This is a genomic window from Algibacter sp. 2305UL17-15, from assembly GCF_040720935.1.
Lineage (GTDB): Bacteria > Bacteroidota > Bacteroidia > Flavobacteriales > Flavobacteriaceae > Jejuia.
In genome coordinates, this window is sequence record NZ_JBFDAE010000007.1 from 1 (window position 1) to 115,343 (window position 115,343).

General features: G+C 34.9%; 90 protein-coding genes, 2 tRNA genes and 1 pseudogene (1 of these 93 running past the window's edge). 47 read left to right on the forward strand and 46 right to left on the reverse strand.

Going from position 1 to position 115,343, the window contains the following annotated elements:
- Positions 1 to 545 precede the first annotated feature (545 nt).
- The 8 genes from ABXQ82_RS08940 to ABXQ82_RS08975 all read right to left on the reverse strand — a co-directional run bounded on the left by ABXQ82_RS08940 (position 546) and on the right by ABXQ82_RS08975 (position 11,934).
- Entirely contained in the window at positions 546 to 1,013 is a 468-nt protein-coding gene (locus ABXQ82_RS08940) for a DUF1801 domain-containing protein (RefSeq protein ID WP_367058036.1), read from the reverse strand.
- A gap of 39 nt (positions 1,014 to 1,052) precedes the next feature.
- Complete coding sequence (locus ABXQ82_RS08945; RefSeq protein WP_367058038.1) at positions 1,053 to 2,840, reverse strand: chloride channel protein; 1,788 nt, start codon at positions 2,838 to 2,840, stop codon at positions 1,053 to 1,055.
- Positions 2,841 to 2,884: 44 nt separating this feature from the next.
- Positions 2,885 to 4,639: an aspartate--tRNA ligase gene (gene aspS, locus ABXQ82_RS08950; protein WP_367058041.1), complete on the reverse strand. Its 1,755-nt coding sequence runs from the start codon at positions 4,637 to 4,639 to the stop codon at positions 2,885 to 2,887.
- A gap of 201 nt (positions 4,640 to 4,840) precedes the next feature.
- Positions 4,841 to 8,374, reverse strand: coding sequence for an efflux RND transporter permease subunit (locus tag ABXQ82_RS08955; RefSeq protein WP_367058044.1), 3,534 nt, complete (start codon positions 8,372 to 8,374; stop codon positions 4,841 to 4,843).
- Positions 8,375 to 8,387: 13 nt separating this feature from the next.
- Positions 8,388 to 8,771, reverse strand: coding sequence for a four helix bundle protein (locus ABXQ82_RS08960; RefSeq protein ID WP_367058046.1), 384 nt, complete (start codon positions 8,769 to 8,771; stop codon positions 8,388 to 8,390).
- Between the two features lie 54 nt (positions 8,772 to 8,825).
- Positions 8,826 to 9,995, reverse strand: a complete 1,170-nt coding sequence (locus ABXQ82_RS08965; protein ID WP_367058049.1) for an efflux RND transporter periplasmic adaptor subunit — start codon at positions 9,993 to 9,995, stop codon at positions 8,826 to 8,828.
- Between the two features lie 8 nt (positions 9,996 to 10,003).
- Entirely contained in the window at positions 10,004 to 11,326 is a 1,323-nt protein-coding gene (locus ABXQ82_RS08970; RefSeq protein ID WP_367058052.1) for a TolC family protein, read from the reverse strand.
- A 2-nt stretch (positions 11,327 to 11,328) separates the two neighbouring features.
- A complete protein-coding gene (locus tag ABXQ82_RS08975; RefSeq protein ID WP_367058055.1) occupies positions 11,329 to 11,934 on the reverse strand; it encodes a TetR/AcrR family transcriptional regulator in 606 nt (201 codons plus the stop codon).
- A gap of 126 nt (positions 11,935 to 12,060) precedes the next feature.
- Between ABXQ82_RS08975 and ABXQ82_RS08980 the strand changes: the two genes are divergently transcribed.
- The 6 genes from ABXQ82_RS08980 (at position 12,061) to ABXQ82_RS09005 (ending at position 16,516) form a co-directional block, all read left to right on the forward strand.
- Positions 12,061 to 13,035: a polyprenyl synthetase family protein gene (locus ABXQ82_RS08980; protein ID WP_367058058.1), complete on the forward strand. Its 975-nt coding sequence runs from the start codon at positions 12,061 to 12,063 to the stop codon at positions 13,033 to 13,035.
- On the forward strand, positions 13,035 to 13,382 hold the full coding sequence (locus tag ABXQ82_RS08985) for a hypothetical protein (protein ID WP_367058061.1): 348 nt from the start codon (positions 13,035 to 13,037) through the stop codon (positions 13,380 to 13,382). Before ABXQ82_RS08980 ends, ABXQ82_RS08985 begins: the two co-directional genes overlap by 1 nt.
- Before the next feature lie 100 nt (positions 13,383 to 13,482).
- A complete protein-coding gene (locus ABXQ82_RS08990; protein ID WP_367058064.1) occupies positions 13,483 to 13,917 on the forward strand; it encodes an Rrf2 family transcriptional regulator in 435 nt (144 codons plus the stop codon).
- Positions 13,918 to 14,049: 132 nt separating this feature from the next.
- The gene (gene ric / locus ABXQ82_RS08995; protein WP_367058067.1) at positions 14,050 to 14,781 is read left to right on the forward strand and encodes an iron-sulfur cluster repair di-iron protein; all 732 of its coding nucleotides are present in this window, start codon (positions 14,050 to 14,052) and stop codon (positions 14,779 to 14,781) included.
- A 90-nt stretch (positions 14,782 to 14,871) separates the two neighbouring features.
- Positions 14,872 to 16,065 (forward strand): hypothetical protein, encoded by a 1,194-nt coding sequence (locus tag ABXQ82_RS09000; protein ID WP_367058070.1) that lies wholly within the window; start codon positions 14,872 to 14,874, stop codon positions 16,063 to 16,065.
- A complete protein-coding gene (locus ABXQ82_RS09005; RefSeq protein WP_367058073.1) occupies positions 16,055 to 16,516 on the forward strand; it encodes a hemerythrin domain-containing protein in 462 nt (153 codons plus the stop codon). The genes ABXQ82_RS09000 and ABXQ82_RS09005 overlap by 11 nt, the downstream gene beginning before the upstream one ends.
- A 270-nt stretch (positions 16,517 to 16,786) precedes the next feature.
- On the opposite strand, the gene ABXQ82_RS09010 is transcribed toward ABXQ82_RS09005, so the two are convergent.
- The 10 genes from ABXQ82_RS09010 to ABXQ82_RS09055 form a co-directional block, all read right to left on the reverse strand.
- Positions 16,787 to 17,176: a heavy metal-binding domain-containing protein gene (locus tag ABXQ82_RS09010; RefSeq protein WP_367058076.1), complete on the reverse strand. Its 390-nt coding sequence runs from the start codon at positions 17,174 to 17,176 to the stop codon at positions 16,787 to 16,789.
- Between the two features lie 66 nt (positions 17,177 to 17,242).
- A complete protein-coding gene (locus ABXQ82_RS09015; RefSeq protein ID WP_367058079.1) occupies positions 17,243 to 18,004 on the reverse strand; it encodes a formylglycine-generating enzyme family protein in 762 nt (253 codons plus the stop codon).
- A gap of 190 nt (positions 18,005 to 18,194) precedes the next feature.
- Positions 18,195 to 18,977 (reverse strand): ABC transporter permease, encoded by a 783-nt coding sequence (locus tag ABXQ82_RS09020; RefSeq protein WP_367058082.1) that lies wholly within the window; start codon positions 18,975 to 18,977, stop codon positions 18,195 to 18,197.
- Positions 18,970 to 19,677, reverse strand: a complete 708-nt coding sequence (locus ABXQ82_RS09025; protein WP_367058085.1) for an ABC transporter ATP-binding protein — start codon at positions 19,675 to 19,677, stop codon at positions 18,970 to 18,972. The genes ABXQ82_RS09020 and ABXQ82_RS09025 overlap by 8 nt, the downstream gene beginning before the upstream one ends.
- On the reverse strand, positions 19,671 to 20,906 hold the full coding sequence (locus tag ABXQ82_RS09030) for a nitrous oxide reductase family maturation protein NosD (protein ID WP_367058088.1): 1,236 nt from the start codon (positions 20,904 to 20,906) through the stop codon (positions 19,671 to 19,673). The genes ABXQ82_RS09025 and ABXQ82_RS09030 overlap by 7 nt, the downstream gene beginning before the upstream one ends.
- A gap of 4 nt (positions 20,907 to 20,910) precedes the next feature.
- Entirely contained in the window at positions 20,911 to 21,348 is a 438-nt protein-coding gene (locus ABXQ82_RS09035; protein ID WP_367058091.1) for a nitrous oxide reductase accessory protein NosL, read from the reverse strand.
- A 27-nt stretch (positions 21,349 to 21,375) separates the two neighbouring features.
- On the reverse strand, positions 21,376 to 21,975 hold the full coding sequence (locus ABXQ82_RS09040; protein WP_367058094.1) for a hypothetical protein: 600 nt from the start codon (positions 21,973 to 21,975) through the stop codon (positions 21,376 to 21,378).
- 258 nt (positions 21,976 to 22,233) lie between these two features.
- The gene (nosZ, locus tag ABXQ82_RS09045; RefSeq protein WP_367058097.1) at positions 22,234 to 24,195 is read right to left on the reverse strand and encodes a Sec-dependent nitrous-oxide reductase; all 1,962 of its coding nucleotides are present in this window, start codon (positions 24,193 to 24,195) and stop codon (positions 22,234 to 22,236) included.
- 28 nt (positions 24,196 to 24,223) lie between these two features.
- On the reverse strand, positions 24,224 to 24,796 hold the full coding sequence (locus ABXQ82_RS09050) for a fasciclin domain-containing protein (protein WP_367058100.1): 573 nt from the start codon (positions 24,794 to 24,796) through the stop codon (positions 24,224 to 24,226).
- Between the two features lie 6 nt (positions 24,797 to 24,802).
- Positions 24,803 to 25,300: a cytochrome c gene (locus ABXQ82_RS09055; protein ID WP_367058103.1), complete on the reverse strand. Its 498-nt coding sequence runs from the start codon at positions 25,298 to 25,300 to the stop codon at positions 24,803 to 24,805.
- A gap of 164 nt (positions 25,301 to 25,464) precedes the next feature.
- Between ABXQ82_RS09055 and ABXQ82_RS09060 the strand changes: the two genes are divergently transcribed.
- Positions 25,465 to 25,896, forward strand: coding sequence for an Rrf2 family transcriptional regulator (locus ABXQ82_RS09060; RefSeq protein ID WP_367058106.1), 432 nt, complete (start codon positions 25,465 to 25,467; stop codon positions 25,894 to 25,896).
- 4 nt (positions 25,897 to 25,900) lie between these two features.
- Here the strand turns inward: ABXQ82_RS09060 and ABXQ82_RS09065 are convergent, their stop codons facing one another.
- The 3 genes from ABXQ82_RS09065 to ABXQ82_RS09075 all read right to left on the reverse strand — a co-directional run bounded on the left by ABXQ82_RS09065 (position 25,901) and on the right by ABXQ82_RS09075 (position 29,913).
- On the reverse strand, positions 25,901 to 26,413 hold the full coding sequence (locus tag ABXQ82_RS09065; RefSeq protein WP_367058109.1) for an alpha-ketoglutarate decarboxylase: 513 nt from the start codon (positions 26,411 to 26,413) through the stop codon (positions 25,901 to 25,903).
- Between the two features lie 254 nt (positions 26,414 to 26,667).
- Positions 26,668 to 28,269: an OmpA family protein gene (locus ABXQ82_RS09070; protein WP_367058112.1), complete on the reverse strand. Its 1,602-nt coding sequence runs from the start codon at positions 28,267 to 28,269 to the stop codon at positions 26,668 to 26,670.
- A gap of 129 nt (positions 28,270 to 28,398) precedes the next feature.
- Positions 28,399 to 29,913 carry a GH3 auxin-responsive promoter family protein gene (locus tag ABXQ82_RS09075; protein ID WP_367058115.1) on the reverse strand — a complete coding sequence of 505 codons (1,515 nt, stop codon included), beginning with the start codon at positions 29,911 to 29,913 and terminating at the stop codon, positions 28,399 to 28,401.
- 44 nt (positions 29,914 to 29,957) lie between these two features.
- Here ABXQ82_RS09075 and ABXQ82_RS09080 point away from each other — a divergent pair, with 44 nt between their 5' ends.
- The 4 genes from ABXQ82_RS09080 (at position 29,958) to ABXQ82_RS09095 (ending at position 35,097) form a co-directional block, all read left to right on the forward strand.
- Positions 29,958 to 30,752, forward strand: a complete 795-nt coding sequence (locus tag ABXQ82_RS09080; protein WP_367058118.1) for a DUF2797 domain-containing protein — start codon at positions 29,958 to 29,960, stop codon at positions 30,750 to 30,752.
- Positions 30,753 to 31,009: 257 nt separating this feature from the next.
- The gene (locus ABXQ82_RS09085; protein WP_367058121.1) at positions 31,010 to 31,240 is read left to right on the forward strand and encodes a hypothetical protein; all 231 of its coding nucleotides are present in this window, start codon (positions 31,010 to 31,012) and stop codon (positions 31,238 to 31,240) included.
- 427 nt (positions 31,241 to 31,667) lie between these two features.
- On the forward strand, positions 31,668 to 32,018 hold the full coding sequence (locus ABXQ82_RS09090) for a hypothetical protein (protein ID WP_367058124.1): 351 nt from the start codon (positions 31,668 to 31,670) through the stop codon (positions 32,016 to 32,018).
- A 142-nt stretch (positions 32,019 to 32,160) separates the two neighbouring features.
- Entirely contained in the window at positions 32,161 to 35,097 is a 2,937-nt protein-coding gene (locus tag ABXQ82_RS09095; protein WP_367058126.1) for a carbohydrate-binding protein, read from the forward strand.
- A 196-nt stretch (positions 35,098 to 35,293) separates the two neighbouring features.
- On the opposite strand, the gene rpsU is transcribed toward ABXQ82_RS09095, so the two are convergent.
- Complete coding sequence (gene rpsU / locus ABXQ82_RS09100) at positions 35,294 to 35,488, reverse strand: 30S ribosomal protein S21 (protein ID WP_147765495.1); 195 nt, start codon at positions 35,486 to 35,488, stop codon at positions 35,294 to 35,296.
- Positions 35,489 to 35,525: 37 nt separating this feature from the next.
- Positions 35,526 to 36,389: an RNA polymerase sigma factor RpoD/SigA gene (locus ABXQ82_RS09105; protein ID WP_367058130.1), complete on the reverse strand. Its 864-nt coding sequence runs from the start codon at positions 36,387 to 36,389 to the stop codon at positions 35,526 to 35,528.
- 650 nt (positions 36,390 to 37,039) lie between these two features.
- On the opposite strand from ABXQ82_RS09105, the gene ABXQ82_RS09110 reads away from it, so the two are divergent.
- Positions 37,040 to 37,171, forward strand: coding sequence for a type II toxin-antitoxin system RelE/ParE family toxin (locus ABXQ82_RS09110; RefSeq protein ID WP_367058542.1), 132 nt, complete (start codon positions 37,040 to 37,042; stop codon positions 37,169 to 37,171).
- A gap of 11 nt (positions 37,172 to 37,182) precedes the next feature.
- Entirely contained in the window at positions 37,183 to 37,518 is a 336-nt protein-coding gene (locus ABXQ82_RS09115) for a helix-turn-helix transcriptional regulator (protein WP_367058133.1), read from the forward strand.
- 13 nt (positions 37,519 to 37,531) lie between these two features.
- Here the strand turns inward: ABXQ82_RS09115 and ABXQ82_RS09120 are convergent, their stop codons facing one another.
- Together ABXQ82_RS09120 and ABXQ82_RS09125 are read right to left on the reverse strand one after the other, a co-directional pair.
- The gene (locus tag ABXQ82_RS09120; RefSeq protein ID WP_367058135.1) at positions 37,532 to 40,210 is read right to left on the reverse strand and encodes an AsmA-like C-terminal region-containing protein; all 2,679 of its coding nucleotides are present in this window, start codon (positions 40,208 to 40,210) and stop codon (positions 37,532 to 37,534) included.
- A 107-nt stretch (positions 40,211 to 40,317) separates the two neighbouring features.
- Positions 40,318 to 41,022, reverse strand: a complete 705-nt coding sequence (locus ABXQ82_RS09125) for a queuosine precursor transporter (RefSeq protein ID WP_367058138.1) — start codon at positions 41,020 to 41,022, stop codon at positions 40,318 to 40,320.
- A 71-nt stretch (positions 41,023 to 41,093) separates the two neighbouring features.
- Here ABXQ82_RS09125 and folK point away from each other — a divergent pair, with 71 nt between their 5' ends.
- A complete protein-coding gene (gene folK, locus ABXQ82_RS09130; RefSeq protein ID WP_367058140.1) occupies positions 41,094 to 42,236 on the forward strand; it encodes a 2-amino-4-hydroxy-6-hydroxymethyldihydropteridine diphosphokinase in 1,143 nt (380 codons plus the stop codon).
- 46 nt (positions 42,237 to 42,282) lie between these two features.
- Here the strand turns inward: folK and ABXQ82_RS09135 are convergent, their stop codons facing one another.
- The 3 genes from ABXQ82_RS09135 to ABXQ82_RS09145 are packed head-to-tail and all read right to left on the reverse strand — an operon-like array spanning position 42,283 to position 45,572.
- Positions 42,283 to 43,329: a restriction endonuclease gene (locus ABXQ82_RS09135; protein WP_367058143.1), complete on the reverse strand. Its 1,047-nt coding sequence runs from the start codon at positions 43,327 to 43,329 to the stop codon at positions 42,283 to 42,285.
- Between the two features lie 5 nt (positions 43,330 to 43,334).
- Positions 43,335 to 45,269: a P-loop NTPase fold protein gene (locus ABXQ82_RS09140; RefSeq protein ID WP_367058146.1), complete on the reverse strand. Its 1,935-nt coding sequence runs from the start codon at positions 45,267 to 45,269 to the stop codon at positions 43,335 to 43,337.
- A 3-nt stretch (positions 45,270 to 45,272) separates the two neighbouring features.
- Positions 45,273 to 45,572, reverse strand: coding sequence for a hypothetical protein (locus ABXQ82_RS09145; protein ID WP_367058148.1), 300 nt, complete (start codon positions 45,570 to 45,572; stop codon positions 45,273 to 45,275).
- 333 nt (positions 45,573 to 45,905) lie between these two features.
- On the opposite strand from ABXQ82_RS09145, the gene ABXQ82_RS09150 reads away from it, so the two are divergent.
- A complete protein-coding gene (locus ABXQ82_RS09150) occupies positions 45,906 to 47,546 on the forward strand; it encodes a sulfatase (RefSeq protein ID WP_367058151.1) in 1,641 nt (546 codons plus the stop codon).
- A gap of 106 nt (positions 47,547 to 47,652) precedes the next feature.
- Here ABXQ82_RS09150 and ABXQ82_RS09155 read toward each other — a convergent pair whose 3' ends face one another.
- The 3 genes from ABXQ82_RS09155 to ABXQ82_RS09165 all read right to left on the reverse strand — a co-directional run bounded on the left by ABXQ82_RS09155 (position 47,653) and on the right by ABXQ82_RS09165 (position 50,535).
- A complete protein-coding gene (locus tag ABXQ82_RS09155) occupies positions 47,653 to 48,312 on the reverse strand; it encodes a class I SAM-dependent methyltransferase (protein WP_367058153.1) in 660 nt (219 codons plus the stop codon).
- A gap of 93 nt (positions 48,313 to 48,405) precedes the next feature.
- The gene (locus ABXQ82_RS09160) at positions 48,406 to 49,956 is read right to left on the reverse strand and encodes an alpha-L-fucosidase (protein ID WP_367058156.1); all 1,551 of its coding nucleotides are present in this window, start codon (positions 49,954 to 49,956) and stop codon (positions 48,406 to 48,408) included.
- Positions 49,957 to 50,004: 48 nt separating this feature from the next.
- Positions 50,005 to 50,535 carry an RNA methyltransferase gene (locus ABXQ82_RS09165; RefSeq protein WP_367058158.1) on the reverse strand — a complete coding sequence of 177 codons (531 nt, stop codon included), beginning with the start codon at positions 50,533 to 50,535 and terminating at the stop codon, positions 50,005 to 50,007.
- Between the two features lie 355 nt (positions 50,536 to 50,890).
- Here ABXQ82_RS09165 and mutS point away from each other — a divergent pair, with 355 nt between their 5' ends.
- The 4 genes and pseudogenes from mutS to ABXQ82_RS09185 form a co-directional block, all read left to right on the forward strand.
- Entirely contained in the window at positions 50,891 to 53,500 is a 2,610-nt protein-coding gene (mutS, locus tag ABXQ82_RS09170; RefSeq protein ID WP_367058161.1) for a DNA mismatch repair protein MutS, read from the forward strand.
- A 117-nt stretch (positions 53,501 to 53,617) separates the two neighbouring features.
- A tRNA-Gly gene (locus tag ABXQ82_RS09175) sits at positions 53,618 to 53,689 on the forward strand.
- A 32-nt stretch (positions 53,690 to 53,721) separates the two neighbouring features.
- A tRNA-Leu gene (locus ABXQ82_RS09180) sits at positions 53,722 to 53,805 on the forward strand.
- 227 nt (positions 53,806 to 54,032) lie between these two features.
- Positions 54,033 to 54,476 (forward strand): annotated as a pseudogene (locus ABXQ82_RS09185) (integrase core domain-containing protein); the annotation flags it as partial.
- A gap of 452 nt (positions 54,477 to 54,928) precedes the next feature.
- Here the strand turns inward: ABXQ82_RS09185 and ABXQ82_RS09190 are convergent.
- From ABXQ82_RS09190 to ABXQ82_RS09210, 5 genes are all read right to left on the reverse strand, one after another.
- Entirely contained in the window at positions 54,929 to 55,483 is a 555-nt protein-coding gene (locus ABXQ82_RS09190; RefSeq protein ID WP_367058163.1) for a hypothetical protein, read from the reverse strand.
- Complete coding sequence (locus ABXQ82_RS09195; protein ID WP_367058166.1) at positions 55,480 to 55,656, reverse strand: hypothetical protein; 177 nt, start codon at positions 55,654 to 55,656, stop codon at positions 55,480 to 55,482. The genes ABXQ82_RS09190 and ABXQ82_RS09195 overlap by 4 nt, the downstream gene beginning before the upstream one ends.
- A 187-nt stretch (positions 55,657 to 55,843) precedes the next feature.
- Positions 55,844 to 56,134: a type II toxin-antitoxin system RelE/ParE family toxin gene (locus ABXQ82_RS09200; protein ID WP_367058169.1), complete on the reverse strand. Its 291-nt coding sequence runs from the start codon at positions 56,132 to 56,134 to the stop codon at positions 55,844 to 55,846.
- The gene (locus ABXQ82_RS09205) at positions 56,112 to 56,372 is read right to left on the reverse strand and encodes a hypothetical protein (RefSeq protein WP_367058172.1); all 261 of its coding nucleotides are present in this window, start codon (positions 56,370 to 56,372) and stop codon (positions 56,112 to 56,114) included. Before ABXQ82_RS09205 ends, ABXQ82_RS09200 begins: the two co-directional genes overlap by 23 nt.
- 27 nt (positions 56,373 to 56,399) lie before the next feature.
- Positions 56,400 to 57,719, reverse strand: a complete 1,320-nt coding sequence (locus ABXQ82_RS09210) for a tyrosine-type recombinase/integrase (RefSeq protein WP_367058174.1) — start codon at positions 57,717 to 57,719, stop codon at positions 56,400 to 56,402.
- Between the two features lie 659 nt (positions 57,720 to 58,378).
- Between ABXQ82_RS09210 and ABXQ82_RS09215 the strand changes: the two genes are divergently transcribed.
- Genes ABXQ82_RS09215 through ABXQ82_RS09225 form a run of 3 tightly spaced genes read left to right on the forward strand, consistent with a single transcriptional unit; the run spans position 58,379 to position 73,121 of the window.
- Positions 58,379 to 70,099 carry a gliding motility-associated C-terminal domain-containing protein gene (locus ABXQ82_RS09215; RefSeq protein WP_367058176.1) on the forward strand — a complete coding sequence of 3,907 codons (11,721 nt, stop codon included), beginning with the start codon at positions 58,379 to 58,381 and terminating at the stop codon, positions 70,097 to 70,099.
- Positions 70,100 to 70,145: 46 nt separating this feature from the next.
- The gene (locus tag ABXQ82_RS09220; protein ID WP_367058178.1) at positions 70,146 to 71,063 is read left to right on the forward strand and encodes a type IX secretion system membrane protein PorP/SprF; all 918 of its coding nucleotides are present in this window, start codon (positions 70,146 to 70,148) and stop codon (positions 71,061 to 71,063) included.
- A 12-nt stretch (positions 71,064 to 71,075) separates the two neighbouring features.
- Positions 71,076 to 73,121: an OmpA family protein gene (locus tag ABXQ82_RS09225; RefSeq protein WP_367058180.1), complete on the forward strand. Its 2,046-nt coding sequence runs from the start codon at positions 71,076 to 71,078 to the stop codon at positions 73,119 to 73,121.
- Between the two features lie 198 nt (positions 73,122 to 73,319).
- Here the strand turns inward: ABXQ82_RS09225 and ABXQ82_RS09230 are convergent, their stop codons facing one another.
- The 5 genes from ABXQ82_RS09230 to ABXQ82_RS09250 form a co-directional block, all read right to left on the reverse strand.
- Complete coding sequence (locus ABXQ82_RS09230; protein WP_367058184.1) at positions 73,320 to 74,840, reverse strand: ATP-binding protein; 1,521 nt, start codon at positions 74,838 to 74,840, stop codon at positions 73,320 to 73,322.
- Between the two features lie 5 nt (positions 74,841 to 74,845).
- The gene (locus ABXQ82_RS09235; protein WP_367058186.1) at positions 74,846 to 75,337 is read right to left on the reverse strand and encodes a Rab family GTPase; all 492 of its coding nucleotides are present in this window, start codon (positions 75,335 to 75,337) and stop codon (positions 74,846 to 74,848) included.
- Positions 75,324 to 76,145 carry a cell envelope biogenesis protein OmpA gene (locus ABXQ82_RS09240; RefSeq protein ID WP_367058189.1) on the reverse strand — a complete coding sequence of 274 codons (822 nt, stop codon included), beginning with the start codon at positions 76,143 to 76,145 and terminating at the stop codon, positions 75,324 to 75,326. The genes ABXQ82_RS09235 and ABXQ82_RS09240 overlap by 14 nt, the downstream gene beginning before the upstream one ends.
- 15 nt (positions 76,146 to 76,160) lie before the next feature.
- Positions 76,161 to 76,526, reverse strand: a complete 366-nt coding sequence (locus ABXQ82_RS09245) for a fructose 1,6-bisphosphatase (protein WP_367058191.1) — start codon at positions 76,524 to 76,526, stop codon at positions 76,161 to 76,163.
- Between the two features lie 191 nt (positions 76,527 to 76,717).
- Positions 76,718 to 77,443 (reverse strand): hypothetical protein, encoded by a 726-nt coding sequence (locus ABXQ82_RS09250; RefSeq protein WP_367058194.1) that lies wholly within the window; start codon positions 77,441 to 77,443, stop codon positions 76,718 to 76,720.
- Between the two features lie 382 nt (positions 77,444 to 77,825).
- Here ABXQ82_RS09250 and ABXQ82_RS09255 point away from each other — a divergent pair, with 382 nt between their 5' ends.
- From ABXQ82_RS09255 to ABXQ82_RS09315, 13 genes are all read left to right on the forward strand, one after another.
- Positions 77,826 to 77,990, forward strand: a complete 165-nt coding sequence (locus ABXQ82_RS09255; protein WP_367058197.1) for a hypothetical protein — start codon at positions 77,826 to 77,828, stop codon at positions 77,988 to 77,990.
- A gap of 31 nt (positions 77,991 to 78,021) precedes the next feature.
- The gene (locus ABXQ82_RS09260) at positions 78,022 to 79,689 is read left to right on the forward strand and encodes a tetratricopeptide repeat protein (protein ID WP_367058200.1); all 1,668 of its coding nucleotides are present in this window, start codon (positions 78,022 to 78,024) and stop codon (positions 79,687 to 79,689) included.
- A 3-nt stretch (positions 79,690 to 79,692) separates the two neighbouring features.
- The gene (locus tag ABXQ82_RS09265) at positions 79,693 to 80,358 is read left to right on the forward strand and encodes a response regulator (RefSeq protein WP_367058202.1); all 666 of its coding nucleotides are present in this window, start codon (positions 79,693 to 79,695) and stop codon (positions 80,356 to 80,358) included.
- A 312-nt stretch (positions 80,359 to 80,670) separates the two neighbouring features.
- Positions 80,671 to 81,213, forward strand: a complete 543-nt coding sequence (locus ABXQ82_RS09270) for an SH3 domain-containing protein (RefSeq protein ID WP_367058205.1) — start codon at positions 80,671 to 80,673, stop codon at positions 81,211 to 81,213.
- Positions 81,214 to 81,347: 134 nt separating this feature from the next.
- On the forward strand, positions 81,348 to 81,581 hold the full coding sequence (locus ABXQ82_RS09275; protein ID WP_367058208.1) for a hypothetical protein: 234 nt from the start codon (positions 81,348 to 81,350) through the stop codon (positions 81,579 to 81,581).
- 20 nt (positions 81,582 to 81,601) lie between these two features.
- The gene (locus ABXQ82_RS09280; protein ID WP_367058211.1) at positions 81,602 to 81,904 is read left to right on the forward strand and encodes a DUF6804 family protein; all 303 of its coding nucleotides are present in this window, start codon (positions 81,602 to 81,604) and stop codon (positions 81,902 to 81,904) included.
- A gap of 5 nt (positions 81,905 to 81,909) precedes the next feature.
- A complete protein-coding gene (locus tag ABXQ82_RS09285) occupies positions 81,910 to 82,503 on the forward strand; it encodes a hypothetical protein (protein ID WP_367058214.1) in 594 nt (197 codons plus the stop codon).
- A complete protein-coding gene (locus ABXQ82_RS09290) occupies positions 82,496 to 83,719 on the forward strand; it encodes a DUF4407 domain-containing protein (RefSeq protein ID WP_367058217.1) in 1,224 nt (407 codons plus the stop codon). The genes ABXQ82_RS09285 and ABXQ82_RS09290 overlap by 8 nt, the downstream gene beginning before the upstream one ends.
- Positions 83,720 to 84,703, forward strand: a complete 984-nt coding sequence (locus ABXQ82_RS09295; protein ID WP_367058220.1) for a DUF4407 domain-containing protein — start codon at positions 83,720 to 83,722, stop codon at positions 84,701 to 84,703.
- Positions 84,684 to 86,282, forward strand: a complete 1,599-nt coding sequence (locus ABXQ82_RS09300) for a hypothetical protein (protein ID WP_367058223.1) — start codon at positions 84,684 to 84,686, stop codon at positions 86,280 to 86,282. Before ABXQ82_RS09295 ends, ABXQ82_RS09300 begins: the two co-directional genes overlap by 20 nt.
- A 2-nt stretch (positions 86,283 to 86,284) precedes the next feature.
- A complete protein-coding gene (locus tag ABXQ82_RS09305; protein ID WP_367058226.1) occupies positions 86,285 to 86,806 on the forward strand; it encodes a hypothetical protein in 522 nt (173 codons plus the stop codon).
- A 65-nt stretch (positions 86,807 to 86,871) separates the two neighbouring features.
- A complete protein-coding gene (locus ABXQ82_RS09310) occupies positions 86,872 to 87,294 on the forward strand; it encodes a thermonuclease family protein (RefSeq protein ID WP_367058229.1) in 423 nt (140 codons plus the stop codon).
- On the forward strand, positions 87,291 to 87,656 hold the full coding sequence (locus ABXQ82_RS09315; protein ID WP_367058232.1) for a hypothetical protein: 366 nt from the start codon (positions 87,291 to 87,293) through the stop codon (positions 87,654 to 87,656). Before ABXQ82_RS09310 ends, ABXQ82_RS09315 begins: the two co-directional genes overlap by 4 nt.
- 19 nt (positions 87,657 to 87,675) lie before the next feature.
- On the opposite strand, the gene ABXQ82_RS09320 is transcribed toward ABXQ82_RS09315, so the two are convergent.
- Positions 87,676 to 91,776, reverse strand: coding sequence for a two-component regulator propeller domain-containing protein (locus tag ABXQ82_RS09320; RefSeq protein ID WP_367058235.1), 4,101 nt, complete (start codon positions 91,774 to 91,776; stop codon positions 87,676 to 87,678).
- A 385-nt stretch (positions 91,777 to 92,161) separates the two neighbouring features.
- Between ABXQ82_RS09320 and ABXQ82_RS09325 the strand changes: the two genes are divergently transcribed.
- The 10 genes from ABXQ82_RS09325 to ABXQ82_RS09370 all read left to right on the forward strand — a co-directional run bounded on the left by ABXQ82_RS09325 (position 92,162) and on the right by ABXQ82_RS09370 (position 110,594).
- On the forward strand, positions 92,162 to 95,113 hold the full coding sequence (locus ABXQ82_RS09325) for a TonB-dependent receptor (protein ID WP_367058238.1): 2,952 nt from the start codon (positions 92,162 to 92,164) through the stop codon (positions 95,111 to 95,113).
- Positions 95,114 to 95,136: 23 nt separating this feature from the next.
- Positions 95,137 to 96,792, forward strand: a complete 1,656-nt coding sequence (locus ABXQ82_RS09330; RefSeq protein ID WP_367058241.1) for a RagB/SusD family nutrient uptake outer membrane protein — start codon at positions 95,137 to 95,139, stop codon at positions 96,790 to 96,792.
- Positions 96,793 to 96,811: 19 nt separating this feature from the next.
- Positions 96,812 to 97,732: a hypothetical protein gene (locus ABXQ82_RS09335; RefSeq protein ID WP_367058244.1), complete on the forward strand. Its 921-nt coding sequence runs from the start codon at positions 96,812 to 96,814 to the stop codon at positions 97,730 to 97,732.
- A 317-nt stretch (positions 97,733 to 98,049) separates the two neighbouring features.
- Entirely contained in the window at positions 98,050 to 99,873 is a 1,824-nt protein-coding gene (locus ABXQ82_RS09340) for a fibronectin type III domain-containing protein (RefSeq protein WP_367058247.1), read from the forward strand.
- 6 nt (positions 99,874 to 99,879) lie between these two features.
- Complete coding sequence (locus ABXQ82_RS09345) at positions 99,880 to 100,974, forward strand: hypothetical protein (protein ID WP_367058250.1); 1,095 nt, start codon at positions 99,880 to 99,882, stop codon at positions 100,972 to 100,974.
- A 238-nt stretch (positions 100,975 to 101,212) separates the two neighbouring features.
- Positions 101,213 to 102,637, forward strand: a complete 1,425-nt coding sequence (locus tag ABXQ82_RS09350; RefSeq protein ID WP_367058253.1) for a sulfatase-like hydrolase/transferase — start codon at positions 101,213 to 101,215, stop codon at positions 102,635 to 102,637.
- Positions 102,638 to 102,823: 186 nt separating this feature from the next.
- Complete coding sequence (locus ABXQ82_RS09355; RefSeq protein WP_367058256.1) at positions 102,824 to 103,807, forward strand: hypothetical protein; 984 nt, start codon at positions 102,824 to 102,826, stop codon at positions 103,805 to 103,807.
- A 26-nt stretch (positions 103,808 to 103,833) separates the two neighbouring features.
- Positions 103,834 to 106,512 carry a glycoside hydrolase family 2 TIM barrel-domain containing protein gene (locus tag ABXQ82_RS09360; RefSeq protein ID WP_367058259.1) on the forward strand — a complete coding sequence of 893 codons (2,679 nt, stop codon included), beginning with the start codon at positions 103,834 to 103,836 and terminating at the stop codon, positions 106,510 to 106,512.
- Positions 106,513 to 106,803: 291 nt separating this feature from the next.
- Positions 106,804 to 109,422 carry a DNRLRE domain-containing protein gene (locus ABXQ82_RS09365; protein WP_367058262.1) on the forward strand — a complete coding sequence of 873 codons (2,619 nt, stop codon included), beginning with the start codon at positions 106,804 to 106,806 and terminating at the stop codon, positions 109,420 to 109,422.
- A gap of 98 nt (positions 109,423 to 109,520) precedes the next feature.
- Complete coding sequence (locus ABXQ82_RS09370) at positions 109,521 to 110,594, forward strand: hypothetical protein (RefSeq protein WP_367058265.1); 1,074 nt, start codon at positions 109,521 to 109,523, stop codon at positions 110,592 to 110,594.
- A gap of 85 nt (positions 110,595 to 110,679) precedes the next feature.
- On the opposite strand, the gene ABXQ82_RS09375 is transcribed toward ABXQ82_RS09370, so the two are convergent.
- Complete coding sequence (locus ABXQ82_RS09375; RefSeq protein ID WP_367058268.1) at positions 110,680 to 111,024, reverse strand: hypothetical protein; 345 nt, start codon at positions 111,022 to 111,024, stop codon at positions 110,680 to 110,682.
- 93 nt (positions 111,025 to 111,117) lie between these two features.
- The gene (locus ABXQ82_RS09380) at positions 111,118 to 112,362 is read right to left on the reverse strand and encodes a glycosyltransferase N-terminal domain-containing protein (protein ID WP_367058271.1); all 1,245 of its coding nucleotides are present in this window, start codon (positions 112,360 to 112,362) and stop codon (positions 111,118 to 111,120) included.
- Positions 112,363 to 112,507: 145 nt separating this feature from the next.
- Here ABXQ82_RS09380 and ABXQ82_RS09385 point away from each other — a divergent pair, with 145 nt between their 5' ends.
- Together ABXQ82_RS09385 and galE are read left to right on the forward strand one after the other, a co-directional pair.
- Positions 112,508 to 113,662: a DegT/DnrJ/EryC1/StrS family aminotransferase gene (locus tag ABXQ82_RS09385; protein ID WP_367058274.1), complete on the forward strand. Its 1,155-nt coding sequence runs from the start codon at positions 112,508 to 112,510 to the stop codon at positions 113,660 to 113,662.
- On the forward strand, positions 113,655 to 114,674 hold the full coding sequence (galE, locus tag ABXQ82_RS09390; RefSeq protein ID WP_367058277.1) for a UDP-glucose 4-epimerase GalE: 1,020 nt from the start codon (positions 113,655 to 113,657) through the stop codon (positions 114,672 to 114,674). Before ABXQ82_RS09385 ends, galE begins: the two co-directional genes overlap by 8 nt.
- A gap of 138 nt (positions 114,675 to 114,812) precedes the next feature.
- Here the strand turns inward: galE and lspA are convergent, their stop codons facing one another.
- Both lspA and fabD read right to left on the reverse strand, forming a co-directional pair.
- Positions 114,813 to 115,304, reverse strand: coding sequence for a signal peptidase II (gene lspA / locus ABXQ82_RS09395; protein WP_367058280.1), 492 nt, complete (start codon positions 115,302 to 115,304; stop codon positions 114,813 to 114,815).
- A protein-coding gene (gene fabD / locus ABXQ82_RS09400; protein WP_367058283.1) for an ACP S-malonyltransferase crosses the window boundary here: on the reverse strand, positions 115,304 to 115,343 show its 3' end. It continues 854 nt past the right edge of the window; only the last 40 of its 894 coding nucleotides appear in the window; its start codon lies off the right edge, out of view — the gene reads right to left on this strand; its stop codon occupies positions 115,304 to 115,306. The genes lspA and fabD overlap by 1 nt, the downstream gene beginning before the upstream one ends.

Genomic DNA, 115,343 nt, shown 5'->3' on the forward strand with positions numbered 1-115,343 from the left:
CTAAATTCTAAATTCTAAATTCTAAATTCTAAATTCTAAATTCTAAATTCTAAATTCTAAATTCTAAATTCTAAATTCTAAATTCTAAATTCTAAATTCTAAATTCTAAATTCTAAATTCTAATTACAGATAGTAACCAAATTGCCAGCTGAATACTGCCAACTGCGGACAAAACCGCGTTAGGGATTGTAGTGGAAAGCCCACAGCGAGGTACGAGCGAGGACTTGGAGCGGAAAGCCCGACCCTTGTGGTAACGCCCAAATATTAATACTTTTTACGACGTTGATTCTCCCTCATTTTATCCAAGTTCTCTTTTGTGAGCATATAATCTTTAAGGTCTTTGTCCTTCCAGCGGTAATATGAAAACAACGGGAAGACCACTAAAAATAATAGGGCAACTCCTGAGCCAATCAGCTTTTGTGAGTTGTCGGATGTTATTATAAATCCAGTCACAATTAAACTTGCCGAGGCGAGGAATAAGATGAATATAAGATATTTCATGGTGTTATTTTCTTGTACAAAGATACTAATAAAACCTCTGGATGTTAAATTCCCAAACTGGGTAGATGTTTTACTTTATGGTAGGTTAGTGCTGCTTTGATGCAGTTTTTTAATGCTTCTTCTGGTATTTCATCTTCTAAATTGAAAACTATAGCTCGTGAACCTTCAAAATTAAAAGTGTTTGTGTACTGAACTTTGAACGTGGACACAAGTTTACTGGTGCATTTAAAATACATAGCGTACTGATTTGGCGTTTTAGCTTTCCAGTCTATTCTAATGGTGCTCCCAATTTTTGTGATATAACTTGGTTCTCCCCATTTTAATGTTTCTTCTAGTTGGGTTATGGTTTCAGTCTCGTTTGCGGTTTCTAAAACGAGTGCTCTTAGGTGTAGCAATTTTTCTTTTATATTTTTTGGATAGTTGTTGAAAACTGTCGCTACTTTTGGGTCTGTATTAAGTTCTATCATTTTAATAAAACGCTTTGGATTGATACTATCATTTATTGAATACAAACATAAGAGGTTTTTAAAACCTGTCAAGTCTGAACAAGTTTATTGCGTTACATTAATTAACTGACGCCTGTAAGCGGTCAACAACTTAGATTTTGAGATGTAACCATAATATTTTCCGTTTTTGATGACTGGTAAATTCCATGCACCACTAGTTTTGAATTTTTTCATGATGTCGTTCATGGAATCTTCGTCGTAATTTATAATGCCATGGTCGGCGTGCATTAAACTTTGAACATCTACTTTATCGTAAAGCTCCGTGTTGAACATCATATGTCTAATATCGTCTAAACGAATGACACCTAAAAATTGATGCGTTTTACTAACCACGGGGAAGTGGTTTCTTGATGATTTGGCTACGGCGTTTTCCAGTACTTCTCGTAGTGTCATTTCGGGTGTTAAAATGATAAAGTTTGTTTCAATCACTTTATCAATTTCCATCATCATCAATACATTTTTGTCTTTATCGTGCGTGATTAATTCCCCACGCTCTGCCAATTTTAATGTGTAAATAGAGTGCGAAATAAAATATTTGGTAATTGAAAAGGATATCGCGGCAACTAGCATTAAGGGCACAAACAACTCGTAACCTCCTGTAATTTCGGCAATTAAGAAAATAGCGGTAAGTGGGGCGTGTAAGACACCTGCCATTAAACCCGTCATCCCAATTAAAGTGAAATTGGATTCCGAAACATGAAAATCTAATCCCATATTATTTATCACCTTAGCAAAGGCATTTCCTAAAGCGCTACCCATAACCAGCGTTGGAATAAACACACCACCAACACCTCCTGCGCCAAAGGTGGTGGTCATGGCAATGGCCTTAAAAATTGTAATACCTAAAAGTAGGCCAATGACAATCCAAATATTCTCTAAATCGAAATTAAAAGGCGTGTTGCCAATGGCGGCTAAATGATCTCCTTTTAATAGGTTGTTCATAATACCATAACCCTCACCGTAAAGTGGCGGAATGATATATAGCATGGTGCCAATAGCTAAACCACCGATTATTAGCCTCTTTGCACGGCTTTCAAATCGTTTGAAAAAATTGGTAATTCCGAAAAATACTTTTGAAAAATAGACGGACATTAAGCCGGTTACGACCCCTAAAACGGTGTAAAAACCAATGTCGTTTATTTGAAATTTATCTATGAGTTCAAAGCGTAATAGCACATCTGTACCCAAGAAAAAATAGGAGGTGACTACTGCTGAAACCGATGCCAGTAAAAGCGGTACAAGTGATGCGAATGCAATATCTAAACTAAAAATCTCAATAGCGAAAATGATAGCTGCAATAGGTGCTTTAAACATAGATGCCATAGCACCTGCTGCCGCACAACCAATGAGCAACATTCTTGTTTTTGTGTTCATGTGGAACAATCGTGCTGCGTTGGAACCTAATGCTGCACCAACGCTTACCGCTGGCCCTTGCAACCCTACAGAACCACCAAAGCCAACCGTTAAGGGTGCGGTAATTAGAGCTGCATAAATATTATATCTGGGAATAATGCCGTTAAGTTTTGAAATGGCGTGAAGCGTTGTAGAAATACCATGGCCAATATGTTTTTTTAACCATGTTTGTTTGATAATGTAAACGAGCAATAAGCCAATTATTGGTAACACAAAATAGAGCGATGTTTGGTAGTCTTTAAACACGTAGTCGCCAAAAAGTGAACGTATAGTGTGCGTGAGGTTTTTTAGCATAACCGTACCCATTCCCGCAAGAAAGCCAACAAGAATACTTAGCATGTATATAAATTGACGTTCGGAAATATGTTTGTATTTCCAAATTAAAAATTTACGTAAGATGCTTTTAAAACTCTTAGCCATTTTTTAAAACTACTAAAAAATCCTGCAAAAGCAGGATTTTAAAATTATGATTTCAAATTAAGTTGTAAACCTAATTCTGTTAACTGTTCATCATCAATTGCAGCGGGAGCGTCTATCATCACATCGCGCCCAGAATTGTTTTTTGGGAATGCAATAAAATCACGGATGGTTTCTTGTCCGCCCAAAATAGCCACCAATCTATCCAGTCCAAAGGCTAAACCGCCATGAGGTGGCGCGCCATATTGAAAGGCATCCATTAAAAATCCGAACTGTGCTTTGGCTTCTTCAGGTGTAAACCCTAAATAATCGAACATCAAGGACTGTGTTTGCTTATCGTGAATACGAATGGAGCCTCCTCCAATTTCATTACCGTTTAATACCAAATCATAAGCATTGGCTTTAACTTCGCCTGGATTTGTTTTTAATAACTCTAACTGTCCTGGTTTTGGCGAGGTAAATGGATGATGCATGGCGTGGTAGCGTTCTGTGTTTTCATCCCATTCCAATAACGGGAAATCCATAACCCAAAGCGGCGCAAACTCTTTAGGATTGCGTAATCCTAAACGTTCTGCTAATTCCATACGTAAGGCACTTAATTGCGCTCTTACTTTATTAGTATTTCCAGAAAGCACACAAATTAAATCGCCCGGTTTTGCACCTGTAACTTCTGCCCATTTTCTTAAATCGTCTTGGTCGTAGAATTTATCTACTGAAGATTTAAAAGTCCCATCATCATTACATCTAGAATAGATCATGCCTAAAGCACCAACTTGTGGACGTTTTACCCAGTCAATTAATTTATCGATTTCTTTTCTTGTGTAACTGTTTCCTCCGGGAACTGCAATCCCGACTACTAATTCAGCATTATTAAAAACACCAAAATCTTTGTGTTGAGCTACTTCGTTTAATTCTCCAAACTGCATTCCAAAACGAATGTCTGGTTTATCATTTCCATACAAACGCATCGCATCATCATATAATAATCTTGGGAATTTTTCAACGTCAACACCATTAACTTCTTTTAATAAATGGCGGGTCAACCCTTCAAAAGCATTTAAAATATCTTCTTGTTCAATAAACGCCATTTCACAATCTATTTGTGTGAATTCAGGTTGTCTGTCGGCACGTAAATCTTCATCCCTAAAACATTTTACAATCTGAAAATATTTATCCATACCGCCAACCATCAGCAGTTGCTTGAAGGTTTGTGGCGATTGTGGTAAGGCATAAAACTGACCTTCATTCATTCTAGAAGGGACCACAAAATCGCGGGCGCCCTCAGGCGTTGACTTTATTAAATAGGGTGTTTCAACTTCAATAAACCCTTCTTTAGAAAGATAATTGCGGACTTCTTGTGTAACCTTATGTCTAAAAATCAAGCTGTTTTTTACTGGGTTTCGACGAATATCCAAATAGCGATATTTCATTCTGATATCTTCACCACCATCGGTTTTGTCTTCAATGGTGAAAGGTGGCAAAATTGATTCGTTTAAAACTTTTAATTCTGAAACTAAAATTTCAATATCTCCTGTTGGAATATTTGCATTTTTTGAAGCGCGTTCAATCACTTTTCCCTTCACCTGAATGACAAATTCCCGGCCCAAATTTTGAGCTTGATCTATAAGGTCTTTTGAAGTGCGCTCTTCATCAAAAACCAATTGCGTTATGCCGTAACGGTCTCTTAAATCTACCCAAACAATAAAACCTTTATCTCTAGATTTTTGAACCCAACCTGCTAAGGTTACTTCTGTATTAATATGTGCAGCGCTTAATTCGCCGCAATTATGACTTCTGTACATTATCGTGAAAATTGAGGTGCAAATTTACATAAGATATATGATTATCATGGTATTTACTTATTGAATTTGATGTTCTGTTAATGAGATTCTGAAACAAGTTCAGAATGACTAAGTCAAAATGAAAAGAGCCACAATAAATTAGTGGCTCTTTCCAGTATAATAATTGAATTAGTCAAACTATTAAAAAATTTCTATTTGATTTTATACTTCTTCAAGTTGTTTATCCATATAAAAAGTTTGTTCTTGAACAACTAGATTTCTATCTGCAGTTCTGTTTTTAAATAGATTCATTTTTAATTTTGTTATTAAAAAGAATAGAATAGGAACCACAATAAGCGTTAAAAATGTTGCTATAAATAGACCATAAATAACGGTCCATGCCAATGGTCCCCAGAAAATTACGTTATCACCACCTACGTAAATATTGGCATCAAACTCACTAAATAAGGTAAAGAAATTGATATTTAGACCTGTTGCTAAAGGAATCAATCCTAAAATAGTTGTAATCGCAGTTAACAATACAGGACGTAAACGTGCTTTTCCGCCTTTTACGATGGCTTCAACTAAATCTTCCTTGAGCAAATATTGATCGTCTTCTAAATCGAGCTTTACTTTTCTTCTGTCTATTAAAAGTTGGGTGTAATCGAGTAATACCACACCGTTGTTCACTACAATTCCAGCGAGGGAAATAATTCCCATCATGGTCATCATAATTACAAAGGCACTTCCTGTTATTACAATGCCTCCAAATACACCAATTAAACTCAAGAAAATAGCCAACATAATGATAGCCGGTTTTGAAACCGAATTAAATTGGAATATCAATATGAAGAAAATTAAGCCTAAACCAGTAAAGAACGCACCCATTAAGAATGCCATTTGTTTGTTTTGTTCTTCAATTTGACCTGTATAATTAATTTTTACGCTATCAGGTTGTTCAGTAAACCCTTGCATTTCATTTTGAATTTTTGAAACAATTGCTGCAGCATCTGTAAAACCAGGCGCTAAAGCAGAGTATAAAGTTACCACACGCTTTACTTCTCTGTGTTTTATGGCACTAAAACCAGAATTATTGGTTTGTTTGGCAACGGTAGAGACAGGGATTTCTTTTATTTGTCCAGAAGCCATGTCCCTAAATGTGATTCTCTGGTTGAAAAGCGCACTAGTGTTATAGCGGTTTTCTTCATTAAAACGGACATAGATATCATAATCTTCACCTTCTTTTTTATAAATCCCAGCTTTTGCCCCAAAAATAGAGTTTCGTAATTGTTGTCCAACCTGTCCTGAAGTGACGCCTAATTCACCAGCTTTTTTTCTGTCAACTACTACTTGCATTGAAGGTTTAGACTTGTTCACGTCAATTTTTAACTCATCAATCCCTTGTATGTTTTTAGTATTGATATAATCACGCATTTTTTCAGCAGTAGCAATCAACTCAGAATAGTCTTCTCCTTTTAATTCTAAGTTTATAGGATAACCTGCTGGAGGTCCAACCGCATCTTTTTCAACTGAAATGGCAACCCCAGGATAAATGCCCTTTAAATCTTCTTGTACTTTTTTAAGCAACACATTACTATCGGCACCATCCCTGAATTTATACTCTCTCATGGTGGCTGTTATTTTTCCACGATGCGGCATTTCAGCAGCAGAACCACCATCAGTTTGTGGATTTCCTGCGCCTTCGCCCACTTGAGAAACTGCACTTTCGGTTAAGAAATTGAAATCTCCGTGCATATAAGCTTCGTCATTGATGATTTTATAAACGCGTTCTTCAATGTCTTTAGTAATGGCATTTGTTTTTTTAATATCTGTACCTTCAGGATATTCAATGTAAACTATAATTTGATTTGGCGTGTTATCTGGGAAGAATTCCACTTTTGTCCGTTGACTTCCAACGGAAGCACCAAAGCCCATAAAAGCTACAATTAGCAAAACAAAAGTGCCAATGGTGATTAGTGCAGGTTTTTTTCCACTTAACGCAAAGCGAAGTGATTTTTCGTAAGCACGTTCCCAACGTGGTAAGATTTTATTTTGAAAACCATTGGCCCAATTTCTCAAGAACAAACGATACGCCCAAAGTAAGATGATTGAAAAAATCATGACACTTCCTAAACCACGGGCACTTCCTCCGAAAATTAAAATTAATAATCCGATACCGCCAATAATTGCAGAAAGTTTGATGATATTTTTATACGGCATTTCTTTGTCTTCAATAGTCATGTATCGGGATACCAAAACGGAATTGAAAAATATGGCCACAAATAATGAAGACCCTAAAACAACCGAAAGTGTGATTGGGAAGTAAATCATAAACTGTCCCATAACCCCGGGCCAAAGCCCAAGTGGAATAAATGCAGCGACAGTTGTGGCGGTAGAAATAATAATAGGAAATGCAATTTCACCAATGCCTTTTTTAGCAGCTTCAATGCGGCTCATGCCTTCATCAGACATTAAACGATAGGCGTTTTCTACGACAACAATTCCATTATCTACAAGCATACCAAGTCCCATAATTAAACCAAAAAGAATCATAGTGTTCATGGTATAGCCCAAATAATTCAATATCATAAGCGACATAAACATGGACATAGGAATGGCAAAACCGACAAATAAGGCGTTTTTAAATCCTAAAAAGAACATTAAAACGGTAACTACGAGAATAATCCCGAAGATGATATTGTTTACCAAATCATCCACCTGACCAATGGTTTTTGCTGATTGATCGTTAGCTATAGTAACGGTTAAATCTGGTGGAAATACATTTTCTACTGCGTCATCCTTGATTTTTTGAATTTTTTCCGCAGCAGCAACCATATTTTTACCAGCACGTTTTTTTACATCTAGCATCACAACTGGATGTCCAAACTCTCTAGCATATGTGGTTTTGTCTTCATCTTTAAATGTCACTTTTGCAACATCCCTTAAATAAATAGGGTTTCCTTTTTCGGATTTTACAACAAAATTCTCTAGTTCTTTTGGGTCTTCAATTTCACCTATAATACGAATGGTACGACGCTGTCCGCTACTTATTAAATTACCGGCAGACATGGTCATGTTTTCCCTGCTAATGGTGTTGATGATGTCATCAAAACTTACCTGGGCAGCCATCATTTTATAAATATCAACGGCTACTTCAACTTCCTTTTCTTGTGCGCCACGAATATCTACCTGCTTGATTTCTTCAAGCCCTTCAATTTCATCTTCTAAATATTCGCCAAATTCTTTAAGTTTATCAACTGGGTAATCGCCCGAAATATTGATGTTTAGTATCGGGATTTCTTCAGACATACTCAAGTCGAATATATTAGGTTCAACCTTTGCGCCATTAAATGTTGGCCAATCCTCACCTGAAGTTTCAGAATCTATCTCATCTTTTACCTTTTGTTTTGCCGCTTCAACAGTAATGTTTTCGTCAAATTCAACAACAACTATAGAGTAATCTTCCTGTGATGTTGAGGTTATTTCAATTACGTTACTTACCGTTTTGAGTTTGTCCTCAATAGGGTCGGTAATTAGCTTTTCAATATCTTCGGCAGTATTTCCTGGATATACAGAACTAATGTAGATTTTAGTTTCTTTAATCTCTGGGAAGTTCTCACGCGGCATGCTAAAGTAAGCTCCAGCACCTAACACCAAAATAAGCGCGATTAAAACATACATGGTGGTTTTGTTGTTGATGGCCCATGAGGAGAGTGCGAATTCTTTATCTACTTTCTTTTTATTTTTATCAGTCATTAGTTTTTAGTCATTAGTTGTTAGAATTACCCTTATTGGTTTTCAGGTATTTTTGAAGTCCAGAGGTCATTTTTGATAATTCTTCAAGTCGGAGTCTGTTGTCGTAATCTGCATCTTCACTTAGATAATTTAGTCTTTTAGCTATTGTTGAACAGACAACACATTCTTTTATAGAGCCATTGGAAATATTTAAAAACCTATTGAATTGAGCATTAGTGTCTCCCGAGCCTTCTGCAATATTTAGTGCAATGGAAACTGATGCTCTTTTGAATTGAGAACTTAGTGCGTAATCTTCACTTTTCGGAAACTTGTTAGTCTGTTTGTATGCGCTATCTATGAAATCAAGAGATTTTTGATAAACCTTTAAATCTTCAAAGTTGAATTTAATTTCTTTCATGTTTTTTAATTTTAATTTTCTAAAAACTAGAGTCTAAAAACTAGAGTCTAAAAACTACTGACTGATTAGAATCTTCACTTCCTGTCCATCCTTAACACTTCTTGCACCTTCATCAATAATTTCGTCTCCATTTTTGATTCCAGAAAGCACTTCAATATTATCGCCTTGCGTTTTTCCAGTCTCTATAATTGCACGTTTTGCTTTGGCTTTTTTGTCTGCTTTATCCGAAATTGTGTAAACGAATTGTTCGCCTTCAGCATTTTCAGAAATGATACTTTGAGGGATTAAAATTGCAGTATTGTTGGTGTAATCGTTTATCTTAAGTTTTGCGGTAAGATTTGGTTTTACCGTGATGCCTTTATTTGGAAGGGCAATTTCAACTTTAAAGGTTCTATTTGCAGGATTGATAAAGTTTCCTGCTTGACGCACTTTTGCATCTACTTCTTTTCCCAAAACTGGAAAGTTCACTTTTACAGATTTACCTGGAACTATTTCTGAAACATATGCTTCTGGTACATCTGTTTCAACATACATGTCATCTAAATTCACTATTCTGAATAATTGAGATTGCCCAGGAGCAACTACACTTCCTTGTTCTGTTATCACATCATCAATGGTTCCGGAAAAAGGTGCTCTAGCCAAGGTTTTTCCAACTTGTTGTTGTAATTGATTTACTGCCTGTTGTTGCGCTTCGTAAGTGGATTTGGCTTGTAAATATTGAATTTCACTCCCAATTTTTTGTTCCCAAAGACGCGCTTGTCGTTCAAAAGTGGTTTTTGCCAATTCGGTTTGAATTTTTACTTGTGCCAATTGCTGACTTAAACCGCCATCGTCAATCTTGGCAAGCGTTTGTCCCTTGCGAACTTTTTGTCCCTCTTTAACATAAACGTTACTTAAAACGCCGCCATACTCTGCAGTTATTACCACATTTTGTTTTGTGCTTACATTGCCTTGTAATTCTACAAAGTGATTAAAAACACCTTCTTTAGCTGTAATTGTCGTTATTAATGGAATTTTTTCCTGTGGGTCTAAAGTTTTAATTTCTTTTTCTAATTGTTTCAGCTGCGCTGAAATTTCTTGAACTTTTACATCCAACTCCGTTTTCTTTTGTCTCATTAGCTCTAAATCATTTGAAGCAATAATATCTTCAACGGATTTGTTTTTGTCCCCGCCACATGAAGTCAATATAATGGCGCTAATAAATAGTATATATAAATGTTTCATGGTCGTAGTTATTTAATATTTAATAAGTTTTTAAGAGTTGCTTTTTTATTGATAACGTCTATAATGGACTGTAAATATTCTTGTTGGCTGCCGTATAATTGCATTTGTGCCTGTCTTAAATCGAAGCTGCTGGCAATACCTTCCTTATATTTTACGGTGTTTTTCTTTTCGATTTTCTCGGCTAATGCTAAGTTTTTTTGCTTGTTGGCATAGGTTTCAATGGCTAGATTGTATTCGTTTTTAGCATTTCTGAATTCAAGAGTTAATTGGTTTTCTTCAATTATGAGATTGTTTTTTGCAACATCCCATTCTACTTTTGCTTTTTGTCTTTTTGATTTTCCGCCGAAAGAACTAAAAATGGGGAACGTAATGCTAACACCACCTATCGTTGTGAATAACCAATCCTGTTCTTTTCTAAAATAATTTGAAAAAGAATCGCTATACCCCAAGTAATTTGAAGTTACAAACGCATTGATTTTTGGTAGCTGATTAGATCTTTCAAGCTTGTATTCTAAACCTTTGCTTACGGCTTCATTTGCTGCAATCTTGTAGTCGATATTATTGGTTACGGAATGTTCGTTGCTGATCAATTCCAACGAAATATTTTCAGCAATTAAATCGTCAAGTGTATCTGTTAAGGTAATAGGCCCGTTTGGATCTATGCCCAAAAGAATTTTTACATAACCTTTAGAAATATCGTAAAGTGTTTCTAGGTTTTTAAGGTTTATTTCAAGGCTGTTCAATGTTAATTGCAATTGCTCTACATCTTCCTCTTCTGTTAAACCATTTTCGAAGATTTTGGTAGTTTCCTCTAAATTAGATTGTAAAACGTCAATGTTGTTTTTTGTAATTTCTATACTTTCCTTGGTTAATAATGCATTGTTATACGCATTAACCATTTGATTCTCCACTTCATTTGTGGTTTTGTTTTTTGCGTTCTCAGTTATTTCTAAAAACACTTTATTAGATTGTAATCCAACAATATACCCACCGTCAAAAAGTAATTGTGATAAGGTGATACTGGGCGTTAAATTATGCTTCGGAAAGAAAAACCTAAATGAGCTGTCTTCTGGTAATGAGTTAATATCAAAAGGTGTCTTTAGATAGATAGAATAATCTACCGCACCATTAATTTGTGGTAATCCACGAGCTGTAGTTTCCCAAACTTGATGTTTTGCTGCCAGTATATTTAAATCGGCATTTTTTATATGTCTGTTATTCTCTAAGGCATAATTTATCGCTTCTTGTAGCGAAAAACTTTGGGGCGTTTCTTGAGCAAACACCCCAATAGAGATTAATAAACTAAAACATAGTATTAGTTTGTGTTTCATTTTTATGATTGATTAGAATTGATGTAATTAGTTACTATTTCTAAGCCTTTTGGCGTACAGATACCTCGTAAATGATATTCTAGGTAGTTGTTCATCAGCATAGGCATTGAAAATTTATCCTCAGGAAACAAGTCTTTGTCTTTAATAACTATCATAGCGTTAAAATAGATTCTTGAAATAAAATCCATATGTATGGTGTCTCTATATAGACCAAGTTGAATACCTCTGTTAAGGTTATTGGTAACACAATCTTGCATGGTGCAAAATTGTTTTTCCTTTAAGGTTTTAAAAATTCTTGGGTAATACTTTTGAAGCTGATATTGCGGAGATGATTTCTCGTTCTTAAGATGCTCCATTATAAATTGTTTAATGCTATAAATTTCTTCGATAGGATTTTTTTCTAAAGCACAAATGTGATTGATGCCTTCGGAAATAAACTCAAATAATTGTAGTGTTGAAGCCTGAACCAACTTTGTTTTATTATCAAAGTGTTGATATATGGTTTTTTTAGATATACCCAGTTTATTGGCTATATCATCCATTGTGACACTTTTAAACCCGTAGTTTAAAAACAAATCAGTAGCTCCAATTAGAATTTTTTCTCTCATAATCGAGTGCAAATATAGGTATGGAAACTTTAGAAACAAAAAAAGTTTCCAAAGTTTTAATGATTATTTAACATATCCTTTAAGTTGAAGTTATTTAAGTATGTTAAAATCCATTATTTTTGCGCAATGCTTTCAATAGAAAAATACCAAGACCAATTTATTGCTTATTTACAAGACTATTCAGTAATCAAGGAGCCTAAAAATCTTTATGAGCCTATTGATTATATATTAGGTTTAGGAGGCAAGAGGTTAAGACCCGTATTAACTTTAATGACCGCTGATATTTTTAACGGCGATTATAAAAAAGCATTACATGCAGCGTTGAGTGTTGAGGTGTTTCACAACTTTTCTTTAGTGCATGATGATATTATGGACGATGCACCATTGAGAAGAGGACAGCAAACGGTTCATGAAAAATGGGATGTTAATACTGGAATTCTTTCAGGTGATGCGATGTTGATTATGGCATATCAATTATTTGAAAATTATGATGCGACTACATTTCAGGCTTTAGCAAAATTATTTAGTAAAACAGCTTTAGAAGTTTGTGAAGGCCAGCAATATGATGTGGATTTTGAAACCAGAAACAATGTTACCATTCCAGAGTATTTAAAAATGATTGAATATAAAACAGCAGTTTTAGTTGGTGCAGCAATGAAAATGGGAGCTATTGTGGCTGATGCTTCAGAAGATGACCAATATAATATTTATGAATTTGGTAAAAATCTAGGGATTGCATTTCAATTGCAAGATGATTATTTAGATGCCTTTGGCGACCCTAAAACATTTGGAAAACAAGTAGGAGGTGATATTATCGAAAACAAGAAAACCTATTTGTATTTAAAGGCCTTAGAGTTTTCAAATGATGCTGATAAAGTTGAATTAAGTGAATTGTTTGCTTCCGATCCTGAAGATATTTCCACCAAAATAGAAGTGGCTAAACAGTTTTTTGTGACCTCTGGTTCAGCCGAAGCGACAAAAACTGCTATTAAAAATTATACGAATAAAGCCTTTACTGTCTTACAATCTTTACATATTTCAGAAGATAAAAAACAATTACTTAAAACATTTGGTAACAATTTAATGAATAGAACGGTTTAATGCAGTTACCTACTACTTTTAATGGATTGATTGAAGAAGCCAATCAATTGGATCTATACAAAAAATTAATTCTTCAACTTAATAAAGATTTTCTTTTAGCTAATATAGATTTAGACTTTCATGAAGACGTCTTGCCGTCAAGTTTAAAGCTTATACTTCATGAAACGGTGTATAAACTCATTCAAGAAAAGTTTACGGACTATTTGAATCTACTTTATATTATTGATGTTTCAGAAAAGCAAGTCAAGGCTTTAGATGGTGATGATATCTTAAAACTTTCAGAAGACGTTGCCTTTTTAATATTAAAACGCGAATGGCAAAAAGTATGGTATAAAAATCAATTCTAATACCAAATAGATTTTAAAATTCTTCTGTTATCATTTAATTAAGATAAATTTGTCCTAATTAAAATATCTTTATATCTTTGTATCAAATTAATTCAACTCAATGTTTTCAAAAGCTTGTGAATATGGTATTAAAGCAGCAATTTTTATTGCAACCAAATCCTATGAGGGCGTGCGTGTAAGCCCAAAAGAGATTGCAAAGGAAATAGATTCGCCTCAAGCTTTTACAGCAAAAATTTTGCAAGCATTGGTTAGAAACGAGGTTGTAAGTTCTGTAAAAGGGGCGCATGGTGGGTTTGAAATTGATGTGAACAAAATTAAAAGTATTAAATTATCTCAAATTGTAAATGCCATTGATGGTGATAACATTTATAATGGATGCGGATTGGGATTGCACACCTGTGATGAAAACCACCCTTGTCCAGTACACGATAAATTTAAAGTGGTTAGAGATGAATTGAAGTTTATGCTAGAGAATACAAGTTTAGAAGAATTGGCACTGAATATAAAATCGGGTGCTTCGTTTTTAAAAATATAATTTTAAAATAGTTGAAAAGATCCCAATATAAAATTGGGATGAGTTCAACTTACAATTTTCAGTTTGAAAATTGAGTTTCACTCAAAAAAAATTTGAATATAAATAGGATAAAATTATCCGAAATAAATAATTATGGTAACATTACAAAAAGATTCAGAAAAACAAATAGGGCAGTTTGTAGCCGAGGATTATAGAACGGCAGCGGTTTTTTCAAAATATAAAATAGATTTTTGTTGCAACGGCAATAGGTCTGTTGAGGAAGCTTGCGAAAAAAAAGGAATAGATAGCAACGTTTTATTAGATGAACTCCAGAACGTTTTAAACCAAAAAGGTGGAGAATCTATAGATTATAAAGCGTGGCCGTTGGATTTGTTAATCGATTATATTGAAAAAAAACACCACCGTTACGTGGAAGAAAAAATTCCTGTATTGCGTCAGTTTTTGGATAAACTGTGTCGTGTTCATGGCGAGCGTCATCCAGAATTATTGAAAATTAATGAACTGTTTACTGCCTCGGCAGGCGAGTTGGCAGCACATATGAAAAAAGAGGAGCTCATATTATTTCCTTTTGTTAAAAAAATGGTGAATGCTGTTTTAGGGGAAGGCGCCGTACAATCGCCACAGTTTGGAACGGTTGAAAACCCCATTGCAATGATGATGCAAGAGCACGACAACGAAGGCGAACGCTTTAGACAAATTGCAGAACTTACTGATAATTACAATCCGCCAGCAGATGCTTGTAATACTTACAAAGTAACATTTGCTATGCTTGAAGAATTTGAAAAAGATTTGCATTTACACATTCATTTAGAAAACAATATTTTATTCCCTAAGGCCATAAAATTGGAGCAACAATTTGGTTAGTATGTTGTCTTTGGTTTTATTTATCCTAAATTCCAGAAGCGCTAGGTCTTTCTGGAATTTTTAATTTTAACGGATGTAATCATCATCATTATGTTAAAAAAACATGTAGTTACATGCTTGGTTAATTTTTTAATAGCCGCTTTATTGGGGGGCATGTTGCGGTATATGTTTGTTGGCGAGCTTAACATCAACAATAGGTTTTTAGTACATGCCCACTCCCATGTTGCTATGTTAGGCTGGGTGTATTTAATGTTGTATGTACTTATTGTGCATTATTTTGTACCAGAGAAAAAGCCCATATACAATAGGTTATTTTGGTTAACTCAATTTTCTGTAATTGGTATGCTGCTTAGTTTTCCGTTTCAAGGGTATGCGGCTATTTCCATAACGTTTTCAACATTGCACATTTTTTGCAGTTACTATTTTGTGTATCTTATTTGGAAACACCATAAAACAAAAACCATAGTTACTCGAAAATTACTGAAAGCTTCATTAGTGTTTATGCTATTATCTACTGTTGGAGTGTGGTGTTTGGGGCCAGCGGTGTCTATGCTTGGTCAGGCTTCGGCTTTTTACCAAATAGCCATTCAATTCTTTTTGCATTTTCAGTTTAATGGCTGGTTTTTAATAGTGGTTACCGCTCTGTTTTTTCATGTTCTACAACTTAAAGACTCCAAACAATTTAGGTTGTTTTTTGTGCTTTTAATAGTTTCAACGGTATTAACAATGGCGTTGCCTATAAACTGGTTTGCGCCTCATTGCGCTTTATTATGGGCTAATGGAATAGGGGTTTTGCTCCAATTAGTTACCGTTGTTTTATTTTTAAATCTAATAAAACCGCATCAGCTATTCCTTTTAAAAAACAACTCAAAACTTACTATTTACATATATGTCTTTGCTATATTTTGTTTGATTTTAAAAATAGGAACGCAATTACTATCGCTTATTCCTGAAATTTCAGACGTTGCCTATCAACATAGAAATCTTGTTATTGGGTTTATTCATTTACTGATGTTGGGCGTTATCACAGGATTTTTATTTGGTTTCATTTTACAAAATAAGTGGGTTGCTTTTAATGTCTGGCTAAATTTTGGAATCTATACGTTTATTTTAGGTTTCATTTTAACTGAATTATTTTTAATTCTTCAAGGCGGGATGTTTTATTTTCAAGTAGGAGTTATTCCAAACTATTATCTTTTTCTATTTGTTTCCAGTCTATTTTTACCCTTGGGCATTGGGAGCATTATTATTAATATTTTAAAAACAAAATCATATGAACCATAAACCACAGAAACGACATAAAGCGCTACAACCACTAAGTAGAGAGCATCATCATGGATTATTATTATCCTGGAAAATAAGAGCTGGATTCAGTAAGAATATTGAACCAAAACGGATAAAGGTTTATGCCGATTGGTTTTTTGAAAATCATTTAATCCCTCATTTTGAAAAGGAAGAAGCGCATATTTTCACTATTTTAAATGAAGAGCATGACCTTGTGAAAAGAGCCATGGCAGACCATAGGCGATTAAGGCGTTTATTTACAGAATCTGAAGATGAAGCTCAAACTTTAAGTAAGATTGAAGAGGAATTAGACAAACATATTCGTTTTGAAGAGCGTGTGTTGTTTCCTGAAATTCAAAAGGTGGCTACGGAAGCACAATTGGCTTTAATTGAAGAAATACATCAAGAAGGGAATTTTGAGGATAAAATTGATGATGAGTTCTGGCGATAAAGTTTTTATTTCTGAATTTAAATAGATGGACTAAGTTGAATTTCAATGATTAATAAGGTTTTCTGCGAGGTCTTGTTTTGACCTTGTAGGTATTATTACTAATTAACAATAGAAACCTACAAGTCCCGATAGCTATCGGGATTTGAAACCTCGCAGGTTCACTATATAGTATTTATACGGCCAACAATCCAACACCAAAAAGAAAAACAAACCCAATAATTAGTGTTTTCCAAAACACATGCGCTTTTTTTTAGTATGGAATATCAGTTGTTAGCTGTGTTTTGGGATACACTTTACAAAAATGGTCTTTGTAGCTGCTTTACAGGTTGTGTAAATCATAGCCATGACTAAGGTTTTTCCTTTTAAATTTTCAAGCTGAATGGTTTCGTTTTCTTCTGTGTTCCATTTTGAAGTTAAATTGAAAATAGATGCATCTGAAATTTCATTGTTTGCGATGGTAGATTTTTGTTCGATTTGTTTTAAATCCATTTTACAAACGGAACAACTCCCAAATTGATTGAAGGTTTTCTCGCCCTCACATGTCATCGGACATTGGTATAATGCTAACTCATTATTTCCCGAATTGGATTTATCATTTTTGCATGCTATGAATGATGTCAATAACGTAAAAAGGATAATTATGTATTTGTAATGCATCATTTAATTTATGAGATTCCTGCCTTTACTTCGACTGCGCTAAGTATAAACTCCGGAATGACAAAAAATCTATTTAACACAACTAAACCCCAAATTTTTCATGGCATATTTTGCTTTTAAACTACCTCGGGTTGCATATCGCATAAATGGGGCATAATTCATTAAATCGGTGGCGCCAATGGCTGCGCTTCCACAGAACAGATTACTATCATTATCTACATCTTTTCTGGATTCGCCCGAAATCATAACGGAATTAAAATCTAAGGTCCATTCCCAAACCAATCCATGTAAATAATAAACACCCCAATAATTTTTAAAGGTTGAGCCAATAGGATTATTAAAGGTTTTAGGCTTTTCATACCAGCCCAAAATGTATTTATTATAATCTTCTAATTTTCGGGCGTCTGCCATGGTTTTGTTAGCCATTGCCACATATTCCCATTCGTCAATTGTTGGTAATCGTTTACCTTGACATTCGCAATAATTACTAGCTGCGAACCAAGAAACATTTGTAATGGGAGCATTTAAAGATTGATGTTTTCCTATTTCAGTATCAGAAATCCAATCCCTTAAATAATTACCGTCTGCAAATAGATTCTTTACTTGAGAACGTTGCCATTTAGGATATTTTTTAACGAATTCTAAATATTCCTGGTTAGTTACGGGATACACATCCATTTCAAAATCTGAAATAGAAACTTGTAAAGAATCTCTACCGTATAGCGGTGTATATGTGCCGCCTTTAATAGGAACTATTTCAGACTGACAATAAGTTGTTGATAGGCATGAGATGAACAAAATCCTCGTTGCCAGTCTTAAAATAGTTCGCATTTTCTTAAATATAGAATAGGGTTAGTGGTCGTTTTTAACAACGTCAACTCGAGCTTTGGTTACGTTTGTTTTGTTATTATCCCATGAGTTGTACACATATGTCATAACATCTGCAATTTCATCATTGCTTATTGCCTGTCTGGTATTAAATTTGTGGCGATTTAGTAAGGTTTTAAAAAGATGGACTAGATTAAAAGTCTTTCTTCTTCGATTTAAAGACAATTCGTAATACGGGCAGAATTACCCAAACTATTAAGGTTGTAAATGATACTATAAGTCCGAAATTAGTACCAAAGAATTGCTTAAAAACAGCTCCTGTATATCCTAATAAAGCTGAAATATCCAATTTTAAAAGAATGAGTGTTCTCGATAAATCTATGGGGTTAAGCATCGTGCCAACTAACGATAATTTATCTAACGGATAGTCTTCAAACATTATTAATGTCATTAAAAACAGGCCGTCGTAAATAATGGCTAAAAACAACCAAAGTAAAATAGCGTACCCAAAACCTTTGATTTTATTTTCGTTTGACAAAGCGATATTAAAAGCTAACGCCGTGAATATTAGTGTTAAAAATGTTCCTGTGATAAGCAGTAGTGAAAAATCCCAAATGGCACTACTTTCAAACAAACCGTAAAACACAAATGGGATGCCTAGACCTAAAATTAAACTCATGGAAAGTGATAAAGCTACCCCTAAATACTGACCTAAAAATATAGACGAGCGTTTTAAGGGTTGTGCTAATAACAATTCTGTGAATTCTTTGGAATTATAATAGTACATCACGCCAAAAATAGTTCCAATTAATGGTACAAGCACAATGATGACATTCATTAAAGTGATGACTGCTTTTGAAAGGTCGTTGTTTAAAAACAAAAGCACAACACCAAGCAATAAATAGAACGCAAAATACACATAGCTCCAACGGCTACGCATTAAATCGTAAAAACTATATTTTAATATTTTAAGCATGGTTTTCTGTAAGTATAGATGCTATGGCATGTTCGAAATCCGGTTGATTGGTTTGGTTTTTTAATTCTGAAATAGTGCCTTTAAAGTATATTTTGCCTTCTAATAAAAACACAATTTCGTCTGATACCTCTTCAACAAAACTCATAATATGCGAGGTTATTAGAATGGTTTTTCCTTTGGCTTTTTCTTTTTGAATTAAATCTTTTAATCTAATGAGGGAAATAGGGTCTAATCCAGTTGTGGGCTCATCGAGAATAATTAAAGGACTATCAAACATAAAGGTTAAAACAATGTTCACTTTTTGTTTTGTGCCTCCAGAAAGGGTTCCTAGTTTTTTGTCCAAAAAAGGTTCTAGTTTAAAGAGTTTGATTAACCGCTCATCCTCATCAGTATTTTGGCGCAAATCCTTAATCATTCTAATTAATTCTTTCACTTTTAAATTACTAGGGAAGTTGGCTATTTGTGGTAAATAATCAATTTTATGTCGGTAATCTGAACTTTTTTTAATGTTTTCTCCAAGCACAGAAATATCCCCTTTATTTGGGATAACCATGCCCAGAATAGATTTTATCAACGTGGTTTTTCCCGAGCCATTTGGCCCAAGGACTGCGAAAATACCACCTTCGCTAATACTCAAATCTAAGCCACTTAACACTTGGTTTTTGCCGAATTTTTTATGTAAGTTTTGAATGCTTACCATGTTATTTGTTTTGTTAATGGATTATTGTCCAGTAAATTATCGGGCGTAAAAACTGGTGATACTTTTTCTGAAAAATCGATAATATCTATAAACATACTCCGCAATAAAATAATGGTTTCTGGAGTGCGATTTACAATGTATGAAAATAACTTAACAGGTCTGTATGGTACATCGCCAACACCATTTTTATCAAGATCGTAACCTGTGTAATTACTCCAAAAGTTTCTGTCAAAAACATTGTCGTTAACTTTACTGTTGTAAGCAATATCAAAGGAATTGTACAGAAAGTTGTTTTCTAAAAAATGATTGGTATAGCACGCCCCCCGCACTTTAATTGCCCAACCATTATTTTTAAAATTATTGTGTTTATATATAATTCTGTTTGAGCCTTCAATGTTAATGCCAATGGTGTTTTCTTCAAAAGTATTACCAATAATTTCGGCATCATTAATCTCTTTTAAAAGCATACCGTAAGATGCTGTTCCCCAATTTTCTTTAAATATGTTATTAAGCATTTTTATTTTTTTAGAGAACATAACGGCAACTCCGGCACCGTTGTTTTCAAAGGTGTTATCTTGATAAATGTCATTGTTAGAAAACATGAAATGTAAGCCATAGCGTAAGTTTTCTGCACTTACATTATTTTTAATTAAACAATCATCTGAAAACTCTAGATAAATACCATCGCGAACATGCTCAACATAATTATGTTCTATTTCAATATGATTACTATACCATAGTTGGATGCCATTTCCAGAGCTATATTCTTCCACAGCATCACCAATTATTTTATTGTGAAACACTTTTCCGTAACTCGATTTTTCAATATAAATACCAAAAAACAGCTTTTCTAAAACTAAATTTTTAATGACGAAATTTTTGCTTTTTGCAACTCTAATGGCAGCAAAATCTTCAGTATAGCTAGTGCCAACGTTTAGAATGAATAAGCCATCAACGGTTACATTATCTGAAATTATAGTAATGATTTCCCCTTTTAATTCGCCATCAATAACGGGGTAGTTTTTGCCGATAATAGTTAATGGTTTGTCAACTAAAATTTTATGCTCTTTGTAAATGCCCTTTTTAACAATGATGGTATCAAAATCTTTCGCTTGGTAAATAGCTGCTTTCAATGTAGAAATTGTACAGGTATTGCAAACTTCAATAGTTTGAGCAATAGTTGTGTTAGCCATTAAAATGACTGATAAAAAAATGATTAAGTTTTTCATGCTACTAGTCTTTAAATTTTGCTAGTAATTCTGTCCATGTATATAAGTCGCCTCCTTTTTCTACTTGTGTTTTTTCAGCATCAGCTCTATTTTTGAAAGCTGATAAAAAAGCACCCATTGGGCTGGGGATGTTTTCGCTTATTAAAAAAGTGGCTTTTGTAGCGTCAATTAGAGCTTCAGGTTCTGTGTAGTTGTTGGATAGGTATAAGGCTATCTCTGACGTGTCAAAATCATCCATAAAATTAATCATACATTCTGTGGCATCAAATTTATAGACTTTTCCTTTTTTGGTTACTATTTCTGCTGCGTGAACTTTATCTACAATCGTCATTTTGCAAAAATAACAACCATCGCTCCCATATTCTATGGGTTTGGGCGAGACATTACAGCTGATGAGCATCAGTATTAATGCTATTGTTGAATAGTGTTTTAGTGTTTTCATTATTTTAGTGTTTTGTCTTTCTCTTTTCTACATAACCAAAGATTTTTTATGTTTTTTCTTTCCTACTAAAAAAGCAATAAATGAACCAGCTATCCCAAGACCTAAAAAGAGCGCGCCAAGTCTAGGGTATGAATGTGCTTTAAAATTCAGGATGTCTTTACTCCCAAATAAAGGCGGCTGAAAACCCATAACTGTGCCGTCTGGATTGGTAAATTTCATAATGGCTTTGGGGTCTAGGTCATGCCCGTAATCATGCTCCCATAAATAGAAATCATACAAGCCCGCAGCACTTAAAACCACCATTAAAATGAACCAGTACAAAAACCATTTATAAGTGCCCCTGAATGCAATGATTATTCCAATAATAGTAGTAATAATAATTCCTATAGGAAAAATCTTAAACTCTGGTATCGCCTCAGGAATATACTTCATGCCCACATAATGATTCATTAAGTTGATGTTTTTAATGTCGTGAGGATGCACATCTGAAAAATCATTAATATGGATATTCATAGCAAGTGGCGTAGGGTATTGTGGTGCTTCTAATGTGATTCTCCAAAGCGGAAATAGAAACAATCCCAACGGCAATAAAGCTGCAATAAGCATGATGAAGTTTGACTTTTTCATCTGTATATTTCCCGTGAAAACGGGAATCTAGTTTTTAGTTATACTATTCTTTTTTAAGGCATTCCCCTTGTTTTTCATTCAAGAGTATTAAACATTCAAAATATTATTAAAGAAATGTTTTTTTGGATTCCTGCCTTCGCAGGAATTTTAATGTTTTAAAAAGAAAGGCGAGAGCGAAATAATTTACTCTCGCCTTAATAGGGAAATAAACACTAAAACAAAATCTCCCTAATTTTATGCAATTTAATTTTGTAATGGTTATTCTATATCTTCACCTAGAGACCATTTTAACGGTGTATTAGCATTTGTAGCAGATACACGAACGTAACCTTGCATTTCTTGGTGTAATGCGGAACAGAAATCTGTGCAATAGAATGGCCATACACCTTCTTGTTTTGGTTCCCATAGAAAAGTTTCCGTTTGCCCTGGCATAATCAGTAATTCAGAAGTATTTGCTCCAATCATACTTACACCATGAGGCACATCGTAATCTTGTTCTAAGTTGGTAATATGGAAAAATACCTTATCTCCAACTTTGATGCCTTCAATATTATCTGGTGCAAAGTGGCTTCGAATCGTAGTCATATATATATGAACCGTTTTACCGTCTCTAACAACTTTGGTGTCCATTTCATTTTTAGTAGCAAAAGGATGTTTGTTATCAGCTAAATTGAAAATCTTTTTAGAACGCGGTTTTATTAAATCTGCAGGACAACCAGCAGCGTAATGAGGCTCGCCAATTGTTGGGAAATCTAATAACAGTTCCATTTTATCACCAGAAATATCATAGAGTTGCGCAGATTGTGTTACCTCAGGACCTGTTGGCAAATAACGGTCTTTAGTAATTTTGTTCATTGCTACAACGTATTTGCCAAATGGTTTTTGGGAGTTTCCTCCGGGAATCATTAAATGGCCAACAGAGTAGTAACAAGGTTGTCTATCAACCACTTCCCAAGTGCCTAGTTTCCATTTTACAACTTCAGAAGAAATAAAGAATGTTGTATAGGCATTCCCTTTTCCATCAAATTCGGTATGTAAAGGCCCTAAACCTGGTTGCTCAACAGAACCTGCTAAAACATCTTCAAAGTTTAAGATTGGAATACCATAAGCATCACCAGCAAATTTTTTGTTCTCAATAGCATCAAGCATTTTTGTAAATGAATGTACTGTAAGGTTAGCTGAAAGTTTTCCGTTACCAACAATGTATTCCCCGGAAGGGTCAACATCACACCCGTGAGGCGATTTTGGTGTTGGCAAGAAATATACAGCTCCAGGAACATCTAAAGGATTTACAGTAAGTACTTCCTTTTTCATTGTAGATGTTGCCATATGTGTACTTTCATCATACACGTTGTGCGCATAGTTTGCTGGCATTTTTGTACCACCACCATTGTTTACATAGTCTTCAATTTTTTTCCAGTTAACTGCTGCAATAAAATCTTTATCGTTTTGAGAGGCATTAACCTCTAGAAGGGTGCTTGCTTCTTCAGAATTATAAGTTGTAAAGAAGAACCAACCATGAGATTTTCCACGTCCAGGGTGTGATAAATCATAATCGAACCCGGGCATGATTAATTGGAATTTAATGTCCATATGACCATGTTCTGGGTCAACAGATATAAAAGATAAAGAGCCTTTAAAGTTTCCTTTATAGTCTTTTATAGGCATGTCTTTTTGAGGAATTGGAACAGAAAAACGAGTTCCTGCCACCACATATTCGGTGTTTTCCGTTACAAAAGAAGAACTGTGGTTACCAGCACTATTTGGTATCTCAATAATTTCAGTCGTTTCAAAAGTTGTTAAATCAATTTTTGCAATACGAGGTGTATTGTTTCCATTTATAAATACCCAACGGCCGTCAATTTCTCCAGCAGTTTGTGAAATATCTGGGTGGTGAGAATCATCCCAAGGTATAAAACCATGAGAGGTATTTAGCATAGGTTTGGTTTCTTCATTGTAACCATAAGCTTTTTCAGCATCTTGCGAAAACACAGGAATTACTTTAAATAAACGTCCTGATGGTAGTCCGTAAACAGATAGTTGTCCACTAAATCCACCAGAAATAAATGCATAAAACTCGTCATGCTCTCCAGGAGCAACGTAAACTTTTTCGGCTACATTACCAGCAAGGGCACCAGATTTTTTTCCTGAATTATTACAACTTGTGAATGCTACAAGCAGACTTAGCATTGCAATAACAGATTTTAATATAGTCTTCATGTTATTAGATTTTAGTTAGTATTATTTATTATTCAGAAGGAGGGAGCAAAACTTTATCGATAACGTGTACAATACCATTTCCAGCTTTAACCGAGGCAACAATATTAGCCCCACCAATTACGGGTTTGCCATCCACGACTTCTATTTTGACATATTGATTGTTGGCTTGTCCCAGTCTTGGAAGTTTAGTTAAAATGGTTGTGCTTAAATTACCAGGGGTAACATGATATTTCAAAATGTTTGCTAGTGTTTTTTTGTTTTCAGGTTTTACCAAATCCTCAACAGTACCTTCTGGTAAGGCGGCAAAAGCCTCATCGGTTGGTGCAAAAACAGTAAGTGGCCCAACATTAACCAAGGCGTTCTCTACTTGGGCAGCTTGAACAGCGGCAACAAGTGTTTTGTGGTCGGGAGAGCCAATGGCAATTTGCAAACAATTGGGTGTTCCCTCATCATCTTCTATAAAAGCTTGTCCAGTTTGCTCGGTTGAAGTTTCAGAATTACTATCTGTAGAGGTCGTTGAGGTTTGCTTGTTTTCATTTTTACAAGAGTAAACAAGTGCTACAAATACAAAAACAAAAAATAGTTGCTTTAAGGGTTTCATGACTAGTTATTTTAAGGTTCTAAAGTATTCAAGTACAGCTCTAGCTTCTTCTTCAGTTAAATTTTGATTTGCCATTGGCGAACCATTGAATTCTATTAATAAGGCTTTGGCTAAAGGGTCTTTTTGGGTCATTTCTTCTGGGTTTAAAATCATATTCATAACCCATTCAGGAGATCTGCGTTCTAAAATTCCTGTTGGAGCTGGACCAATAAATTTTTTATCTACTCTATGGCAGGCAGTACACATTTTTTTATATACATCTTCACCTTTTGTTACGAGCGCTTGATCTATCTCATTTGGTAATGTTAAAGAGGTAATGGGCCCAATACCCTTATTGTTAAGGTCAATTGTTTTTGATGCAGGTATTTTTTCGGCTTTTTTCTCTACTTTCTTTTCTGTTGTGGTCTGAAGCTTAATTTTTTCTTTCTTTTTTTCTTCTTTTCCACCGCAACTTAGGATTAAAGTCAAGAACAAAACGGTTATTAGTTTTAGTACTGTTTTCATCTGCTTATTATTATAGATTAGATATAAATTGTTATTGCTCATTTATATGAGTTGATTTTAGTAAAGCAAAAATAGGTAGTGATGTCAAAAAAAAATATGATTTAAATCATATTCAGGATAAAAACATCTTTTTTGTAATTGCGATGAATTGTTTATATTGGAAAATGCTTTCAAAATCTTCCAAATATGCCATTAAAGCCGTGTTGTTTTTAGCTCTACATTCCAGTAAGGAAAACAAAGTAATGGTTAAGGATATTGCCGAACCTATCAATGTTCCGCAAGCTTATATTGCTAAACTTTTGCAGGCCTTGGTGAGGGACAATATTATTTCATCTGTTAGAGGGTCTAAAGGAGGATTTTATTTAACGAGTGAAAACTTAGAAAACTCCATAATGCGCATCGTAAAAAATATAGATGGTGAAGATAAATTGACCGCTTGTATGTTGAGTATGGAAAAGTGTCATGAGGAAAGACCATGTCCTCTTCACGATATTTTAAGCGCCTCGAGAAATACTATTTTAACGAGTTTGAAAAATAAGACAATAAGGGATTTGACTTTAAGTGTTAAATCCGGAAGCACCTTTTTGCCGCTTTAAGATTTTAAAAATAAAACCGAACAAAAGGAATCCAAGGATCTATATAGATACTTTTATCATCATCATGCAAAACGTTGTATCTAACACCAAAAGTTACATTTCCACTTCGGTAACCAACACCAAAAAATAAAGCAGGCGACCAATACTTGTCATCTGGAGCATTTATCCTAATATCGTACCTACGGCTAACGTTAAGTTGTTCAAATTCCGTAGATAGTTGTATTGCCGGAATAACATTATAAAGTCCGATTAAGCTACCGCCTAAAACGGTGGTTTTATAAACATTTTTTTGATTGTTGAATGTTGCATTTAGTCCAAGACCTATAGCAAACTGGTCATTAAATTCATAAATAGCACTGGGGGCAATGGTTGCGCCAAAAAAGCCGTCGCCAAAATTTAAACCTAAGCCGCCGCCATATCTTATGCTTTTCCAAAATTCATTTTGTTGCGCGTTGGCAGAAAAAAATAAAAGAGTGACCAGTAATGTAATAAATGTCTGCTTTTTAAAGGATGCCATTTTTGAGTTTTTCAGTAAAGATAGTAGATTTTAGACATAAAAAAACCACGCTAATTGGCGTGGTATCTTTTTCAAGGGATATTAATTAATATTTAAATCTTTGTGATTGTTTCTTGATTTCGAGGATAAAAATATATCTATGAAACTGTTCCTACAAACCATTTTTAAGGTTTTAGACTATGAGGTAAATTACTCGTTAAAAGCCCAAATTAATTTACGGTTAATCTGTTTACCGATTTTTTCGAACTTTTTAATTAGTCTATAATAATAAACTCAACACGTCTATTAATTAATAATTCGTCAGCTTTACATTTAGCTTTACAATCGATTTTGGGGTGCATTTCACCATATCCCTTAAACTGTAATCTGTTTTTATTAATTCCGGTTTTAATCAAATAATCCATAACCGAAGTGGCACGCTTGTTAGATAATTTTAGGTTGTAGTTGGCGTTTCCCTTATTATCTGTATGCGCATTGATAGATAATTTCATATCAGGATTTGCATTCAAAACTTCAGCGATTTTATTTAAAGCAATATGGGATTCTTCTTTAAGACTCCATTTTGCGGAATCGAAATAAATATTTTCAACAACAATGGCTAAATTATCATCCACTTTTTCAATTATGGGTTTGGTAGTTTCAAGCTTTAGATTTTTATTATAAACAGTTTCAAAACTTCTGTTTGCAGTAAAATGGAAGGTTTTATCGATAAATCCATCTTTTTCTGTGCTAATGGTATATGCTTCAAAAGGAATCACACTAAAATCGAAAGCCCCATTATTGTCTGTTAGTTCTTTGGACACCACTTTTCCATCTTCATCCTTTAAAACAAGTATGGTGTTTGGTAAAAGAATCTTGGTTTCCGCATCAACCACGCTACCTTTTAAATTTTGAGAGATATCTTTGTTGGTTGCCGTATAAATGTCATAACTTCCTTTTCCAGAGGGTCTGTTAGAGGATAGATAGCCTTTGTTTTTTGCAGCTAAAAAATAAGCAACTTCATCATATGAAGTATTGATGGTACTGCCCATGTTTCGAGCAGCCTTATAACCTTTATTTAGAATTCTACTCGCAAAAATGTCATAACCGCCAATAGTTTCATGTCCTTTTGAAGAGAAGTATAAATACATTCCATTTAACGAAGTGGAAGGATATTTTTCATCTGAAGGTGTATTAATATTGGGGCCTAGGTTTTTTGGTTTTCCTAAAGTGCCATCAGGGTTAATGTCTGAAACATATAAATCATAGCCCCCAAACGAGTCAGTCCTATTAGATGAAAAATATAGTTTATCGCCCTTTGGACTTACAAAAGGAGTTTCAATAGAAACATTGTTTTTATTAAGGCTCAATAATCTTTGATTGATCCAATTACCATGAGAGCCTTCTTCTAAAGTTGCAGCGTATAATTTATACTCCATGGAATTGTCTTTATTGCTTCTAGTAAAGTAAACCGTTTTATGGTTTTTAGTAAATGTTAATTGATCTTCACTATCATTTGTATTCAGTATTCGGGAAAATAATAAAGGTGAACTTAAATGTCCATTGTCTTCGATATCTAAACAAAATAGGTCCTTATAAGCTTCATTGGTATAGGGGTCTATTTTTGCAAAACCTCCAATTTTTTTAGAAGATACCATGATGAGTTTGTTCATAAAAAAACCAGAACCAAATTCTGAGTATTTTGTATTGACTCCTGCATCCAAAATTTCAAATTGAAATCCGTTTGTACCAATTTCATCATATTCAGCAGTATCTACAATATAGCTTAAATCATTTTCGGCGGTAAAGTTTGAAGGGTCTTGGGCAAAAATTACATGACACACAAGCAGTGCTAATATTAGCGATTTAGTTCTCATAATTAGGGGTTTACAGATTAATTCTGTGAATATATGAGAGTACAATGGTTTTCTATAAATTATTAGCCATAACCATGGTTAAAATCGTTAACTACTTGTATCAGAGTGCATTCTGACAAAAAAATACAGTTATACGTTTAATTTCAGCAAGTCATCCAAATAATCACGAGTATTAGACAGTCGAGGTACTTTATGCTGACCACCCAGTTTGTTGTTCTGTTTTAACCAATCATGAAACAGTTGAGGTCTGGCAATATGTATTGTGGGTTTATTTAGTGTGATGTTGTTGTAGCGCTTCGCCTCATAATCTGAATTTGATGCTTTTAAAGCATTGTCGAACAATTCATTAAAATAGTTGATGTCTTTTGGCGGCGTTTTAAATTCTATCAACCACTCATGAGCGCCTTTTTCTTTACCTTCCATAAAGATTGGGGCTGCGGTAAAATCTACAATTTCGGCATTGGTGCGCTGACATACTTTTTTTAATGCACTTTCTGCATTTTCAATAATCAATTCTTCGCCAAAAACGTTGAGGTGGTGCTTTGTTCTCCCGGTTATTTTTATACGATAAGGATTCAACGAGGTAAATCTGATGGTATCCCCAATTTTATAACGCCATAAACCGGCGTTGGTTGTAATTACAACGGCGTAGTTTTTGTTGAGTTCAACATCACTTAAAGGAATGGCTTTTTCTTCTGAAGTGTTATAAACATCCATCGGGATAAACTCGTAAAAAATCCCGTAATCCAGCATTAATAAAAGTTCACTAGAATTGTTCTGATCTTGAATTGCAAAAAATCCTTCCGAAGCATTATAGATTTCATAATATTTGAAATCCTTTTTAGGAAGTATTTTTTTGTACTGATCTTTATAAGGCACAAAACTCACGCCACCATGAAAATACACTTCTAAGTTGGGCCAAATATCATGTAGATTTTGTTTTCCAGTTGTCTCCAAAACATTATTCAACAGCACTAACATCCATGAAGGTACGCCAGCTAAACTTGTGACGTTCTCGTTAATAGTCTCATTAACAATAGCTTGCATTTTATGTTCCCAATCGCTCATTAAGGATACCTTGTTACTTGGTGTGCTACTAAACTCCGCCCAAAACGGCATATTGTCAATGAGAATGGCCGATAAATCCCCATGCACAGTTCCGTTTTCTCTATACAGTTCTTTACTGCCGCCTAAGCGCAAACTCTTGCCTGTGAATAGTTGAGAATCCTCATTATTGTTTAAGTACATACACAATAAATCCTTGCTTGCTGCGTAATGACAATCTTCCAAAGATTCTTCACTTACTGGTATAAATTTACTTTTAGCCCGTGTTGTGCCACTAGATTTCGCAAACCATCTTATGGGTGTAGGCCAAAAAATATTGTTTTCGCCTCTTCTCGACCGTTCAATAGTATCTTGCCAGCCATCATAATTTTTTATGGGAATACGCTCCGCAAATGTTCTGTAATTTTTAATGGTTGAAAAATCGTATCGCTTGCCAATTTCGGTATGTTTGGCAAAATCTATCATACTCATTAAGAGTTCGTTCTGGACTTCATTGGGGTATTTTAGAAACAAATCAATTTGATGAAATCGCTTCTTCAGAAACCAGGATGCAATAGAATTCACTAAGGGAATTGGCATATTTATGCTATCTTTAAGTTTTTAAAAATAACACTTTTTTTTATATGATTTACCAAGGTGTCTTAACAAAAATGCAAACGGAATTTGCAAGCCCAATTCAATATTATTTGGTGTTTGAAAATGATTTTATCACTATGAATCAGCTTTTGAATAAAGAAATTACGATGCAATTTGTTAAATATCAATGTTTAAACTGTGGCATGGATAAGCCCATTTATCGTCAAGGTTTTGATAAGCAATGTTTTTATGATACGGCCCAAGCTGGCGATTGGATTATGCGTCCGGAATTAAGTACTGCGCATTTAGATAAAGAAGATCGAGATTTAGAATACGAGAAAAAAGTACAGTTGCAACCGCATATTGTGTATTTGGCAAATTCCAGTAACGTGAAAGTAGGCGTAACCAGAAAAAGTCAAGTGCCCACACGTTGGATAGATCAGGGCGCCCATGAAGCCATCGAGATTGTTGAGGTGCCGAACAGGTATTTAGCGGGAATTACCGAAGTGGCTTTAAAAGATCATGTAGCCGATAAAACAAATTGGCGCAGTATGCTTAAAAATGATATAAAAGATGAAAATCTTGTGGAATGGCGAGAGAAATTGAAATCTTATATTCCTGAGGAAGCTAAAGCTTATTTTATTGAAAGCAATTCTGAAACTAATTTAGAATTCCCAGTATATAAATACCCGGAAAAACCCAAAAGCCTAAACATTATTAAACAACAGTCTTACACAGGGAAATTAGTAGGAGTAAAAGGGCAGTATCTCATATTTGAAGATGAAACTGTTTTTAATGTAAGAGCTAATGAGGGTTTGGTAGTACAAATATCAGTACTGTAATTTTAACCCGTTGTGCATTTTGGCCCTTTTTAATAAACAAATGTCAGTTCGAGTGAAATTCTGAAAGAATTTTGTGTCGAGAACAGCTTTTCTAAAACGAAAATTTTTATTCTCGATACAAATTTTGCTCATTTCAAACGCAAAACTCACTAGAACTGACAAAATTTTCTCAAAATGCACAACGGGCTAATTTTATATTATTTTTAACAGGATAAATTATCTTAATAATCTGATATTAAGTATCTTGTAAATAAAAAATGAAAATTCCCGTGATGTTTTATGTTGCCATTACAACATTTCTGTTAATACTATTAACCATAATGGTTGCTATGGATGTGGCTTTTAGATGGGTGTTTTACACCAAGTGCTTAGGGCAGGCATTATTAATTGTTATGGTCTATAAAGTTCTAAAAGATAATTATACTACAGATAAAACCTTCGACAACTTTTATGAAGATAGACCTATAAACTATAGTGATTTACAGTAAAATAGAGGGTTTAAAAACCTTAAAACATCCATTTTGAACAATTGCAGAAATCAATAAGTTTTTATTAGCTTTATTTAGTAATATTGTAAATATTATTTTACAAACATATTTATGGCTTATAGTTGCAGAATATTGATTTTTTGTTTTTTCACTTTTATTTCCAGTCAAATTTCTAATTCCCAAGCAAGTACGCAAAAGATAACCTATGAAAGGAATGATGATAAATCTGTAACTTTCAGTTATGAGAGCGCAATTCCTGGTAGTGTCTATGTTATTCTGAAATTCAGGGATTTAAGAAATGCGTCTTCCGGTGTTGTTAAGAGAACTGTTAAAGGCTATGGTGGAAACTTAGTAACTTTGCGACCTATTAATACAAAAGAGCACATAAGATTTTCTTATTCATACAGAACGCTTAAAGGCAATCCTGATGCAAAACCAGACGCAACATTTAAGTATATTTTACCCTTCAACGCCACTCGCAATTGCTGGGACTTATGATAAAAAGGAAAACAGCCAGTTGCGCTTTTCCATTTATTATTTAGATGACATTGTTAAAGATTTGGACTTCGATGAGAAAGGCAAGGAAACATTAGGAAACAGAACCCATATTTATGCTTACATAAACCCGTTGTTTCTTGTAAACGAAAACGAAGTTTTAAAATTAGAGAACAATAAAACATATACAGCCGCTTGTACCAATGAAATAATCAAGGTCGAAATGCGAAAAAGAGAAAAAAAGCGTTGGTTGAAAACAGGAAAGCTTATTAAACGGCGCTAAGAATAGCTGATACCACCAACTTTAAAAAACCCATTTTCATGAAGATGAAAATGGGTTTTTTATATTAAACTTTTAAACTGTAATTGTGCTAAAATTTCCTATATTATCATCCTTTAAAATTAACCAACTAAACGAATTTAAAATGAACAAAAAGTATGTATTACAAATTGGACTATTTCTAACAAGTATTGTTATGGTAGCTCAAGACTGGTCTGGAATAGCTGTACCAGCAAACGCAGGGTCGGGAAAAACTTGGGAACTCCAAGCAAACGTTTCCGATGATTTTAATTATAATTTTAATGCCACTAATAGCCAAGTGGACTTTGGTAACAATAAATGGTATAATTTCTATCATAACAGCTGGGACGGACCGGGATATACTTACTGGAAACATAATAATGTTGCCGTAAACGGTAGTGATTTAGTAATTAATGTAGGACACACTTCAGAAAATAGCAAGGGCGGAAGCTATGGTGTAGCGTCTGGTTGTATAACATCGAATAATAAAGTGATTTACCCAGTTTTTGTTGAATCTGCAGTTAGTGTTGCTAATATATCTTTAGCCTCTTGCTTTTGGTTACTTAGTCCAGATGATACAGAAGAAATCGATATTCTTGAAAATTATGGTGATGTTAGCGGATTTAAACATTTAACACACATCAGTCATCATTCATTTGTACGCAACCCTTTTACTGATTACCAACCTAGAGACGTAAACTCATGGTATCCTGATAGCAGGGTGTCTCCTAGCTATGGTTGGGGAGACTGGTGTTATAATAATGGAAACAGACGTTATATGCGTATGGGTGTTAATTGGATCGGACCAAAACACTTTGAGTACTATATTGATGGGGAATTGGTAAGAGTTATGTATTACAATGCCATTGCTACAAAATATAATGGTACTTGGCAGTATACTTATTTCAACTCTATGAATTGGAACGTAAATGGATATAATTTGCCAACAAATAATGGGGCTGGATATACAGATGTTACAGTTCATGCTACTTCTGGGGCTTCTTATGATTTTAGTACGCTTCAAGCAGCTTCTAATGCTTCCAATGGCTATAACGTTATTGATCCAGCTTGGTTTCAAGGTGGTGACGATCAAGATATTGATGGAAATGGTGTAACAACTGAAGCTAGAGGGTTTACTAAAGCAATGGATATTATAATTAACATGGAGTCGCAAACTTGGCTCATAGGATCTACACCATCTTATAGTGATTTAACAGATCCGGCAAAAAATCAAATGAAAGTAGATTGGGTACGTGTGTATAAGCCAGTAACAGCACCATCAACTGTTGCTGTAACGGGCATTTCAGTCTCACCAACATCGCTATCATTAAATGTTGGTGCGCAAGGAAACATTACTGGAGCGGTTATCCCATCTAACGCTACGGTAAACACCATGACTTTTACTTCTAGCAATTCAACAGTTGCTTCGGTTGATCAAAGCGGTGTTGTTACAGCAAATGCTAACGGAACTACAACAATTACTGCAACATCAACTGATGGTAATTATACTGCAACCAGCTTGGTAACAGTTAGTACGACATCAGGTTCTGGAAATACAATTACAATTGAAGCAGAATCTTTCTCTTCCACAGGAGGCACTTTTAACGATGGGTATGTACCTTATGGGATGAACAATACAGCATCATCGGTAAATTATGTAAACAAAGACGATGATGCCCAATACAGTATTAACGTAACAGAAGCTGGCGAATACAGCATTGCTTATCACATCTCTACCCCAATGGATAATGCGAAAGTTTCCATTTACGTTGATAATGTATTAATTAGTACAGACAATGTTACCAACAATGGTTCTTGGGGTAATTACCAAACTTTGAATGCTGCAAACGCTGTTGCTTTAACTACAGGAGCCCATGCTGTAAGGATTGTTGCTTCAGGTACTAATAATTGGCAATGGAATATGGACAAAATTGTACTTAATAAATCAGGGGAAATAACACCTCCTCCAAGTGCCGAAATCGTAATAGAGGCTGAAAGCTTTACTTCCACTACTGGAACATTTAACGATGGGTATGTACCTTATGGGATGAACAATACAGCATCATCGGTAAATTATGTAAACAAAGACGATGATGCCCAATACAGTATTAACGTAACAGAAGCTGGCGAATACAGCATTGCTTATCACATCTCTACCCCAATGGATAATGCGAAAGTTTCCATTTACGTTGATAATGTATTAATTAGTACAGACAATGTTACCAACAATGGTTCTTGGGGTAATTACCAAACTTTAAATGCCGCAAACACTATTGCTTTAACTACAGGAACCCACGCTGTAAGGATTGTTGCTTCAGGTACTAGTGATTGGCAATGGAATATGGACAAAATTGTACTTAATAAAACAGGGGAAATAACACCTCCTTCAAGTGCAGAAATCGTAATAGAGGCCGAAAGCTTTACTTCCACTACTGGAACGTTTAACGATGGGTACGTGCCTTACGGGATGAACAACACAGCATCATCGGTAAATTATGTGAACAAAAATGATGCTGCTAATTATACTATTAACGTAACACAAGCTGCAACATATTATGTGGCTTATAAAATTTCTACACCAAAGAATAATACGAAAGTTTCAATTTACATTGATAATGTATTAATTAGTACAGACAATGTAAACAATAATGGTTCTTGGGGTAATTACCAAACTTTAAATGCCGCAAACACTATTGCTTTAACTACAGGGACCCATGCTGTAAGGATTGTTGCTTCCGGTTCTAGTAAGTGGCAATGGAATATGGATAAAATTATTTTAACTACAAACTCTAGCTTTGCAAAAGAAGCAGGAAAAAAATCTGCATTCGATAGTCGTGGTGATGAAATCTCTGTATTTCCTAACCCAGCTAAAAATACATTGCACATTCAAGGAAAAGGTGTTAAATCCATAAAAATATATAATACTGTTGGAATGCTTATTCTAAATAAAACAACAGATAACACTACAATTGATGTAAGCCAACTCAGTAACGGTATTTATATTTTACAGATAGATAATACTACAAGCAAGATAACAAAGCGCATTATTGTTAAACATTAAGAATAATTATTGCTGAAAAAAATCCGAAGAGTTTATCATGCTCTTCGGTTTTTTTTTGCGCATAAACAAACTAAATTCTTTGCTCTCAACTATCAGAATTAATCGTCTTATTTTTTAATAATGAAAAACATGTTTAAAACAAAAATCCCAATTACAACAGTAATTGGGATTTTTATATAACTTTTAAACTTAGAGATTATATATCCTCTTGATCTCTTAAGTTTTGGATGTAAGCTGCTTTTTGAACTTCACGGCGTCTTTTAACAGATGGCTTCGTGAAAAATTGCCCTTCTCTTAAATTTTGCATTACTTTAATATTACGGTGTTTACGTTTGTAACGTTTTAAGGCGCGTTCTATATTTTCGCCATCTTTTACAATAATCTTTAACATAGATTTAATTTGAGTTAATAATTTTTTTATTTTAATATTATCCTAAATAGGTTTTTAATACTTTGTTTTTTGAGGCATGTCGCAATCTGCGAATCCCTTTTTCTTTAATTTGTCTCACCCGTTCTCGTGTTAATCCAAAAGCATCTCCAATTTCTTGAAGACTTTGGGGGTGCTTAACACTTATGCCATAATAATAGCGAATAACCTGTGCTTCTTTCTCTGATAACGTATCCAATACTCGGTTTACTTCAACATTCAAAGATTTTTTCATCAATTCAGCATCTGGTCTAGGTGCTTCATCTGATTTTACTACATCATATAAGTTTGATGTTTCGCCTTCCTTAAAAGGGGCATCCATAGATACATGTCTGCCAGATATTTTCAGGGATTGCTTTACATCACTTAATGTCAAATCTAGATTTGTTGCAATTTCTTGGGCACTTGGTGCTCTTTCATGTGCTTGTTCTAAATGCGAATAGGCCTTATTAATTTTGTTAATAGAACCAATTTTGTTCAAAGGTAATCTAACTATTCGAGATTGTTGCGCTAAAGCTTGTAAAATTGCTTGTCTGATCCACCAAACAGCATAGGATATAAATTTAAAACCTCTGGTTTCATCAAATCGTTTTGCTGCTTTTACTAGTCCAGCATTGCCTTCGTTGATTAAATCGGGTAATTTTAAACCTTGATTTTGATATTGTTTAGCGACTGAAACTACAAAACGTAAATTAGCGGTTGTGAGTTTATCTAAAGCCTTTTGATCGCCTTGTTTGATACGCTGTGCTAATTCTACCTCTTCTTCGGCAGTAATTAGTCCTATTTTGCTAATATCTTGTAGGTATTTGTCTAGGGATTTAGATTCTCTGTTGGTAACTTGTTTTGAAATTTTTAGTTGACGCATATAGTATATAGAAGATTTTAAAAATTAAACTTCCTTACAACATAACCTAAAAAACAGAAAATCCTAATAATTTAGCAATTTTTTATGAAAATAAGTCGATTTTGAGAAAAAAAGATTGTTTTTTGACGATTTTGTGCTGTTTTTGAAGAAAATAGAATATCTGTAAAAATAAAAATGCTGTGTTCTAAAATTACGGTATCGAGCGTAACCGTTAGAATAACTGTTGGTATTCTTAACCTTTGTGTAACTGTAGAAGCAATTAATTAAGTACAGAACTCGGTTTTTACAGTCAAGCCTTGTCCTCGATTTCCACTATATTATTCTTATATAAACGGTTACTGTTTGTACTCTGAAATTCGTATTCGCAATAAAAACTGTTTTTAAATTTGCAAAATGTTACCTTTTTAGGTAACTTTGAAGAGAATTAACGACTAACAAATTGAGCGAGTTTAAAAGAGAGATAGGGTTTTACGAAAACCACTTTAAGGATTTTTATTTAAAACAGTCGCTCGTTGTTCGTAAGAAAATAGATTGGACGCTTTTGGTTTTAAGGAATACTCGAATTGTTCCAGAAAAATTTTTAAAAAAGCCTTACTAATACTGATGGACTTTGGGAGGTTAGGATTTCTGCAGGGAATGGAATATTCCGAATTCTCTGTTTTTTCGACAAAGGAAATTTGATAATTCTGTTGAGCGGATTTCAAAAGAAAACGCAAAAAACACCCCAAAAAGAAATTAAAAAAGCGGAACGATTAAAAAAGAAATATTTAGAAGGCAAATAATAATTTTGAAAGTGGCGACAACACTACAATACGGTATTAGAATTATGAAAATAGATAAAAGAATCACATCGTTTGATGACCATTTAGATGAACAGTATGGAAAAATAGGAACTGAATCTCGTCAGGAATTCCAAGAAGAATTTGAGACCTTTAAAATTGGTGTGTTAATTCAAGAAGCAAGAAAAAAACAGCATTTAACCCAGCAACAACTTGCCGAAAAAGTTGGGACAACTAAAAATTATATTTCTAGAATTGAAAATAATGCAAGTGATATACGACTTTCAACGCTAATGCGAATAATACGAGAAGGCTTAGGTGGAAGTTTGAAATTATCACTTGATGTTTAAATTAAAGAAAATACTATTTAACACTATCCTTCCCTTTTTTATTTCCCCCCAATAAGCCACCCAAAACATTTTTGATGGCTTTTTCGGTTGTATAAGTACTATCAATTTTAGTGGAATCGGTTTTTGGCTTGGATTTTATAATCTCATTTAAAACATCTTTAACCGTATTGTTTTGCTCCTTTTTTATAGAATCGGTTTTGGTTTTATTACCACCGATTACGTCACCAATTAAATCTTTTACTTTGTCCTTACCTTGATTGAGCAGTTTTTGTTTTTGAATTTCGATGAGCTGATTTGTTAGATTTTTAACGCCACTAGTCAAATCGGTTTTTACAGTAGGACTCGTAAATGCACCAGTAATATTTGCGGTAACAGGAATAGTAATATTGTTAACCTCAGTATCATTTATTTTGCCAATTAATCTGTTTACCTCACTTCCTAAATATTTAGCAGGCACATTAAAAACCGCATTATAATTGATGGTTTTGTCAAACCCATGCGCTCCATAAACTTCAATGGTAATGTCTTTATAGTTTAAATTGAATGGTTTTGCGGCTACTTTTCCATCGGCAAATTCCAGCTTTGCTTTAAGGTCTTTTAAATCTAGTTTGTTAAAATCTATAAACCCTAACGCGCCTTCTAGCTTGTTCATTAATTCGCCTTGATTGTCGCCAATTCTAGTGGCAAGCAATTCTGCTAGTGCATCTCCAGAAACAGAATTCAAGATAGGGGAGAATTCCTGATCTAATTTACCAGAAATATTCAAATTAGTGTTCAGCTTTCCTTGCAATAATTTGGCTATTGGCGCTAGGTTTTGAAACAATTCTAAACTTTTGAAAGATTGTGCAATATCAAACCCGTCGGCATCCAAATTCAAATTAAAAGTTGGTGTTTCATCTTTAGTAGAAACGTCTCCAGAAATAGATAAAGCACCATCAAATATGTTAGATGTCATGTTTTGAAGTTTAGCTTGCTGGTCTTTTATATAAAGCGTTCCTGTAACATTTTTCAAGTTTAAATTATCATAGACCACCGTTTTTGCATTTGCATTTATGGTACAATCTAAAAATGCTGGAATTTTTAGAGATTCTGAATCACTTGTAGTTTTATTTTCTGCTGAAGGGTCATCTTCAGACATAAAATCACTCACTTTAAATAGGTTGGAATTCACATTGAAATTCCCTTTTAAAGTATTATCGCTTAATAAGAACCCTAATAAATTATTGATAGTGCCTTTAGCGTTTAAATCGCTATCGCCAGTTTTTGCTTTAAAATTATTAAGAGAAACGGCGCCGGGATTAAAAGTCATTTGTGCTTCAGAAATATGAATAGGATTTACAATATCTTCCGAAGAAAACACAAAATCGGTGATGCTTGCTGAACCGTTGTTCTTAATACGTTCATAGGTATTGGTTTCAATGGCATTCATATCAAAAGCAGTATTCACTTTTCCTTTTAAAATTCCGCTTAACGTATTTTTTAATTCAATAGGATATACTTTCGTTATGTTTGCCAAATTTAAAACGCCATCAACATTGGCGTGAACCAACATGTTTTTTGTGATGTTTTTTAAAGTGGCGGACGATTTAAAAATATCATCATCAATTTTAAAGTTTAATGTTTTAATATCAATATAAGTATCGTCTATATTTCCAGTAGTATTTTTAATTGCCGTATTGATGCTGATATTATTGACGCGCTTTGGTAAATCTGGATATTTAAAAGATGCATTGTTTGACGTGATACTGATGTCCAAATTAGGAATCGTAGTATCAGAACTCAAACCTTTAATCGTCCCTTTTACTTTAAAATCGCCTGTAGTTTCAACATTATCTATGTTTTTAGAATATGACTTTGGGATTACCGCTAAGAAATTTTTAAAATCAGACTCTGGGTTTTCAAACGAAATATCAATCTCCTGTCCGTTTTCCAATTGTTTAACATAGCCCTGAAACTCTAAGGGTAAGTCATTTATAAAGCCTTTGTTTTCTTTAAAAGTGTAGGTGCTATTGTTTAAATCCAAACCAATTAAAGCATCCAACTTTATAGGATTACTGCTCAAATAATTCGTACTATCTAGCGTCATGCTTACATTGGCTTCACTTTTTGTGTCCAGTTCTGAAGCTTCCGCAGAAAACGTGCCATGACCTTCGTGATTTAATTCGGTGACATAAATTGAAATATCCGCACCTTCATCTATATATGCTAAAGCACTATTTTTAATGTTATAATCTTCAATGTCAAAAGCAAAACTACTACTGTTTTCGGTGGCAGCTTGGTTTTCTTTTTCCTTGGTGATATCGTAGTTGTTATTCCCTAATTTATCAGTTTTTAGAGTTAAAAGCGCTTCGTCTATGTTTATTGAATTTACAACAATGGGGTCTTGGTCAGCAGTTTTGAACAATTCCTTGATTGACATGGTAAAGGAAATGTCCTTGGCAGTTGCAAAAGTTTCGTCTTTAAAAGGTTCAAAATTGGTAATTACCAAATCATTTACATTAACATGAGCCTGGGGAAAGCTTCTTATGAAACTCAAACTGACATCACTAAATTCTACTTTGGCATTTAAATTTTGATTGATAAAACGTTTTACCATATCTTTTATTTGTCCTTGGAATGCGAATGGTATGGCAATTAATAATGCGATGATGATAAGTATTGAAATTCCAATAATTTTTAAAGCTTTCTTCATAAAAATGTGTTTATATAAATATACGAGAGCAATTTTGTTTCAGTCGAAATAAACAAAAAGTTTAATATAAATTTAACCTAAGCAATACGATTGTTAACGCAAATCAATTATAGTAGGTCAATTTCTTCATTTACCTTTAAATTGAAACGTTTTCTGAATAAGTAAACCCCTAAATATAAAAAAGGCGTATCGCATGCGGCAACTATAACTTTAAAAAGAAAGCCGCTAACCAGCAGGCCCTTAAAATTTGCCCAATCGATGATACCGAAAGAGCACAATAAAAATACAATGGTAAATGTATCTATAAATTGTGAAAACCAAGTGGAGAAATTGTTGCGCAACCATAAGTGTTTCCCATTGGTCAACCGTTTCCAAAAATGATAAATTTGAATGTCCACAAACTGAGCAAATAAATAGGTGAGCATACTGGCAAATACTGCTATAGTTGAATTTCCAAAAACGTGACTAAATGTATCATCTTGCACGTGAGACCACGAGGTTGCAGGAACATGAATTGCTGCATAGATGATTAAAAGTGAAAATAAAGACGCGAAAATACCAACCACAACCACGTCATTGGCTCTTTTTTTACCATAGATTTCACTAATTAAATCGGTAATTAAAAAAGTGATGGGGTATGGTAAAATACCAACAGAAATTTCAAATAACTTGCTCCCGAAAATCTCGACATCAAACGGATACCAATAGAAAAATTTTTGAAAAATGAGGTTTGAAACGACAAGTGATGTGATAAATAAACCGCCTAAAAGCATGTAAATACGTTGGGCGAGAAGTTTATCTTTTAGTGTCATCTATAATTGTGGATAAATAGGTTCTGTAAATATAAAGGAAACCATTTACTTTTCATTATTTTGCTTTCCTTATGGTAAAACCAACAACATATCATATTGCTTTAGGTAGTAATAAAGGCGATAAGTTTAAAAACTTGCAGCATGCAGTTGACGCTATTCATGAACGTATTGGGAACATCAAATTGATTTCTAAGGTTTATAAATCGCCTGCATTGGGGTTTGACACCGAAGTCTCGGCAGAGGATTTTTTGAATTGTTGTTTGGTGTTGGAAAGTTATTTAGAACCTCAAGAAGTGCTGGAGGCTTTACTTGATATTGAAACAGCTTTAGGGCGCATCAGAACAAATAAGAACACATACGAAGCAAGAACCATAGATTTAGATATTGTTTTTGCTGAAGCCAAAATTATCAATACAAAAACGCTCAAAGTGCCGCATCCCGAAATGAGCAAGCGTAAGTTTGTGTTGTTGCCGCTTAATGATATCGCATCAAAAGTGAAGCACCCTAAGTTTGATAAAAAAGTGTCTGTTTTGTTAGAGGAGTGTGACGATGATTCTGTTTTAGAACCCATTAAAATTTGGTTGAAAAACCCTAGTAAGCAATGCGATGTTTCAAAGTATAATTACATTGCCATTGAAGGAAATATTGGTGCAGGAAAAACCAGTTTAGCCACTAAGATAGCACATGATTTTAATGCGAAACTTATTTTAGAACGATTTGCCGATAATCCGTTTTTGCCAAAATTTTATGAAGATGCCAATCGCTATGCCTTTACTTTAGAAATGAGTTTTTTGGCAGATCGTTACCAACAAATTTCGGAAGATTTATCGCAACTCGATTTGTTCAAGGATTTTATAGTGAGTGATTATGACATTTTTAAATCACTCATTTTTTCGAAGATTACGTTGAATGAAGATGAATTTAATTTATACCGAAAGCTCTTTTATTTGATGTATAAAGATTTGAGAAAACCCGATTTGTATGTCTATCTATACCAAAGCACAACCCAGCTTCAAGAAAATATTAAAAAACGCGGACGAGACTACGAGCAAAATATTGATGATGATTATCTAGAAAAAATTAATGCTGGGTATTTGGAGTTTTTAAAAACCCAAAAAGACTTTAATGTGAAAATTATTGATGTTTCTGATAGGGATTTTGTGGAGAATAGAGCGGATTATTTGTGGGTTTTGGGAGAAGTTTTTGGGGAGTGATTTTGGGTTTATTTGTTATATACTCATGTTGCCCACAGTTATATTTTCACAATGCTTTATTCAAGTCTAAAATTCCAGCTTCAATTAGCATTTCGGCAAACCTAATTCCGTCAATTAATTGCACCTTTTCTTCTTGTGCAATTTTTACGCAATTATCTGTAAATCCATTTGCTGATGTAATAACCCAAGCAACTTTGGTATAATCATCATCAAGTAATTCCTTGTTATTTCTATAATCTTTTATTTGCTCAACTGCCCATCTGTTTGTTTCAGACTTTATGTTGTGAAACTTTACCTGTGCATAAATAATCGTCTTTATTGGTTCAAAAATCGCTATTACATCTGCATCGCCTTCTTTTCCACTTTCGTTTTTTGCGGGAATATAAACTTCGGTTGCTCCACTTCGTTCAAAATAGAACTTCACAAGGCTCTCAAATTTGTCTGGATTTAAGTTGACTTTTAAAGATTTGAGTACTTGTGGGCCAATTTTTTCAAGCACTTCTGCGTGAAGATTAATTGGTCGATTATGTTCAAATGAAACCATTGCTTTCTCAACACTTTCTCTGAGGTTGAAAATATTGCAGTTGGTTGTTCTAATTTTCATTCGTGAGGTAAGTGGCGCATCGGCAAAGTCTTTTCGAGACATATTTTTAGCCAATGGCTTTACTTCCCAAAAAAAACCTAAATCTATGTGAGTATCATCTCTATACAAATGCTCCCCTTTAAACTGCAACTTATTCTTATTCCAATCTTTTAAATCTGGAATATCTAATTCTGAAATCGGTTTGGGCTTGTCCGAAACAATCTCGTATACTGAAAACATGCCCCAACTTGGAACGACAATTCTATCGCCTTTTTTGAAACCTTCAATAAATCGCCATAAGTTATATCTTGTTCTTGGGCGACTTCCCCGCATTTCTTCAACTTTTGTTTCAAGTACTTGCCATCTTTTTTCCCAAGTTTCATTTTCTAAAACATCATCAATAAATTGTTGCGTTGCAAAATCAGAAAAACCGATGGAAAGTTTATTTTTCCATAAAAGTGGATATGATACTTCTGCGTGATGTGAAATTCTATGTAGCCAGTAATTCATAAATCTTATAACATTTTATAGTGTTCCCAAACTTTGCTTTTTAAGTCATCCAATCGAACTAAAAAGTGATACATATCTGCAATAACCAAACTTATTTTCCTTATGTTTTCATCTTGGTAAAAAGCATCAACGTTTTGCAATGTTAAATAAGAGTAGATTTCTAAAACGTAGCAACCTTCTCTTATAACAACTTGGTCGTGAAAATTTGTTGCTTCAAATTCTGGATGTTTGGAAATAAAATTGTTGTAATCATTTTCAATTTCTTTTAAATCATTTTCAAAACCAGCTCCTTTAACCGAAGCTTCTAAAGAATTATGGTTTTTCACAGGTGCTAACCATTTATCCGAAACCATTATTAATCTAACTGCACCTTCATAGGGATGCGAGTGAAGTTTAATCCAATTCCCCCAATCCTTTTCTGTAAATTTTATGAAAGCATTGGATTGAACTCTTTTGCCTTGTGTTTTTATTAGGTTGGCAATCTTGGGCAAGTACTTCTTTAATTGAGGAATTAATAAATTGCGCAAATTTTTCAAGAAATTTCCCCTATGATAGTCTATTACTGGTTTGTCAAAAGCTTCAAGGTTGGTAACTGAAGAAAGAGAAATTATTGAGCCTATTATATTTTCAACGTCTTCGCCTTGTTCTATTATTGCGGATTTCAATGTGTTTAAAAGGCGCGAAATGTTTAATGCGCGTTTTTTAAGATAATGGTCATTTTCACAAAGTCTGAATAAAACCTTTTCCCATTCTTCATCAAATTCTTCCGACTTGTTGAGTTTTGCTATACTTTGTTCATCAAGTTGCTTCAAGTTCATTTGTAAAGCCACATTCTCGTTCCATATATCAAATGCTGAATGAAGTGATAAAAGCCTGTAAACTGGTGGATATGCTATTTGAATACTTACCAAAGCGAAGTTGACTAATAATTCAAGGTCTTCATTTAGTTGTTCATTTTCATGCTTGTTCCCTTTGGCCGAATTGATACAACTAATGAGTGAAAGTGAATTCATCAACCTTTTTAATGCTCTTGGATTTGTTCCAACAGATAAGTTTGAAATCTCTGAAAAATTTGAAATCAATTTTTCGTTCTTGGCATTTTGGTCAGAAATGTAATTGATAGCCAACAAACTTTCTTTCAAGAAGGTGTCAATCTCATAACTTGAAACTGGCATCGAAAAAGGTACTTGAATTATTTTGTCAAAAAACGACCTAAATTCTCTCTCGTTCTGTTCTGAAAGTTTACCGAATTTTGGTTCAAGACCTTTAATCACTACATCATAGTCAATCGCCAAAACGAAAACACAGTTTTTTAAAGTGAAGATATTTTTTAAAAGTTCTAAAAGTTGAACAGCAACTGGTGGGTCAATCCTATCTAAATCATCAATAAAAAAGATGAAGCCTTTTTTGCCGTCTTTTTTAAGACAATTTTCAATGATTATTTCGAGTTCATCACGAATTTGACTTATGGTAAATTCTTGTTCTTGATTAAAGGACTTTTCAATTTCGTCAATTGCCGAACTTGTTATGCTATTGACTGAACTTGCAACTTTCAAAACCGAAAACCCGATTTTCTTTACGTTCTTCAAAAGTTGATTTTTCTTCTCTTTATCAACGTTGGCAATCTTCGTGACTTCATCAATGAGTTTAGCGATAATGTCGATTAGGGTAGTGGAAGCATCTTTCATTAATGAATATTCCCAAGTGTTTAGCCAAACAGAATGATATTTTGAATTATCGCCATCGCTCAAATTCTTCTTTAGGCTGTTCATCAATGAGGTCTTTCCACTTCCCCATTCGCCTTGAAGTGCAATTGTGATTGGTGTGTTCGTGTGGTCAATAAATTTGGTAAGTCCGTTTTCAAACGGTTCTATTCCAAAATTGTCTTTTTCGCCAAGAGATACATTTCTTGGAATATCGGTTATGCTTGAAATAGTCATAATTTATTTAGAGTATTGACGGCTAATTCTTTTTCCTTTTGCATCTAAAGTCTCAGCGTAATTTCCATCTTGAATTGAAAAACTATAGCCTGATGCACCTAAAAATCTATCAAATTTGTGGTAGGTTCTTGAAATCCTTTTTAAATCTTCGTCAAATACTTCTATGTAATTACCGTCGTGTACGACAACTATTTCGGAAGAGTTTCCTAAAAAGTCGCCATTGTTGTAGGCTCGTTTTATTCGTTTTCCCTTTTCGTCAATCGTTTCGAGATAATTCCCGTCAACTTTTACTCTTGAAATCATATTTTTTGGTTTAGTTTAATGGTTGGCAGAATTTTCTTTAATAATTATGGGGCAAATCGTTATATAGTAACCTTTATTACTCATATCCCATAAATAAGCCAGGATATAGTAAGTTTTTTGTTACCGTTATCCTGCAAATGTAATTAATATTTCCTACGTAAAATCAAAAAATCCAATGGATTATTTCTGGGTTTTTGAGGATATAAATAATGTGTAATCTATTCAATACATTTGTCGAAATAGCAAATATTAAGTTAAGGTATTTACATAGTGTTTCACTAATTAAAGAAAATTCTTTATTATATTTAGCATCTAAACAACTATACTAAAAACATGAAAATCCAACTTACCCCTTTTTATATTATTGCTTTGGTAATACTGTTTTCTTGCAAACAAAAGGAAACCAATACAACCGCAACCCAACAGCCCAATATTATTTATATCATGTCCGATGACCACACCACACAAGGTATTGGCGCATATGGTAGCAGATTGGCAAGTCTAAACCCAACGCCAACCATAGACCGTATTGCAAAAGAAGGTGTGTTGTTGGAAAATGCATTTTGTACCAATTCCATTTGTACACCTTCACGAGCGAGTATTATGACGGGACAGTACGGACAGGTAAATGGCGTAGTAGATTTAAGTGGCAGTTTAAAACCAGAAAACCAATATTTAGCGATTGAAATGGGGAAACTGGGCTATCAAACTGCCATGATTGGAAAGTGGCATTTAAAACATGCGCCAGAAGCCTTTGATTATTACAATGTATTACCAGGGCAAGGCGATTATTTTAACCCAACGTTGTATGCAAAAGAAGGTGGCGAAAAGATGGAAATTAAATTTGAAGAAGATTTAGTTAGAGAAGTGAATGCTACTAAATATGAAGGGCATTCATCCGATGTTATTACAGATATATCACTCGATTGGTTGAAAAACAAACGCGATAAAAACAAACCGTTTTTTTTGATGCATCATTTTAAAGCGCCTCACGATTTTTTTGAATATGCGCCCAGATATGAAGGTTATCTGGCCGATGTTAAAATTCCAGAACCTGAGAGTTTGTGGGATAATAAAAACAATGGCTCTATTGCTACCAAAGGTATTAACAATACGTTGACGGATACCATAGGCTCTTCAGTAGGACATAGAAACGTAATACGGAATATGGGCATGCACATGGAAATTGATCCAAATATACCAGATCCAGAATACAAACATTTGGCATATCAAGAATATTTAAAAAGATATTTAAGATGTGTAAAAGGTGTGGATGATAATGTAAAACGCTTGTTTGACTATTTAGAGGAAGCAGGTCTTATGGATAACACCATTATCGTTTACACAGGCGACCAAGGTTTTATGCTTGGGGAACACGATTATATCGATAAACGTTGGATGTATGAAGAGTCTATGCGCATGCCATTTTTAGTAAGATATCCAGAAAAAATCAAAGCTGGAAGTAGAGTAAATGCGATGGTTAATAATACCGATTTTGCGCCAACGCTTATAAACATGGGAGGTGGTAAAACACCAGATTATATGCAAGGCAGTAGTTTTGATAAAATTTTGGAAACAGGTAAAGAACCTGAGGGTTGGCAACAAGAAACTTATTACCGTTATTGGATGCATATGGCGCACAATCATAATAATCCGGCGCATTTCGGTATCCGTACAAAAGACTATAAATTGATATTTTTCTACGGGCGCGATTACAATACCGAAAGAAATGTAGAGGCACAAGAATGGGCGCATAACCCAGAATCCATGTCCTATTTTGATACACCGCCAGCATGGGAGTTTTACGATTTAAAAAACGATCCAAACGAAATGGATAATAAATATGGCGATGAAAAATATGCAGATGTGATTAGTGATTTAAAAATAAGATTGAAAAAATTGAGAGCTGAGGTAAAAGAAGATGATACTCCGTTTCCGCAGATAGAAAAGGTTGTACAAGATTATTGGGATTAGAAAATATGATTTGAATGATTTAGATTTGTAATAACAGGTTCTTTTATTTTGGAGTTTGGACTTTTAATTGGATTCTTGCCTTTGTAAGAATGGCAAAAACCACGTCTTAAAAAGTTTTAAATAAAGTTGTAACAATGCGCCCTTTTTTATTCTCTAAAACATACTCCCCAAGTTGTTTTTGATCTTTAACTTTCAAATTAAAAGGTGCTTTCAATACATCAACACCACTATCTTGTTTTAGCCTAATGCCTTGCCCTGAAATAATATCCTTGTTTGGCGCAAAGTTGCCCAACGGTATATGTTCCGTTAGAATGATGTATTTATACGCTGCTAATTTTTTTGTTATTTTTTCTATGTCTTTGTTGGATAAATGCTGTAAAACTTGCCTTAATATAATACAGTCAGCGGGTGGAAGTTCATCTTCTATAATATCCAAACAATGAAACTCTAAATTATCTGCTTTGAATAATGTTTTGTTTCTTTCAATAAGGTTTTCAACAATATCTAAAGCCATATATTTTTTGACGTATTTAGTGAGGTGTCTTCCAATATTAAAATCGCCACAGCCTAAATCGCAGACAACCAATTTCTTATTGTGAGATTCTAAAAAGGCAATTACGGCATTCAAATAAGGGTTCGTAATTTTCGGGTCATGTGAACCATAACCAGAGTAAAAATCGAATTCATTTCCTCCCCAAAGATGCTTGTCGTAAATCTGGCGCATCACATCCTTTATAGGCCATGGTTTCTTTACTTTTTTTGCCACTTAATTTAATTTATTGTAACCATCCTAGACTGTAATTATTTAAAGCCTATTTTGGTCTAAATTATAGGGTTTTAATAAAAATAGTGCTCACAATTAGTCTTCAAGCTCAACCTTAAAAACCGTAGCTATTTCATCCATTAGTTCATTGTTAGGTGTTTGAAATATAAGGGTTTCAAAATCGGTACTCCATTCTAATTCAGTACCACTTCCAACTACCGAAACTTTTTTTATAGATTTTGAATTGTTAGTATCTATAACGTGTTTAATGTGTAATTTAGTATTGGCTTTAGGGCGTCCTAAAGCATAGATATACAATGTGTTTTTATCTTTAGATGTGGTAAATCTATAGTCTTGGTTGTTGTATTTTATGGTTGCCGATTGTCCACCAAAGTGCCCTTTTTCAAATGCAGCAACACCATAACCGTAAATGGAGTGTGTTCTGGTTTCATAAACTGCTTCTTTGTGTTTTTCAATCCAGGATCCAATTTCAGATAACGCATGCCTTTGTTCGTCTATAATAACACCATCAGCACGTGGCGAAATATTTAAAAGCACAATACCTTTTTTACTCCAGACATCAATCATATTTCTTATTACCAAAGCTGGATATTTGTAGGTTTGCCCTTCTATATAGCACCAACTATTATGACTTATGGTGATATCGGTAAGCCAGTAATCATCAGATATTTCCGTTTTACCGCCTTGCTCAATATCCAAAATACCAATATTTGTTGGTAAATCTTTTTGCTTGTAAGCCACAATGGGTTCTTGATTATTTTTAACAGCTTTATTAAAATGGTTAGCTACCATTTTTTGTAAATAATGTTCTGGAATTTGGTCTAGCCAAGAGTCAAACCAAATTATATCGGGCGAATAATTATCTACCACTTCATTTACTTGGTCTAGCCAGTATTTATTAAATTCTTCTGCTTCTAGATTACCATAAAATAGTTTTAACTTAGGGTCTGTGGTGGACGTTATGTACTCCGGATGGTATGGAAAATGACTATTTCTGCCAGCTTCTGGCCCATTTCCTGCCCAATTTGTAGAATCTTTTGCATAACGTTGTCCAACTTTTGCATGATGGAATGTAGCAATGGTTTTTATGTCAAGTGCCTTTAATTCTTTAAACAAATCGCCTAAGATATTTTTTTTAGGTCCCATATCGTTTGCATTCCATGGGTTTACCTTGCTGTCCCACATGGCAAACCCATCGTGATGTTGTGCTACTGGACCTGCAAATTTTGCGCCTGCTTTATTAAATAAATCCGCCCATGCTGCAGCATCAAATTGCTCCGCTTTAAACATCGGGATAAAATCATGGTAGTTGAATTTAGAAACATCGCCATAGGTGTTTTTATGGTGCTCATAAGTTTGCCCTCCCCATTTATCACCTCTATCTGGAAAATACATCCATCTTGGATACCATTCATTTCCAAAAGCAGGAACACTATAAACTCCCCAATGAAAATAAATACCAAACTTAGAATCTTTAAACCATTCAGGTTCCTTATTATTTGTAGCCAAGGATTCCCATGTTTCTGCATATTTTGGAACTTCAACTTCGGGAGTTCGCTCTTGTTTGTTTTTGCAATTTGTTAAGGATAAACAGAATACGGCTAATAAAAGAAACTTGAATTTCATTGCTTAACAACTTGTGTTGATTAATTAGATTTAATCACTAAGATAATTTTATTTTCTCAACTTACTAAACATATCCCAAATCACAACCCCACAGCTCACCGAAATATTTAAAGAGTGTTTCGTGCCAAATTGAGGGATTTCAATAACCATATCGCTTACATTTACCACATTTTGGGCAACACCTTTTACTTCGTTGCCAAAAACAAGGGCGTAAGTTGTTTGTTGTTTAGGTGTAAAGTTGTTAAGCATCGTAGCATTTTCAGCTTGTTCTATCGAACAGATTTTTACGTTTTCGCTTTTCAGTTTTTCGACCAAATCCATGGTGTTTTCAACATATTCCCAATCTACAGTATCCGTACTTCCCAAAGCTGTTTTGTGGATATCCTTATGTGGTGGTTTTGCTGTAATGCCACAGAGATAAATTTTTTCAACTAAAAACGCATCACTTGTTCTAAATACCGAGCCTATATTGTTTAAGCTTCTGATATTATCAAGAATAATTATGATAGGTGTTTTTTCGGCTTCTTTAAACCCATCAACACTTAATCTGTCTAATTCGTTATTTTTAAGTTTGCGCATTATATAGTTTTTTTGTCATTCCCGCGAAGGCGGGAATCTTATACTTTTTTTCTGCCACGAATTCACGAATATTTTACTTGATTTTTTTTAATCCAGACCTGTAAGGTTTCCTGTGCTGAACTTGATTCAGTATCTAACCTGACAGGTCTATAGTTTATTCATTGAAAGTTATACGTGTATTCAGGGCAGCTTTAAACCCAATAAATTGTTAATAATTGTAGATAACTTCTAATATCTCAATTCCAAAAAACATGAAATTAGTGGTACATTGCATGCTACAATTTTGTCAAAAATAAGACTTAAAATTCACTTTCACATAGAGATTCCCATCTTCATGGGAATGAAAAAGGACTAAATGAAAAAAGCAAAAAAAGTAACCCCGTTAATGAAACAGTATAACGCCATCAAGGTAAAATACCCTGATGCCTTATTATTATTTCGTGTGGGTGATTTTTACGAAACCTTTGGTAGTGACGCCATTAAAGCTGCGGGTATTTTAGGCATTATTTTAACCAAACGTGGCGCAGGAAGTGAAAGTGAAACGGAATTGGCTGGATTTCCGCATCATTCTTTAAACACCTATTTGCCAAAACTAGTAAAAGCAGGTGAGCGCGTTGCTATTTGCGATCAATTGGAAGATCCCAAACAAACCAAAACCATTGTAAAGCGAGGCGTAACCGAATTGGTAACCCCAGGCGTTGCTTTAAATGATGAGGTTTTAGTTTCAAAAGCGAATAACTTTTTATGTTCAGTCTATTTTGATAAAAAATATATAGGAATCTCTTTTTTAGATATTTCCACAGGGGAGTTTTTGACTTCTCAAGGCAATGCGGAGTATATTGATAAGTTGCTCCAGAATTTTAGTCCGAGTGAAGTGTTGGTGTCTAAACAAAAACGTTCGCTATTTAACGAGACTTTTGGCGACGATTTTCATACCTTTTATTTAGAAGATTGGGTATATCAAACCGATTATGCTTATGAAACCTTAATCAAACATTTCGACACAAAAACATTAAAGGGTTTTGGTATTGAGGATTTATATGAAGGGATTATTGCTTCGGGTTCTATTCTGCATTATTTAGGCGAAACCCAACATCATAAGTTACAGCATATTACCTCAATTTCTAGAATTGCAGAAGATGATTATGTGTGGATGGACAAGTTTACCATCAGAAATTTAGAACTTTATAATTCTACCAATAATAATGCGGTGACGCTTTTGAATGTGATAGATAAAACCATCTCACCAATGGGTGGAAGGTTGTTAAAACGTTGGTTGGCATTGCCGTTGAAAAATGTTGAAAAAATAAAACAACGTCATGAAGTTGTGAGTTTCTTAACTAAAGAAAACTCTGTGCTTCAAAAAATTCAAAACCACATTAAACATATTGGCGATTTAGAACGTTTAATTTCTAAAACGGCTACAGGCAAGGTGAATCCGCGCGAGGTCATTCAGCTTAAAAATTCATTGGAAGCTATTGTGCCTATAAAGTCTTTGTCTTCAAATTGTGATAATGAATCGCTCAAAATTATAGGCGATAAATTGCAGAGTTGCGATGTGCTTCGAGACAAAATAAAGGAGACTTTAAACGAAGAAGCGCCGGTAAATGTGTTGAAAGGCAATAGTATTGCTGCTGGTTTTTCTTCGGAATTGGATGACCTGAGAGGTTTGTCAAAATCCGGAAAAGATTATCTGGATAACATGCTGGAGCGCGAAAGTGAACGCACAGGTATTACCTCGCTTAAAATAGCCTCCAATAACGTATTTGGATATTATATTGAAGTGCGAAATACGCATAAAGATAAAGTTCCCGAAGAATGGATTAGAAAACAAACTTTAGTAAATGCAGAACGTTATATTACTGAAGAACTTAAAGAATACGAAGCCAAAATTTTAGGTGCTGAAGATCGTATTCAAGCCATAGAACAACAGTTGTTTGCTGAGTTGGTGGGTTGGTTAAATCAATATATAAAACCTGTTCAGCAAAACGCCTATTTAATTGGGCAATTAGATTGTTTGTGTGGGTTTTCACAATTAGCAAAAGATAATAAATACATTTATCCAACCCTTGATGATTCCTTTGATTTGGAGATTAAGGATGGGCGTCATCCTGTGATTGAAAAGCAATTGCCTATTGGTGAAGCGTATATTGCTAACGATGTTTTTCTGGATAGAACTGGTCAACAAATCATCATGATTACAGGGCCTAATATGTCTGGTAAATCGGCGATATTACGACAAACAGCCTTAATTGTCTTGTTGGCCCAAATTGGAAGCTTTGTTCCAGCTGAATCTGCGAGAATAGGTTTGGTAGATAAAATTTTTACAAGAGTAGGGGCAAGTGATAATATCTCTATGGGGGAATCGACTTTTATGGTGGAGATGAACGAGACCGCTTCTATTTTAAATAATATTTCCAATAGAAGTTTGGTGTTGTTGGATGAAATTGGTCGTGGTACAAGTACATATGATGGAATTTCCATCGCTTGGGCAATTAGTGAATATTTGCACGAACATCCTGCGAAACCAAAAACATTATTCGCAACACATTATCATGAACTCAATGAAATGAGTGAAACTTTCGGACGTATTAAAAACTTTAATGTGTCTGTAAAAGAGTTAAAAGATAATGTGCTATTTCTAAGAAAATTGGTTGAAGGTGGAAGCGCACATAGTTTTGGTATTCATGTGGCAAAAATGGCGGGTATGCCACAACAAGTTTTACACCGTGCGAATAAAATTCTGAAGAAATTAGAGCAATCTCATTCTAGTGAAGAGCTTACTGATAAGGTGAAAACCTTGAATGACGATATGCAATTGAGTTTTTTTAATCTTGATGACCCTTTGTTAGAAAATATTAAAGAAGAAATATTACACATTGATATTGATACACTTACGCCTGTTGAAGCACTAATGAAACTCAATGAAATTAAACGGATGTTAGTCAAGAAAAAACAAGCTTAAAATTATTTTTATTTATTTCAAAAAAAGGCTTTGCAATTCCTAGAAATATTTTAAATTTGCATCCGCAATCGAGAGGTTGTAACGCCTGCTTGCCGTAGGTAAGTTCATTAAAAGACTGCGAAAGTAGCTCAGGGGTAGAGCATCACCTTGCCAAGGTGGGGGTCGCGGGTTCAAATCCCGTCTTTCGCTCTGAAACTTTTTTAAAATATACCAATTAAGTTGCTGAAGTGGTGGAATTGGTAGACACGTTGGACTTAAAATCCAATGTCCATTAGGACGTACGGGTTCAAGTCCCGTCTTCAGTACTTAGAAAAACCGTAACTTACTATTTATTAGTTTGTTGCGGTTTTCTTTTTTGTGTTCTAGTCAGCATTTAGTCAACCATTTGAAAATTTGTGTGTTTTTGGTGTTTTTTAAATTCTTGGAAGTTTTCATAGTAAACACATTCTAAAACTTTATTTATTCATACTCATAACGGTTTGAAATCATTTCGTCTTCAAATTCGTCATGCATATCATCTTTTGTAATCATTTCAGTTTTGGATCTAGCAGATAGAAAAATAGTCTCCTGGGCATTAACTGAGGATATGGGCACTGAAAATACCGTTTACAAGGTCTGGTTACAGGCCAGAGAAAACAGAAATATAACTGATAACCATATTTTTCATTCCGATAGAGGCGTACAGTATGCATCTAATAAAATGACAGGCGTTTTAAACTCCAGTAAAAAAATAACGCAAAGTATGAGTAGAAAAGGGAACTGCTGGGATAACGCTGTCGCGGAGAGCTTATTTAAAACAATAAAATATGAATGCACAAATAGGTATACTTTTAATTGCTACTTAGAAGCTTACCAGGTTATCGACCAGTATATTAAGTGGTATAATTATAAGAGACTCCATTCTGCTTTAGGTTGCAAGTCACCAGTAGAAATGGAAATAGAAATAGTAATGAAAAACAATAAAAATGTAGCTTAAAAAATAGTACCAAATTTATTAGGTAGTCCAAAGATTGATTAATTTTATAGTGAAATAATCATTTAATGGAATCTTATTAATCAGTTCCTCATGTTTTAGCCAAAACCTAAAAGGCGCAGCATACCAAAATATTGAACCATTACAATCTATAAATTATGGACTTTTCTGCACCGATTTACAGAAAGCCATTTTAACCCATGTAAAACACAAAAAAACCATAGCCACAAACGATGCCGACTGGATGCAAAAAGCATCCCTCTATGATTATAATAACATCTACTATGTAGTAATTTACATGAAATCAAAACGAGGGTTCAAGCCTTATTTATATTGCGATATACCGCTGAATAAATGTAACGACTTTAATCGTAATGAAAAAAATGACTACGGTAAATCATTTCACAGTTACATAAAGCCGTATAAGTGCGATTGTGACTAGTTTTTTTAGTTAATTAGTTGTTTGGCTTTTTAATTTGCGACATCATTCTCACATTATCAGTATAATTGCTTTTCTTCTCCGAATTCTTTAAGGCTATTGCTTTTATTTTTTTTGCGTATTCGGGATCTGTTTTCATGCGCTTTATTACCTCGCCTTGTAACGTAGGTTCTTTAAATAAATCAAGTTTCTTATTTCTTATTTCTTGTTTTTGCTTTTTGGTAAGTAGTAATTTGGCTCTAGTTTTAGTTTGTTTTTTTTCCGCCTTTAACCTTTGATTAATAAGGCTGTTCTTTCCAAATTCATAATCAGAAATGAGTTTAGACCATTTTAACCCATTATTTGGCACTTCGATAATCCAGTAATTAAGTAGAAGTACATCGTATTGTTCTACTGGCTTTTTGATTGCCTTTTGAAAGTTGATGTATTTAGGGAAAAATTTAAGGGCAAATTTGGTTGTAAACCCTTTTCTTTTTGAGAATTCATTTTGATAATCAATAAGATTTTTCTTTAATACATAATTCATTAAACCAAAATATGATACTTCACAGACTCTTTTAATTGTACTCATAAACTATTGAGTTTTGTATTTGTAAATTTAGCCTTGTTATGAAGTCTTATTAACAAATAATCACATTCCTCGCTAGATAGACCATCAACATAGTTTTTTAAATTCTGTACTGATTTTTCACTAGATGTTCTTAGTTCTTCGATTTGCTCCTGTTGTTCGATAGTGTAATTCATATTATTGCGCTTTTTTTATAATTGTTAGTTGAGTTTCTTTTCCATGTACTTAACAACATGGTAAATTTTTACTGTTTTTTTTCCACGTACTCAATAACATGGTAAATTTCACTACTTTTTTAACACGTACTAATCAATATGTTAACGTTTTTCAATTTTGTTAACATGTTAAATGGTTAGTGAATTTCTATTCAAACACCCTACTAGGTTTTTGGTTGGTATTGAATACTCTTAAAATATAAATAGCATCAACCTCAACCCTGTACACTATTTTAAAACTCCATTTGGTAACAAAACGAATGTTTTCGGAATTGTAAACGGGTTCTTTAGGGTATTTGTATGGCATGAGTGCCAAAGTATCTGCAAGTTCTGTAAGCGTTTTTAAAACGTGCATGGCGTTCTGTGGGCTTTTGGTGGCAATGTATTGTATATTCTTGTTGAGGTCATCAACTGCCTTAGAGTGCCAGTTTATTGTCATCTGCTATGTGTTTAAAAACGTCTTTGGTAGTGTGTAGTTTTGCAGTTCCGTTGTCAATCTCTTTATTGACTAGATCCAAATTTTTAATATAGTCGCTCTCGGTTATGGGGTTGCCCTCCATATCATAAGCAAATACATTTTCTTTGTCTAAAAGGTTTTTAATTTTCTCTAATAGTCTATTATCGGATATACTCAATATCCTTTGTGCCACGTTGATTTTTAAAGTTTCTGTTTTCATAATTATCTGAAGTGTTTTGAAATAAAATTAATTTTGATTTGATGCGTTTTTGATAACGGTTAGGGTTGCTTTCTTGTTTTGTTTTTGAGCCTGTAAGGTGTAGAAGTCCGCTATTTGTTGTGCATAGTCTAGCGAGTTTTTGCCTATGTAGTTTAAAAACATTTTTTCGGTACTGTGGGCAGTTATCTGCATTATTAAATTGGTTGGAAGTGTTCCGTATAAATTAGTAGCAAATGAACGCCTGCAAACGTGTGAGGTTATTAACTGCCATTTAGGAAAAATACCGTTAGTTTTTCTCTTTTGTTTGTTGCCTTTGCCTTTTTTGGTTACTTCAATAATGCCCCCTTTTATCTTTTGGTTAATTTCTGCCAATTCGCAAACCTCTTTAAGATAGTCGTTAAGTTTTTGAATAGATATTTTATAAGGTAATCCAGTTTCTAAAATATCCTTAGTGGTTTGCAGTACTGGAATAGTGGTGTTTTTACCTGTTTTTTGTTGTTGAAGCTCTATAACTTCATAACCGTTTCTAGTAACAAAGTTCTTTTCGGTAATGCTTAATAAGTCGCCCCCACGTTGCCCAATGTTGCACCCTAATAAAAGCCACTTTCGGGCGTTTTGTAATGCTTCATTGGTTATGTCTGCATCCTCTATTTTTTCAAGTTCAGAGGGCGTTAAATAAATAACATTCTCATTCTTAACTTTTGCGCTCTCAATCCTTTTAAATTGTGGATTGACTTCTATACCGTTGGTTTCCGCATCATAACAAACTGTTTTTAAATCTGCTATTTTCTTGACTGCATAATTTTTAGAATACTTTTTATCGTGAAGCAAGTACTTTAAAAATTCATTTGAAAAATTGATATTAACATCTTTAACCTTATAACTTATACCGTTTTGGTAGTTTGTCATCATGGTTTTTAAAGACTTGTAAGAGTTGACACGGCTTTTTGATAGTCCTATGTTGCCCTTTGCATTTCTTCTTGTTTCTGCGGTGTCTATGATGTTTTGAATGGCATCTGTTAACAATTCACTTTGTTTGTTTTCGCTTATCCTTTTAAAATGTAAATCTATTTGATATAATAGCCAGTCGCCTGTAACCTCAACACCATTAATATTGGCATCGTTTAACCTTTGATGTATTTTGGTTTCTAATCCTTTGAGTTTGGTTAAAAGGTTTTTATTATCTGCATTGTTCTGTTTTGGTAGTCCTGTGTCTTTGCTCCAGTTCTTTGGATTGATACTTAAACCTGTTTTTCTTTTGAGAGTCTTAAACTTGCTTATTGATAGACGTAAGTAAATAGAGGTGTTTAAAGACTTGCCTTGAAGTATAAATTTAATAGTTGCCATTTTTGAACATTTGAACATTCAAATATAACGAAAAAAACAATCTAGTCAACATTTAGTCAGCATTTAGTCAGCCGTTTTAAATTTTATTCAATTTCGTTCAATTTTTGTTAAAGTCTATTTTTATTGGTGTTGTATTGATTTTGTTGAGGTTGCTCTTGTTTTATAAGGGTTGTATTGTCATACAAAATAGTGGGTTTCAAGTCCCGTCTTCAGTACATGTAAAAAGCCGAAACGAAAGTTTCGGCTTTTTTTTGGTTTAAAGCTAATAAGTAAATACTTCCAAGTATTTTTCTGTATCAAAATTGATTTGCTTTATTTCATATTAAGTCTTCCTAATAAATTTTCATTCATTAAAGCTATTTATATACATAAAAAATGGTTTTGGATTTCATTTGAAGAAATTAAAATTCTCTCTACATAAGAAACCACTAAATAAACGTTTTTTCTTACTTATTTACAACATTTTTGCTTTTAATCTTTTTTTTATGCGTTTAATCGATAATATAATTTTGAATCGGTTTTTTAAATGAAAACATTTTTGATTTTTTACTTTCGGATATCATAGAATATAGTAACAGAATTTAAAAATAATAAATACTCATCTCAAATCTGAATTTTTAAATTTTTCAAAAAAATTTACAGTATATAAAAATTATTACATGAAGAATATCTACATTTCCCAAAAATTATTATGCACAAGTGTTTTAAAGTTTTTCTTTATTACAATACTTTTCATATTCCAAAGTTTTTCTGCTATTGCTCAAAACTGTTCGCCTAACGCTGGCCCGGACCAAGTTATATGTGCAAATGATGGTTTAACATTATCTGGTTCGGTATCAAGCCCTGGCGGGAGTCCTTTTACGGGGTCTCAATGGGTGCAAATTAGTGGCCCATCAGTTATTATTGATAATCCAAATAGTCTTACAACAAATGTAACAGGGGCTGTTGGAGGTCAAACTTATGGTTTTAGGCTAATAGGTAATTGTGCCATAGGGGGTGATAACCAAGATGATATGCAGGTTACAGTACAAGCATTAACTGAGGCTGTGATAAGTAATGGAAATATAGTGTCATGTCCTGCTAATGGAACAATAGTTTTAAATGGTAGTGCGCCGCAATTTGGGGAAACTGTAAGTTGGACAGCATCTGGGGGCGCAGGTGTTATTTTTAGTGTAGATGATCAAAACACAACATCAATTACATTACCGGATACAAGTTGCGGTGTTTCAACAATAAGATATACCATAACCAATGAAGATGCTTTAGGGCCAAATTTAGATTGTGTTTCCTTTGCAGAAATTACAGTTACAAATAGGGGTGGTGTTCAAAATGTAGATGCCGGCCCAGATCAAAATTTAAATCAATGTTACACGGCTACTCAGTCTGCTAATCTGTCAGGAAGCTTTGCCGGTTGTGGTATTGATGGACAAGGTGGGATGTGGTCTTTTGTCAGCGGGCCTACATCTCCAAGTTTTGGTGCAGCGACCAATGCGAACACTTCAGTTTCGCCATTACAAGCTGGCACGTATCAATTTAGATGGAGTGTGAGCGGTCCGTGTGTAAATGGTAGTGATACCGTAACCATAGTAGTGCCAGACCCAACCCAAGATGTCACAACTTCTAATATAGCAAATGATAATATTGTGTTTTGCGACCAAACAATTAGTCAAACTACTCTAGTTGGCCCAGAGCCCACTTTTTCAGGAGAAGAAGTTTTATGGGAGTACACGGGCTCTGATCCAAATATTGTAATTGATGATCCTACAAACCCAACAACATTAGTTTCTGGATTAGATAATGCAAATGATCCTTACAATTTTACTTATACAATTACAAATCCAAATACAGTATCTGGAGGTATGCCAGCATGTAATTCTGTTGGAACTGTAAGAGTTAGGTACAGAAATGCTTCTCCTTCAATAATAGCCAACATGGGTAATGATATTATTGGAGATTGTAATGTGTTTCAAATTCCAATACCTATTCAAACCAGTGCGGGAACAAATTCGGTTTACAGTATAATTAGCGGTCCAGCAGATAATTTAAACATGCCTGCAGCGGTTACATATCCTACATCGTATCAAGGCTATGGTTCTGGTAATTTTTCTGGTGGTGTTTTTACGCTAGATTTTCTAGATCAATTTGGATTATCAAGCATAGCAGAACTACCAACAGGAACTTATACAATAGCTTTTAGAAGAGAAACTAGAGGAGATTTATTAACCGAGTGTACTGATGCAACAAGCACTATTAACGTAACCATAACCAGAAGTGCAACACCACCATCCGCAGGAGGCGATGTTGTTTTAGATTGTAATTATAATGATGCGCTTGGAGCAAATTTATCAGGTAACCCTATTACCGTTGGAACTTCTATTTGGTCACAAATTGGAGGCCCAGCAATGGTTACTATAAGTGATCCTTATGCACAAAGTATCAATATTACTGGTATAACAATACCTGGTCTTTATACATTTAGATATAACGTAACAGGTGGACCTTCTCCAGGTTGCCAAACCCCTCCAGATGATGTAACTATAACACTCAATTCAACAACTATTGATACGCCCGCAATAAGCACACCAGATCCTTCTAATGTATGCTTTGGTTCAAATTTTCAGGTAGATGCTAATACGCCGTCTGCAGGTCAAATAGGGACATGGTCAATTAGTCCTGCGGGGCCAACATTTCAAGATGTAAATAGCCCAAGTACTCAGATAGAAAACTTAGCTATCAATGAAACATATACAGTAACTTGGACGATTGCTTTAGAAAATGCTGTAGGCGCCACTTGTCCTACACCCGAGAGTACAAGTATGACTATAAACACAAATGGCACTCAAGGCCCACAAAATGTGTCTGCTGGCCCTGATGATTGTCAAAATGCCAGTGGTGGTTTGTCTTATATATTAGCAGGAAGTGTTCCTGGGGTAGATGAGGCTGGAATATGGTCTAGTCCAGATGCTGGTGTGAGTTTCGCTACAGCTACAGATAATAATGCTACAGTAACATTTCCTTCAGTAGGATCTTATGTTTTAACTTGGACAGTTACAAATACAGTTAATGGTTGTCAATCAACTTCAGATTCAGTTGAAATAACCATTGCTGATGCTCCTTTGTCAAACGCTGGAGTAGATCAAACAGGATGTCAAACGACTTTTACAATGGATGCAGACGATCCATTACCAACAGGTAATACTGGGCAATGGGTTTTAAACGAAGGCCCTGGTGGTTTTACTTTTGTAGATGATACAGATCCAAATAGTGATGTAACATTTACCTATTCAGGAACTTATGTTTTTGATTGGGTAGTAACTAGAGGAAGTGGTAATTGCCCAAGCGGAACTGCAACTAGTAGTGTAACACTTAACGTAGGAATTCCAACAAGTATCCCCAATATTCCAGTAGATGACATAAATGTTTGTAACGCAACATCAACAATGCTTAACGCCGATCCTGTAGGTAATCCGGCTGAAGAAATAGGATATTGGACAGTAGAGTCTGGCGCACCAAGTGTACCAACTTTTTCTGATGCAAACAGTCCAACTGTTACGGTTTCAAACCTTGTTACTGGTACTTATAATTTTAAATGGAATATTGTTGGTAGCGCACTTTGTACACCACAATTATCTGCCGATGTTGAGGTAGAAGTCTCTGCTCCAGCATCAGCAGGAAATAATCAACAATTATGTGCTGCAACTAGTGTTTTATTAGAAGGCACAACAGGTTCAACAGGAACATGGACACAAACTTCTACAACTGGTACAAATTCAACCATAACTACAACAGGTCCAAATACGGCAAATGCTACAATCACGCCAGGAACGGAATACGTTTTTCAATATGAACCTGATGATGTTACTTTTAACACAAATACGGGAACTGGACCAGCTACTTGTGATCCAGGTACAGCCTCTATCACTGTTGGTACTATTGCAACACCACCAGAGCCAGATGCGGGCCCAGATCAGCAGAAATGTTTAGATGATCCAGTAATTGACCAAGTAACACTTGCAGGATCAGACCCATCTTTAATTCCTGGAGCACCAGCGGTAACAGGGCAATGGGAAATTGTTTTTCCAGTAGGAGGTGTAGGAGCCACTTTTGCAGACGATACACAGTTTGATACAACAATGTCTATAACAGATCCAGGGTTATATATATTAGAATGGACATATACTAAAGGGGCATGTGTTAAGTTAACGGATGTTGTAAGAATTGAAGCTTTTGAAGCTCCTAGTGATGCTATTGCCGGTACAGATCAGCCTAATGCTTGTCAATTTGACGCGCAATTAAATGCAACGCCTCCAGCAATTGGAATCGGAGAATGGACCTTTGAAAACCCAGGGGATGATCCATCAGGAGGTTTAATTGTTATAGATAGCCCAAATTCTCCAACAAGTACATTGTCAAACATTCCGGATAATATAAATACACCATATACATTAACATGGACAGTTTCAAATGGGGGACCTTTCCCATTAAGCCCGGGTTCACTTTGTGATCCTAAAGTTGATACTATGGAAATTACATTTCCAGATGCAAGACCTTCTCCTGCAGTTGCAGGATTTGATCAGGATATTTGTGCTAATAAAACAACAATGAATGCTTCGCCATTAACAGAAGGAACAGGAGCGTGGAGTCAAGTTTCAGGACCTAGTGCAGCAACTATATTATCACCTAATTTCGAAAATACTACCATAACAAATCTAGTTATGGGGGCTTATATATTCGAATGGTCGGTTACAAATGGAGGTTGTACATTAACAGATGCAGTTCGAGTTGTAGTAAATGAACAATTAACTGCAGTTGATGCAGGACCAGATCAGCAAGTAGCTATTTCTAGTCCAGTAAGTTTAAACGCAGTTCCAGCTGGTTCTGGAATTACAGGAACGTGGAGCCAAGTTTCAGGGCCTAGTACAACTAATTTTGTAGACGAAAACTCTGCGACATCTCAAGTAACAGGTTTAGTGCTTGGAACTTACGAGTTTGAATGGACACTTTCTAATGGTGTATGTTCAGATATTGCTGATTCCATGATTCTAGAAATTGTAGGTATATCAGATTTAGAATTGACAAAAACAGTAACACCAGCATCAGTAAATGTTGGAGATACTGTAACCTTTCAAATAGATATCCTTAACAATGATGCAGATGCATTGAATATGGATGCTACAGGGGTTTCAATGGAAGATGTTTTACCATTAGGCTATAGTCTTGTTCCTGGTACGGTTTCTAATTCAGGAAGTTTTGATGCAGGAACACAAACTATTTCATGGACTAATTTAGATATCGCAAATGGAGATACTTTAAGTTTGACTTTTGATGCTATTGTAAATGCTTCAGGTTCTTATATAAATTCATCACAAATTACAACTGGTGATAATATAGACCCAGATAGTGACCCAGCAACTGACGACACGATAGATGAAGATAATGCTGACGGAGATAATGATCCAACTACAGGAGGCGATGACGATGATGAAGATACTGCAACGATAACCATACAATCATCAGATTTATCAATTCAAAAAACAGTTTTGCCTACCAATGTAAGTATTGGAGATACTGTTGTATTCACAATAACAGTATCAAATGCAGGAGCAGATACAGCTACAAATGTTGAGGTTCTAGATCAATTACCTAGCGGCTATGCATACCAAAGTGATGATGCTGCTGGGAATTATAATCCAGCGACAGGAGTTTGGACTACAGGTACAGTAACCACAGCTTTAAATCAAGTTTTAAATATTACAGCTATAGTGAATGCACCAACAGAAGCAACTAATGAATATTTAAATACAGCAGAAGTAACAACTAGCGATCAAGCAGATCCAAATAGTACACCTAATAATGATGATGGCGACCAAAGTGAAGATGATGAAGATAATGCATCAATTACTTTAGAACTTGCTGATTTACAAATAACAAAAACAGTTTTACCAGTTTCAGGTTCAGTTGGTGATACTGTTGCGTTCTCAATCCTTTTAGAAAATTTTGGGCCAGGGGATGCAACAGGTGTAGATATAGAAGATTTATTACCTTCAGGATTCGATTTAGTGGCAGGATCTATTAGTAATTCGGGTAATTTTATAGTTGGAAACAAATCCATTGTTTGGACTGATTTAGCCTTAGGAAATGGTTTGTCAAGAACATTGACTTATGATGCTATTGTAAATGATACTGGGAATTATACAAATAGTGTTCAAATCACAGCTAGTGATTTAGATGATCCAGATAGTGATCCAACAACAGATGATACAATAGATGAAAATAATGCTGATGGCGATAACGATCCAAATACTGGAGGCGATGATGATGATGAGGATACAGTAACTTTCATAATAGAAGAAGCTGATTTGAGTTTGGTAAAAACTTTAACACCTTCTAGCGCAACCGTTGGAGACACGGTAACCTTTACAATAACTGTTGATAATGATGGTGGGAATGCTGCAACCAATGTTGAAGTTGTAGATCAATTACCAATCGGTTTTGCTTATGTCAGTGATAATGCTTCAGGTAATTATGACAATGGTACAGGAATATGGAATATTGCTACTATTGCAAATGGTGGTGCAGCAACATTAAACATAACTGCAACGGTAAATGCACCAACAGGAGAAGCAGGCGAGTATAACAATGTAGCTGAAGTTACAGCTAGTGATCAGTCTGATCCTGATAGTAATCCAAATAATGACGATGGTGATCAGAGTGAAGATGATGAGGATAATGTAATACTAACACTCGATACATCAGACCTAAGCATTGCCAAGGCAGTAAGTAACGCGACACCAAATGTAGGCGATGTAGTTACGTTTACTATTACGTTAAGTAACGCAGGCACAGTAGCCGCCACAGGCGTATCGGTACAGGATATCGTACCAGCAGGCTACAGTAATATATCAGCGATCAGTGGTACAGGCACAGAAACGGCAACAAACCAAGTAGATTGGGCGGGACTGACCGTACCGGTAGGCACAGATACGGTAACCTTGACCTTTGAAGCCACGGTAGATGCCCCGACAGGCGCAGCCAATGAGTATATCAACGGCGTAGAGATCACGGCATCAGACCAGTTCGATCCCGATAGTGATCCAACAAGTGGTGCCGATACAGACGATAACGGCGATGGTATTGATGATGACGATGAAGCGACAGTGGGCGTAGTCATCCAACAAGCCGATTTAAGCATCGCCAAGGCGATCAGTAATACCAGTCCAAACGTAGGCGATACGGTAACGTTCACATTAACGCTGACCAATGCAGGCCCAGATGTAGCGACAGGTGTAGCGATAGAAGATATCCTACCAAGCGGTTACACATTGGGCACGGTAAACAACGGCGGAGTTGCAACAGGCAACACGGCAACGTGGACAGGCTTAACAGTGGCTTCAAACAACGGAACTACTATAGTTACTTATGAAGCTACGGTAAACGCACCGGGCACAGGTATCAGTTATACCAACAGTGCACAGATCACGGCCAGCGACCAGTACGACCCGGACAGTGATCCAACAACAGGCAACACGGTAGATGAAGACGGCGATGGCAACGGCGATGATGATGACGAGGATGAACTGACCATAGCCCCAGCCCAGGCAGATTTAAGTATCGCCAAAGGCTTAGCCTCAGGAAGCGCCACACCAAACGTAGGCGATACATTGGTGTTCGAATTGGTAATAACTAACGACGGACCAGATGCGGCCACTGGCGTATCGGTAGAAGATGTACTTCCAATCGGTTACACTTTGGGAACAGTAAACAATGCAGGTACGGGAGCGGGCAACACCGCAACATGGACAGGATTGAGCGTGCCGTCAAGCGGAAGCATAACGGTCACTTATGAAGCGACAGTCAATGCCCCAACAGGAGCGGCGGACGAGTACCTGAACGTGACCCAGATCACGGCATCAGATCAATTCGACCCAGACAGTGACCCGACCACGGACAATGCGGTAGATGAGGACAATGCCGATGGCGATAACGACCCAACCACAGGTGGCGATGACGATGATGAGGACACCTTCAACATTGTCCCACAGACCGCAGACTTATCGATAGACAAAACGGTAGTGGACGACAATGGAGCACCAGTAAATGTAAATGACGTGTTAACGTTCAGTATTGCAATAAGCAATGCGGGCACAACAGCGGCAACGGGAGTAAGTATCGATGATATCTTACCGATCGGTTACAGTCTTGTAGCGGGCAGTATAGATAATGGCGGTGTGTTCAACGCAGGCAATACCACCATCACATGGGATGGCCTAAACGTACCATTGACAGGTACCACGGTAAGCTACCAAGTAACGGTAAATGCCCCAACGGGCACAACTGATGAATATAAGAACGTCGCAGAGGTCACTGCGAGCGACCAGTTCGATCCAAACAGTGAGCCGGACAATGATGATGGCGACCAAAGTGAGGATGATGAAGATGCCGAAGTTGTAGTACCGGCACAAGCCGACTTAATCTTGGCAAAAGGGATCAGCGCCACAAGCAGCGCCACACCAAACGTAGGCGACACTGTTACTTTTGAAGTAACGATTACCAACAACGGCCCGGACACGGCGACCAATGTAAGCGCGAGTGATTTAGTGCCCTCAGGTTACAGTAATATCACAAACATCGACAACGGCGGGGTAGCAACGGGCAACCAGATCGATTGGACAACAGCAAGCATCGCACCGGGCGCAGCCAATGCGGTAACATTAAGTTACGATGTCACGGTCAATGCCCCAACTGGCGCAGTTGGCGAGTACAGCAACGTAGCAGAGATAACTGGGAGCGACCAATTCGATCCAACGAGTACACCGGACAATGACGATGGCGACCAGAGTGAGGATGATGAGGATAACTTCACGATCACACCACAAACGGCTGATTTAAGTATCGCCAAAGCAGTAAGCAACCCAACACCAAACGTGGGCGATGTTGTAACCTTCACGATCACGTTAAGTAACGCAGGCACAGTAGATGCCACAGGCGTATCGGTACAGGATATCGTACCGGTAGGTTACAGCAATGTAGCGGCGATAAGTGGCACGGGAACAGAAACGGCAACGAACCAAGTAGATTGGGCGGGACTGACCGTACCGGTAGGCACAGATACGGTAACCTTGACCTTTGAAGCCACGGTAGATGCCCCGACAGGCGCAGCCAATGAGTATATCAACGGCGTAGAGATCACGGCATCAGACCAGTTCGATCCCGATAGTGATCCAACAAGTGGTGCCGATACAGACGATAACGGCGATGGCATAGATGATGACGATGAAGCGACAGTGGGCGTAGTCATCCAACAAGCCGATTTAAGCATCGCCAAGGCGATCAGTAATACCAGTCCAAACGTAGGCGATACGGTAACGTTCACATTAACGCTGACCAATGCAGGCCCAGATGTAGCGACAGGTGTAGCGATAGAAGATATCCTACCAAGCGGTTACACATTGGGCACGGTAAACAACGGCGGAGTTGCAACAGGCAACACGGCAACGTGGACAGGCTTAACAGTGGCTTCAAACAACGGAACTACTATAGTTACTTATGAAGCTACGGTAAACGCACCGGGCACAGGTATCAGTTATACCAACAGTGCACAGATCACGGCCAGCGACCAGTACGACCCGGACAGTGATCCAACAACAGATGCAACTGTAGATGAAGACGGCGATGGCAACGGCGATGATGATGATGAGGATGAGTTGACAATTGCGCCAGCGCAAGCTGATTTATCATTAACTAAGATAGTTGTTGATGGAGATTTAACACCATTGGTAGGTTCAGAAATCACTTTTGAAATTAGAGTGTTTAATGATGGCCCTCAAAATGCAACAGGTGTTGAAGTGATGGATTTATTACCATCAGGATATGACTTCGTATTGTATAGTTCAACATCAGGAGTTTATGATGAAACTACTGGATTGTGGACGTTAGGAACAGTGCTTTCAGGAGAGTCAGAAACCTTGTTAATTGATGTTCTTGTGAATGCAACGGGAGATTATTTAAATATTGCAGAAGTAATTACTTCAGATGTATTTGATGCGGATTCAGTTCCAAATAATGATGACGGCGATCAAAGTGAAGATGATGAGGATAGCGCAATAGTAACACCAGTAGTATCTGTTTCAGATCTTTCATTAGTAAAAAGTGTTGTAGATAATGATGTTACACCATTGGTAGGTTCAGAAATTACTTTCCAAATTACAGTAACAAATGATGGCCCTGAAAACGCAACAGGTGTTACAGTTACCGATTTATTACCATCAGGATATGATTTTGTATTGTTCAGTTCAACATCTGGAGTATATGATGAGGCCACGGGAATATGGAACATTGGAGGTATTGCAAATGGAGAATCAGAAACTCTACTAATCGATGTATTGGTTAATACTTCAGGCGATTATCTAAATATTGCAGAGGTGACTTCATCTGATACAACAGATTCAGATTCAACACCAAATAATGATGATGGCGATCAAAGTGAAGATGATGAAGATAATGCAATTGTAACTCCGTTTATCTCAGTAGCTGATTTATCATTAACAAAAGGAGTTGTAGATGGAGATACGTCGCCATTAGTTGGTTCAGAAATCACATTTATAATAACTGTAACTAATGATGGGCCTCAAAATGCAACTGGCGTAGTGGTTACCGATATATTACCATCAGGTTTCGACTTTGTATTATTCAGTTCTACATCTGGAACTTATGATGAAGCAACAGGAATTTGGAACGTTGGCAATATTGACAACGGCGTAACGGAAACCTTATTGATTGATGTTCTTGTTAATGGTTCAGGAGATTATTTAAACATTGCCGAAATATCAGCATCTGATGTTGTAGATAATGATTCTGCACCAAATAATGATGATGGCGACCAAAGTGAGGATGACGAAGACAATGTGCAAATTACACCAGTAGATGCCATGGCAGATTTATCTTTAGCTAAAACGGTTGTAGATAATGAGATCATGCCAAATGTTGGAGATGAAATCACATTCCAAATCACAGTTAATAATATTGGTCCAGATGCTGCCACAGGTGTAGAAGTTATCGACTTGTTACCTCAAGGTTTTGATTTTGTACGTTTTAGTGCAACATCAGGAATATATAATGAAGTAACAGGTTTATGGACGGTTGGAACTGTTCCAAATGCAAGTTCTCAAAGCTTATTTATTGATGTAATAATCAACGAGCCAACTGGAGCAGCAGGAGAATACTTCAATATTTCTGAGATTACGGCAAGTGATGTTATGGATCCTAACAGTATGCCAAATAACGATGATGGCGACCAAAGTGAGGATGATGAAGATAGTATTTTAGTTATGACAGAAACTGCAGATTTAAGTTTAACAAAATCTGTAAGTAACATAGATGCCAATGTAGGCGATGTGGTAACATTTACACTTCAAATAGACAATGCTGGAGTAGATGCTGCAACAGGTGTTGCTTTAGAAGATATCTTACCAATTGGTTACAGTAACATTACTAACATCAGTAACGGAGGGGAACTAATAGGTAACATCATTACTTGGGCAGGTTTAAATGTGCCTTTATCAGGATTGACAATCACTTACGAAGCTACGGTTAATATGCCAACACTTCAAGCTGGCGAGTATTTAAATATTGCTCAGATTACTGGAACCGACCAATTTGATCCAAACAGTGAGCCAGATAATGACGATGGCGATCAAAGTGAAGACGATGAGGATTCAGCTTTTATAAACACACCAATAGCTGATATTGCAGTAACTAAAACAGTTGATAACGCAACTCCTTCAATAGCAGATGGAATTGTATTTACAATTGGTGCAAATAACTTGGGCGGTATTGATGCTACATCTGTAGAGATTGTTGATGTATTGCCAAGCGGTTATGCGTTTATATCTTATGTAGCCTCATCTGGAATTTATGATGAAGCATCTGGATTATGGACTATCCCAACAGTTTTAGCAGGAGTAACCGAAACGTTAACAATCACAGTTAAAGTATTGGATATTAATGATTATGTAAACACAGCATCACTTGAGTTCTTAGATCAAATAGATACAAATGAAAACAATGATACGGATAATGCAACCATTGAACCACAATGTTTAACAATTTATAACGAATTCTCTCCTAACGGAAATGGTAAAAACGAATTCTTTTACATCGATTGTATAAATAATTACCCTAACAATGAACTTCAAATATATAACAGATGGGGTAATGTGGTTTATATAAAAGAGGGTTATGACAATACGTTTAACGGCATATCTAACGGAAGAGCAGTTGTAAACAAAAACGAAAAATTACCAGTAGGCACCTACTACTATATATTAGACCTAGGTGATGGATCAGAGCCGAAATCTGGTTGGTTATATATAGTGAGATAAAATGGATTTGAAAAAAGGATTATACCCAAAACATAAAAATTTAGAGATGAATTTAAAATTAAAAATAGTATTTGGTCTCGTATTGGTGCTTGCGTTACAAAATGGCAACGCACAACAAGACCCACAGTACACAGACTATATGTTTAATACGCTTACTGTAAATTCTGCATATGCTGGCTCAAGAGGGCATTTAACGGTTACAGGTTTGCATAGAACACAATGGGTAGGTTTAGATGGCGCGCCAGAAACCCAATCGTTTAGCGTAGAATCGCCAGTTGGTAAAAATGTAGGCCTAGGTGTTGTTTTGGTTAATGACAGATTAGGCCCCTCAGATGAGTTTTATCTCGATGCAAATTTTTCATATACCATAAATTTAAACTATGAGAGCAAGCTGTCTTTCGGAATAAAAGGTGGTGGAAGAATGTTAAATATTGATTGGACAAGAGGTACCTTTCAAGAACAGGAAAATGTATTTCAGCAAAACATCGAAAATAAGTTTTTGCCAACCATTGGCGCGGGTGTATATTGGCATAACGAGAATAGTTACATAGGTTTATCTGTTCCAAATTTTTTAACAAATGAGCATTATGATGGTGTTCAAAACGCCATTGCAGCAGAACGGTTACACTATTTTTTAATAGTAGGTAAGGTGTTTGATTTGAGTCCTAGAATTAAATTTAAACCCGCTTTTTTAGGAAAATTTGTTGTAGGAGCGCCAATAATTGCTGATGTATCTGCAAACTTTATGTTTGATGAAACGCTAAGGTTAGGTCTCGCTTATCGCTGGGACGATTCCGTAAGTGGTTTAATTGGCCTGCAACTTGGGCCAAAATTGATGATAGGTTATGCTTATGATGCAACTACTACCAGATTACGAAATTTCAATTCTGGAACACATGAAATTATGTTGCGTTTCGAATTAAGATCTAGGGAAAAACAATTAAAATCGCCACGTTTCTTTTAAAAATTGAACTACATGAAAAATACAATTACACTTATATTATTATTTACAATTAGTATCTCTTTTTCTCAAAGTTCAACAAAAAAGGCCGATAAGCTTTTTGAGAGAATGTGGTATAAAGAAGCTTCGGTTTTATACGAATTAGAACTTGGTAAATTTGAAAGAAGAAATAAAACATCTACTAAACGTAGCGATTCAACTTATGTAACTCTTTTAAAAAGAGCAGGAGATTCTTATTTCTTCAACACAGATATGAAAAATGCCCATGTGTGGTATGATAAATTAATATCTGATTATTATGCTGATGTTGATGCTGATGTTGATGCTGATGTTGATGCTGAATATATTTTTAGATACGCTCATGCTTTAGAAGGTATTGGCAAATATAGAGATGCAAAACGATGGATGAAAGAGTTTGCAAAGCGCACAAAAAATAAAGATGATAGATCTGAACTGTTAGATCAAAACGGATTATCTGTCGAGGATGTTTTAGATATTGAACCTGCATTTATTCTTAAAAATGTATCTGTAAATACGAAGTACTCAGATTTTGGGCCGATGTATTACAAAGATCAATTAGTATATTCTTCAGCAGTAGATAGTTCAACGTTTCATACGAGAATTTACCATTGGAACGAGCAACCGTTTTTAAATATGTATCTGGGTGAATTGAACGCAATAGAATCTGATGTGAAATTAATCGATGATTTTTCAGAGAAATTAAACACACGCTATCACGAAGCTACTTTGGCATTTTCTCCAGATGAAACCAAAGTTTATTTTACGAGAAATAATTTCGAAGGCAAATTAAAAAGAGATAAAAAAGGTACAAATCATTTAAAACTTTATAGTGCAGAATTACGCAAAAATGAAGACAGTATTTTTAGATGGCAAAACGTTAAGGAATTACCGTTTAATAGCGAAGATTATTCAGTTGGTCACCCAACGGTAAGTAAAGATGGTAAATTGTTATATTTTGTGTCAGACATGCCTGGATCTATTGGTGCAACAGATATTTTTGTGGTCGATATTTTAGAAGAAAACACGAATACAGCACAAGATAGTACTTTCACAGGCTATTCCAAACCAAGAAATTTAGGAGAAAAAGTAAATACTGCAGGTCGCGAAATGTTTCCTTACATTACTGATAATGCGTTGTATTTAGCTTCAGATGGTCATCTAGGTTTGGGAGGATTGGATGTTTATGAAAGTAGAATAATCGATGCTAATTTTCAAAAACCGGTAAACCTTGGCGCACCTTTAAATAGTGAGTTAGATGATTTTGGTTTTATTGTAAATAAAGAAAAAAATAAAGGCTTTGTATGCTCAAATAGATTGACAGGAAAAGGAGACGATGATATTTATTCTTTTATTCGTTTACCTAAACCTGATAAGCCATTATGCGAGCAGTTGGTAAGAGGTTATGTTTCAAATTCCATCACGGGAGAGCGAATTGCAAATGTGAAAATGACATTGTTTTCTGGGGATGGCAAAGAATTAGAAACCACAACCACGACCATATCAGGTGCCTATAAATTTAATACCGTTTTAAGCTGTGCTACAAAATTTAAAGTTACTGCTGCTAAAACAGGATATGAAAGCAAAGAGAAGCCCGTACTAACCTTAAGCGAAAATGGAGAGACGGTTGTAGCTTTAGGCTTGGAAACGCTCAACGAATTAATAGTTGAAGAAAAAGGTGTTTTAAAAATTAAAATAGGCATTATTTATTTCGACTTAGATAAATCATTCATTAGAAACGATGCTTCAATAGAGTTGAATAAGATAGTATTATTAATGACGCAATATCCTAAAATGGTCATTAAGATTGAGTCCCATACAGATGCGCGGGACAGTGATGCCTATAACTTAAAACTATCAGACCGAAGAGCAAAATCAACAAGAGATTACATCATCAGTCAAGGTATTGAAGCTAATAGAATTGAAAGCGCAGAAGGATTTGGGGAATCACAGTTGATAAACAATTGTAAAAATGGTGTGAAGTGTTCAGAATCTGAACATCAACTAAATAGAAGGTCTGAATTCATCATTGTAAAAATGTAATCTTTAAGGCATAAAGACATCTAATCTCATGGAAACTAAGGTTGATTAATAGCAATTTTACCGCCAAACCATTTGATAGATAGAAGCGGGCAGAAATGCTCGCTTCTTATTTTAGGTGTTTGTAGATTTTTTGGCACTAACCCATAAAGTGTGTAAGTTTCAAAACTCAGGATTGAATTCAATCCTGAGTTTTGAAACTTACACAGATTTTAGGATAGTGTCGATTTTTTCAAGCAGATTGTTTTTATCAAAAGGCTTTGTGACAACATCATTTGCGCCAGCTTGTTTAAAACGCTTTATGTTATCTTTAAATGCTTCTGTAGATAGAACAATAATCGGGGTTTTTTTATATTCTTTTGAAAGGTTTCTAACGGAAGTAGCTAAATTCATTGCTGTAAAATTTTCAATGGTATTGGATAATAATATTAAATCAACATCTTGGTCAATTATATTTGGGATTACATCTTTACCTTTTGAAATTATATTCAAATAAAAATTACCTTCTTTAGCTAATAATTTTAGAATAGATAATTGAATCAATTCAGCATTTTCGACCAATAAAATATTATATTTTGAGCTGTGATTTTTCTTTAAATTATCTATCAATTCCTTTTTTAAGCTTTTGTTATATCTCGTGAGCTTAAAACTGATGTTACACGTAAATTTACTGCCAGCATTAAGCTCACTTTCAACAGCAATATTTCCGTTTAATTTTAGCACCAAATGTTTTACAATAGATAGGCCTAAACCAATACCGCCTTTGTTCTTTATTTGAGAGGAAAGTGTTTTAAACCTCTCGAATATTTGCTCATGATTTTCAGCATCAATGCCAATACCGGTATCGCTTACCACAATTTGTATATTGGCTTTATTTGCTCTTTCGTAATTTAGGGAGATTTTAAGGGCTATAGATCCTGTTGGTGTAAATTTAATAGCGTTGTTCAATAAATTTCCAATAATTTGTTTAAGCCTGTAAGCGTCTCCGTGTAAAAACTCTGGGAGTTTTGGGTCGATAACAACATGAAACTCAAGATTTTTTTTGGTAATTAGGTGTTTATAACCTTCAGTTATGTCGTTTAGAAGCGCTTTTAAATCAAAAACCTTTTCATCTAAAGTTAGCTTACCGGATTCTATTTTTGAAATGTCTAAAATGTCTTCAATTCTATTTTTTAAATCTTTATTTGCAGATTGAACAATATCTAAGTAGTTTTTCTGCTCAGAGCTTAAATTCTCTTTTATCAATAAATCACTAAATATGATTGAAGCGGTAATTGGGTTTCTAAGTTGATGGCTAAAATTGGCGATAAAGTTATTCTTAAATTTTTCCTTTTCTAGAAGATATTTGTTTTTTAATTCAAGAACTTGAGAGTTTATAATAGACTCATTTCGGCTTTGTGCCGTGAGTTGATAATTTTTATAGTGTGTCGTTAAATCTTCAATAATTATAAGGTTTTTGTTTTTACTTTCAGAATGGATGGTAACATCTACAATAATAGCTTGAGATTCTAAATCTAGATTAATGCAAGAAAACTCAAAACATTCATTATCTATGTGTAGTAAATTATTTAGTATTTCAAAAAAAGGATGAACGGTTTGTAGTTGTTTATGCTTTTCTACTGGTAGAACAAGAGTGTCGGTTTCCAGCACACATCCAGAATCATCTACTAGAATATATTGTAAATTGTTCTTGTAATATCTTTTTTTGTAAGCTTTTAACATGTTTTTTAAATTAACGCTTTGGCTAATTTAGAAAAAAGACTTTCAACTCTACTACCAGTTTTGGCACTCACAAAAAAATCGACCAATGGTTCAAAAATACTGCTGTTTTGTGTTAAATATGGTTTATTTACTAAATCCATTTTATTGCCAACCACCATAATGGGGATGTTTGGGTAATTTTCAGTCAGAAATTTTAATTCAGACTCTAGATTTTCGAATGTTGCAGGTCTAGATAGATCAAACACGTAAATAAATCCGTGGGTGCCTAATAAATATGAAGAACGGGTTTTTTTAACATCATCTTGTCCTTCTAAATCCCAAATAATTAGGGAAACAGATGTTTTGCCATCAGCAATGTCAATCGTTTTTTTTGATATATGAACCCCAATGGTAACCTTATAATCTTCAGAAAAGGTGTTTTCAACAAAGCGTCTAATTATTGAGGTTTTACCAACCCCAAAATGACCAATTAATACAATTTTTTTAGATACTGTCATTTTTATTAAAATACGCCTCTAGTTTTTGGGTAAGTACTGTTTTGTTTTTTAAGATCTCGGTAACATTATGTTTTTTTACAAACTTAAGGATTTTGTTTTCTAGTTTATCTTTAAAAATTACATTATATGCACCAGAAACGACTACAGCAATGTAGAATGATGAAAAATTTTGAAGATGAATATGGTAAAGGTCATATTCTATATATTGTAAATTTTGGCTTTCTTTTTTAAAAGCATCCTCCACAAAGCTCTTAATAGCTGTAAGCATTCCCGCAACCATATCTTCATCTGTCATTTTGGTTTTAGAGCATTCTGCTAAAACAATGCCAGAGCCTTTTTCAATAATAATAAGCTGTTCTATTTTTGTATTGGTTTGCTCTTGAAGTATCAAGTCAGATTCCTCAACGCCAGAAGCTTTAGATTTTGCTTTTCTAAAAAAGCGTTTAAAGGAAAACGTATGGTTTACTTGATTGTTGATTTTCTCAGAAAGCAATTTCATTTCGTGCTGTACGTAACGCTTGACCATTTTGCCCAAAATAGGAAAAAGTGCTTCAACTACAGCGTCTTGAGAGTTTTTAATTTCCTCTTTTAAAGCTTCTGTAATGGTTGGCCCAAGTGTGTCGGGAATTTCTTTTATAAACTGCTGTAATTTTTCTTCAATTATAGGATCTACCTTAGTGGATAAATTCTTTTTTTCATTAACGGTAGTCTCAAGAATTTTTATTTTTTTTTCAATAGAAGAAGCAAATTCCCGCTCATCAGTAAGCAGAATATCTTTAATGATACTTAGTTTTTCATCTTGATCCATCTATGGCAAAATCGTTTAGTCACTAATTTTTTCTCCTAATTTGATAAACAGCTCACTTAATAATTTACGGTTTACTTTTTTGTCGTCAAGATGGTCTAACTTGTCGTTCATGGAATTTTCAAGATCGGTAATTCTAATGTTAATATCTGTACTTAGAGTATCGATGTTTTGTAAAAGCTCAGACTCTACGGTGCTAATCAAGTTTTGAAGTTCTTCTTTTTTTGCTAATATATCTGCTTTTACAGCTTCAAATTCAGAATTGTAAGCCTGAATGTTTTCGCCAAAAATAAGTTCTTTAATGGCATCAATCTTTGAAGTTGTGTCTTTAGACTTGCCATTTAGGTTTTCCTGAATATCATCTTTTACTTGTTCTTCTTTCATTTTCGGGTAGTTTGCTATTAAATTTTAACAAAAGTAGTTTAAAAAATGTTTACTATGTTAAACTAAAGCCTATACATTTAATTCAGCGCAATTTTCCGAATTATAAAATTAGTGAATTTGTTTGTTTCTTAAATTCAAGAATTTTATTAATCAGTTGATTATGGCTTTTAGTTCGCTTCAATACAACCAATTCAATAATCTTCACATATATACTTTTGTATCATATATTCAGTAATAGGATGTAATGTCTTACCTGTTTCAGGGTGCAGCCCTAAATCTGTAAAATATTCCAATGCTTTATTGTTATTCTTCCCATACCAAATTTTAACGTTTCCGCTTGAATCAAAAAAATCAGTATCACAATCAGCATTTATTTTTTTAAAATATTTTATCCGATTTTCATTATATAATTTCAATTGACCGATATTATATTTTTCGGTATCAAATGTTACTTCCATATAATTAGTTTCGTTCCAAACCATCCAGCGTGGTGTATTTGCTGAATAATAAATTAGAAACCCGATCACTAATAAACTACTAACAATTACAGTTGTTTTATGATTTTTCAAGAACCGATGTAAATGATTTTTTCCTTTTAAAACTTCATCTTGATTGTCAATAGTGGCTTTATTTTCTTCAATGCTTTTCGAATTGTTTTTTGAAACAAAATCCTCATAATTTTTATAACCTAAATATTCCGAGATCTTGTTTAGTAAATCTGAACTTGGATTACCCCTATTGTTTTTGTCATCTCCAATATACTTTTCATAATAGCGAACAAAAGTAATTCTGTTAATCGGAAACCTTAAATCATCTGTAAAAACCTTTTCAAGATGATGTGATAACCCGTGCTTGGTATTATTACCACATTGATTTTCAGCTTTTTTAAATGCGTCTTGAAATAATTTCTTCTTCATGGTTTATAATTGCTTGGTTTTTAAATGTATAAAAATCATAATCACAGTCAAAACATAAAACAAACATTGATGTACAGACATTTTTGATGGTAAATTGTTTGTGTTTTGTTTCCATCTCATCTTTCAAATCTATAGTTCTTTGCTTCAGAATTAATAAACGCTTTACTCGTAATAGGGCTTACGAATTTTAATTCTAAACTGGATGAGCAAAGTAGGGTTATGTAATCTCTGGGAAGTAATTATACTGCCTTACTTCTGCTCTCCATACTTCCCGATAAGAGAGACGTCTCTTCATGTTTTAGCGTGTTGCTGATAACACAAAAGTATCTGATGAAAAACATCGGACAGCAACACTATTGTTCAATTTTAAAAATTTCATAAAATGAAGAAAATATATTTAATGATGCTTACGGTTTTCCTCAATATGGCACTATTTTCGTGTTCGCCACAAACTGTAGCCGAGGATAATAATGCCCCACAGGCCTGTTGTGGGGAAGAGGATCATATTCCACCACCTCCACCAGAAGATGGAGAAGATGGGGGTTGATTTATTAAAAACTAATCAATACATTAGGGGAATGAAAAAACTTACGGTTTCATTCCCCTTTTTTTATGCCTGCCTTTTTGGGTGCTTATGCCTTATTGCAAGTTCGGTTAATGCACAACAATCTAATGATAGTATTAATTATTATTACAAAATGGTTTTAAACCCCAAGTCAACCGACGCCTTAATTTCTGGATATGTGTTCTTCAAAACTCAAAAAGAGAAAAACTTAAAGAACAATAATACTTCCAAAGCGCTTTATAATTTAAGAATGATAATTATTGCCCAAATAGATTTGGGTTTGATTCATGAAGCAGAATCGTCTATTATAGAAGCCTTGGAATTAATAGAAAACACAGCAAATTCAGATACTTCATTTACTCAAGATAAAATAGCTTTATACAACAGTCTCGGTATGGTTTACAGACGAATGAACGAGTATGAAAAGGCCATTGAAATTTATAATAAAGCCTTTAAAATTGTTGAAAAGGATAAGGACAGGGTTTCATTATTCAACAACAAGGGCAATATTTATAAATACCAAGGTAATTTTATACTGGCAGAACAGCAATTTAGCTTAGTTTATAATGAACGGCTTAAAAACGATGATAAATTACTGATAGCAAAAGCATTGGATAATTTAGGCTCAGTACAAGGAAAATTAGGAAAAAAAGAGGAGGGGCTAGAAAAAATGCTTGAAGCGCTCAGGATAAGAAAGGAAGAAAAGGATGTTCAACATTATTATACCAGCTATAAGCATTTAGCAGCGTATTATAAGGATATAGAAGATACTAAAGAAGCGAAAAAGTATGCAGATTTAGGGTATGAAGCGGCTAAGTTATATCGCGAATCCTATTTGGAAGATGCCTTACCACGATTACTAGAACTAAATGGTGATGATCTGGTTTTAGAATACATCAAAATAAATGATAGTTTACAAAAAGAACAGCTTTTAGTTGACAAAAAATACTCAAGTGCAAAATATAACCTAGCCAAAGCACAACAACAGGCTTTTGAAATTGAACTTCAAAAGGAAAAGCAAAAAAAGTATAAACTCATTTATTTGTTTTCGGGTTTAGGCATCTTACTGCTTTCGGTCTTTGGGTTTCTTAGTACAAAAGCGAAATACAAAAAAGAAAAAATACTTCAGGTCTATCAAACAGAAACGCGTATTTCTGAAAAAGTACATGATGAAGTCGCCAATGGTTTGTACCACGTGATGACAAAACTACAATATAAAAACACCGCTAATGATGATGTTTTGGACGATTTGGAACAGATCTATAATAAAACCAGAGACATCTCAAAGGAAAATAGCCCGGTTGATATTAAGGCGAATTATAGTGAACTTTTAAACGACTTATTGCTAAGTTATAAAACCAATGATATTAATGTTGTTACCCGAAATATTTCGAAAGTAAACTGGCATGCCGTATCAGATATAAGAAAGACGATTCTTTACAGGGTGCTTCAAGAATTGATGACCAACATGCGCAAGCACAGTAAGGCATCTTTAGTAGCATTAACCTTTAACCAAACTAAAAATAACATTGAAATAGATTATAAGGATAATGGCATAGGTTGTAAACTCAAAAAAAATACTGGGTTGCTCAATGCGGAAAACCGTATTGCCACGATAAATGGAACTATTACTTTTGAATCTCAACAAGACGATGGATTTAAAGTAAAAATTAAAGTATAAGTTATGTTTACAAAGGTTTTAGTTTCAGAAGATATGGACGATATTAGCAAAGGAGTACATGCATCGCTTAGCGAATTGCGTATTACAAACATTCATCAAGTACAGTATTGTGACGATGCTTATTTGAAAATTAAAAAGGCTATTTTGGATGAAAACCCATACCAATTATTAATCACAGATTTGTCTTTTTCGACAGACCACCGTGAACAGCGATTCCCTACAGGCGAACATTTAGTAAAAACACTTAAAAAACAAAACTCAAATTTAAAAATCATTGTGTATTCTGTTGAAGACCGTCTTCAAAAAGTGAGATTATTGATGAAAACCCATGGCATTGACGCTTACGTTTGTAAAAGCAGAAGAGGTTTAACAGAATTAACCGAAGCTATCCGTACAGTTTTTAAAAACGAAAATTATCTATCGCCACAAGTTGCCCAAGCTTTGGGCCAAAAAGCAGATTTAGAAATAACTGACTTTGATATTGAATTGCTCAAACAACTCTCAAACGGTTTGTCGCAAGATGAAATTAGCGCTTATCTTAAAAAGCGTAACATGACCCCGAGCAGTTTAAGCTCCATAGAAAAACGGTTAAACAAGTTGCGGATCCAATTTAAAGCCAGCAATGCCATACACTTAGTGGCTATTGTTAAGGATTTAGGACTGATATAATTAAAAAGCCATTCTTCTAAAAAACCAAATAATTTGTTCGGGTTACGGAATCCCGTAACGCACTTCCCCCTTTAATTTATACTATTGTACTGCTATTAATAATTATCGTAGGATAATTGAGGATTGCACGTCTTTGTTAGGGCGTGCTTTTTTTTTGTTGAAACAATTTTGTGCCTTACGGAATTCCGTAAGGTTTTGTTTTTTAATGGGGTTATGTTTGGAGATAGACTTTTAAATACTGTTGAGATTTATAAGAAATGGAAAAACAACAATGTTAATTGTACGTCATAACAGAAAAAGAAACTTTAGAAAATGAAAAAAAATCTACTTTTTGCTATTCTGCTTTTAGTAACTGCAATCGGGTTTAGCCAATCCTATCTAGGAAAGATTACTAAACAAGTAAATTTTAGAGAAGGGCCAAGTGCAGACTATGCAATAATAAAATCTTTACAATTTGGAGCTGATATATTTATTATATCTACAAATACCGAAAACAACTACCTTAATATCATCGATATAGCAACGAATACAGAGGGTTATGTACATAAGTCTTATGTAAAACTAGGAGATGTAGTAGAAAAAAATGAAGGTGGCATTTTTACACCAAGCGGTAAATCTGAAACATATAAACCAGAGATTGAAATCTATAACAAAACAAATATCGTCCTTACTCTAAAATTGAATTCTCAGGTATATACGTTTAGCCCTTACCAAACGAAAACCATATCACTATCTCCGGGAACTTATAATTATAGAGCATCTGCACCAGGAGTGATTCCTAATATTGGAACGGAGAATATGGAAAGTAATATGAGTTATAGTTGGCAGTTTTACATCGTAACAGAAAGAAGATAAAGACCTTAAATATGCTAATTACTAATTCAAAATTAAAAAGATAAACTATGCCTTGGTATCTCTGGATAATACTTATTGTGTTCGCTTTTTTCTTTTTTGCTTACATAAATGATAAACAGAAAAGAGAACGCCTAATGAAAAAATATAATGACGCAGATCTTGTTGAAAAGTTAATGACTGGTTCTTTTTGGCAAGGACAAACCAAAGGTCAACTTATAGATTCCCTTGGACATCCTAAAGACGTTAGCGAGCTAGTATTAAAAACCAAGAAAAAAGAAATTTGGAAATACCAAAAAACGGGAAATAATAGATATGCCTTAAAAATTACCATTGAAAACGGAGAAGTAATTGGTTGGGACCAAAAATAGCTTCAAAAGAAGTTTAAAAAATGAAAAAACAACTATTCATTACAAAAATCATATTGATTATCCTTTTTCTAGGCTGTCTTCTAGATTGGAATTATGGATATTACCAATTGGTTCGATTTTTGGGTATGGTTGGGTTCGGTTTTCTGGCTTATGAGCAATACAATAAGAACAAAACATGGTTTTATATTTGGTTCTTTTCTGCCATTTTGATAAACCCAATATTTAAAATTGCTTTAGGTCGAGAAATCTGGAACATTGTAGATGTTGTTTGGGCAATTTTATTAGTCATTTCAATTCTAATCAACAACAAAACAAAAGCTTAACTTTTTTGAAAAAAAACCTATCCATATCATTACAGATTATAAAGTTTGCACCACTTATAGTATTCAGGTATTTCAAATATCTATTTTTTAAAAAATCACTTCATATCACAGACTTTCGACCAAGCAATATTTTCTGTATTGATGGAACTCTAAATCAATTGATTTGGAATGTTGAAAATTGTCTTTTTGTAATTTTAAAAAACACATCAAAAGTATATTTGGGTTCTAACGATTTGATTTTTAAAGTCGCAGAACAGCATACTCAGTTCTCACTTAAAAGTTATGGTTATAACAAAACCATACAAGCAAATACAAATATTAAGGTCATATCATTAAAACAAAAAAACCTCGATAATGAAATCTTGAAGAACAATGTTTTAACCATAAAAAAACATAACCCCAGACTTGTTCATTCAAAAAACATTAATAGAGGATTACGAAAAACAAGTAGGCTTTCTTTCTTAAAATCAAAGTCAATCAAAATTTCGAAAAACATTAAAAAGGTGCAACTCACAAGTTCTATTACACCTTTTAAAGAGTTAAGAGAAGTCAATAATTACAAAACCATACACCAACTAAATAACCATCATCATGAATAGAGATTATTACGAAAGCCCAAAACCAGGTAAAATAATGCAGATGCTCTGGAAAGCAGCCGGATCTGACGCCTACATCTTAAAACGAAGCACTTACAACGACCAAGTAAAATATGCTTGTTTGGGAGGCATTGTTGCAGCAACAGGTTTTATGGCTGCATTAGCTGGAGGTTATGCCGTTTATACCATTTTTGAACCAAAGGGTTCTGCTTTAGATAATGCAGTCCATTTTCCGACAGCATTGATGTCTTTGGTTTTTGGAATTATTTGGGGATTGATTATTTTTAATATAGACCGATTTATTGTTGCAGCAACAGGTAAAGGCGATGGAACAGAAGCCATTACTTGGCAAGAATTTACGGGTTCGATTCCAAGAATAATTATGGGATTGGTAATTGCTATAACGATATCTAAACCAATGGAAATTAGAATGTTTAAATCTGAAATTGATGCAGAACTACACCAAGCCCAGTTAGAAAAACGAAAACAATATGAAGAAGCTACTAAAGTAAATTATGATGATAGGTTTGCAATTATTGAAAAAGATTTGAACAAAATTGAAGAAAAAAGAGTTGATTTAATTGAAAGAATAAAAAAAGCCGAAAAAGATTATTCAGACCAATTAAATGGTAAACTACCTGGGACTGTACCTGGTAAGGGAAGATTATCTGAGGCTCTAGAGAAACAGGTTGATAAATTGGAGTTAGAGCTGGATGATTTTGACGCAGTTAATAAAGCAGAAATGAATCGACTCCTTTCTGAAAAGCTAAAATTACAAAATGAATTGGCAATTGAATTGGATAAAAACGAACAAGTCGCAGGTGGATTAGACGGTTTGCTTGAGCGGATTCATTTAGCACATGAAGTCGCAGGTTTTTGGATTACATTTTTCATCACACTCTTGTTTGTTGTTATTGAATTAACACCCATATTCTTTAAAATGATGCTTATTAAAAGCCCATACGATTATATGTCAGATAACGTTAGCGAACTTTTAAAAGCAGATGAAGGCATTCAAATAAAATACGATTATTACAAAGACAAACAAGGTCAAGAACGCAACCTCATTATAAACCATAAAGCCAACAAAAAAGTAGAGGAAAAAATGATGCTTATAAAAGCACAAACCGAATTGAGTGATTACATCATTGAAAAATGGAAAGAAAAGGAAAAAGAAAAGATAAACAATAATCTTGACGATTACATTTCTGAGGCTTAAATGCGAATAGGTCAAGTTCTATATCATTTTTTTTGGAAGGTTTCAGGCGAAGACCCTCAAATTCTCAAAAACACAAAAAAGAAACTTAAAGTTCGGTTTTTATGTAGTGGTATTTTGGTATTTGTGCTGTTCTGGCTGAGTGTTATCTCATATCATCATACGTTTAATAAACTTTTCAAAATTCCAGTTATGTCCTGGGTAATTGGATTGGTGTTTACTATGATGATTATTAATATCTATCGGCTAAACATCATAACGCTTTCAGCAAAAAAACTAACTTATAGCTTTGGTTATTATATCTCTTTGGGCATTCGTGTTTTGTTTATCATCCTCATTAGTCTAACAGTAATCAAACCATTAGAAACGATACTATTAGACAAAGCAGTATCGAGCGAAGTGGAAACATTCAAAGCCATAGAAATAAAAAAATCACTTAATAAAACCACATTATATTTCGATAATGAAATAACAATAGTGAAAAAGGAACTTGATGAGTTACAGAAAAAAATTAGTGAAAATCTTATTGTAGATGCAGAAACTAAAGAAAACTTTCTTATTAATAAACTCACATTTTTAAAAAATGAAAAAGCACTACAATTAAAAGAAACCAAACTTTTGTTGAATGATTCGCCATATTTTATTAGAAGCCTGATTCTTATCAATGAAAAACATCCTCAAATATGGTTATTGACCATTCTTTTAGTCATCTTATTTTTAACACCATTTATACTGAAATTTACAACATCTCCATCTGGTTTTTATAACAGAAAACGACTGATAGTGCAAGAGAAAATCATCGAAGACGAGTATCGGTTTTTCAAGCAATTTTATCCAAAAGCTTTCAGCAATTCTATTGGCGAAGCACTAAACGTTGTTGAGAATTATGAAGACCCGCCATTTAATACCATTAAGATTAAAGATGAACGCGTTATAGGATTAGAAACAGACTTTATCAAACATTTGTATGGGAACAAAGAAGATTAAGGTCATCAAAAAAATAGAGCGTAAAACGTTTTTAAAAGGCAATTTTGTTGGTAAATACCATGGCGATTTTGTCGATGGAAAATCATTTTTAAATACTGCGAAATATTATGATATTCATATTTATGAAGGAGAAATCCATTATGTTCAAATCATTTCTGAGGAAGCATATGAATCTATAGCATCTGAAATTCATTTTTTACAAGATCAATTCGAAAATGTTATTTCTGTTACAGAAGAAAAAGTAACCGATTTTGATGCGTTTAAGTTTAAAATCAATCAGCCTAAAGTAAAGTCCATTACTATAAAAGATGTAAACAAGGAAGATAACCAGACTTTTGGAACTTTTACATGTGTGGTCTATGGATATTTAATTGACACTACAGATAAAGAGGAAATTATAGAGGTTGAGGTTTGCGATTATTGTAATCATACCTTAGAAAAATGCAATTGTCCGCAGTTAATTTCAGAAGATTATATAGACTATGTTGAAGAACAAGAAGATAGTTCAACCAAAAAACGAGAAATATTTTCAACATATAACACCACAGGCTATTCTGAAATTTTTGGATGGATAATAATGATTGGTTTTGGGGCTCTGTTTTTAGCTGCAATAGGACTTCCTGGAATTATCCTAATTGCATTTTTGGCTGCGCTTTATTTTATACTCACATATTTTTCAACTTTCACATCAGTTATCATCAATATCCTCGGTTGGGTATTTAGATTGTTGGTTAACTTTGTTGTGTTCATGTTTTTCATTTCATTAATAACAGGCATCTATTCTTCTGTTACGAATAGTTCTTCCGAAAGAACAATAAAGCCAAAGCAAAAAGTGAGTTCCGCTGAAGAAAAAGCACAAAAAATTCAACTACAAGACAGTACATTTTTAATTAGCCATAAACGTATATGGAGAGATTATGACAATCATTTGTATAAAGGAAATTTAAGTGTTTTAGAATCTGATTATAAATTATCAAGAGCGCATAGAAATCAAATTGATTTCAAATTATACAATGATTATCAATGGTCATTATTGTACAATTCATTAATAGAAAATGACAGAAATAAATTGGAAAATATCTATGTTACTTTTGATAGTATTGGTAAAGCAAATGGGCTAAATAGAAAACAATTTGCTGAAATGGTTGTGTCCTGTATTCAGGACATCCCATATGCCTTAGTCATGCAACACGATTGCAATAAAGATTCTTATGAAGAGGATTTTATAAAACATCAATTAGACAAGTGCCCACAATGTTGCATTAGAGATATTAAATACGGGATTCAAGCCCCTGTAGAATTTACAGCAAATTTAAAAGGTGATTGCGATACACGTACTGTAATGCTTTTCACTATACTTTCAAAATTTGGATTTGATGTAGCCGTTTTAGGAAGCCTATCCTATCAACACTCCATAATTGCCATCAATTTACCGTATAGTGGAACTTATAAAGTGATAAAAGGGAGAAAATATTATGTTTGGGAAACTACAGCATCAGGTTTTGAACCTGGTATTCTAGACCCAAAATCATCAAATATGAACTTATGGAACGTACATTTACTAACTAACAACAATTAATTATGGAACAACATGTATTTAAAATGGGATTAATACAGTTTTGTGTTTTTCTACTTATATCAGTACTTACCCTATTGGTAACTCTTTGGTTTATAAAACGATTTATCTCCAAGAAATATCACATTGAAGACTATAACACAGCTTATGGAATCTTTACAGGTGGTCTTGTAATTTCAGTTTTCTACATCATATCTGGACTCATTACACCAATAATTTCTACCTTGAAGCTTTTAGATAATATTTCAGGTTCATGGATGTATATCTTAGAATCTGCAAAACATATTTCGGTTCTCTTGCTTGTAGCAATGGTTTCTGCATTTATAATCTGTTTTCTAGCCATAAAGCTTTCAAAACGTTTTTTCATCGGACTAATAGTGTTTAACGAAATAAAGAACAACCGAATTGGTATAGCTGTTTTTGTTGCAGTTATACTAATAGCTTTCAGTTTAGTATTAAGAGACAGTTTACAATTATTATTTGATAGCTTTGTCCCATATCCAGAAATGCCCAACTTCTTAAATTAAAATAAGTGTATCGATTCATTTTACTTTTTATTATTGCTTTAAATTGCTATTCACAAGAGCAAATATTGACAGGCAAAGTCACCGCCATAACAGACGGCGACACCTTCAAACTCCTAACAAAAGATTCCACACTCATAAAAGTAAGGGTAGCCAATATAGATTGTCCCGAAAGGAAACAACCCTTTTCAACAAAGGCAAAACAGTTTACTTCGGAAGCTATTTTTGGTAAAAACGTAACACTGGACTATTTAAAAAAAGACCGCTACGGACGCTTTATTTGTAATGTGATTTATAATGATTCTTTAAACCTTAGCCATGAACTTGTAAAACACGGTTTTGCATGGCATTATGTGAAATATTCTAAAGACACCTATTTACAGGTTTTAGAAGACGAAGCAAAAGTTATTAAAATTGGCTTATGGCAAGATAAAAATGCAATGCCGCCCTGGGAATGGAGAAGCCATAAAAAGAAAAAAGTAAAACCATGAAACTTGTAAAAATCTTTCTTTTTGTTACATGCTTTGTTTTTACAAGTCATTTAACCGCCCAAACTGTTTATACCACAAAAACTGGCGAAAAGTACCATAAAGCACATTGCAAATATCTTAAATATTCAAAAAAGGAAATTATCTTAAAAAAAGCTAAGGAATTTGGTTATACTGCATGTTCGGTTTGCAAACCAAATACAAAAAACACGAAAATATCAAGTTCTAGCGCTTTAACAAATAATAGCAACTACCAAACGACAACCAAAAAAACTACAGCTACCCAATGCACAGGAAAAACCAAATCTGGTTCTCGTTGTAAGCGCAGGACTAAAAACGCAAACGGGAGGTGTTATCAGCATTAATTATTGCATGCTCTTTCAATCAACGATCCTGCAACCTAAAATGCTCCTTTATAAATTCACTAGGCGATTTACCATACTCTTTCTTAAATGCTTTGGTAAAATAGTTATGCGAGTTAAACCCAACGGCATACCCAATTTCATTAATCTTATAACTGCCAGATTTCATAAGCTTTATGGCATGTTTTAGTCGTATGTTCCTAATAAATTCGGTAGCAGATTGATTGGTTAGTGATTTTAGTTTTCTATGTAAATGTGTACGGCTAAGGTTTAGGTGTTTTGCAAAATCTTCTACCGTAAAATCAGTATTGGTCATGTTGTTTTCAATAGTCTGTATGGCCTTATTAAGTAGTTTTTTATCTAAACTTAATGTCTCCGAATTGGCTTCCCATGCATCTGGTTGGGATGCAAACAATCCACGAAGCATTTTTCTGGAATTCAGTAAATTATTAATCTGAACAATTAAAAAGTCATCGTTAAAAGGTTTGGGCACATAGGCATCTGCTCCAGAATGCAGTCCCGTAATTTTATCCTGAACTGTATCTAAAGCTGTGAGTAAAATAACTGGAATATGACTCGTTCTAATATCATTTTTTATCTTTTCGCATAATTGAATCCCATCCATTTCTGGCATCATAATATCCGAAATTATTAAATCTGGATACAGGGACATGGCTAAATCATGCGCTTCTTTTCCGTTTTTTGCTTTGGCTATCCTAAAGTGGTTATGCAGGGATTCTTCTAAAAAATCCAACAGTTCTGGGTTGTCCTCTGCAATTAAAACTAAGGCTTCTTGGTTATCGACTAATACATCCGTTTTTGTTTTGGTGTCCGTATTTGTTAATGGTTCGGAGGTAAAATCAAAAGTAGTTGGCTTTAATCTTTTTTCAGAAGCGTCCGTAAACGTATTTGCTTGATGTTGTGGAAGATAAATATAAAATACAGTCCCTTCATCCTTTAAGGTACTCACAATTAATTGTCCACCATGTAACGCGATGTAATTTGTGGATAATGATAACCCAATCCCAGTCCCAGTAATAGTGTTATGGTTGTTTTCGATTTGAAAAAAGCGTTCAAATATTTTTGGTAAATCTTCCGAAGACATCCCGTATCCAGAATCTGTAATGCTTATTTCTATAAAATCTTCAACAATATCGTCCCCGATGGTGTAATGGTTCCAATTAGGATGCTTTTCGGTTTTTGTATTGGACTGTATTTTTACTGAAATACTGCCATTGTCCGATGAATACTTAAAGGCGTTGGACAATAGATTTACCAATACTTTATCCAATTTATCGGTGTCAAAATCCATGTTCAGACTTGGCGTTTCCGAAATAAAATTGAACTTAAAATTGCGATGATGGGCATGTGCTTCAAAACAATTGAAGACATTCTTGCAGAAGGACACAATATCGGTATGAATTGGGTTCAGTTTTAGTTTCCCGTGGTCTATTCTTCTAAAATCAAGAAACTGATTGATGAGCCTTAACAACCTATCGGTATTGTTTTTTATGAGCGACAGTTGTTTTCCCGCAAAGTCATTTTCTGTATTGGTTTTTAACAAACGGTTCACGGGACCTTGTATCAAGGTCAACGGAGTCCTGAATTCATGCGAAATATTAGTGAAAAACCGCAATTTCATTTGGTGCAATTCTTCTTCCGTTTCCCGTTGTATTTCGCTCATTTTTACTGCCAATTTCAATTTTTGCCTATTGATAACCTGTTTTCTAAAGATGTAAACAGAAGCTATAAAAAGTAAACCATACAGTAAATAAGCATACCAAGTTAACCAAAAAGGGGGTGTGATTTCAATGGAAATTTGTGTCGGGGTGTCGTTCCAAATTCCATAATTATTTGCGCCCACAATTTCAAAAACATAATTGCCCGGAGGAACGTTTGTAAAGGTGGCTTGTCCATTATAACCACTTGTAATCCATTTGTTGTCAAAACCTGCTAACCTGTATTTGAAGGTGTTCTTCTGCGGATTGATATAATTATTGGAGGTAAATTGAAAACTGATGGCGTTTTGTTTGTGATTTAATTTTAAAGATTCTGTGTTGCTAATGATGTCCTTTAAAATCTTATTGTTGGATTGAGGTAGGATTTCTTCATTATGAATAAAAAGTTTTGTTATGGTTGAAGTAGGGGCGACAGGATTGGTGCTGATAGCGTTGGGTTGAAATCGGATCAACCCGTTAGAACCACCAAAATATAAGTCGGCATGAGTCGATTTTAAAGCGGCCATCGGGTAAAAATGATTGTTTTGAATCCCTTTGTTGCTCACAAAGGATTGGGTGCTATTTGAATCTGGATTGAATTTGCAAAGTCCATTTTCCGTAGTAACCCACAGATTGTCATTTTCATCTTGAAGGATGGAAAAAATTTCATTCCCATTTAAGCCATCCTTCATCGTAAAATGTTCAGCTAAACCTGTTTCGGGGTTGAATTTATCCAAACCTTCGCCATTGGTGCCCAACCATAAAATTCCTTTTTTATCTTCATATATATGATGCATATAGTTGTGCGAAATACTGTTAGGATTGTCTTTTTGATGGAAGGTGCGTATAAATTGCGTACTTCCTTTTTTTAATAGATTAAGACCATTTTCAGTAGCAAACCAAATGTTTTGTTTTTTATCCTGAACAATATGTCGGATGTTATTATTTGATATAGAATTGATATCCAATGGATTATGGGCGTATTGGGTAAATGTTTCCGATTCGAAATTATAAAAGTAAACGCCTAAGGGATAGTTGCTGACCCACAAGCCTTCGTTGGTAGCCAACATATCGAAGACTTGAAACCCAACAGAAAAAGGAGGTGTTAAACGGGTAAATGTATGCTGATTTTTTTTTCGGAACAATACGCCATTTTTATACGTCCCCACCCATAAGGTTTGGTGTTTATCATAGGTTATGGATTTAATTTTCCGAATGGTATCGCCCTCGCAAATAACAGGAATAGTATTAAAAATATTGGTCTCTGGATGGTATAAGTTAAGGTCGCCATCATCTGTCCCGACCAATATATCCGGGGTATTGGGCACTTGGGAAAAACAACTAATGATATTGCTGTTTAATGAGGTTTTTGAGGTAGATTGTGTAAAATGCTGAAATGAATTATTGTATGTATTATGAAACGCTAACCCTCCTAACCAAGTGCCAATCCAAATATTTTTATTGGAATCTTTGTACAAAGACCAAATGGAATGGTGGGGCAGTTCAGCATATTTTTGTTTGGTTATTATGGATTTAATTGTGTTGTTCCCAATAATAGCGACACCATTGTCGGTAGCGGCCCAAATAAAATTGTTCTCATCCTTTACCAAACTTCTTATCCTATTACTTGGGAAAGGGGTTGTGTCAGTTTTTATAGTTGAATTGAAATGATGGTACATAGCCCCGTCCTTCATATTCAGCGCGAGTAATCCTTCGGAATGATAACCTATCCAAATAATGTCGTCACCAAAAAGCACCGAACGAACAGCGTTTTTAAGTCCTTTTTTAAAAAACTGAAAGGTGTTGGAATCCTTTGGTAAATAATAAATAGCGCCATCTTCATAAAATACCCAAATGGTGCCCTCGGCGTTAATGGTAGCAAAGGTTATGCGTTTGTTTTTGTTGGGTGTGTTCTTGTAAAACGCACTATTATTTTCAGGGTTAAGAGTAGCAATGCCATTTTCGTCTAAAAACCAATACGTATCGTTGTGATCTTGGAAAAAAGAAATAATATTCTTGCCAATAAAACGGTCGTTCTGGTCGCGAACGGCGTGTCTATTAAAATTATCTTTTTTAGGATTGTAGGAACATAAACCATTTTCGGTAGTAACCCACAACTTACCCAACGCATCCTTAAAAAGTGTATTGATTCTATTGGTAGAAATGGTGGTTGGGTCATTCTGCAAATAACTGTACCGCTTAATATTGATAGCGTTATACGAAAAAAGGCCATTGTTGGTGCTAAACCAAATAAAACCTTGGGTGTCTTCAATAATTGAAGTGACCTGCGAATAGGCTACACCACCATCTGGAGTTACTTTTGATAATGAAATATGTGGGTCGTTCGCGCCGAAAAGCACCAAGGAAACCAAAGAAAAAAATAAGCTATATAACCAGTTTTTCATAAACATTCTGAAGAAACTAAAGTACTAAATAATAAGTGCGCGCTATACATATCCCTGAAATAAAATTAGCACACATGTTGTTTTCTGGAACATGGCAACCATAATGTTACATAATTACAAGGAAATGGGAACAATAGTCAAAATTTTAGACCATTCTAACTTGTAGATTTGGGAGAGTAAATTTTTGCCGTTTATCACATTCATGCTAAAACATCTTTTACAACCTCTAGATTGTTTTGGCAATTTTTTTACAACCTAAATCGGTTCTTAAACAGCGCAAGCGAATAGAAAAAAAGTTCAAGGCGTACGATACACCGATTATTTCACAATAAGCATTGACAAGAATTGACAAGAAAAACCAAAATTAATAACTAAACTAAACTTTATGATGAAAAATCAATTACTCTTAAAACTAACCTGTATGGTTTTTGTTTTGCTTGCCTTTACTGGGTTTGCCCAAAATAAAAAGATTACAGGAACTGTTACAGATCGTTCCAATATGCCATTGCCGGGAGTGAATGTTATTGTAAAAGGCACTTCTAATGGAGCTAGTACAGACTTTGATGGTAACTATAGTATTACTACAACTACCGGACAAACCTTGGTGTTTTCCTATGTGGGTTTTAAAACGAAAGAAGTTGTGGTAGGCAATACAACAACATACAATGTAAGCTTAGAAACCGATAATGCACAACTGGACGAAGTAATAATTGTTGGGTACGGAACCCAGAAAAGAAGTGATGTAACAGGTTCTGTGGCTTCAATATCTCAAGAACGGTTGGAAGAGAAACCAAATACCAACTTTGCTCAAGCTTTACAAGGTGCGCTTCCAGGGATTACAATCAATCAAAATTCTTCTAGTGCGGAACAAAACGATGTTAGTATTTTAATACGTGGTAGAAATTCCATAAACGCTTCCAATTCGCCGTTAATTGTATATGATGGTATTCCTTATTCAGGAACTCTTGCTGATATAAATCCTAATGACATAAAATCCATTAGTGTTTTAAAAGATGCATCGGCAACCGCTATTTACGGGTCAAGAGGTGCCAATGGTGTGATTCTTATCGATACTAAAAAAGGAAAACGAGGAAAGCCCAAAATTTCTTTTAGTTCCTATTCTGGATATAATGAGATTGCCAATATTCCTGAAATATATGACGGACAAGGGTTTGCTGCATTTAAAGAAACAAGGGAGCCTAATGAGTTAACATCTTCTGAAATTGATAAGCTTATTGCTGGAGAATATACCGATTGGTTAGATTTAGCCACACGTACTGGTTTTAAACAAGACCATAACCTGTCTGTTTCGGGTGCTACAGATAGAACGAATTATTATGTGTCTGCTGGCTATCAGGATGTTAAAGGTATTGCCATTAATGATGAATTTAAAAGAGGGTCATTAAGAGCAAATGTGAATATAGATATTACAGACGATTTAAAGTTTGGGTCTTCTACGCAGTTAACTAGAATTGATAGGTCTGGTTTATCACCTAGTTTTGGAAGTGAGTCTGCTGGTGCTTATTTTACAAACCCTCTTACTTCAGCCTACGATGAGCAAGGAAATCTAACGGTAAATCCATGGCCAGAAGATGAGTTTTTCGAAAATCCATTAGGGCCTACTTTAGCCGACAATACGGATATAAGTTTTAAAATATTCACAGCTAATTTTATAGAATACAAATTTCCTTTTATTAAAGGTTTATCTTTTCGTTTAAATACTGGTGTAGAATATAACTCAAGAAACGAAAGTAGGTATTGGGGATTAAATACAGCAAGAGGTTTTAGAAGTAATGGTGAAGCCAGACTTGAAAATTGGGTATCATCAAACTTTCTTTTAGAAAATATATTAAATTATAATAGAACGTTTGGCGACCATACAATTGCTTTTACAGGATTATATAGTTCTCAAAAAAATGAATATGAATCAAATAGAACTACGGGTGTTGGGTTTCAAAGCGATTTGCTAACCCATTACCAATTAGAGCAAGCACTTAGCTTAACCCATAGAACAATATTTGAGCAAACCACACTTGTTTCTCAAATGGGAAGACTTAATTACAACTATAAAAGCAAATATTTTGCTACGTTTACTGTAAGAAGAGATGGATTTTCTGGATTTGGAGATGATGAAAAATACGGTGTTTTTCCATCTGTAGCATTAGGCTGGAAAGTTAGTGAGGAATCCTTTTTTCCGAAAGAAGGCATTGTAAATAACTTGAAATTACGTTTTTCTTATGGAGAAAATGGAAATCAAGCAGTAGGCCCATATGACAATCTTTCAAGATTAACCGATAGGTCTTATTTGAATTTTGAAGAAACCGCTCCAGGTTTCATACCAAGTCAGTTGGCAAATAATGGATTATCATGGGAAACAACAGCGACGTATAATTTAGGTGTCGATTTAGGAATTTTAAAGAATCGATTTAATTTGTCCATAGACGCTTATCGAGCAAGAACATCCGATTTGTTGTTAGATAGATTGATTCCATCTGTTCACGGTATTACTGAAGTTACTCAAAACATTGGCGAGACCCAAAACCAAGGTATTGAAATAGCGTTAGGGGGCGCCATTGTAGATGCCAAGAATTTTAATTGGAAAGCGTCTGGAAATTTCTCTTATAATGAGAATGAAATTGTATCTCTTTTTGCGAGCGACCAGGACGATATTGCCAACGGGCTGTTCATTGGGCAACCTATCAGTTCTAATTACGGTTTTAAATTTGACGGTATTTGGCAACAAAATGATGACATTGCTAATTCAGCGCAACCGGGTGCAGTACCAGGAGATGTTCGTGTTCTGGATGTTAACAATCCAGTAGATGATGCTGGCAATCCCATACTTGGCATATCGGCAAATGACGATAGAGTGATTCAAGGCCAGAGAGACCCAAAAGTTATTTGGGGACTTGACAATACGTTTACCTATAAAAATGTATCATTAAATATTTTTATGCATGGTGTTGGTGGTGTAACAAAAAGAAATACCACAAAAGATGAAAATGTTTTTGGAGGTGTTAGAAGAAACTGGTATGTGTTAGATTACTGGACACCAGACAACCCTATAAATACCTTCCACAGAAACCATCAAGATGCCAATATAAACAATGTTGGATTTTTTGAAAAAGCAGATTTTATTAGAATAAAGGACATCTCGTTGTCTTATAAATTTAATGAAAGCCTATTTGGTGATTCCAATGGAAGCTTAAAACTTTATTTTACAGCAAGAAATTTATTCACAATTACCGATTGGGATGGTTTGGACCCTGAACTTAATAGTCAGCGTTCTGTACCATTACAAAAAGAATTTATTTTGGGTCTTAACCTAACACTTTAATCTTCTTAGAAATGAAAAAATATATGAAATTTATAATTAAATCATATGGTGCATTTTTAGCTTTATTGCTAACAATAGTATCATGTAGCGATAATTTTTTAGAACAAAACACGCCACATATTATTGCGGCAGATAATCTATATGTTGACGAGGCAGGTTTTGATGCAGGACTTAACGGATTATATGCATTAGCTCGAATGGAAAGAGCTGGTGTACCAACCGATAACAGCCCATCGGGAAGTTCAAATAACCTTATTGCCGCTATGATGATGGGAGGTACAGATATTATTTATGGAAACCGCCCATGGAATTCCGAAAGATTTTTAAATGACTGGGGAGACCAAGTTATTGGTGGTGATGCCCAAACTTATTTCTCTAAAACATGGAATTGGCTATATGAAATTATCAATGCATCCAATACCATAATTAACAGAGCTGAGAACTCAGGAAGTCTAAATATCGATGATCAGAGTCTAAAACGAATCATTGCAGAAGCGCGTACCATAAGAGCATGGGCGTACAGACATTTAACTTATTTGTTTGGAGACGTACCATTAAATGTTAACGAATCGACTGGCGAAAATATAAGGCTGGATTGGGAACGTGATGCGGTTTCTGCCATAAAGGCTCAAATGAAAGAAGATTTGGAGTATGCTGCCATAAATTTACCTGAAAACCATACAAACAACGGTAAAATAGTTAGGGCAGTTGCACAACACTATCTTGCTGAATTATTGATAGAAGAAGGCGATTATCCTGCAGCAATTACGGTAGCACTTGCAACCATAAACGGCCCCAAAGCATTAGTAACCTCCCGTTATGGCGTTAATTCTGGAAATCCAGGAACTCCTTATACTGATATGTTTTTAGAAGGAAACGCAAACCCAAGCCAAGGGAATACAGAAGCCCTATGGGTGTTTCAGAATGCCTATGAAGTTGAGGGCGGTGAAGGTCATAATATCATGAGACGTTGGTTTATGAGCGAGTATAGCAGTACCAGCGGAGGCGCACCAGGATTAACAGTAACAGTTGATAGAGGCGGAAGAGGACAAACAAGATTATCTGCAACAAAGTTTATGTTAGACCTTTATGATAAAGATATCAATGGAAATGTTGTCGATGACCGCGGGAGCGAATTTGCTTGGAGAACATTTTTTACAATCAAACCAGAGGATCCTTCTTCTGCAGGAACTGTTGGAAGCAACATCGCTTTAGATTTTACGCCAGTTGATCCGCTAGGAGATCGTTTCAGACCCTATACCCGCAAATGGGATTGGTCACACGATATTGACGTTAGAAGTACAAGATCCTATAATGACCAAGTATATTTAAGGTTAGCTGACACTTATTTGTTATTGGCAGAAGCTTATTTTAAAAATTCAGATTCAGAAAATGCTGCCAAGTATATCAACGAATTAAGATCAAGGGCTAATGCACCATTCGTAGCTTCTGGAGATATTTCCTTAGATTTTATTTTAGACGAGAGAGCTCGAGAATTGTTCTCTGAAGAACAACGTAGATATACGCTACTTAGAAACAATAAATGGATGGAAAGAACAAACATGCACAACATCAATGCATCTGGTAAGCTAACAGACAGAGATAAGTTATACCCTATCCCACAATCATTTATAGATGCTAATTTAGATAACAAAATAGAAAATAACGTAGGTTATTAATTTATAAAAAAATAAAATTATGAAATTACATATAAACATAGTATTGCTTGTGGTCATGGTCTTTTCGTTGTTTTCTTGCGAGGACAAAGATCCTGTGACACAAGATATTGAATTAGTTTCTGGAGAAACGTTGGATTTGGGCGATGTGCCAGCAGGTTCTAGTGGGTCAGGAGAATTTGTTGTAAAAGGCATAGGACTTGGGTTTCCCATATTTTTGGAAATTGAAGGCGATAATTTTTCGTTGGATAAAGACCTGTTTCCAGCGGCAAATATAAACAACAAAGGGCTTGTAACCTTTTCACCAGAACGTACCGCAACGCAGGAAACCGTTTCGGCAGTAGTGATGCTCAATTCTAAAGACATCACTAAAACCATTAACGTTATTGCAAATATTGTTGCCCCCGAACCTTTGGAGGTTGGGACTCAAGTATATTTTAATAATATGGAATTTGGTTTAGACCATGGAGACCCTATAAGCTCAAGTGATTTTGCAGATTCCGACAATACGCATCCTACTGTTATGGCAGTATATGATTTGGCACCTTCTGGAAATAATGCATCCAGAATCAGAACGAATAAAACGAGTGCTATGTGTGATGATAACAGTATTGGCGATTGCGGAAATGCATTTCGTATTACTGGTAATGGTAGTGTCATAAATATAGCACTTTCTGGTTTAGAGGCTGGAAGAAGTTACGAAGTATCCTATTGGGTAAGACCTGATGGTTCAAGCAGTAGATCTATGGACGTTACCGTAACTGGAGATACCGAAGCGGCTTTTGAAGACTGGGGCGGATTGAGCGACCGATCTTTTTACAGAAAAATAACCAGAACCGGTATTGCCGATGGCACAGGTAATCTCGAAATTAATTTTGAATATAGTAGCAACAGCACATCAAGAACCATTTCTGTTGACGACCTCAAAGTCGTTACGCTATAGCATGGAATTGATAAAGTATTGAGTTTGTTTAGTTTTAGTTATGGCTATCACCTTCAAACCATTAAGGTGATAGTTTTTTAACCCAACGGATCAATGAAATAGAAATCATTAAAACGCATTAAAACATTTCTCTTTTAGTAAATTTAATCAAACAAAGATTTGCAAAAAGATTACAATCGAAAAGGCTTAATATCTAATCAAGGCATTCGAAAAAAAGCATTTTATACGCTCCAAACGTACTATTTAAACGACAATATAGATCATTAAACAAACAACATAAATTGTATTGAAAATATTAAAATTAAACAGCTAAATAAATGAAGAATTCAATCTTAAAAATCACACTTTTATTTCTTGGCTCGATAAGTCTTTTATCATGTAGCAAATCTGATTCCGATAACCCATCTCCATCAGCACTTTCTGCACCAATTAATTTGAGTGCCACTGCAATTTCTTCAAGTGAAATTAATCTATCTTGGGTACACAATTCTAAGAACACCACGGGTTTTAAAGTAGAACGAAAAACGGGTTCCGAAAGTTATGCTCAAATTGCAACAACAAATAAAGGAGAAACTGCTTATAGTGACACTGGACTAAACGCAAGTACTTCCTATAATTATAGAGTTAGAGCCTATAATACTGATGGTGATTCTGGATACTCCAATGATTCCTCTGCTGAAACATCAGCTGTAGTATCAGAAAATGGCAAAGCTTATTATATTGATGCAACAAACGGTAATGATACCGCTAACGGTACCAGCGAAGCCACAGCTTGGAAAACATTATCAAAGGTAAATGGTACCACGTTTGGACCTGGAGATAAAATTTTGTTCAAATCTGGAGAGGTTTGGAATGGTCAATTATTGCTTAGTGGCTCTGGGAGCAATGGTAAGCCAATCATTGTTGATTATTATGGCACAGGGAATAAGCCAATTTTGAATGGCGGTGGCGTTACAGAAAATGACAATACCACAGTAAGACTTAAAAATGGTGCTTACTGGGAAATCAACAATCTTGAAATCACAAACACAAATGGTTCTACAGCGCAACAAGGTCCAATATGGGGCTTACGTGTTATCGTCGATAATGGTACGGTAATTAACCATATTTATATTCGCAACTGTTATATTCATGATGTTAATGGTAATGTTGCAGGAAAAGATACTGGAGGCATTTATGTTACCGCAGATGGTTCAAGTCCTGCTTTTTATAACGATCTTCAAATTCAAAACAATTTGGTAAAAGATGTTGGCGGACTTGGTATTGCTACGCAATCGCCACATGCATCCGTTAAAGTAGCTGACAGATATCCATTCTTAAATGTGAAAATTACTGGAAATACGGTAGGGCCAACAGGAAGAAATAATATGATTGTTAGAGCAAGTGATGATGCTATTGTAGAGCATAACAGACTTATCAATTCTAGTGTATTTGATAAAGGACACAGTATATTTAATTTCAATACCGTTAATTGTCAAATTCAATATAACGAAGCTTATGGAAATGTGGGACCAATTGGTTTGGCTGATCGTGGTGGTTTTGATGCCGATTATAATTGTAAGGACACAAAAATCCAATATAACTACAGTCATGATAATAATTGGGGTTATGCCATTATGAAAAGAGCTATAAACGAAAACGTAACTATTAGATATAACATTTCTGAAAACGATAAACTATCCATTTATTTTTATGGTTTTGAAGGCGATAAGGGTATGACACGCGCTAATATTTATAATAACACCCATTTTGTTAAAGCTGGTTTGGGTGTTGCCGTTTTTAGAGATAGAACACCTTTTAACACCAATTTTTATAATAACATATTCTATTTTGAAGGAACAAATGAAGGCCTTTGGGGTAAAGAACCAAATAATTGTACGTTTGAGAACAATGCGTTTTACAACATTACAACCAGGGGTACAAACGCGGTAACTGGTAACCCATTATTAGAAGCACCAGGTACGGGAGGTCAAGATATTGATTGGAGTAATTACCCTAATGTACTAACCGGCTATAAAATAAAAGCAGGTTCACCTTGTATTGATGCTGGTAAAGATATAACTGGCAACGGTGGAAAAGATTTTTGGGGTAATACGTTATACAATGGAAGTGCAGATATTGGAGCACATGAACGTCAATAAATTTTAATGTTTTTAACACAAAAGGTTTTAACCTTAAAAAAGGATACAGTACTGTTAATGAGTTGCTGTATTCTTTGTTTATTAGTTATTTCTTGTAATAAGTGGTCTCAAAAAAAGGAATCTGCTTTAGTTTTTACCGAATCAACCGTACTTAAAATCAATGATATTCCTGTTTCAATTGATGAGTATATGATGTTTCTGGAAGAAGAAAAAGCGATGACTTTTAACTATTTCTTTCAAAAATATGGTATTGAAAAAAGTAATACATTTTGGCAATCAACTCATGATAATGAAACGCCCATACAATATATAAGGGAAAAAACAAATACTCATTTAAGGCAAGTAAAAGTGGTACAGGATTACGCTGCAAAAATGAATGTTGTTAAACCATTTGATTTTGAGGTTTTTTTAAAGGATTGGCAAGCTGAGAATAAAACGCGCAAATTAAAACATGATGCTGGCGGAATTGTTTATGGCCCTATCGAAACGAATATGAAAGATTATTACTTTTACGTACAAACCAATCTTGACATTCGTTTAAAAGATAAGCTAGACGAAACTGTTTTTGTACCATCGGAAAACGAATTGCAAGACTATTACAACACCATTAAAAAAATACATTTCACTTATATTGATACGCTTAGCGTTGAATATTTAAGTTTTCCTTATCAGAATTCAACCCAACGGAAACAAAGTTTTAGCATGGCAAAAAAAGCCTATGATGAAGTCTTGAAAACGAATACCATTAAAGCGTTGAAAAATCAGTATAATATCGCAACATATAAACAGAAACAATTTTATGATGGTGTTAAGCTTTACGGCGAAGAAAACCCAGATAGAATAATCAAGAGTTATGCTTCAAATTTAAAATTTGGAGAAACTAAATTAGTAGATACTAAAAGTGAAATGAATTCAAGTATTTATATAATGAAGTTGTTGAAACCTATAAATAAACAGTTTCGTTCCTTTGATAATGTTCGAAAAGAAGTGGCTTATTTCTATAAAGAAAATCGATATAAACGATTAATTGACAGCCTGAATAAAAACGCTGTTTTTGATTTTAATGAAAAAGTCTATAACAAGATTCTTAAACCAATTTGAATTGATAATTCTTGAAAGCGAGAGTCTAAAATGTGAGTTCGATATAAATAAATCTTAATAATGAACAAAATGGTTGGTCTTTTTATTCTTTATTAAGTAATTAGAACATACGTATAAATAAGAAGCAAAACATATCAATTAATTTTATATTCTAAACAGGTTGGCTAATGTTCACATTAAAAAAGGAGCTGGAATAAAAAAAGTCAAAATAAGTTTCCCCTATAAAAAAGTATAAAAAATGAAAACTTTATTTTTTTTCCGATTTGCAATAGTTTTACCAATTACTATTATGGCACAGAGCCTTTCTGGACAACATTTGATGCAAAAAAACAAAAGCCCCAATATCATACTTATTATGGCCGATGATCTGGGTTACGGAGATGTTGGTTTTAATGGGAATAAAAATATAATAACCCCATTTTTAGACACCATGGCCAACGATGGTGTTACGTTAAACAATTTTTATGCATCAGCCCCATTATGTTCTCCAACGCGAGCTAGTGTTTTAACAGGCAGAAATTCTTTTAGACAAGGTGTTTTTGCGGCGCATACTGGCGGTATGCGACCTGCGGAAACAACCATTGCTGAAGTGTTAAAAAAAGCAGGATATCAAACAGGCTTTTTCGGTAAATGGCACTTAGGTTGGATGCAGCCTGACAAAGTGGAAACTAGAGGGGTTTACTCACCGCCATGGCACCACGGCTATAATGAAACTTTCGCCACGAAAAGTGCAGTACCCACTTGGAACCCTACCAAAACACCACAGGGGTGGACAAGTTGGGGAGCGCAAGAAGATGGCTCTTGGGGCGGATCTATTTATATTCAGAATGGCAAACTAGTTACCGATAACCTAGATGGGGATGATAGCCGAATTATTGTGGATAGAGCTATTCCGTTTATAGAGCAATCCATTTCAGAAGAAAAACCTTTTTTTGCTACTATATGGTTTCATACGCCACACGAACCCGTGGTTGCTGGTCCAGAATATTTGGCAAAATATCCAGATTTGCCCTTGGAGCAAAAACATTTGTATGGATGCATAACGGCAATGGACGAACAAATTGGACGTTTGCGTCATTATTTAAAGGAGAAGCGCATCGATAAAAACACGATTATTTTCTTTTGTAGCGATAATGGGCCGTCAGGCCCCATTACAAAAAAGGGCATTGCTTCGGCAGGACCTTTTAGAGGGCATAAACACCAAATGTGGGAAGGTGGTCTTCGGGTGCCATCAGTAGTGGTGTGGCCAGAGCATATTAAAGCGGGCCAGGTATCAGACTATCAATCGTCAACTGTAGATTATCTGCCAACTATTCTTGATATCCTTGATATTCCTGTAAACAAAAAAATACCTTTAGATGGTGTGAGTCTTAAATCGGTTTTGTTGCATGCCGATTCAAAAGAAAGAAGCGTCCCTATAGTTTCTGGATATCAGCGTCTTTACAAAAACTTAGAGCTCTATGCCTATATAAGTGGCAAATATAAAATTTGTATTCCAGATGTTGGAAAAGATATGATGCTTTTCGATTTGTCAACAGACCCTTCAGAATCACATAATTTAGCATCCGAAAAACCAGAGTTGTTAGAAAAGATGAGAAAGGAATTGGAGGAAGTCAAGAAATCTTGGAAATTGAGCAGGGAAGGAATGGATTACCAATGGTAAGCAGGATTTTTTAAAATGATAAGAAAACACATGAAAAATATAGCTTTTATAACCTTAGCAATTATCCTTTTTGGATGCAAAGATGCTAAAGCATATAAACAAGAAAACACCAGCTATGGATGCCCATGATGAAAAAAATGAACGAACTGAACACCCAAGTCTATCAGGTAATTGGTTATTTTGACAATGAAGAAAAATAAATTGACTTGTTTTAATGTTTTAAAGACGCTCTGTTATGTTTTTATATTAACGGGAATTACGTCATGTGTATCTACGTCCAGCATTAAAAATTGGAATAATTCTGATTTTGTGCGTTCAGAAAACAACCCCATGATTTATCCTGAAATGGTTGGATTGGAAGGCGATTTGGGCGAAAACATCAACGGCCCTTCTGTAATTAAAGTGCCAAAATGGGTAAAAAATCCACTAGGAAACTATTATATGTATTTTGCCCACCATCATGGAAAATATATACGTTTGGCTTATGCCAATACCCCAACTGGCCCATGGACGGTTTACAGCCCCGGGGTGCTTCATTTAGAAAAAACTTCTGCAGTTGGCCATATTGCTTCCCCAGATATTATCATTGATGAAGGCGCAAAAACAATTAGAATGTACTTTCACGGGCCTACGCCAAATAAAGGCGGTCAAAAAACCTTTGTCAGCACTTCTAAAGATGGGTTGGATTTTAAAGCTTCAGATACCGTTTTAGGCCCTTCTTATTTTCGTGTTTTTAAATATGAAGGCTATTATTATGCATTGGTTTCCGGCACGTTTTATCGGTCTTTAGATGGTGTTTCTCCCTTTGAGAAAGGTGTGGAGATATTACCGAAAATCAGACATTCAGCGGTAGCTGTGGCAGACGATAATCTAGTAATTTTTTATTCTCAAAAAGGCGATGCACCAGAGCGGATTCTTAAAACGGTAGTAAATCTTGAAGGGTCTTGGAACGATTGGAAAGTCAGCGCCCCAGAAGAAGTGTTAAAACCAGAAATAGATTATGAAGGGGCAGAACTCCCCATACAAAAATCGGTAAATGGCTATACAAAAAAGCGGTTGCACGAATTAAGAGATCCAGCCATTTTGATAGATAAAAAAGAGGTGTATTTGTATTATTCGGTGGCAGGCGAATGGGGAATTGGGGTTGCTAAACGGGTAAGTAAAAATTAAAATAATTAATAATCTGATTATTTAATATGAAGAAACAAATAGTTATAGTACTAGTTGCATTTGTAACGACCATGACACTTTGGTCGCAATCAAAACAGATAAGCACGATTAATAACAATTGGAAGTTCCACAATGGCGATTTTGAAGTTGAAAAAAGTGATGCTACTTGGGAAAACATAAACTTACCACACACTTGGAATAATATAGATGCTACTGATGATACACCAGGATATTACAGAGGTATTGGGTGGTATAAAAAAGCACTTCAAATAGATGCTAAAAAAGAAGAAGATAATTCTCGAACCCTAATTTATTTTGAGGGCGCAAACCAAGTAGCCGATGTATATGTAAATGGAAAATGGGTAGGCAACCACAAAGGCGGATATACCAGATTTCATTTTGATATTACCAAATTTTTAAATTATGGCGAAAAGAATATTTTAGCCGTAAAGGTGGATAATAGCCATAATGAAAATATTCCGCCATTGTCCGCAGATTTCACGTTTTTTGGAGGTATTTATCGGGATGTATTTCTTGTTCAGCTTAATAGCGTTCATTTTTCTAGGGATGATTATGGCTCGTCGGGAGTGTATGTTACCACACCAGAAGTTTCAAAAGAAAAAGCAAAAGTTCAAATTAATTCTTTGTTGAATAATAAGGCGAATCAAAATAGAACGGTTCAGCTTTTAAATCGAATTATAGATGAAGAAGGACAAATAGTTTCAGAAAAGACACAGAAAGTAAATATTAAAAAAGATAAAAATAACGTATCGGTAAAAGAAATTTTTTCCATAGAAAATCCAAAGTTATGGTCTCCCGACAATCCCTATTTATACCAAGTCATAACCCAAATAAAAGATGCTAAAACAGATGAGGTTTTAGATGAATCAATTCAACCTTTAGGATGCCGATGGTTTAAATTTGATGCTGAAAAAGGCTTCTTCTTAAATGGCGAATACCTCAAATTAATTGGCACGAATAGACATCAGGATTATTTAAAAAAAGGAAATGCTTTAACAGACGAAATGCATGTTCGAGACGTTCGCTTGCTAAAAGAAATGGGCGGTAATTTTTTAAGAATAGCCCATTACCCACAAGACCCAACAGTACTCGAAATGTGCGATAGATTGGGGATTTTAGCTTCGGTGGAAATTCCTATCGTGAATGCCATTACGGAATCTGAAGCGTTTACAGAAAACAGTCTGTTGATGGCAGAAGAAATGGTCAAACAAAATTTTAACCATCCGTCTTTAATCATTTGGGCTTATATGAATGAGGTGCTTCTACGATTGCCTTTTAGCCAAAAAACCGAAAAAGAAAGGTATGAGGTCTATGCAAAAAATGTCACAAAATTAGCTTCAAAAATTGAACATCATATAAGGGCATTAGACCCAGATAGATCTACCATGATTCCGAATCACGGCGCAATAGAACGATACAAAGATGCTGGATTAACAGCTGTTCCCATGGTTTTAGGATGGAATTTATACCAAGGTTGGTATGGTGGTAAATTTGAAGATTTTGATAAAACGCTAGAAAACCTTCATGAGCTTTTCCCAAATCAAGCGCTAATCATTACTGAATATGGCGCTGATGTGCATCCGCGATTGCACTCCTTTGAACCGGAACGATTTGATTATACGGTTGAATATGGCAATGCCTACCACGAACACTATTTAAAAGCTATTATGGAACGCCCATTTATTGTTGGTGCTAACATCTGGAATTTAAACGATTTTTATTCAGAATCAAGAGGTTATGCAAAACCGCGCACCAATTTAAAAGGCATCACAACGTTGGATAGAGAAAAAAAAGATACATGGTGGTTGTATAAAACAATGCTTTCTGAGGAACCAATTGTAAAATTTGGTCAGAATAAATGGAATATTAGGGGCGGTGTCGCCGAAGCAGGAACAAACCATTGTACGCAACCCGTTACTGTATATAGCAATGGAACATCGGTGGAAGTTAAACATAATAACAAGGTGTATAATGCCGAGGTTATTGCTAATATCGCGCGTTTTTCAATTCCATTTTTAAATGGCATAAACAGACTTGAAGCCAAAAGCAACATCAATTCAAAAGTATGTGCAGATATTTTGGATGTTGATTTTAGGTTGGCACCTCATCAGTTTTCAAACTTAAAAGATGATTTTTATAATCTAAATGTGCTTCTCGGGTCTAAACGCTTTTATGAAGATAAAATTAAAAGTCACATATGGATTCCCGAACAAGAATATTCAGAAGGAAGTTGGGGCTATATTGGGGGCGAACCTTATAGACCGAAAACAAAATATGGCAGTTTGCCAAGTTCGGAATTGGATATCATAGATTCAGAAGATGATCCTATTTATCAAACCCAGCGTGTAGGTATCCAAAAATTTAAAGCGGATGTTCCGAACGGGAAATACGTCATTTCTTTACATTGGGCAGAATTGGAATCGGACATTCAGCATGAAAAGTTAATTTATAATTTAGGAGACGATAAAGTGTCCGAAAGTGTTTCAGACCGTGTTTTTAATGTGCTCATTAATGGTAATTATATAGAAAAAAACTTAAACCTTACGGAACAGTTTGGAGCAGAAAAGGCCATTTCAAAAAAATATGAAATCGGGATTTCAAACGGCAAAGGAATTACCATAGATTTTGAAACGGTTAAAGGAAACCCTGTTTTGAATGCCATTCAAATCAGAAAAGTATTATAATTGAAAAGCAGTTGTTTTAAACGATGCATCTCTTGGGCAAAGTCAGTAAACACAATGTTTCTCCGATGATTGCCCAAAAATGGAACATAAGTGCTAGCAATTAGGACATAAGTTTAAATAAAAGCAAAAAACATCGGTTAACTTTGTTTGTGCTGTTTTAGTTCTGAACAGATTTGGGCTATTGTTCAAATAAAAAAAGACATTCGGGTTTAGATGAAATTTTTGTGCTGTATGGTGAAAAAAAATAAATTTTAAAAGACTTCTTGCTATAAACATTAAACCAAAAAAATTATGAAGAAAAAAAATTACTTATTATTATTCTGCCTTACGCTTCTAATTTCAGGAACATCATGGGCAACAGATTATTATGTGGATGCTACTTCGGGTAACGATGCCAATTCTGGAACAGACGCCGCAAATGCGTGGCAAACGCTAAGCAAAGTAAGTGCGTTTACCTTTTCCCCGGGCGATAAATTGTATTTTAAGGCAGGCGAAATTTGGAACGGACAAGTGGCTTTAAGCGGTTCGGGAACGGCGGGCAACCCCATTGTACTGGATATGTATGGAGCGGGAAATAAACCCATTTTAAACGGCGGAGGCTTGTTGACCAACACAGCCGCTACGGTATTATTGCATAATGTGGAGTACTGGGAAGTCAATAACTTGGAAATTACCAATACCAACGGCACAACTGGTTATCAAGGCGATTTGTGGGGCATCTTGGGCGTATTGGATTTAGCTGGTGGCATGGAAGCCAATCATATTTATATTCGAGATTGCTACATCCATGATGTAAATGGCGATGTGGCAACAAAAGACACAGGTGGTATTTATATGACGGCATTTGGGACTGACCAAACCCGATACAACGATTTAAAAATTGAGGATAACGTTATTGAAAACGTTGGCGGACTGGGTATTGCGAACCAATCGACACACGCTTCTATTTCCTCGGGAACAAGATATCCTTCGCTAAACATCGTCATTAGAGGCAACAGAATAAACAATACCGGCAGAAATAATATGATTATTAGAGCGAGTGATGATGCTATTGTAGAGCATAATACTTTGGCGAATTCCAGTAGATATGATACGGGACATAGCGTGTTTTGTTTTAATACCGACGGTGTAAAAATCCAGTATAACGAAGCCTATGGCAATAAAGGTACTGGCGATAAGGACCGAGGTGGCTATGATGCCGATTATAATTGCAAGAACACAAAAATTCAATACAACTATAGCCATGACAATTATTGGGGGTTTGCCATTATGAAAAAAGGCGTGAATGAAAACGTGGTAATTCGCTATAACATTTCAGAAAACGATGAAAAGGCTATTTATTTTTATGGTTTTAATTGGTTAGAGGAAATGACCAGAGCTTCCGTTTACAACAATACGCACTATGTGAAGTCTGGAATTCAACTAGCGGTTTTCGGTTCTGGGGCTATTGGGCGTACCGCTTTCAACACCGATTTTTACAATAATATTTTCTATTTTGAAGATGCAGGATCCACTTGGGGAAGCAGTAACAACGTTAATTTCGAGAACAATTGTTTTTATAATATTGCACCTCTAGGGACAGATTATATCACTTCAAACCCGTTACTTGTCAATCCGGGCACGGGTGGTCAGGATATAGATTGGGCCAATTATCCCAATGTGTTAACGGGCTATAAATTGCAACCTACTTCGCCATGTGTGGATGCCGGTAAGATTATAAATGACAATGGCGGACAGGATTTTTGGGGCGAAACTTTGTATTACGGGCTTCCCGATATAGGCGCGGGAGAGCACCCATATACGGTTGTGAATAATGACCCTACCGATATTCAATTGTCTAATAACTCTTTACAAGAAAACAATACAACACCCACTTTAATAGGCGATTTTAGTACTACGGATGCAGACGCTACAGATACCCATACCTATGAGTTTACCAGCGGAAATGGCGATGTGGACAATTCCAGCTTTAGCATTACCGGCAACCAGCTTTTTGCGACCCAGGTTTTTGATTATGAATTGCAGAATAGTTTTAGCATAAGAGTGAGAACTCTTGATAATAATGGTGGCATTTTCGATAAGATATTCATTATTAATGTAACCGATGAAGTTAACGAGTCTGGGAGTGCTATAAAAATACCCGTTCTGGCCGATGCTTTGGTAAGGGATGGGAGCCATGATGATAATAATTACGGTACGGAAGACGAATTACAGGTAAAAGTAGCTAGTAGTGGCTTTACACGAGAAGCCTATCTTAAATTTGATGTGTCCTCTTTGGTAACAGCAGGCAATATTACAGATGCCAAATTGGTTTTAGAACCTAGCGGAGGGGGAACGGCCGCTTCGGCAACACAATTCCAGGCAAAAATAGTAGCAGATGATAGCTGGACAGAAACCGGCATTACCTGGAACAACAAACCAGCCCAAGGAAGTGTGATGGATACACAAACGGGTAGCACTTCTGCTACGATGGAATGGGATGTGAAAACCCAAGTGATTTCAGAAGTTTCCGGCGATGGTATAATCTCTATTGCATTGACGTCAACACCTTCCGGAAGTCAAAATTTTGTGAAGTACCACAGTAAAGAGCAATCAAATTTTGAATTACGACCCGTATTGGTCGTTACAGCCGATGGCAATCTTAGTGTTGATGATGTAAATAAAAAAAAACCTGATGTGATTGTGTATCCAAACCCCGTAACCAATAGGGTATATTTTCAAAATATATCAGAAGTAGAACGTATTGAAATTATGGATATCAGCGGAAAACAAATCCAAAGTGCTACTTCAAATATGCAAACGATTAAAAATTCGGGACTAGATATAAAACGATTAACGAGCGGTTTTTACTTCTTTAAATTTATCGATCAATCTGGAAATTCCGTCTCTAAAAAAGTAATTGTGGAATAATTGCTAAACCAAACGAATTTGATATTCAATTCCTCTGTTTTTATAAAATAGGGGAATTTATTATTTATAGCCTATTTTTAACCAGAATAGAAATCATCGTGAAAAAAAAGAACAAGTACATTTTTTTAGTATTGATAATCATAGCAGGCATGATAGTGTTTGCTGTTTTTCAAAATGAAAAAAGAATTGATAACACTACCTTTTTGTTCAAGCCCCAAGACTCTGCCGTCATTGCCATAAATGGAATGAAAGTCCACAAACAAGAGTATCTCTTGCATTTAAAAAAGGAAATCGCCATGACTTACAATCATTTTTATTTGAAACATGGCATTAATAACCATCCAGAATTTTGGACAACAATTTATGGAAATACAACGCCTATTGATTACTTAAAAAACCGCACCGATAATAAAGTAACAGATTCCAAAAGAATACATGCTTTAGCGGTTGAAAACCATATCATTTCTAATTTCGATTTTAAAGAATTTACACAACAATGGAAGGCCTATAATGAAGAAAGACAGAAGAAAAAAGCGTCTGGACAGACCGTTTACGGTCAAGTTTATACAACCATGTCCGACTATTATTTTTATCTGTTGAGCAATCTGGAAATCAGGGTTTCAGAAAAAATCAAAAAGGCGAAATTTTCAGCAAACATTGGGACTTTAAAAAATTATTACGAAACCATAAAACAGGATAAATTCAGTCATGTAAAAAAGGCTGAAATAGAGCAATTTGGGTTTCCATATCAAACGATGCCTTATAAGGAAGCGAAACTTGAAATAGAAGCACTTAACGAGAAAGTTTTAAATACATATTCTTTAAAAAGTTTAAAAAAAGAATACCCAAAATCTATCTATAAAAACCTTGTTTTTTATGACTCTGTCCCAATTCATGGCGAAGACAATCCAGACCAAATACTTAAAGAAACTGCCTTAGAATTGGAATTTGGAAACACAAAAACGGTAAGAACCCAAGAAGGTGTTTACATCATAAAATTGACACAGCCTTTGGAAAAGGAATACTATCCCTATGAAAAAGTAAAGGATTTAGTTTTTGAGTATTATCAGGAAGAAAAGTATAAAGAGTATCTATCTCAATTAAAGCAAGACGCAGTTGTTAGCAAGAACGATAAAATTTACAACCAACTTTCAAGTGTGGATTTCAAGTAGTATTGATTCTTATGGATGGAATAACAAACCACAAAAAAACCACCTGAAAATCAGGTGGTTCAAATCTTTAAGTACTCAAATAAAATTAGTGAGCAGCTTTTTTAAGTTTGTCAGCTTCATTTTTAACCGCATTTGCAGCATCATCAGCAGCTTTTTCAGTAGCATTAACTGCTTTATCTACAGTTTCGCCAGCTTTGTCAGCAGCATTGTCAATAGCTTCGCCAGCTTTGTCAGCAGCGTTTTCAACAGCATCTCCAGTTGCCTCAACAGCATCTTCTACTGCATCTCCAGCAGATTTAGCCGCGTCTTCAGTTGCTTCGATAGCGTTATCCAAAACGTCTCCAGCAGATTCTGCTTTTTTGTCTTTACAAGATGTAAATGATAAACCTAATGCTAATAATAAAGCTGATCCTAAAATTAATTTTTTCATTTTTGTTGTTTTAGTGTTAATTATTTAGTGGCGCAAAAGTAATATGTTAAATTTTAATTGCGCCATACTTTTTTGTTTTTTATTCAAAACACTCTATATACGTAAATAGTCAAGTATTTGGATTACGGCACCGCTATTTTTGTTTATAAACTCTTTATTTTGAGACCCGTAATCCTTACAAAGGTCACTATGCTCAATTAATTGATAAAGGACAGCATTAAATTGATTAAAGTTTTTTACAGAGAACATACCGCCGTTATCAATAAGAGCTTGTGCTTCGGGGAATTTTTCGTGGTTCTTGCCAATAATTATAGGCACTCCAAAAACAGCAGGCTCAAGCGTGTTGTGTAGGCCAGTTGTACCCATAGCACCGCCAACATAAGCGATATCTGCATAACTATAAATTTTTGAAAGCAGTCCGATGGTGTCAATAACTAAAACATTATAATCTTCTAATTTCTTCCCTTCTTTTTCAGAATATAACATAGTTTTGGTATTTAGTTTAGAGGTTAAGTTTTTAATTTGGGTAGATTTTATATTGTGAGGTGCAATAATAAATTTTACATCAGTAGGTTGATGGGTGTTGATGAATTCAATAAATAAAGCGTCGTCTTCTGGCCATGAGCTACCTACTACTACGCATAAATTATCGTCTTTAAAAGTTTCAACGAAATCTAAAGTGTTATCAATTTTTAACTGATTAGTAACCCGGTCAAATCTAGTATCCCCAGAAACAGTTGTGTTGTGGTAGTTTATTGAAGCTAAAAGATGTTTGGACGCTTCATTCTGGGTAAAAATATGTTCAAAAGAAAATAAGGCTGTTTTAAATAATTGTCCGTAAGGTTTAAAATAAATTTGATTTTTCCTGAATGCAGCAGAAATCAAAATAGCTCTTAAACGGCGCTTTTTAATTTCATTTAAAAAATGAGGCCAAATATCATACTTCACAAAAATCGTAAGTTCTGGATGCACTAAATCTAAAAATTTCCGGGCATTTTTTTTAGTGTCTAACGGAAGATAAACAACAACATCAGCAATAGGCGCATTTTTTCGAATCTCATAACCCGAAGGCGAAAAAAAACTTAAAACAATTTTATGGTTTTTATAATGTGCTCTCAGTTTTTCAAAAACAGGTAAGCCTTGTTCATATTCACCTAATGAAGCACAATGAAACCAAAGTATAGCATCGGTTTCTTTTAGTTCACTTTCTAAAATTTGAAATGTTTTCGAGCGTCCAGCAACACCGCGTTTTATTTTTTCATTAAATGGCGCCATGCATTTTAAAACAAAACCAGTAAATTGAATCCCAATATTATAAATAAAGCCCAAGGTTGTCATGTTTCGCGCTAAAATACATTTCTTTACAGGAATTTTATGGATTGCTTGTATGATTTTTGTAATTTTATAGCTTGGGAACTCCTTGGGAGTACAAACTAAAATAAGTTCTAACGGTTTACAATAAACCGACCTTCAAATTTTAAAAATGGAGAAAATTCAAATGGTTGACCTCAAAGGTCAGTATAACGACATAAAAAATGTTGTTAACACTTCTATTCAAAACGTCATTGAAAATACTGCTTTTATAAATGGACCAAAGGTTCATGAATTTCAGAAAAACCTAGAGTATTATTTGGGTGTAAAGCATGTTATTCCTTGTGCAAATGGTACAGATGCGTTGCAAATAGCAATGATGGGACTGGGTTTAAAACCCGGTGACGAAGTAATTACAGCAGATTTTACATTTGCAGCAACGGTTGAAGTGATTGCGCTTTTAAATTTAACGCCAGTTTTGGTGGATGTTAATGAAGATGATTTCAATATTAATATAGAAGCTGTTAAAAAAGCGATTACTCCAAAAACAAAAGCGATTGTACCAGTTCATTTATTTGGACAATGTGCCAATATGGAAGCGATACTGGAAATTGCGAAAGAGCATAACCTGTACGTCATTGAAGATAATGCACAAGCTATTGGCGCAAATTACACCTATAAAGATGGTTCTAAAGCAAAAGCAGGAACTATCGGGGATGTTGGTGCTACATCCTTTTTTCCATCAAAAAATTTAGGAGGTTATGGAGACGGAGGTGCCATTTTCACAAATGATGATGATCTAGCGCATACCTTAAGAGGTATCGTAAACCACGGTATGTACGAGCGATATCACCATGATGTGGTTGGCGTAAATTCTAGATTAGATACAATTCAAGCTGCGGTTTTGGATGCTAAGTTACCAAAGTTGAATAGTTATAATAAGGCAAGACAAAACGCTGCAAAAAAGTATAATGAGGCGTTTGCAAATATGAAGCATGTCATCACGCCAAAGGTTTCCAATGGATGTGAAAAAATTTGTGATACTTGCGATTGTCATGTATTCCATCAATATACCTTAAGGTTGAAAGGCGTTGATAGAGATGCGTTGGTAAAGCATTTAAGTGAAAAGAATATTCCTTGTGGCGTGTATTACCCAATTCCGCTGCACAGCCAAAAAGCATATGCAGACGAACGCTATAATGAAGCAGATTTTCCAGTAACCAATCAATTGGTGAAAGATGTGATTTCATTACCAATGCACACAGAATTGGACGACGAACAAATAGAATTTATTACAACAACAATTATAAAATTTATAAATGGATAAAATATTAGTTACAGGAGGATTAGGCTTTATTGGGTCTCACACGGTAGTAGAATTGCAGAACGAAGGCTACGAGGTAGTTATTATTGATGATTTATCAAATTCATCTGAAAAAGTACTTGATGGAATTACTGCAATAACAGGTAAAACACCAATTTTTGAAAAATTGGATTTAAAAAATAAAGCAGGTGTTGAAGCTTTTTTCGCGAAGCATAACGATGTAAAAGGCGTGATTCATTTTGCAGCGAGTAAAGCCGTTGGAGAAAGTGTGAAAGAACCATTGTTGTATTATGAAAACAATATTGCAACACTTGTATATATTCTGAAGGAATTAAAAAAATTACCATCAGCAGCATTTATATTTAGTTCATCTTGTACGGTTTACGGGCAAGCGGATGAATTACCAATTACCGAAAACGCTCCTGTAAAACAGGCAGAATCTCCTTACGGAAACACAAAACAAATTGGTGAGGAAATAATTCAAGATACTTGTAAAGTAACACCAACTTTAAAAGCCATTGCGTTACGTTATTTTAATCCTATTGGTGCACATGAGTCTGTTGAAATTGGTGAATTGCCAATTGGAGTGCCTCAAAACTTAGTGCCATTTATTACACAAACAGCCATTGGTTTAAGAGAGCAGTTATCAGTATTTGGAGATGATTACCCAACACCGGATGGGACATGTATTAGAGATTATATTCATGTAGTAGATTTAGCAAAAGCACATGTGATTGCATTAGGGCGTTTGTTAAAAGGAAAAAATAAAGAAAACTATGAAACATTCAACTTAGGAACAGGAAAAGGCAGTACGGTATTGGAAGTGGTTAAATCTTTTGAAAAAGTTTCTGGTAAAAAATTAAACTACAAAATTGTGGGACGAAGAGAGGGTGATATTATTTCGGCATATGCCGATACAAATAAAGCTAATAATGAATTAGGCTGGAAAACACAATTAACACTTGATGATGCAATGCGTTCTGCATGGAAATGGGAACAGAAGGTTAGAGGTTAAACTTGGGGTTTAGATATTATTAAAAAAAAGGGTGCTGAAATTTTCAGCGCCCTTTTTTAGTATCTTGTTTTTGGAATTTTGTTTTTGTCTTTTTTGGAATTTTAATAACTCGTGGGCTTGCCCAAAGAGGTATTAATGCTATTCTTTTTTCTTATTCTTAAGCATCATAACCACCAAAATTATCATTCCTGTAGTTACTGATAAATCGGCTAGGTTAAAAATACCAGTTCTTAAGGTATCTGTTAGTCTTATGTATAAAAAATCAGTAACACTACCATAAGCAAAACGATCATAAACATTAGCTATGCCTCCGCCAATAATACTTGCAAATGCAAATAAAGACCATCTGTCTAAACTCTTATCTTGTAAAACATGCCTTAAGACAAATGCTAAAACAACAACTGGTAAAATCAGTAACAATATAAGTTTTAGCGTGTCATTTAAATCGCTTCCCATACCTAAAAAAGCACCTTCGTTCTCCACATTAAGCAATCTAAAATAATCGCCTATAATTGGTGATGAAGAACCAGCTTCAACGTAGGTTCTAACCAAAACTTTCGAAATTTGATCTACAGCAACCGTAACAATAATGGTTGCAAAAATAAATAAAGTTCTACGAGTTAATTTCATTAAGTATGAGCTTCAAAAGTGGCAGATTCGGTTTGTGCT

What these genes read in the sequence shown, in the direction of transcription:
- ABXQ82_RS08945 (WP_367058038.1), bottom strand. Translation starts at nt 2,840, where the DNA reads ATGGCTAAGAGTTTTAAAAGCATCTTACGTAAATTTTTAATTTGGAAA.
- aspS (WP_367058041.1), bottom strand. Translation starts at nt 4,639, where the DNA reads ATGTACAGAAGTCATAATTGCGGCGAATTAAGCGCTGCACATATTAAT.
- ABXQ82_RS08955 (WP_367058044.1), bottom strand. Translation starts at nt 8,374, where the DNA reads ATGACTGATAAAAATAAAAAGAAAGTAGATAAAGAATTCGCACTCTCC.
- ABXQ82_RS08960 (WP_367058046.1), bottom strand. Translation starts at nt 8,771, where the DNA reads ATGAAAGAAATTAAATTCAACTTTGAAGATTTAAAGGTTTATCAAAAA.
- ABXQ82_RS08965 (WP_367058049.1), bottom strand. Translation starts at nt 9,995, where the DNA reads ATGAAACATTTATATATACTATTTATTAGCGCCATTATATTGACTTCA.
- ABXQ82_RS08970 (WP_367058052.1), bottom strand. Translation starts at nt 11,326, where the DNA reads ATGAAACACAAACTAATACTATGTTTTAGTTTATTAATCTCTATTGGG.
- ABXQ82_RS08975 (WP_367058055.1), bottom strand. Translation starts at nt 11,934, where the DNA reads ATGAGAGAAAAAATTCTAATTGGAGCTACTGATTTGTTTTTAAACTAC.
- ABXQ82_RS08980 (WP_367058058.1), top strand. Translation starts at nt 12,061, where the DNA reads ATGCTTTCAATAGAAAAATACCAAGACCAATTTATTGCTTATTTACAA.
- ABXQ82_RS08985 (WP_367058061.1), top strand. Translation starts at nt 13,035, where the DNA reads ATGCAGTTACCTACTACTTTTAATGGATTGATTGAAGAAGCCAATCAA.
- ABXQ82_RS08990 (WP_367058064.1), top strand. Translation starts at nt 13,483, where the DNA reads ATGTTTTCAAAAGCTTGTGAATATGGTATTAAAGCAGCAATTTTTATT.
- ric (WP_367058067.1), top strand. Translation starts at nt 14,050, where the DNA reads ATGGTAACATTACAAAAAGATTCAGAAAAACAAATAGGGCAGTTTGTA.
- ABXQ82_RS09000 (WP_367058070.1), top strand. Translation starts at nt 14,872, where the DNA reads ATGTTAAAAAAACATGTAGTTACATGCTTGGTTAATTTTTTAATAGCC.
- ABXQ82_RS09005 (WP_367058073.1), top strand. Translation starts at nt 16,055, where the DNA reads ATGAACCATAAACCACAGAAACGACATAAAGCGCTACAACCACTAAGT.
- ABXQ82_RS09010 (WP_367058076.1), bottom strand. Translation starts at nt 17,176, where the DNA reads ATGATGCATTACAAATACATAATTATCCTTTTTACGTTATTGACATCA.
- ABXQ82_RS09015 (WP_367058079.1), bottom strand. Translation starts at nt 18,004, where the DNA reads ATGCGAACTATTTTAAGACTGGCAACGAGGATTTTGTTCATCTCATGC.
- ABXQ82_RS09020 (WP_367058082.1), bottom strand. Translation starts at nt 18,977, where the DNA reads ATGCTTAAAATATTAAAATATAGTTTTTACGATTTAATGCGTAGCCGT.
- ABXQ82_RS09025 (WP_367058085.1), bottom strand. Translation starts at nt 19,677, where the DNA reads ATGGTAAGCATTCAAAACTTACATAAAAAATTCGGCAAAAACCAAGTG.
- ABXQ82_RS09030 (WP_367058088.1), bottom strand. Translation starts at nt 20,906, where the DNA reads ATGAAAAACTTAATCATTTTTTTATCAGTCATTTTAATGGCTAACACA.
- ABXQ82_RS09035 (WP_367058091.1), bottom strand. Translation starts at nt 21,348, where the DNA reads ATGAAAACACTAAAACACTATTCAACAATAGCATTAATACTGATGCTC.
- ABXQ82_RS09040 (WP_367058094.1), bottom strand. Translation starts at nt 21,975, where the DNA reads ATGAAAAAGTCAAACTTCATCATGCTTATTGCAGCTTTATTGCCGTTG.
- nosZ (WP_367058097.1), bottom strand. Translation starts at nt 24,195, where the DNA reads ATGAAGACTATATTAAAATCTGTTATTGCAATGCTAAGTCTGCTTGTA.
- ABXQ82_RS09050 (WP_367058100.1), bottom strand. Translation starts at nt 24,796, where the DNA reads ATGAAACCCTTAAAGCAACTATTTTTTGTTTTTGTATTTGTAGCACTT.
- ABXQ82_RS09055 (WP_367058103.1), bottom strand. Translation starts at nt 25,300, where the DNA reads ATGAAAACAGTACTAAAACTAATAACCGTTTTGTTCTTGACTTTAATC.
- ABXQ82_RS09060 (WP_367058106.1), top strand. Translation starts at nt 25,465, where the DNA reads ATGCTTTCAAAATCTTCCAAATATGCCATTAAAGCCGTGTTGTTTTTA.
- ABXQ82_RS09065 (WP_367058109.1), bottom strand. Translation starts at nt 26,413, where the DNA reads ATGGCATCCTTTAAAAAGCAGACATTTATTACATTACTGGTCACTCTT.
- ABXQ82_RS09070 (WP_367058112.1), bottom strand. Translation starts at nt 28,269, where the DNA reads ATGAGAACTAAATCGCTAATATTAGCACTGCTTGTGTGTCATGTAATT.
- ABXQ82_RS09075 (WP_367058115.1), bottom strand. Translation starts at nt 29,913, where the DNA reads ATGCCAATTCCCTTAGTGAATTCTATTGCATCCTGGTTTCTGAAGAAG.
- ABXQ82_RS09080 (WP_367058118.1), top strand. Translation starts at nt 29,958, where the DNA reads ATGATTTACCAAGGTGTCTTAACAAAAATGCAAACGGAATTTGCAAGC.
- ABXQ82_RS09085 (WP_367058121.1), top strand. Translation starts at nt 31,010, where the DNA reads ATGAAAATTCCCGTGATGTTTTATGTTGCCATTACAACATTTCTGTTA.
- ABXQ82_RS09090 (WP_367058124.1), top strand. Translation starts at nt 31,668, where the DNA reads ATGCAAAACCAGACGCAACATTTAAGTATATTTTACCCTTCAACGCCA.
- ABXQ82_RS09095 (WP_367058126.1), top strand. Translation starts at nt 32,161, where the DNA reads ATGAACAAAAAGTATGTATTACAAATTGGACTATTTCTAACAAGTATT.
- rpsU (WP_147765495.1), bottom strand. Translation starts at nt 35,488, where the DNA reads ATGTTAAAGATTATTGTAAAAGATGGCGAAAATATAGAACGCGCCTTA.
- ABXQ82_RS09105 (WP_367058130.1), bottom strand. Translation starts at nt 36,389, where the DNA reads ATGCGTCAACTAAAAATTTCAAAACAAGTTACCAACAGAGAATCTAAA.
- ABXQ82_RS09120 (WP_367058135.1), bottom strand. Translation starts at nt 40,210, where the DNA reads ATGAAGAAAGCTTTAAAAATTATTGGAATTTCAATACTTATCATCATC.
- ABXQ82_RS09125 (WP_367058138.1), bottom strand. Translation starts at nt 41,022, where the DNA reads ATGACACTAAAAGATAAACTTCTCGCCCAACGTATTTACATGCTTTTA.
- folK (WP_367058140.1), top strand. Translation starts at nt 41,094, where the DNA reads ATGGTAAAACCAACAACATATCATATTGCTTTAGGTAGTAATAAAGGC.
- ABXQ82_RS09135 (WP_367058143.1), bottom strand. Translation starts at nt 43,329, where the DNA reads ATGAATTACTGGCTACATAGAATTTCACATCACGCAGAAGTATCATAT.
- ABXQ82_RS09140 (WP_367058146.1), bottom strand. Translation starts at nt 45,269, where the DNA reads ATGACTATTTCAAGCATAACCGATATTCCAAGAAATGTATCTCTTGGC.
- ABXQ82_RS09145 (WP_367058148.1), bottom strand. Translation starts at nt 45,572, where the DNA reads ATGATTTCAAGAGTAAAAGTTGACGGGAATTATCTCGAAACGATTGAC.
- ABXQ82_RS09150 (WP_367058151.1), top strand. Translation starts at nt 45,906, where the DNA reads ATGAAAATCCAACTTACCCCTTTTTATATTATTGCTTTGGTAATACTG.
- ABXQ82_RS09160 (WP_367058156.1), bottom strand. Translation starts at nt 49,956, where the DNA reads ATGAAATTCAAGTTTCTTTTATTAGCCGTATTCTGTTTATCCTTAACA.
- ABXQ82_RS09165 (WP_367058158.1), bottom strand. Translation starts at nt 50,535, where the DNA reads ATGCGCAAACTTAAAAATAACGAATTAGACAGATTAAGTGTTGATGGG.
- mutS (WP_367058161.1), top strand. Translation starts at nt 50,891, where the DNA reads ATGAAAAAAGCAAAAAAAGTAACCCCGTTAATGAAACAGTATAACGCC.
- ABXQ82_RS09190 (WP_367058163.1), bottom strand. Translation starts at nt 55,483, where the DNA reads ATGAGTACAATTAAAAGAGTCTGTGAAGTATCATATTTTGGTTTAATG.
- ABXQ82_RS09195 (WP_367058166.1), bottom strand. Translation starts at nt 55,656, where the DNA reads ATGAATTACACTATCGAACAACAGGAGCAAATCGAAGAACTAAGAACA.
- ABXQ82_RS09200 (WP_367058169.1), bottom strand. Translation starts at nt 56,134, where the DNA reads ATGACAATAAACTGGCACTCTAAGGCAGTTGATGACCTCAACAAGAAT.
- ABXQ82_RS09205 (WP_367058172.1), bottom strand. Translation starts at nt 56,372, where the DNA reads ATGAAAACAGAAACTTTAAAAATCAACGTGGCACAAAGGATATTGAGT.
- ABXQ82_RS09210 (WP_367058174.1), bottom strand. Translation starts at nt 57,719, where the DNA reads ATGGCAACTATTAAATTTATACTTCAAGGCAAGTCTTTAAACACCTCT.
- ABXQ82_RS09215 (WP_367058176.1), top strand. Translation starts at nt 58,379, where the DNA reads ATGAAGAATATCTACATTTCCCAAAAATTATTATGCACAAGTGTTTTA.
- ABXQ82_RS09220 (WP_367058178.1), top strand. Translation starts at nt 70,146, where the DNA reads ATGAATTTAAAATTAAAAATAGTATTTGGTCTCGTATTGGTGCTTGCG.
- ABXQ82_RS09225 (WP_367058180.1), top strand. Translation starts at nt 71,076, where the DNA reads ATGAAAAATACAATTACACTTATATTATTATTTACAATTAGTATCTCT.
- ABXQ82_RS09230 (WP_367058184.1), bottom strand. Translation starts at nt 74,840, where the DNA reads ATGTTAAAAGCTTACAAAAAAAGATATTACAAGAACAATTTACAATAT.
- ABXQ82_RS09235 (WP_367058186.1), bottom strand. Translation starts at nt 75,337, where the DNA reads ATGACAGTATCTAAAAAAATTGTATTAATTGGTCATTTTGGGGTTGGT.
- ABXQ82_RS09240 (WP_367058189.1), bottom strand. Translation starts at nt 76,145, where the DNA reads ATGGATCAAGATGAAAAACTAAGTATCATTAAAGATATTCTGCTTACT.
- ABXQ82_RS09245 (WP_367058191.1), bottom strand. Translation starts at nt 76,526, where the DNA reads ATGAAAGAAGAACAAGTAAAAGATGATATTCAGGAAAACCTAAATGGC.
- ABXQ82_RS09250 (WP_367058194.1), bottom strand. Translation starts at nt 77,443, where the DNA reads ATGAAGAAGAAATTATTTCAAGACGCATTTAAAAAAGCTGAAAATCAA.
- ABXQ82_RS09255 (WP_367058197.1), top strand. Translation starts at nt 77,826, where the DNA reads ATGAAGAAAATATATTTAATGATGCTTACGGTTTTCCTCAATATGGCA.
- ABXQ82_RS09260 (WP_367058200.1), top strand. Translation starts at nt 78,022, where the DNA reads ATGAAAAAACTTACGGTTTCATTCCCCTTTTTTTATGCCTGCCTTTTT.
- ABXQ82_RS09265 (WP_367058202.1), top strand. Translation starts at nt 79,693, where the DNA reads ATGTTTACAAAGGTTTTAGTTTCAGAAGATATGGACGATATTAGCAAA.
- ABXQ82_RS09270 (WP_367058205.1), top strand. Translation starts at nt 80,671, where the DNA reads ATGAAAAAAAATCTACTTTTTGCTATTCTGCTTTTAGTAACTGCAATC.
- ABXQ82_RS09275 (WP_367058208.1), top strand. Translation starts at nt 81,348, where the DNA reads ATGAAAAAATATAATGACGCAGATCTTGTTGAAAAGTTAATGACTGGT.
- ABXQ82_RS09280 (WP_367058211.1), top strand. Translation starts at nt 81,602, where the DNA reads ATGAAAAAACAACTATTCATTACAAAAATCATATTGATTATCCTTTTT.
- ABXQ82_RS09290 (WP_367058217.1), top strand. Translation starts at nt 82,496, where the DNA reads ATGAATAGAGATTATTACGAAAGCCCAAAACCAGGTAAAATAATGCAG.
- ABXQ82_RS09295 (WP_367058220.1), top strand. Translation starts at nt 83,720, where the DNA reads ATGCGAATAGGTCAAGTTCTATATCATTTTTTTTGGAAGGTTTCAGGC.
- ABXQ82_RS09300 (WP_367058223.1), top strand. Translation starts at nt 84,684, where the DNA reads ATGGGAACAAAGAAGATTAAGGTCATCAAAAAAATAGAGCGTAAAACG.
- ABXQ82_RS09305 (WP_367058226.1), top strand. Translation starts at nt 86,285, where the DNA reads ATGGAACAACATGTATTTAAAATGGGATTAATACAGTTTTGTGTTTTT.
- ABXQ82_RS09315 (WP_367058232.1), top strand. Translation starts at nt 87,291, where the DNA reads ATGAAACTTGTAAAAATCTTTCTTTTTGTTACATGCTTTGTTTTTACA.
- ABXQ82_RS09320 (WP_367058235.1), bottom strand. Translation starts at nt 91,776, where the DNA reads ATGAAAAACTGGTTATATAGCTTATTTTTTTCTTTGGTTTCCTTGGTG.
- ABXQ82_RS09325 (WP_367058238.1), top strand. Translation starts at nt 92,162, where the DNA reads ATGATGAAAAATCAATTACTCTTAAAACTAACCTGTATGGTTTTTGTT.
- ABXQ82_RS09330 (WP_367058241.1), top strand. Translation starts at nt 95,137, where the DNA reads ATGAAATTTATAATTAAATCATATGGTGCATTTTTAGCTTTATTGCTA.
- ABXQ82_RS09335 (WP_367058244.1), top strand. Translation starts at nt 96,812, where the DNA reads ATGAAATTACATATAAACATAGTATTGCTTGTGGTCATGGTCTTTTCG.
- ABXQ82_RS09340 (WP_367058247.1), top strand. Translation starts at nt 98,050, where the DNA reads ATGAAGAATTCAATCTTAAAAATCACACTTTTATTTCTTGGCTCGATA.
- ABXQ82_RS09345 (WP_367058250.1), top strand. Translation starts at nt 99,880, where the DNA reads ATGTTTTTAACACAAAAGGTTTTAACCTTAAAAAAGGATACAGTACTG.
- ABXQ82_RS09350 (WP_367058253.1), top strand. Translation starts at nt 101,213, where the DNA reads ATGAAAACTTTATTTTTTTTCCGATTTGCAATAGTTTTACCAATTACT.
- ABXQ82_RS09355 (WP_367058256.1), top strand. Translation starts at nt 102,824, where the DNA reads ATGAAGAAAAATAAATTGACTTGTTTTAATGTTTTAAAGACGCTCTGT.
- ABXQ82_RS09360 (WP_367058259.1), top strand. Translation starts at nt 103,834, where the DNA reads ATGAAGAAACAAATAGTTATAGTACTAGTTGCATTTGTAACGACCATG.
- ABXQ82_RS09365 (WP_367058262.1), top strand. Translation starts at nt 106,804, where the DNA reads ATGAAGAAAAAAAATTACTTATTATTATTCTGCCTTACGCTTCTAATT.
- ABXQ82_RS09375 (WP_367058268.1), bottom strand. Translation starts at nt 111,024, where the DNA reads ATGAAAAAATTAATTTTAGGATCAGCTTTATTATTAGCATTAGGTTTA.
- ABXQ82_RS09380 (WP_367058271.1), bottom strand. Translation starts at nt 112,362, where the DNA reads ATGACAACCTTGGGCTTTATTTATAATATTGGGATTCAATTTACTGGT.
- ABXQ82_RS09385 (WP_367058274.1), top strand. Translation starts at nt 112,508, where the DNA reads ATGGAGAAAATTCAAATGGTTGACCTCAAAGGTCAGTATAACGACATA.
- galE (WP_367058277.1), top strand. Translation starts at nt 113,655, where the DNA reads ATGGATAAAATATTAGTTACAGGAGGATTAGGCTTTATTGGGTCTCAC.
- lspA (WP_367058280.1), bottom strand. Translation starts at nt 115,304, where the DNA reads ATGAAATTAACTCGTAGAACTTTATTTATTTTTGCAACCATTATTGTT.